Here is an 87,002-nt window from a genome sequence, read left to right on the forward strand (position 1 = left end):
TCAAATTAGAAAATTAATCCAAAAATACTTCATCCATTACTCTAAATCGTTATCATTCGCCAGAGAATGGATTAAAAGATTCATGCCAAAAGTTAAAAAAGTTTAGCGATTAACTATAAATCCTGGTTTTTAATTTTAGTTATTATTTTTAATCTGAATTATTCATACTTTAAAATTATAGGAACATATATATACCATGAAACTATTTAGGTATACCTAACAATAAATTTAGGTATGTCTAAAATTATTGTTTGAGATCTATAATTTAAAAATAACAAACAAAAAGGAGGTGAAAAAATGAGAAGACAAGTGATTTTAATAGTAATGACATTTGTTTTCGCACTGCTTCTTTGCGGAGCAGTCGCAGCAGCGACAACCGAAGGTGATTCTGGAAGCATAAATGTAACACAACAGTCAAATAACTCATCAGTCAATCAAAGTGAAAATGTAGAAGTAAAAGAAGCAAAACCAAAGATGGCGATATTTTTACATGACGCAGATTTAAGATCTGCCGAGGCATTTGATAAAATACCTGTTGCTGACAGACCAGTAAATCTAAGTATATATCGGACACTGAAAGCAGCAGAATATATCAATGAAACATTAGACCTTACAAAATACAGAGTTATCATTGTTCAAACAGGAGGGCACGGAGGAGCACCAACCCAGCAATTAAATGCAATGCTTCCATTACTTAGATCTGCACGCGACGCTGGTGCGGAAATTGCAATAATGGGTGTTGGGCACAACATAAGCACAATAAATCTTACACAACATCCTTTTATATCTGGATACTTCCAGAATCTGGTACATTTTGGAACTATCCCCAACAGCATAAACGCCCACAATTTGCTAAACTACACTTATTCAAAGTTCATGAATGGAACAGCCAATATCCATCCTCCTGCACATCTGCCAACACCAGGGATTTATCATCCTAATGCACCGGGCTTTTTTTTCAATAACACTGCAGATTATATTTCATGGGCTAAAAATCGGACGGACAACCGGTTCGACGCAACTAAACCAACTGTTGGTATTCTTGCATGTCCACAATTTACAAGTGGATATGTAATGGATGAATTTGTCCGCAAAATTGAGGAACACGGTGCAAATGTAATGATAGTTTATCCTGTTCGTGGCACGATAACTGATGTAAGCATAAGAAATCCAGAAATTCCGCTCTTTTACATGGACAGTAAGCCTCTAGTTGACGTGGTTATATCTTTCCACAACGTCGTTAAGACCATCCCAGATGAAATGAGGGTAGATCAATTTAAAGAGCTTAATGTATCCGTTCTTGGTGGAATTTCACTAGGAGGTATGTTTGGAAGGATGACTCCTGAAGAATGGAAGAACTCCACAAGAGGTGTTGATCTGGCGCATGTTGGGTTTATTTTTACACCGAAAGAACTGATTGGTGTTGCTGCCCCTACGGTGATTGCTGGTATTCACATAGACGAATCTGGAGCAAGGATTGATGTGCCTATACCAGAACAGATTACAAGACTTGTTGGTCGTGCAATAAATCATGCCCTGCTGAAGCACAAAGAAAATAAAGATAAAAATATTGCTATTATACACTTTGAATATGCTGCAGCTGGACTTAATATCCACAAAAGTTTAGAACAGTTACTCAGTGCAATGTACAGTGAAAAATACACTGTTAATCCAATGAACGAGAGTGAAATTACAAATGCAATGATAGCACACGGCCGTAATATCGGTATGTGGGCTCAATCTACTTTGGAGATGATGGTACAGAATCATAGAGATAAGCTTGTTCTGATCCCAATTTCTGAATATGAAAAATGGTTTAAAGATATTATACCTGAACATAGACAGAAAGAGGTGCTTGCATTCTGGGGAGAACCTGCAAATGGTTCTATGGTAGTAAAGCATGAGGGAAAACCATATTTTGTTATCCCTATGGTTAGAACAGGTAATATTATGATAATGCCACAACCATCCAGAAGCGGAGGAACTGTTGATGAAAGAGTTGTATACCATGATGCGAAAATGCCACCACATCACCAGTACATTGCGTTTTATCTCTGGCTGCAACGACAGAACATCGATGCAATTATCCACTTCGGTACACATGGAACACAGGAATGGTTGCCAGGTAAAGAAAGAGGGCTATCAGTAGATTGCTGGCCATCTCTTATGAGTGGTGAAATTCCTATAATTTACCCTTACATCGTCGATAATGTTGGAGAAGCAACCATAGCAAAGCGCCGTGGCGATGCTGTAATCATCAGTCACATGACACCACAACTGGTAGCAGCAGGCTTGCATGGAGATTTGAGAATTCTTCACGATATGATCCATCATTACAAAGAAATTCCAGATCCTGTTGTGCAGGATGGAGAACGGCGGCAGGTCATTAAAAAAGCGATCGATATGAACATTGATAAAGAGATGGGAATGCCGGGCTTTGAAGGGATTCCGTGGGATTTAAATCTTACTGATATGATCCACAAACACATTCATATGATCGAAAGTCAGGTGATACCTGTAGGGCTGCATATTCTCGGAGAAATTCCTAATAAGGCACTTATGAAAGAGACAGTGCTTAAGATGCTCGGTCCAGTATTTATCAAAGAGATCATAACGGTTGGTAACATAACAGGAGTTTATGAATGCAAAGTAGAAGAAGATGCAAGAGCCAGAGCAAAAGATATGTTGGATATGGCACTCCTCAATAAGACATCACTTATAGACATTCAGCGACAGATACTGAACAATAATTCATCAGATAAACTCACGAAGGATTTAGAAAAAGGAATATTATATTTTAAGAACTTCTTGCTTGTAGATAGTGAAATTAAATCTATTATAAGCGCTCTTTCAGGCGGGTTCATTCCTCCAAGTTCTGGAGGAGATCCGATTCGTAATCCTGAAAGTCTGCCTACTGGACGTAATCTTTACTCCTTCGATCCAAGAGAAATACCTACAAAAACTTCATGGGAAATTGGAAGAAATACTCTGCACGCATTTCTGGAAGAATATAATGCAACACATGGAAAGTATCCAGACAAGATAGCATTTATTCTATTTGCAGGTGAGACGATGCGCCATCGTGGTGTTGCAGAAGCACAGATTCTTTATGCACTCGGTGTTGAACCAGTATGGGACAGTAGCAATCGTGTGCGTACAGATATAAGAGTATCTAATGGTTTACGACTTATCCCTGATGATAAGCTTGGTCGTCCACGAATTGATGTTGTTGTCACTATAACCTGCCTTTATCGAGACACATTTTCATGCCGTGTTAATCTTATCGATGCGGCGGTGCGGCTTGTTGCCAATCATACAGAAAATGGACAAATAAATCATATACGGCGCAATTATCTTGAACTTAGAGATAAGTTAATGAAAGATGGTGTTTCGGATGAAAATGCAAACAGATTGGCATCAGCCCGTATATTTGGACCAGCATCTGGTGCTTATGGTCTCGGACTTGGAAATGCAGTTGCAGACAGTGGAACATGGGGTGAAAGAAGTGAATTAGCAAGTTTCTACCTCAATCGAATGGGTAATATCTATTCTGCAAATATGTGGGGAGAACATAATCGATCTGTCTTTGAACAGATCTTACGCAAGACAGATGTAGCTATTTTCAGCAGATCATCTAACAACTGGGGATTACTGACAACAGATCATCCATTTGAGTTCCTGGGCGGTCTAAGCATGGCGATTGAACATCTTGATGGAAGAAAACCACAATTGATGATCACTGATCTACGCAATCCATATGGAGATACCAAAATCATTTCATTAGATAGGATGCTTCGAACAGAGCTTCGAGCCCGACCTTATAATCCAAGGTGGATTAAGGGATTGATGGAGCATGGTTTCAGTGGAGCCAGAGAGATGTCAGATGTGATCACCAATCTATGGGGATGGCAGGTTACCACACCACATATTATCACAGATGATATGTGGAATGAGATGTTTGCTACTCTAATTCAGGACAAATACAATCTTGGCATGAATCAATTCTTTGACGCGAACAACCCGTGGGCACAACAATTAATAATGGTGCGGATGCTTGAAACAGTGGAAAGAGGCTGGTGGAATGCTGATTCTGCTATCATTCAAGAACTTACAAGGCAATATATGGAATCTGTTGCAAAGCATGGTTCAGGTTGTTCTGCTGCTCAGTGTGCTAATAAGCGATTCGATGAATTCATTGCCAGACACAGATTTAAAAATGTAACTGGTTCTCCAGCAACATTTGAACCAGGACAGCAATTACCAGCAACCTCAAATACACCCGGACAACCAGGAGTTACACCAGGAGCTTCACCAGGACAGTCAGGAGCTACAGCAACTGAGGTAGAAGCAGCAACTGCACAGGAACCATCAGCAGGAGAAACAGGTGAAAAGGGACAAAAGGCTTATGAGGTAGATAAAACTGATCCTGGCGCTTCTGGCATTCCTGACAAAACACTTACTTACGTTGCGACTGGATTAATTGGCATACTGCTGCTTCTTGGTGCAGGGTTCTTTAGAGAAAGTATCCTAAGCTTCTTAGGACTGTCCAGAAAATAAAAATTTCTTTCCCCCATTTTTATTTTTTTAAATAGAGCTTTAATTGGTATTTAAATTTATAATTTGATTCATTCAAATTAAAGTAATAAAAATAGGACTTAATACAGCTTAAAAGTAATAATTATTGGCTTAGTATTACAGATAAGCCTAAATAAAACCAGAAAGTAATAATAAACATTAAATAGAAAGTATTATATATGCTAAAAATGTAAAAATTGGACTGATTACTATGTTAGAATTATTATGGCAACTGGGAATATTATCAGCAGCCCTGGTGTTTGGTGTTAAAATAGGACTTGCAGCAGGATTCGCCGGTCTTTCAAAGAAGGCTACAGCAGCAATAGCAGCAGGATATGGTGCAGGAATATATATTTTGACATTTTTAATTTCAGGATACACCGATCTGGTATATAAAGTTATGTATGATTATAATTTTGCTATATTCACAGCTATGGCGCTTGTTATCATATATGCGGGTTTCCACACCATCAGAGAATGGAAGGTGCACCGTAAAAATCATGCTAAAGCATCGTGTGCTGCTATGATTGCACCCTGCCCCTGCTGTTTTGGAGCGGTTTTAGCAGCAATAGTGCTTGCATCCCCATTTATTGGAGTTTCAACAGCATTTGTTGGGCAATATGTGGCTGTTTTTTTAAGTATAACTGTACTGGCTTTTTATTTTGCATCTGGTGCAGTGGTTAGAATTACAAAGCAGCCTTACCCTATTTTACTTGGTAATTTCATGCTTTTTGTTGGATTTTACTTTTTAGCGTCTGCTATAGTTATTCCCAATATAAGTAAGGTTCTTCAATCCCCTATGAACCCAATGGATGTACCATCCACTGAAACACTGATCTATGCATCAGTATTTGTGCTTGTACTGATGTTTGCAGGATTTTATATAACAAAAAAGAAGAGTGATTTAATACAAAAATGAGGTGATATATGATGGTGGTAGTTCCTGGAAGTGATATGTTAGCAGCGGCTTTGCATGTGATATCGCAGAGCCTTCTTATACCGGTTATTGTGGGGCTTTTAGCCTTCATGGTTTATGCAATAATCAATTTTGGAGGTTTAATCTCAGAATATTCCGGTAGAATCAATTTTGATGCGGGAAAAGTGGAAAAACTTATAAAAGAAATTTCAAATCCGGGCACCCCAGAAAATATAATGGAAGTAGTGGAAAAGAGTGGTTTACCCCAAAACCACAAAGAAATACTCATAAAAATTGCCGGATCCAGCAATATAGGTTCTAAATCCAGAGAAGCTCTGGCAAGAAAATTAATAGAAAACGAAGAGCTTAAAATAGCTAAAAGTCTTGAAAAAACAGATATGGTCACAAGACTTGGACCCACACTGGGACTAATGGGCACACTGATACCTATGGGGCCAGGATTAGCAGCTCTTGGTGCTGGAAACATCGCCGGCCTGGCACAGGCCATAATAATTGCATTCGACACCACAGTAGTTGGACTTGCTGCAGGTGGTATTGCTTTTGTGATTTCCAAGGTCAGAAAACGCTGGTATGAGGACAACCTCACCACCCTGGAAACACTATCAGAATCAGTTCTGGAGGTTTTAGATGCTTCGAAGACAAAAACGCCGATTACTCAATAGAGAAGATGAAGACCCCATGGCAGGCTCAGCCAACCTCGTAGACGCCATGCTTGTACTGTCTGTAGGATTTTTAATATTTCTGGTTGTATCCTGGAATATGCAGAGTGTGATGTTCAGTGACGCATCACCAGAAGAGAAAAAACAGACCATGGAAGCCATGCAGAAAGCAGCTGAAATACAGCAGGGAAAAGAATTAAACAACACACCCCAAATTCAATCAGGCGAAGGAGAAGGGTTTGTTGAAATGGGAAGAGTGTACAAAGACCCTAAAACAGGTAAACTAATCATGATAGAAGGATAATTCCTTTTTTAAGCCCTTTAAATTATTATTTTTTAAAATTATAATATCAAATAGAAACATTTATATATATACTGAAATCATATTTCAGTTCAGTTGATTTGATCTTTAAGTTCTACAATATTTCAACGTGATTTTCTATGGATAAAAATATCAAATTACTGATACTTGGTGTAGCTGGGCTTTTTGCCCTGTTTATACTTTTAGTAGGTGTAGGTTTAATGATGGGTCCTATTGGTCCCATATTTGGAGGAACAGTTGCAGTCATACCTATCCAGGGTGAAATAGGTTATGCATCTTCAGATATACTTGGTGGAAGTATTACCAGTCCAGATACAATAAAAGATCAGATTAAAGATGCTGAAGAAGACCCCACCATAAATGCAATCCTTCTGGATATAAATAGTCCGGGAGGAACACCAGTTGCAAGTACAGAAATCATGGAAGCTGTTAAAAATTGTAGCAAGCCCGTTGTAGCATGGATAAGTGATACAGGAGCATCAGGTGCCTATCTTGTAGCATCAGGAGCAGATAAGGTTGTTGCAAGTAGATCATCATGGGTTGGAAGCATAGGCGTTATAATAACCCTAACAGATCTCTCTGATCTTTATAAAGCCATTGGAGTTGATATATACTCCATTAAAGCAGGTAGATTTAAGGACATGGGTGCTAATTACAGAGATTTAACCGGTGAAGAAAAGCAAATGCTCCAGGATATGATCAATGAAGAACATAATAATTTCATTTCCATTATTGCAGAAAACAGAAAATTAGACATTAACCACGTGAGAAGTTTAGCTGAAGGACAGGTATTCACAGGCGCACAGGCAAAGGAACTTAAATTAATTGACGAAACCGGTGGAAAGGATCAGGCTCTGGATATTGCAGCAGAGCTTGGAGGAATTGGAATTGGGGAGCAATACGAGGTTGTAACCATGACCCGGCCGCAGACAATTGAAGATATTTTAAGTGGTTTATCATCTAAAATTGGTTACTCTGTGGGCAGGGGAATTGGGAGTATAATTAAAAATGATAATCTTCAAAATTTATTTTATTAAAAAGTGACAATTAAATTTAAATCAAATAAAATCAAATAAGTAAGTTATACTTAAAAAAATATAGAATTTTAAAATAATTGAATTAACCCGAATACCTGGAGGTTAAGTTATGGTTGTTAAAGTTGAAGTATTTACATCTCCTTCATGCCCATACTGCCCTATGGCTATTGACGTTGTAGATGCGGTAAAAAAAGAAATGCAGGACGATATTGAAGTTGAAAAAATTGATATCATGAAAAACCGGGAAAAAGCAGTTGAATACGGCTTAATGGCAGTTCCTGCCGTTGCTATTAACGGCGTTATTAAATTTGTTGGTGCTCCTTTAAAGGAAGAACTGGAAAAAGCAATTAAAGAAGAAATTGTTCGATGAAAAAAATGGAAGTTCACAGTGAATCTTTTCTTGGAGGGTCAAAAAACTATAATCTGGGGAAATTAACTGAAAAAAAACAAAATCCTCCTTATGGGATTACTACAGGAAGCGGTGCAGCAGCTGCGGCTCTTGCTGCATTTTTATCCCTGAAAAATAAGAAGATACCTGCTGTAACTGTTGATTCTCCTTTTGGAAAACTTGATATTGATGTTTACTGTTTTAAAAAATTAAATTCTAATTCTGGAAGGGCATGCATAATCAAAATGCCCTATAACGACCCTGATGTTACCAAGAACCTTAAAATATGTGCTGATGTCAGGATCAATGATTTTAACAAAATAACAGTGAAAGGCGGTAAAGGGGTGGGTGTTGTAACAAAGCCTGGCCTTCAGGTTCCTGTTGGTAAACACTCCATAAATCCAGTTCCTATGCAGATGATAAAATCTAACCTCCAAAAAGTTCTCCCTGATGGAAAAGGGGCTGAAGTAACTATTTTTGTGCCCCGTGGAGAAGAAATTGCAAAAAAAACTATGAACTCCCGTCTTGGAATTACAGGAGGAATTTCAATACTTGGAACAACAGGTATTGCTCGCCCCATGTCTTCTAATGCTTATAAAAAGTCCTTAGCATGCCAGATTGATGTTGCAGTTGCTGAAGAATTCAAAGATCTGATTTTTGTCCCGGGAAATATTGGAGAACGAATTGCAAAGGAAATTTTAGATGTTAATGAAGACCAGATAGTCCAGATGGGAAACTTTGTGGGTTTTATGCTTGATAAAGCCCAAAAGAAGGGAGTTTGTAAAATTACATTGCTGGGACACGCTGGAAAAATCGTTAAAATTGCGGCTGGAATATTTAACACCAAAAACAGTGTTGCAGATGGAAGACGTGAAATAATAGCGGCTTACTGCGGACTTTCAGGTGCTGACAGACAATTAATAGATCAAATTTTTAGATCAAAAACCACTGAGGATATGATAGATATTTTAGATAGAGAAAACATGACTCTGGACGTTTTTAGTAGGATAGGAGAAGCTGTTAAAGAAAAATGTCAGGAAAGAGTGGAAATAGATTTTGATGTTATTATTGTTAGAATGGATGGTAGGATCCTTAACAAGCCCTGAAATCCTATTAATTAAACATAAATTCATAACTGCTTCTTTTAATTAATGATATGCATTTAAACTGATCTAATTACATTTAAAATCATCTGTATTTAATAGATTGGAGCTGAAAATCATGGAAAAATCATTCACCCACCTTTCAAAAAAAGGTGTTCACATGGTAGAAGTATCAGATAAACCAGTTGTAAAAAGAACTGCTATAGCAAAGGGTAAAATAGATCTGCAAAAAGAAACCATCAGGCTCATTGAAAATGAGGAAATAAAGAAGGGTAATGTGCTTACAACAGCCCAAATTGCAGCTATAAGTGCTGTAAAGTCAACACATCATCTTATTCCCTTGTGCCACTCCCTTAAAATTACAGGGGTTGATGTGGGGTTTAATGTAAATAGTGAAGATATTGAAGTTGAAATCAGTGTTACGTCCCTTGGAAAAACCGGCGTTGAAATGGAAGCACTTACAGGAGCAAGTGTAGCACTTTTAACCATCTGGGACATGGTAAAAAGTGTCGAAAAAGATGAAAACGGCCAATATCCTTCAACTAAAATTTCTGACATTGTTGTTGTTAAAAAAGAGAAAAAATAATTGACTTATCTTTTATTTTTAACTTTTTACTGCTCCACCAATAGCGCCACCAATTCCCATCAGGATCAAAGACTGGATGATGGATATAACAACAAGTATTATTCCGGCTGCAAGTCCTGCTAAAAACCCTGCAATACCTGCAAACAATGCTCCACCAATTACGATCAGCACAGCAAGCACTATTCCTCCAAAAGCACCGGCTACGGCTGCATTCCAGGCACCATTCAAGACTCCGCCGCCGACCATTAAACCAACAATCAAGCCTGCTACAAACAATCCAAAATAAAAGCCTATCGCACCTGCAAAGCCAAATAATGCAGGCAATATAATGGATAAAATAAACCCAATTACTACTGCTCCCCAGTTTACCATTTAAATACCTCCTTTAGATAAATTATTATTATGTTCTTACTTTTTAATATATTTTTCTTTTTAATCCTGAAAATCCCTTTAAAATAAAGGTAATTGCCTGTTAGAAACATGCTGGAATTACTGGAATGATTTCAGGTTTTATCTTTCTAATTTTAACTTATTACCTGTATAATTTGTTCTACATTTAAGAATTTTTGTTATATACAACTTTGTGATTAAAAACTCACAGAATAATATAAAAAGTATTGGAAACTACTAAAACTATGGAAACACTAAATCCAGAAATCAAAGATATAATCGCTGATTGCTATCCTCAAATCAAAGAGCTTAACCCTGCTCAAAAAGCAGTTGTAGATTCAGGATTACTTGAAAATAACTCTAATTACATAATAGCTATTCCAACTGCAAGTGGAAAAACACTTCTTGGATTAATTACAGCATTAAATACGATTTTAAAGGGAGGTAAAGTGGTATATGCTGCTCCCTTAATATCAATTCAGAATGAAAAGCTTGCAGAATTTAAAAAGTTTGAAAAATTTGATATCAAAGTAGGAAAGCATCCAGGTTCCGCGGATTTATCAGTAATGGTCTTTGAATCATTTGATGCAATAACAAGATTTTCATGGAACACTCTTCGTGAAATTGATCTTCTAATTATTGATGAATTTCACATGATTGGTGAATATTCTCGAGGTCCGACAATTGAATGTGCGATAAGTCGATCAAAAATAATAAACCCTTCTCTTAGAATTATTGCACTTTCAGCAACGCTCAAGAATATGCAGGAGCTTTCAAGCTGGTTAAATGCAGAAGTTGTGGAGCATGATTACAGACCAGTTCCCCTCTATAAAGATATACTCATAACTGAAGAATATGGATTAAAAAACAAGAATGACATCGTTTTACGTGTTTTGAATGAATCCATTGAAGATTCATCCCAGATCCTTGTTTTTGTATCTACCCGCAGGTTTACAGAGTCTCTTGCAAATTATATCTCTGGAAAAATCAAGAAAAAGATTCCAAAAGATAAAAAACTGGCTTTTAGAGCTGTAGCTGAAAAAATACTGGATGTTCCAAGAAAAAAAGGATCACAGCCAACTTCTATTTGTTTAAAACTTGCAGAATACGCCCAAAATGGTGTAGCATTCCACCATGCAGGCCTTTTTGATAAGCAACGCCAGATAATTGAAGAAGAGTTCCGTGCAGGTAACCTTTTAATGATAACTGCCACTCCAAGCCTCATGTATGGAGTAAATCTTCCATCTAAAAACGTTATAATAAGAGATTACACTCGCTGGACATCACAGGGACCTCAAAGTATTCCTGTGTTTGATTATGAGCAAATGTCAGGTCGTGCAGGTCGGCCGGGCTATGATACTGAAGGATATTCTTATTTAATTGCTAAAACGTTAGATGAAGCTTATAATTTAAAAGATCATTATATTCATGGAGAAATAGAATTAACAAACTCCAAACTGATAGAGAATAAAGATGCTGTTTACAGGCAGATAATAGCTCAAATTGCATCTTCACTTGCTAAAAACCCACATGATATCATTGAATTTTTTGGTAAAACATTTTATGGTTTCCAGATGAATACCAACGATTTTTTTGGCACTCTTTCAGTTGATACCATGGAATACGAGATAAATAACGCCCTTGAATTCCTTGTTCACAATGGAATTATTCAACTAACTCCAGAAGGGCTTAAAGCCACAGATTTGGGTAATTTAATTGCAAGAAGCAACTATTCTGTAGAAACAGCAGTTAGACTTAAAGAATATGCAAAAAGAGGAGATATTGATATATATCAACTTATTTATGATATTTCAAGGACTCCGGACATGCCTAAAATTTCATTTAAAAGCCGTAAGAGCAAAGAACCTGTAATGGATAAATTAAACGGCTCTGGAATCTTTGCATGCGATATTGGCAATGATGAAGCCACAGCAGCAGCTCTTTTAGAATGGATAGATGAGAAAAGTGAATATGAAATTGAGAATGCATTTAATGTGTATGCTGCAACCACAAGAAGGGCGGCTTATGAAGCATCGCGAATGGTAAAATTCTTTAAAGAAATCTGTCATGTTTTAAACAGTTATTCATACTCCAGCGACCTTGATAAGCTATCAGCACGTCTTTACCATGGAGTTCGTGAAGATATCATTCCACTTGTTGTAAGCGTTAAACGACTTGGACGAAAACGTGCGCGCGCACTTGTAGATGCATTTGGAAGTGATTTAAGATATGTTTCAATGGATGAACTTCTTAAAATAGATGGAATAGGGCCTAAAACTGCTGAATCAATTATGAAGAAGTTTGGTAAAGAAGAATTCGTCAAGTTTGAGCCTTAATCAATATTATATAAGAGATTTATATGTTAGGACTAGAAAGTCTTGATTTTTCAAAGAAAATTGAAAAAAATGAACTTTTAATTATCCTAAAGAAAGAAGCCTCAGATATCCCAATAATAGAAATTATGAAGGCCTGTAATTTCTTAAGAGAAGACAGAAAATATTTATGCCCTGTAAAAGAAAATCAGAAAAATAATCCCCGGGCTGTTTGCGGATTTTGCATTGCTGAACAGGATGAGGATATGCTCTAATAATTTTTTGAGGTTTATTATGGCTGAAACTATTGAAGATCTTGACTTTTCAAAGAAAATTTCAAAAAAAGAGCTTCTGGACGTTTTAAAGAAGGAAGCCTCACGAATTCACATGTATGACATAATGATGGCCTCTACATTCATTCAGGAAGATGCAAAGTACATGCAGGCAGGTTACAGAGAAGAATTTGTTGAAAGATTCACCAGAGCATTTATAAATCGTTTTAAAGACATAAAAGAAGACAAAGAGGAATACAGTGGATATGTTGATAATAATAAGCTTAAAGAGTTTATAGATGTACTTGAAAAGCAGATAAAGGAATCCAGTATCAGACAGGAGCTTTATTTTCTTCGTTTAGCAAAAATTGTTTCCATTTATACTACATTTATATTAGAAGCGTCAATCCACCCGGTTGGGACTTCATTTCCAGGAGGATTTAAAGTTAGATTTAAAAATGGAGAATATTTATGTCCTGTAAAGGAAAAACAGTTGAATACTCCTGGCGCTTTGTGCAGATTCTGCGTTTCAAAACAGGATAAAAATGTAATTAGCAAATAATCGGAGACATCAGCAGAATTATATTATTTACCCACTAATAATTTGAACGTTTCTTCAGCTTCAGCCTCAGATGCGACCCCTACAGCCACAATATCTATGAATTCAACTGTTTTTATGTAATTAAAACCATCTTCAGGAGTTAAAATTCCTGCAGCAAGTGTTCTATTTGCAATAATTGTTTTATCTATTTTTTTTATCAATTCTCCAAGTTCAGCGCGTTCTTTATCCATAAAAAAGTCAGTATCCATAAGATAACCTGTTTTATTTATGGGTATCATATAAACTTCAAATAAATCAAGTACTGGTGACTTTAACAGGTTTTTTGTGGTATTAAATGGTCTTTGTGTTGCAAGACCTGCAATTGCACCTGTTTGGCTGATATCTTCAAGTTTCCCTGCTAAATATTCATAATCTAACTCATCAGTCACTGCATCATGAATAAGCATTGAACTTGCTCCAAACTCATTTAAAAGCTCAATATCCTCACTTTCACATCCAGATCTTACGGTACCGACAATATTTAACTTGCAGCCATCTTTAATGGCCCATTTAAGGGCTTTGACCACAGGTTCGTATGGTATAAGTTGAATACCTGTAATTCCAAGTTCATATGACTTTTTAATTATTTTTGTTATGTTTTCAGGTTTATCATAGAGATCTAACTGGTATAATCTTGACCGATGTCCAAAGTGAGCAGCTCCTATAAATGGAGATGTTCCAAGAAGTGTTCTTGGTATCTCCATGTCCCTGATTTTAATAGTTCCTTCAAACATTTTATTCCCAATTTATTCCTTTTCCACTTTAACTGCAGTACCATAGGCTAAAATTTCCTGCATTATATCTGATATGTCATTTGAATCAAAACGAACACTTATAACTGCATTGGCGCCCATGGATTTAGCATGGTCAACCATCCGGTTAAGTGCTTCATCTCTGGACTGTTCCATCATTTTAACGTATTCTTTGATTTCTCCACCGAACATGGAACGTATTCCTGCACCTATTTGTCCTCCCAGACCCCTGCTTCTTACAGTTAATCCATATACAAAGCCAAGAGTTTCATATGCTTTATATCCGGGCACATAATTAGAACTAACAACAATGAATTCATCTATTTTCATATCAGTGCCTCCAGCTTATATTAAACAGATTATTTATTCAATCCCTAAAATAGTTTTTGAATATTTTTTAAAAAAGCTGTTTAATATCCTGGAACTGTTCATGCATCCAGGTATAAACATTTCTTTCATGCACAGTTTTTTTAAGTCCTTCAATAAGACGTTCTCTCTCTTCAGGACTCATCATAATTGCCCTGTAAATTGCATCTGCTGTTTGGGTGATATCATAAGCATTAACCGTGATAGAATTATCTTTAAGCTCTTCGTAGGAGCCAGCTCCGTTTGACATTATTAAAACACCGCTGTTCTCGTTTACCACTGGTCCTTCCTTTGCAACGATATTCATGCCGTCTACTATGGGATTTACAAGTAAGCAATCATAATGTTTAAATGCAGCAGTTACAAGGTTATAATCTGCCTTGAAAATCTGTTCAATTGGTTTCCAGCCATCTTTTGAGTATCTTTCATTGATTGAATCAATCATTTTGTAAGTTTCATCCTTATAATCGCAGTATTCTTTGATCTGCTGTCTTGTGGGCATTCCTGTAGATAAAAATTTGACTTTCCCGTGAAATTCTGGATGTTTTTGCAGGAACAGTTCATAAGCCATAAATCCTCTGATTATATTCTTACTTAGATCAGCTCTATCCGTCCTGTATATTAAAAAGCAATCCCCTTTAATCTGCCTGATTAATTCTTCTTTTTTGAGCACTTCTGAACTTTTAGAATTTTCTAATAATTTTTTATCATCAACAGATATAGGGTAATGTTTTACAGAAATAACACGCCCATCATACCATATTAAACCTTTTTCATAGTCCACTTTGTCCACATACGGCTCAGAGGTGTAAAGAAAATTCATTACATATTTTTTTACATGTAATCCCAGGATATCATTAGATAATAGTCCTTTAACAATTGCTTCCTGCATATATTCTGGTAATATTCCAAAATATTCTGATTGTGGCCATGGAATATGTACAAAATGGCTTAAAAAAACATCATCAATCTTTTCTCTGATATATCCAGGACATGTGTAAAGGTGATAGTCCTGTAACATAATAAGGGGTTTTCTTTCATCTGTTTCAGCTTCTTCAATTATTTTTTCTGCAAACATTTTGTTTACATACACATAACTATCATGCCATGCTTTATGCATTTTATCGTCAATTACAGGTACATATGGAGTATTCCACATGTAATGCTGAACAAACCAGAGAAGCGGGTTGCTAATGATACTGTAATAATCTTTATAAATCTCCTGATCCACCACGACAAAAGAAACACAAAAATCTGGATTTTCCTCAGGAACTGGCACCAGACATTTCTCATATTTTCCTGCCACTTCTCTATCACCGTCTGTCATGGCGCTTGCAACCCATGTTCCTTCAACTTCGCTCATAAATGGAAGTAAAGTAGATACAAGTCCTCCAGCACCTCTTTTCATTTCTATTTTCCCCTTATTTAGATAAAATTCTACAGGCCCTCTGTTTGAGGCAACAATTAAGTTTTTATCCATTAAAAACGTCTTTATCTCTTCACGGGTTTTATTCTGTGACATTTTAGTTCCTCCATTTTAACGATATAACTTTATTAATATTATATAACAACTAATTTAAATTAATTTTCATTTATAGAAAAAATAAAAAACAGAATAAGAAAAATAGTTTAAATTCTTTTATACTATTATCTATAAAGTAGTTCTATTAGTTTAACAAATTTAGAGAAATGATACTGGTGAAAAAATGGAACAAAGAGTAATTATAGCTGATCAAATAAACGAAAAAGGAATTAAAGAGCTTGAAGATGTTGCCGAAGTCGTGGTAGACACTTCAATTACACAAGAAGAGCTCATTAACAAAATTAAAGATTTTGATGCTATTGTTGTAAGAAGCAGAACTAAAGTTACTCGTGATGTAATAGAGGCAGCGGATAAACTTAAAATAATAGCAAGGGCAGGAGTAGGTGTGGACAATGTTGATGTTGAAGCAGCTACAGAAAGAGGAATAATGGTGGTAAATGCACCTGAATCAACGTCCATCACTGTTGCAGAACATGCCATGGGGCTTATAATGTCACTTGCAAGAAAAATTTCCATAGCTGACCGGTCAGTTAAAGAAGGAAAATGGGAAAAAAGCAGTTTCATGGGGATAGAGCTAAACGGCAAGACTCTGGGGATCATAGGTATGGGTAGAATTGGAACCCAGGTTGCAATACGGGCCAAGGCATTTGGAATGGAAATACTGGTCTATGACCCCTACATAACAGAAGAAGCAGGAGCAGAGCTTGGAGTGACTGTTGTTGGATTTGATTACTTACTTAAAAACTCCGATGTGATGACAATACACGTACCGCTCACTCCTGAAACAAAACACTTCATAGCAAAAGAAGAATTTAAAATAATGAAAGAAAATGCAATTATAGTAAACTGTGCAAGGGGGGGTATAATTAATGAAGATGATCTTTACCTGGCCCTTAAAGAAGGTAAAATTGCAGGTGCAGGGCTGGATGTGTTTGAAAACGAGCCTCCAGAAGGTAGCCCACTTTTAAAACTGGATAATTTAGTTGCAACTCCACATATTGGTGCTTCCACTAAAGAAGCGCAAAGGGACGCTGCATTAATCGTTGCAAATGAAGTTAAGAAGGTATTCATGGGTGAAGCACCTAAAAATGTTTTAAACATGCCTGTTTTGGATCCAGAAACCTTCCAGATCATTAAACCCTATCTTAAGCTTTCTGAGAAATTAGCAAATTTCCTTATTCAGGCTGCAAAAGGAAACATCACTGAAGTTGATGTAACATATTGTGGAGAATTAGGGGACTTTCCAAGAATAGACATATTGAGTAGAACTGTATTAAAAGAAATATTAAATTCTATCCTTACAGAGCCTGTAAACATGATAAATGCGCCTACAATTGCTAAAAAAAGGGGTGTGGTCATTACAGAAAGTAAAAGAAGTGAAGCAGAAGGATATAAAAGTCTCATAAAAGTTAAAATTAAGTCAGATGAAGGGGAGTTAAGCATTGAAGGCACTGCTACTAAAGAACCAAGGATTGTAAGAATTGATGAATACTGGGTCAACGTGAAACCTGAAGGGACAATGGTTATAGCAAGATATAAAGATATTCCGGGAAGTATCGGTACAATTGGAACCAAACTCGGAGAACATGGAATAAACATCGCTAAAATGCAGGTCGGTAGAGAAGCCCCTGGTGAAGAAGCTGTAATGGTTATAACAGTCGACCAGATGGTTCCAGCAGAAGTGGTTGACGAAATCAGGGCATTGGAGCATGTTTATGATGCAGTTTATGTCCAGCTTTAAAAAAAGTATAAATGCTTAGATTACTTTAAAATCAACCATATTTCCAAAAGTGTCATAAGCTATTATGCTTTCCCTATCATATGGTTCAGCAATAATCATGTGAAAAATACCTTTTTTAGAAAAAAAGTGTAAATCTGCATCTGAGGGACCTGCACTGTAGCCTGGATGGCTGTGAACTGATCCAATGGAATTGGTGGTAAGGGGCTGCATGAAAACCTGCATTACTGCGCCTTCGTTTGAAGTTTCAACTGGAAGAAAGATCAGCCCTGTTACTCTAAGCACGTGTCCTTCAATTTTACCCTCCAGAAGGGCCATGAACTCATCTGGATATGATTCCTTAGCAATATTCATTATCTCTTCTATAACTTCTCTGTCAACATGTACCTCTTTAATTTCCTGTCTGGAAGTCCCCAAAATTTTTCCTAAGATATCGTTGAGTTTCATTTTATCTTTTCCTGTTTAACCTTTAATTAGCGTTTCGCTGAAAAACTGGTCATCGAAGATTGGCAGATTAGAATCAACATAAATTCTTTTTCGTTTAGATCGCACTTTTTTCTTCTCTACTGGATTATAACCTTCAATTATTATTTCTTTTTTATAAATCCCCACGCCCCGACGTTGCCATGAAGGGAGTTCCGCCATGTTTATATTCCTTTCAAATAGAATATCATGAAGATCGCTGCTTTTTTTGTTTTTTAAAATGTACATGGCTTCCTTTTTGCTATATTCTGTTCTAAGAGTCCAGTAGGCATATCCGTTAATGCAGTTTCTCCAGGCTTCATTTTGACGTTCTTTAAAATATTCCACAACAAGTGCTGAAGAGAGGGGAATTATCCTTGAATCAAAAGAAATAGGCCTTTTAACCTGAATTCCATTATCAAAGACATTTTTTGTAAAGCTTCCCGCCATAAAGCTTGCAAAAACAGAATTTAATTTTTCAATTCGGCCTCCAAAAGGTATATCTGATAATATAATGTTTATTTCATCCGAGAATATGTAAATAAATCGTGGACTAAACTCTTTAAAAAAATCAATGGATGTATTAACCATGAATTTTGCAAAATTCATGTCAAAGGGTTTTTCAAACTTAAAATCATGTGACAACCTTGAAAATTTTCTGCCGTCAATTCTTGCAACAATTTCAGACCCACACGGAACCTTCAAATTTGAAAAAATTTCACATTCTTTCATGACAATCAAATATATACTTAAAAATAATAAAGTGTTCAGGAAGTTTTAAGTTCCTATTATTAAATTCTCATTTAAGCTTTTTAAAAGCTTAATTGCAGAATATGCGGCTAAAACACTTGTTTTAGGGTTCATGGAACATCTAACATTCCGTGTGATTGTAGTAAATTCTCCTGAATCTCCTATAACATGAACTTCGTGCATATTCCTATCTACAGATGGATCAGCTATTATTTTAACGTCAACATCTTGTCCACAGGCAAGGCTAAGGGCTGCAGCTACATTAATGTTTGTTGGAAATTCTTTAACTGCTTTTGATGCTTTTCCTTCATATAGAATGGTTTCGCCTTCTGCTTTTATACCCAGTGATTTAGGTGGCTTTCTTGTAATCAAAGAAGCTTTCCTTATTTTACCAATAGAAGCAGCTTTAACTCCATCCAGGCCTACAATAGCTCCTGAAGGCGCATATATTTTAGCCCCTGTTGAAGCTGCAATATTTTCAAGATTTTTTTTAAGTTTAAAATCCATTAAAGCTCCAACACTCATTATAAGAACATTTTTACCGCATTTTAAGATTTGAGGAACGATTTCAGCTACAGCCTCTGGAGATGCAGCTTCAATTACCAGATCTACTTTGTCTAACATGTCCCCGGCTTCAAGGACAACAATACCATCAAGTTGAAGCGCTAAATTTTCAGCCCTTTCAATGTCTCTATCATAAAAATACTTAATATCAACACCTAATTTACCTTCAGCTGCGAAATTTGTTATTATATTGGCTATAGCGCCACAACCTATAATCCCTACTTTCATAAACTTCACTATACTTGTGCAGATGGTACAGGCGTAGTTGATACTTCTGGACTGATTAAAATAATGTCACCTACAGCCTGAACTCGGTCATAAGATATGTCTATGGTGCCTTCTTCTTTTAAAGGTCTTATTTCATCAGCTTCAGGTACAAAACGCATGCTGGTTTTTATAACGTCTCTTATTCCCACACTTCTTTTATCAGGGGCCATGGCCCTTGCTTTAAGAACAGACACTCTTCCTTTTTTTATGTTCAATATAACATCCTGGACTCTTCCAATATATTTTCCCCTTGTAGTGTACACATCTAAGTTGTACAGGCTGGATAAATCGACCATTTTTTTACCACCATATCTTTTAACTTTTTATATAAATTTAAATAACTAAATAAGATTTAAGCTGTTTGTATACTTAAATATTTCGAAAATGGAGCTGTAAAGTTAGCTGGTGCTGGAGGCATTCATCAGTTTTTTGCCCATTAATTTCTTTCTTTTTTAAATAGATCAAAGATTTCAACTTAAAACAAAAATTTATAGCAATTATCTTCAAAATATATTTTTAAAAATAGAAATAGAAATCATGTAGATAAAGCTAATGAAATTATGTGGTGATTCAATGTGGGATACAAGTAAAGATTACAGGTTGTTAGTCGCAGAAAAATCAGTAGATCTCTTTTTAAGAACATTAGACGGCGCTAATTTAAAGGGAAGATGGAATAAAAGGAATGTTATGCAGAATGCAAGGGATATGATCCCTGAAATCCAGTCATTATATTATTCCTATGTTAATCCTTCAGATATGGCTCAAATGCCTCAAATAATTTCTATTAAGGAAAAAGCATCTGCTATACTGGAGAATTTAGGTGGCAGCGACTGGTACAGGCATTTTTTGGATTTAGCGGGTAAAGATGAAAAAAGCAAGTTAGAAGAAGCTGTTGCTAAAATGAGGTTTTTTTTAAATATTATTTTAAATATTGACAAAAGATTAGCTTTTGGACCAATAGATGATCCTGTTGTGGCCATTGATATCACTGTTGGAGAAGTTGTAAGTGCTGGAAGCCATCCAGGTGCAGATAACTTACTTGTTTGTAATGTAAATATTAAAGAGCGGGCTATACTCGTTGTTACAAATGATTTAGAAGTAAAAGAGCATAATAGAGTTGCAGTTTCCTTGCTTCCTCCTATTAGCTTCATGGGAATTACAAGCGAGGGAATGTTTTTAGGCGCTGATGGTGGAGTTTTAAAGGATGTTCAAGGAGAAATTGGTGGAATGCCTAAGGGAATTCCACTTGAAGCTTTGAATGAGACGAGGAATTTAGTGGAGAGCTTTTTAGGGTAACTAACTAATTTTTTAGAAAAATCATTTTTTTTTTCTTTTGCATTTATTATTTTCTAATTTTAAATAAACAAAAAAAGTATCAATGATCAAAATAAACTGTATGAAAAGATGCATCTACTGAAATCGCCTCGAAATAATACTTTTTATCAATAAATTATATCAAAAAGAAACTTGAAGTTGGTTAGATGATGAAAAACGGTGAATTAGAGGAGTATTTTGACCTTGTAGGGGTTATTATCGTAATTATAGATAGAAATGGAAAGGTCTCCCTGATCAACAGTAAGGGCTCTGAGATTTTAGGTTATAATAAGGAAGAAATAGTTGGAAAAAGCTGGTTTGAAAATTTCGTTTTAAAGGAAGATGAATCACTGGAAGTTTTCAATGAATTAATGGATGGAAAAAAGGAACAGTCTGAAATGGCCATTGTAACTGGTAATGGCGAAATAAAAATCATCTCATGGCATAACCAAGTGTTAGTTGATGATAAAGGAAATATAACCGGGATTCTGTTATCTGGTGATGATATTACACCACACAAAAAAGCTGAAATGCAGATCAAATTCCTAACTGATATTTTAGACAGGATAAATGATTCAGTTATTGCTGTTAATAACGACTATCGTGTAATTTACTGGAATAAATCTGCAGAAAAATTATTAAATCAAAGGTATGATGAAGTTAAGGGTAAGTTATTAAGTGAAATAGATCAATATGAATGGGTTAACTTTGAAGATGAAAAAGAACCCTATGAATCCCTTAAAACCCATGGACACTGGCACGGGAAGAACATGCACATTGAAAAAAATGGTAAAAGTATATGGGTTGATTCCGCCGTAAATATATTAAAATATGAAAAAAATGAATTTAATGGAACTTTAGCCGTAATTTGTGACATAACAAAGCAAAAACAGATAGAAAAAAGCTTAAAAAAAGTAATAGAAGATCTAAAACGTTCTAATGAAGAATTGCAGCAGTTTGCCTATGTTACATCTCATGACCTTCAGGAGCCTTTAAGGACCATCGCAAGCTTCACACAACTTTTAGAGCGTAGATACAAAGGAAAACTGGATTTGGATGCAGATGAATTTATAGGGTACATCGTGGATGCCACCAAGAGGATGCAAACATTAATCAATGATTTGCTGAATTATTCACGCGTTAGAGTAACTGGTGATAATTTTAAATTAATAGATACAGAGGAAATCATCCATCAAACTCTTTCTAATTTAAAAGCATTGATTAAAGAAAATAGCGCAGTAATCATACATGATCCACTTCCCGGAGTAATGGCTGATCCAGGGCAGCTTTTACAGTTATTCCAGAATCTCATTGGAAATGCTATTAAATTTAGAAAACCTGAAATTCCGCCTAAAATCCATATTTCAGCCCGTAAAGATGAAAAAAATAATGAATATGTTTTTTCTGTGCATGATAATGGAATTGGGATGGATCCACAGTATGCAAAACGTATTTTTACCATATTTCAAAGATTACACACACAGGATGAATATGCCGGCACTGGAATAGGTTTAGCAGTCAGTAAAAAAGTAGTTGAAATGCATGGAGGTCGTATCTGGGTTGAATCCAAACCTGGAAAAGGTTCGGTGTTTTATTTTACTATTCCAATCAAAAAACCTTAAAAACAAACTCTTAGGTTGGAACGTGAGGATTCTGTTCCATTTTTCAAATCCATGGGTTTAAAGAGGATTTACAACCACAAGTTTTGTTTCTGTCATTTCTTCTAAAGCATATTTTATGCCTTCTTTACCCATTCCGCTCATTTTACAACCTCCAAATGGCATGTTATCAGCGCGGTATGTGGATTGCCTATTTATTATCACAGAGCCTGCTTCAATTAATTTAGAGGCTTTTAAGGCTGAATTTATATTAGTGGTAAATATTCCTGCCTGTAAACCATATTTTGTATCATTTGCTACATCAATTGCCTCTTCAACTCCATCAACCTTAATTAATGGAGCAATAGGTCCAAATGTTTCTTCCTGCACAATTTCCATACGAGAATCAACATTATCAAGGACAGTTGGACTGTAAAATGCACCCTTACGACTTCCACCACATAATAATTCTGCACCTTCCTTTAAAGCGCCATTAACTCTTTTTTCAATTGTAATTGCAGCAGATTCATCAATCAATGGACCTACATCAGTTTCAAGGTTAAATGGATCCCCCACATTTAATTTAAGGGTTGCTTTAACAAAGTTATCCTTAAATTCATCAGAAATTTTTTTATCAAGAATTATACGTTTTACACCAGTACATACCTGGCCTGCATTAAGATAAGAACCTCTTACAGCTGCATCCACTGCTTTTTCAATATCCGCATCTTCAAGAACTATTAAAGGATCGTTTCCTCCAAGTTCAAGGGTTAATTTTTTCATCCCCGCATTTTTAGACACATTTAACCCTGTTTCCACGCTGCCAGTAAAGGAGATCTTATGAGTACCTTCATTTCTTACAATTTCATCCCCTACTTCGCTTCCAGACCCGGTAACTGCATTAATAACTCCCGGATCAAGGTACATATTCATGATCTCAGCAAGTTTAAGTGCTGCAAGTGGTGCTTGATTGGATGGTTTTAATACCACTGCATTTTTTGCTGCAATTGCAGGCATTACTTTATGAATAACAAGATTTAAAGGGTAATTAAAAGGGGTGATAGCTCCAACAACTCCGAGGGGTACTCTGGATGTGAATCCCAACAAATTTTCCCCATCAATACAGGCATCTAAAGGTATTGTTTCCCCATAAATTCGTTTTGATTCTTCTGCAGAAAGCAGTGTAGTTTGTAAAGAGCGTTTTACTTCATCTTGTGATTCTTTAATTGGTTTACCACAATCAAGAGTGATTAATTTAGCAAATTCATCTGAATTTTTCTTTATTTCTCCATATATTTCATATAAGCTCTCTGATACTTCACGAGATGAAACATTTTTTAGAATCTTTGAAGCTTTATTTGCAGCTTCAATGGCTTTTTTTGCATCATCACGGTTTCCATGAGGTACAGTATCTATAAGTTCATTATTAGCGGGATTAAAAATCTCTATTTGTTCTGTTTTCCCAATTAACTTTCCATTTATAAGCATGTCCACTTTTATACCTCCATTTGGAGAAAGAAAATTAAGGTAAAAAAGGTTTAAAATTAATTAAATTTTTTTTTCAAATCATTGAGACTATTTGTAACATTCTGCACGTCAGTTTTGTTGATTTCGTCTCCAAGTCCTTCGAGGTAATTTCTGTAATAAATTGCTGCAGCTATGGCAATTACAATTATACCTCCAAAAATCAATATGAGCTCTGCAGAGCCCTGTCCTTTATCTTCTTTTAATATTTGCATTTTTAACACCGCTAAAACCCCATCATGGATATGGCAAATGTTTTTATCACATAAAATATCAGATAAGCTACTGGAGCCAGCACGAGGGCAAATTTAACGCCTTTCTTTGCACTACCATATAATATAATTCCTATTAATAATCCAGCTATTGCAGAGTGGATAATTATGTAACCACTTGCAGCAGTAACAGATGCCCCCAGAAGAGGGTTTGGTTTACCTAAAGACTCAATAAATGAAGAATATGTCATTATCATTCCAAGAGCAAATGGGGCTGCAATAATTGCTGCAATGATAAGAAACATTACTGACATCATTACGTTTGCTTTTCTTTCCCTCTTGAGTGCTAAAACTGCCCTTAAATCCTCAGCTACAGTTTCAATAACGTCAGCCAGGCTCCCACCAGTTCTTCTTCCTTCAAGTATCATTCTAAATGTTCTATCCAGGTTTTTGGATTTTAAACGTTCACTCATGGACATAATGGCATCGTCAAACGTGCTTCCAATTTTTATTTCAATTACAGCTCTTTTCAGTTCATCATTCAGGGGACCACTTCCATGTTTAGAAACATCTTCAAGCGCAGTTTCTAAACCTACCCCTGCCCTGATTAAAGATGCAATCTGTCTTAAAAAATCTGGAGCGGTGCTTTCAATAGCATCCACTCTTCTTTCCATCATAAAAAAAATATAAATTCCAATAAATCCATTGGGCACAATAAAACCAGCTAACAGCCCTAAAATAGGATTAATACCAGTAAATAAGAATAAAACAGATGTAAGCATGGCTAAACCAGTGCCTGTTACAAGTCCCAGAGTAATTAGATCAGAAGCCTTTACATACATCCCGCTTCTTATGAGCGTTTCCTGTATTCTAACAGTAATATTTTCTGGCACCATATTGTCTATGATGTTTGATACTGGTAGTAAAACACCGGGTATTATTGCCATTTTTTCACCTTATTTATATTCTATTTTATCTATTTAATAATATGTTTTAAGCTTTATTATAGGGGAGCAGGAAATTAAGATTTTAAGTTTAAACTGAACTTTCTGATGCCCAATAGTATGGACAGACTTTATCCATTATCTGGAATTTTTATATGCTTATTTTAGTTTCAGTTCTATTTAAAACATTTCCCTTATTTGTTATGTGAATCATATTTTCTATTCTCACCCCGAATTCATTTTTAAGATAAATACCGGGCTCAATAGTTATAACCATCCCCTTTTGAAGTTTTATAGTTTCACGTTTAGATAAAGAAGGTGCTTCATGAACTTCAAGTCCTACTCCATGACCTGTTGAGTGTATAAACGAGTCCCCATAGCCATATTCTTCAATCACATTTCTTGCAACCTTATCAATATACGATGCTTTTACCCAGGGTTTGATAACATCAACAGCACTTTTTTGAGCTTCAAAAACTATATCAAATATTTCTTCCTGCTTTTCAGTTTCAATAATCGTGCGGGTGGTGTCTGAACAGTAATTATTGTATTTTGCACCCCAATCAATTATAACAGGCATTTCTATGGCTTTGAAGGTTGGATCTGCATGAGGAAGTGAAGATCGGATACCTGAAGCTACAATTGTATCAAATGCAGCCCTATTTGATCCGTTTAACCGCATATTATATTCTATTTCTGCTGCAACCTCATTTTCATTTTTTTTATTAAATTCAGTCTGTTTGAGTGATTTTTCAGCAATCCTGAGCGCTTTTATAATATTTTTAAGTTCACTGTTTGTTTTTATCTGTCTCATCTTTTCGACAATTCCAGTAATTTTAAAATCAAATGAAGAATCTTTTCTAAGCCTTTCAATGGTTCCAAGGTTCATGGAACTTTCAATTCCAACTTTACCTTGAAGCAATTCCTTTATTTCATCTAAAGATTTGAACTCTTCAACACCTATTTTTGAATTCAAATTTGCATCTTCCAGATCCATTTTTGAGGTAAAAAGCACAGGTTCATCTTTTATTAGTAAAACTGAAGAGCTTGATGGCTTAAAACCGGCTAAATATGTAATATTATGTGGATTTAAAATTAAAAGAGTATCCAACCCTTCTTCCTGCATCCTATCAACTATTTTCATGAACTTCCCCATCATAAATTTCTTTTTATCTCTTCTGTAATCTTTTTCATAACATTTTCCGGTATTTTACGCTCAATTGGCCTTGGAATGCACCCAAAATCAGGATCATCGAACTTTAAACCTTCAAATTCAATTTCATGATTGTAACGGGGTATGAAATGCCAGTGCACCTGAGGGTGGGGTGGGTTAACACGGTAGGCAGAATTCATAAAACAGCTCCAATTAAATAATGTGGGATTGAAGGCTTTTTTAAGGGTGGTTTCTAATTTATCCACAATTTCTGCAAATTCCGTCCATTCTATGATTTTCAATTCCTTTAAGTTTTTACAGTGCCTTTTCAACACCACAACACACGTTCCAAAGTACCGCTGGCTTGGGGCGAGGTATATCTGCCAGTATTCAGCTTCATAAATTAAATCTCCATAAGCGCCGGGTATTTTACAGTATTCACATTTTAGCTCCATTCTACTTACCTTATCCTCTTTAAATTATATTTAAAGTTAATGTGATTAAATATTATCCATTACTCTAAATTACCAGATAATGTAAATAATATTTGCATTGACAACTATTTTCATTTTTAAAATCAAATAACATTTTATGGCTTAAATTAGAAAGTATTTTATACACCAAATCACATTTTGTATATATGCTAAAATTTACATCAAGTGAAATCAGAGATATAATAATATCAATGGTGGTTATTTCATTTATTTTTGCCTATGTTTTAAGAGGAGGCAATTTAATCAACACGATTTCTTTTATGCCTGCTACCTTTTTGATGGTTGGATTAGGGTTTATGTTTCATGAATTAGCCCATAAATACGTTGCAATAAGATATGGATACTGGGCAGAATATAAAATGTGGATACAGGGATTAATTTTTGCTTTAGCCATTGTGTTTTTAACTGGATTTGCATTTATTGCACCTGGAGCAGTTTACATCCATGGAAATTACATAAAAACATCAGAAAATGGTAAAATATCCCTTGCAGGACCATCAACAAACATAATTTTGGCTTTACTGTTTTTATTATTCGCACCCCTATTTTCAGGCCTGGAAATAATGCGTTTTGCAATTCTTGGAGCAATTGTAAACAGTTTTTTAGCGGTGTTCAATTTAATTCCTTTTGGAATGTTTGATGGAGCTAAAATTTTTAGATGGAATCCATTAATATGGATTGCAACAATGGCAACAGCTTTAATTTTATGGGCTAAAAGCAGTGGAATAATATAATAAATAAATTTAAGGTTATTTCATGTTAAAAGATGTTCCAGTAAGATATTTTGGATGCACACACAGAGCAATTTCTCCAGAAGAAACCATAAAAAGGGTAAAAAATAAATTAAAAACTGCAGGAGTTACAAGAGTCGCTGAAATAACACATCTTGATAGAATAGGTATACCAGTTTATTCTGCAATAAGGCCATCTGCTGCAGAAGGTGCGGTGAGCATTTACGCCGGAAAAGGGGCTACCAAAGACCAGGCTAAAGCATCAGCCATGATGGAAGCATTTGAAAGGTACTCAGCTGAGCCCAAGGACTCACAGACAGAAAATAATTCAGTGTGCGGACTTTATGATGAAATGGAAAGATGTATTGATCCAGAATCTCTTATTCTACCTGAATTATCATTTGATCCAAAAAAAATGGAACTGAGCTGGATAAAAGCTGTAAATATCAAAGACGACGAAGAATATTTGTTACCAGCAGACGCAGTTTTCCATCCTTATAATTGCAAAAACAATGCTAATTTATTTAAATCAAACACTAACGGCCTTGCATCAGGAAATAAAATAGAAGAGGCCATATTCCACGGCATTACTGAAGTTATTGAAAGGGATGCATGGAGCTTATTTGAAATTAAAAGAAATAAAGCAGCAGAGATAAACCTTGAAACTACCAGAAATCCTTTAATAAATGGAATTGTGGATAAATTCAAAAAAGCAGGGGTTGATATTAAAGCTCTTGATCTAACTTCTGACGTTGAAATGACCACAATAGCTGCTGTTTCTGATGATACTGTTTTAAAAGACCCTGCACTTTTAACTTTAGGTGTTGGAACTCATTTAGACCCTGAAATAGCCGTATTAAGGGCTTTGACTGAAGTAGCTCAAAGCAGGGCTACCCAGATCCACGGAACAAGGGAAGATACCACCCGTGCAGTTTTCATGAGAAAGGCAGGCTACGAAAGGATGAAAAGAATAAACAGGCACTGGTTTGGAGAATCAGAAGAAATAATTGAACTGGATGAACTTAAAAACCAGTCAGGGAAATCATTTAAAGAAGATATAGAAACTTCAATGAAGTTATTAAAGAAAGCATACTTTGATAATGTTCTATTTGTGGACTTAACCCGGCCAGAAATAGAAATACCTGTAGTAAGGGTCATTATTCCAGGAATGGAAGTTTATTCAGTGGATCCAGACCGTGCAGGTAAAAGACTTCGAAGGTGCTTAAAATCACGTTAAAAGAGTACTGCACTGAATTTTAGCATTTTTTTTTAGGGTTTCGAATTTTTAATTCGTAAATATCAAAATCTGTTGAAATTACAACACCAAAGAACAATTACAAATGCTCACAGAATCATAAAGATCTATGACTTTGAACTTCTATTTTTCATTTTAGAGAATTAAGTGCAAAATCAAGTGCTTCCCTCATATTTTCAGATTTTGGGCCGGCGCCTTGAGCAAGATTTGGTCTTCCACCTCCACCACCCCCAAGAATACCTGCAGCTTCTTTAATAATTTTGTTAATTTTAATACCTGATTCTATTGCCTTACAGGATGAAGTACCCACTATTTTACCATCTAAATTGCCTAAAAAAACCACATCAAATTCTCCATCATCATCAGTAAGGTCTAAAGCCATTTTCTGCAATTCTTCCATATCTGCATCGATCATATCTTCTAAGACATTTAAATTGCCAATTTTTTTGGCTTTACCCACTAATGTTTGCATTTTTAATGTGGCCATCTCCTCTTTAAGTCGCTTTATTTCATTTTTAAATGATTTCCATTCGCTGAAGAATCTGTCACATGTCTTTGGAAGTTGTTGTGGTTCAACCTTGAAAATTGCAGCGCTTTCTTTTAACAAATTATCATTTGCCTGTGTTGCCTCAATCGCAGCAACACCAGCTGAAAATTCAATCCTTTCTACACCGTCCTGGATTCTTTCAGTTTTCGTTATTTTTATAAGTCCAATATCTCCTGTTCTGGCACAATGTGTTCCTGCACATGCCTGAACATCAATTCCATCCACCTGAACAGTCCGTATTGACATTCCTGGAACTACTCCCCCTTGATAAAGGATAAACCCGTATTTTTTCTCGGCTTCAGCCCGAGCCATCCAGTTAGTGAGCACTGGACGGTTCCCCATGACGTATCTGTTTGCAAGTAGTTCAATTTCCTGTAACTCCTCAGATTTTATCGGTTTGTAATGAGAAATATCAATTCTGGACTTTTTAACGCCTTTTTGAGCCCCTGCCTGCCAAACATGGTCTCCTAAGACACATCTTGCAGCTGCAATTATCAGGTGTGTTGCAGTGTGATTTCGTGCTAAAGATTGCCTTCTTGAAAGCTCAATTTCACCTGAAATTATCTGGCCTTTGTAGGGATGCAATTTTTCAATATCTTCTTCATTTACTCTGTGTAAAACGGTATTATTGACCTTTTCAGCATGTAGAACCTTTATTTTTTCACCACGGATTTCAAAATACCCTGTATCTGAGGGTTGGCCACCACCTTCAGGATAGAAGATGGTCTGATCCAGTATAATATTATTTTCGTAAGTTCCAAGCACATGGGCTTCAAATCGGGTCTCATATGGGTTTTCATAGAATAATAAATCTGTAGCTGGGAAATCAAGTTCAATTTCTGTTTTTTCTTCTTGAACTTCTTTTTCGTGTTCATTTGCAACTAAAGTATAGAAATTATCAGGTACTTTTACCTTAAAATCTATCTTTTCTGCAATTTCCTTTGTAGTTTCTGGTGGAACTCCATGGGATTCGTAGAGTTCTTTAAGAGTTTCAAACGGCATTTCAAATTCATTTTTTTTTCTAAGTTTTTTTACACTTCTTTTAACAAGCTTTCTACCTTTTGAAACAGTTTTAAGATATCTTTTATCTTCTAAAGTGATGATATTGAGTATATGATCTTGATGTTGCTTAATTTCAGGATATGTTTTTGATAAAAAATCAAGCTGTATTTTCATTATATCTGCAAGGGATTCTTTAAGTCCAAGGTCTTTTATGAAGCGAATTGTTCTTCGAAGCACCAGTCTTGCCAGATATCCTTCTTTAACATTTGATGGGATTACACCATCAGCTAACATGAATGCCAGGCATCTTGTGTGGTCTGCAATTATATATATTGCTTCCATTGGTTTTGTGGCTTCTTCAAGCTCTTTTAATGAAATATTGAGTCTTTGAGCGACATTTGTTCGTAGTGTTCTAAGGTCTGCAAAGGTTTCAATATCCATCATTCCTGCAAGGAGAGCATTTTCTGCCAATATCTTTTCATCTACTTCAACTGTGGCTAATTCCTTTAATTCATCTATTACAGGACCAAATGAAGCATCATAAGCTGTTGGAGTCCCCTGTGAGATCCAGGCAAATCTTTCAAGTCCATATCCAGTATCAACAATTGTTAGCGGAATTTCTTCAAGCTTTCCACCCGGTAATGTTTTGTATTTTATAAAAACAAGTGTTGCAAGTTCCACTCCCCTCACACAAACTTCATAGCATGGACCTGCATTTCCTCCACCTTCCCACCATGATTCAATATAAGTAATTTCTTCTGGATTGATTCCAATATGTTTGATAAAGTCATAGCAGTATTTTATGGTCTCATTTTCCCAGTAAATGTACTCTTTTTTAGAATTAAATGCGTGATGTCCGCCCATTGTAAAGCAGGTCATGTGTCTGCCGGTTCTTCCGACATTATCCACATCATTAAGCCTAATTGAAGGTTGTGCAACTACTAATGGGTTTGCAGGTGGATCCACTGCTCCTGATGTTATCCACGGCTGAAAATTATAAATTGATGCGCCTACTAAAAAAACATCGTCTCTCCATCGCTTTGCAAGAACAGGATATCTTTTTATGGGTGTATGGTTGTTTCTTTCAAAAAATTTCATGAAAGTGTTTTGAATATCGTAGAGGTCATATTTTTTATCTGTTGCTGGATTTCCAATGAATTCATATTTATCGCAGGGTGCGTCTCCGCATGTGTTTCTATCAAGGATAGACCAGAAATCGTTTCCACATGTAACACAGGTTTTTTTAGTAAATCCAAGTTCTTCAAGCTGGCGAGACATGGTAATCAATGATAAAATTTATTAAACTTCAAAATAGTGTAATTAAAATAAAAAAATAAAAAAGCCAGTTTTCTGGCTTTTTGCCTGAAATTATCCAAAGAGGGCGCCGAGACCTGCTGCGGCTTCTTCCTCTTTTTCTTCTTCTTTTTCTTCCTCTTCTTCTTCCTCTTCTACCTTTTCTTCTGCTGCTGGAGCTGCCGCACCTGTTGCTGGAGCTGCTGCTACTGCTGTTTTTTCCATTGCTTCTTCAATGTCCACTTCTTCAAGTGCTGCAATCAATGCTTTTACTCTTGCATCGTCTACTTCTGCTCCTGCTGCTTCTAAGACCTTTGTTACATTTCCTTCGTTAATTTCCTGACCTGTTGTGTGCAATAACATTGCTGCGTATATATATTCCATCATGATCACCTCATAAATTAAAATTTATTTAAACTAATTTTAGCCGAACAGGGCACCTAACCCTGCTGCAGCTTCTTCCTCTTTTTCTTCTTCCTCTTCTTCTTCCTCTTTTTCTACTTCTTCTTTTTCTTCTTTAACTTCAACAGCCTTGGGGCGTGATTTCAGTTTTTCCAGAAGTTCGTTGTCAAGCACTTCTTCATTTTTAGATGCTAATTCAGATGCTAATGCTAACATCTGTGAGTAAGCTCTGGATAACAATAAATCGGTTGTTTTTGATGTGAGTATCGATGCATTTAATGCAAGATTCAATGCTTTAGTTGCAGCATTCTGTATAATAAGTGGCATAGCTTCCTTAGTGTATATAGATGCATTTACTGATAGATTCAATGCTTGAGAGAACGCTTTCTGTATGTCAGATAATGTTTTCTCTTCATCTACAGTTAAAAGGTCAGATGTGTACACTGTTTTATCTTCATACGCCGCTATTAAGTCAATACCCACTTCCATTGGCTCGATTTCGAGTCTTGTAAGAATACCTGCCACATCTCGAGGAACTACTTCTCCTTCAGCAACAATTACCTTATCCTTGGTTATGACAATTTTTCCTTTATCAATTTTGGCAGGGATACCCACCTTTTGAAGTTCTCCAAGAATAGGGCCTGGTTTAAAAGCAGTATCACCTTTGGGAACTACAATGTCAGAAGGAGCTATACTTCCTGCTTTTGCTGGTGCAGCAGTTTTACTGGCTTCAAGAATCTTATAAAGCTTAAATGGATTCATATCTGTAAAGATCAATGCGGGTTGACCAGTCATATAATCTCCAAGTGCAGCTATATTATCTTTTTCAGATTCGCTTAAAGCCAGGCTCATTAATGTCTTTCTGGACATTTTAATTGTGGTGTCCTTCAGGTTTCTTCTCATTTTCTGGAGCTGGGGAGCTGGTATATCTGCCAGATTGGCCATACCCACTACACCGTGGCTTTTTATAAGTTCTTTGAGGTTTTGAACCTCTTCCTTTTTCCATTCAGCAACATGAGCCATTAAATCACCCTCGCTACTGGACCCATGGTTGTTTTAATATACATGGATTTTATCTGGTTTCTTCCTTTCTCCAGTTTTCTATCCAGTATTCCAAGCACAGCTTCAATATTATCTCCAATCTGTTCATCTTCCATATCCTGAGAACCAACAATTGCCTGGATAACTGGCTGATCCTTTATTCTTACTTTTACGGTATTTGCAAGTCTTTCCAATATTGGATCTGGTTTTACAGTGGCGGGAACTGGTTTTGGCATCTTTTTTCGAGGCCCAAGAACAGGTCCTAAAAATCTACCAACAAGTGGCATCATATCAGCTTGAGCAACGAAAAATGTGTATTCGTTGGCCAATTTTTTGGCAGCTTTACGGTCTTTTCCCAGATCTTCCAAATCAGCTTTGGTAATTATAAGATCTGCACCTGCATTTTTGGCCTGAACTGCCAGTTCACCATCTGCGATAACGGCAATTTTAATGCCTTTTCCGCGTCCATTTGGAAGGAAGACTTCTTCATCAAATCTGTTTTCTGGTTTTTTCACGTCTAAATCTTTAATGTTAATGATAACATCTATAGACTGTGTGAAGTTTCTCGGCATGGATTCACTCTTAGCCTTCTTCACCGCTTCCAATATCTCCTGATTCATCAAATTCCTCCATGAACTTTTTTTGTGAAAAGTTCAAAGTATTGTGGTTTAAACCAAACGGATTTTTTGGTTAATTAATAATATTATAAAATTTATTGTAACTGTTCGTCGTATAATCCTTCACTAATCTCTTTTTGAACGATTTTAGGGTCTTTACCATCTACAGTTAACCCCATGCTCACACAGGTTCCAATAACCTCTTTTGCAGCCATTTTGTAATCGTTTGAAAGCAGTGCATCGAACTTCATCCTGGCGATTTTAAGTGTCTGTTCTATGGATAGATCTGCAACTTTATCCATTCCAGGATCCTGAGAACCTTTTTCAATATTTAGTTCATCTAATATAAGTGCAGTTGTTGGTGGTGTACCTACTTTAACTTCAAATTCTTTTGTTCCCACATCTACTATGATTTTTACTGGAACTTTAATACCTGCAAAATCATTAGTTTTGCTGTTTATCTGCTCTACAACCTGCATCATATTAATACCAAGCGGTCCGATTGCAGGGCCCAATGGGGGTCCAGGTGTTGCTTTTCCGCCTTCAATGAGAATCTCTACTGTTTCTTTAGCCATTAATCTGCCTCCTTCTGAATTAATCTTATCTGGTCACCTTTGACTGTAACCGGGATGGGAATCGCAGCTTCGATTAGCTCTAAAACTACTTCTTCCTTTGATTCATCTGTTCTAACTACTTTAGCCTTTTCACCTTTGAAAGGACCAGATATAAGCTCTACAATGCTTCCTTTTTTAACAGAAACTATAATGGGCTCTGGTTTTAAAAAGCTTTTAATTTCTTCAAAGGAAATTTCACCTTCAATTGAACCCCTTAAATTTGGGACTTTAAATGCAGGATCCTGCATGTCAAGCTTAGATGAAGACTCAACTAAGATGTAGCCCCTTAAATTGTCTGGAACAAGTATTGAAGTGATTTCAATGTCACTGTTTCTGACATTTCTTGAAAGCAATTTTGCAACGTTTTTTTCCTGTCCTACAAGGGTTCTTAATGCATATATCAAATTATCACTTACCTAACGGGCTATTAAAGCAGTAAATCAATGAAAATTATATATAACCTAATAGTTGAGCAATTAAAGTTATTATAAATCCCATTATACCTATTATGATAACTCCTATTCCTGTAATCTTTGCTACATTTTTATATTCTTCTCTTTCTGGCTTTTTAGATACGTGCAGAACTCTCCTGCACTGTTTTATAAACTGGGAAGTAGTTTCCTTATTCAAACTCATAAAAATACCTGCTTAAAATTTATTAAAGAACAAGTTACTAAATTATTTGAGAATAATGTGTTTGCTGGTTATTCTATATAAAATAGTTTATTTGATCTATGAATTTATAAACCTTTCCATTTATAGATAAGGCGAACTAACAAGATGGAGAAAATCAATGGCGTTTTTTAAAATTAATATTTATAATTAGAAAACACCGTCTATAAACTCTTCTAAAGCTGATTCAGGAACTGCATCCTCTTTTTTTTCTTCAATATGCTCACGTTCAACCGGAACACCGAAGATATGGGGAGATTTCACACCAGCAACTACAATAGTTGTACGGATAACATTTTGAAGGTCTTCCTGGATCTGTGTACCCCAGATTATGTTAGCATCTGGATCGAGTTCATCCGCCACAATCTGAACAATTTTTTCGGCTTCGTGCAGTGTCATATCTGAGCTCCCAGAAATGTTTATCAGTGCACCCTTGGCATTAGAGATGTCCAGATCAAGTAACGGACTGTTTAAAGCCTCGTGAACAGATTCTATTGCCCTGTCACCAGATTCAGATTCACCCATACCGATCATTGCCATTCCAGAGCCTTTCATTATGCTTCTTATGTCTGCAAAGTCAAGGCTCACAAGACCGGGTTTAGTTATAAGTTCAGTTATTCCTTTTACAGCTCTTCCCAGAAGTTCGTCTGTCACCATAAAAGCCTTATTTATGGGTAAATTAGGTGCAACTTCAAGTAACTTATCGTTAGGTATCACAATAACTGTGTCTGCTGCATTCTGGAGCTTTTCAAGCCCGTTTTCAGCATTTTCCCTTCTTCTAAGTCCTTCAGCACTGAAAGGCATTGTTGATACCGCAATTGTTAGTGCACCAATCTTTTTGGCTAATTTTGCAATTACAGGGGCAGAACCTGTTCCAGTACCTCCCCCAAGACCGCAAGTTACAAAAACCATATCCGCTCCATCCAGCCTTTCTTTTATTGCTTCTTCACTTTCTTCAGCGCATTCTTCGCCTATTTCAGGTATTCCACCTGCGCCTAATCCTCCACATGTTGCTTTACCTATGAGTATCTTCTGATGGGAATTTGAGTAGAAAAGATCCTGTGCATCTGTATTTATAGCAATGGTATCTGCGCCTTCGATTCCTATTTCCATAAGCCTTGAAACTGTGTTATTTCCAGCCCCTCCAGTTCCAACAACGAATATTTTGGCTCTGCTCTTTTCTATAATGTCTTTGAGGTCACTGTTAACATCTGAAACGTCGATACTGTTTTGAATGTCAGATGGCCTTTTCTCTCTTCTAACTTCTGATTCTTTTAAGGTGTTATTTATAAGAGATTTCAATTACTACCCCCACAGCCAATGTTTTAAATAATGTTTATGCTATTGTATTAACTTATATTTAAAACCAGCGATTGTTTCAGTGATAATTCATTATCTTGCAAACAATTTTTTAGTTTTATCATTATATGTCATAAAATTTTGTCTGATCTTGATTTAGTCTATGGTACATTAATAGTCTTTGATTATATTGATTATATAGGTCATGATGAATTTATTTGACATTATTGCATAGGCATTGCAATAATTTCTTTAATTTGAAGGTCAAAGAAATTATTCATATTAGCTGCTTTTAATACCACTGCCGCGTCTGCACCCCATCCAGTTCCTCCAACAGCAATTATTTCTTCATCCACTGGAATTAGACCAGCATCTGCAGCCATAATAGATATTTCCACACATACTTTAATTCCCTGGCCGAATAATCGGAGGGTAGCAGCGATTACCTCCACATGAGTTATTCCGCCGAATTTATTGGAAATTCCCCTGCCAACCCCGCTTAGTGCATGAGATCCTGCATATAAAGTTATATCATTTTCTTTTAGTTTTTGTGAGTATTCTGGAGTTATTTCAAGCTTTCCTTTTTCTTTAAAGCCTGCATGATGAGTTATACTGATTATGTTAACATTTTCAATTGCTTCACGTAACTTTAAAGCAGTTTTTCCAGATACAGATGCAACTACAATATTTTTTATATTTAATTCTTCCTTCCTCTGCTTTACAAGTTCTATAACTTTATCCGTATTTTCTGCACCTTTATTTTCAAAATAGTTAATAGTTTTTTCCATTTAATCACCAGATGAATTTTTCAGGCCTTAATTACCTGTTTTAATATATATTTTAAGATATATAACAACTTTTATATAAATGGCGAAACAATAAATTAAAGACTTTATGTAAGTTTAAGCATGAAATCAATTTTATTTTAAAACATTAATTCACAAAAAGGTGACCAGATGAAAGCATTTAACTTTATCACGCCAAATAGAAATTCTAAACCACGTGAAAATGGAATAACGATGATGTTAGATAAGGGAATGGGCTTAAACGCTGTTTACGACCTGTTAGAAGTGTCTGGGGAATTTGTTGATCTTGCAAAGTTTGGATGGGGCACTTCAGCACTCCACGATAGGGATCTTATCAGGAACAAGGCTGAAATGTATTTATCATATGATGTGATACCTTATCCTGGTGGAACTCTTTTTGAACTTGCATATTTAAAAAACAGGTTTGATGAATTTTTAAATGAAGCAGACAGGTTAGGGTTTAAAGCCATTGAAATATCCGACGGTTCCATAAATATACCTCTTGATGATAGAAGAGAGGCAATTTCTAAAGCCAAAGATCAGGGTTTTCTGGTTATTTCAGAGGTTGGAAAAAAGGATCCAGATGAAGACCGTAAACTGGATTTCGATAATCGGGTTGACCTTATTCATTTTGATATAGATGCTGGAGCAGATATGGTGCTTATTGAAGCACGTGAAGGTGGAAAAGATATTGGTATTTACGATGAATACGGGAATGTTAAAGAAGATGAACTTGAAGCACTGGCCAGAACAGATAGGAACAAATTGATCTGGGAATCTCCTCTTAAGAATCAGCAGACTTACTTAATCTTAAAATTTGGAGCAAATGTAAATCTGGGTAATATAGCACCAGATGAAGTAACTGCTCTTGAAACGATGAGAAGAGGGCTTAGAGGAGATACTTTAGGAAAGGTGGAACTTAAATGATAAAATAGCTAACCATTCTCAAGGTTATGACAAGTAAGAGGATAAAAAACCTGTTAAAAAAGTATAGTCAAATTTAACAATTTCTTAGATGTTAATTATTTTTATACTTTAATAAATTCTGAACAAGTGGATTTTATAGTTGAACTTCGTTATAGTCCCATATGACGAAGTTGACAAAATTCATAGAATTGAGAGGTTTTGAAAGTTAAAGTTTACAATTAAAATAATTTAGCAAATGAAGATCTATATATGACTAAACCGGGATTTATTCATATTTGAGCTGGCATTTCAGCTTACCTCCACATTCACACTCATCCGAGAAATCATCAGGGGATTCACTGCACTGCAACCTGCCAGGAATAATAAGAATGCATTTTCTGTAGCTGGAAAATTAAGGTAAGGGTTTTTACAAGGGCTGAAAACAAGATTTATAGGGTTAATGGGATAAACCGAACGAGAACCTCCTTTGGTAGCATAAGCCAGAAAACCTCTTTTGTTTAATGGTGGAAATGTGGGAATCATCCTAAAAGGAGTGTAAAGACCACTTCCAGTTGGAGAATCTCTGGAAGAGAATACTTCGTCATCACTGAAACTCCCTGAATTATAGAATAAATCTGTTCGGGCATTATTTAGTTTAGAAAAGAATGTTTCTGTTTCCTGGCTTTCCCATTCCAAATTTTTTAATTCAATAAAAAATTCTTCGAGATCCTCTTTGAAAATATTCACTATTCCAAATTTATCTGGATTAAAAATTATAATCTCGTCAATCCCTGAAAAATAAAGTTTATACAAGTCTACTTGATTTAATTTTCGCAATAAACTTATAAAATATCTTAACTCCAGAAACTTGTATAGAAAAAAGAAATCAGGGAAATTAATCAAGTTTTTTTTGTTAAAAGGATATATTATAGGGTTATCCAGAATTTTATGGGCCCTTGAAATTAAATTAACCTTAAATATTAGTTCTTTCGAAAATTTCCCCCCTAATTTAAGAAATTGATAATTGTTATCTATAGTCTGTTTATTAAATATAGAATCATAAATGCCGGACTCTTTAAACTGAATTAATTCCATAATTAAGACATTTAATTCATCTTTATATTCTGATTCCATTAGAGATGACTTAATTTTTGTAATATAATATTCATACGGTATCAAGGACTCTAAATCATTAGGCAACATAATTAATACTATTTTAGCATTTTACATTATAATCCGAGGCTGTCTATTATAATATTGTTTATGATTTCATAAAATTTTTTTGATTTTTCTTTTCTTTAGGTTAGCTTATGGGAGTTTTAATTGTTTTAACAGGTGATTTACCACCTCCAATTATAGGTTTGATTACAGGAGGATTCACAGGTTCTGATGGATTAACTGGAATAACATTTATGGGATTTACAGGAGGATTCACAGGTTCTGGAAGGTTAACTGGTGTTGGAGGAGTGTACGGAGGATTAACAGGTGTTGATGAAGATGGTTCAGGGACCATCCCCCTTCCACTAAATTGCTGGCAAATGAATCAAAAAACTATGTAATTCCAGTTTATAAATCCCGGAAATTTAATTTCCCTTATTTCTCATTTCTTCAAGCTTTTCAGAAATTTCTTTACTTGTAATTCCCTGTTTTTCCTTAACTTCAACTTCTGGCTCTTCGCCTTTTATCAGGTTATAAACTGTTAAAGCTATTACTCCACTGACAAACAGGATAAACAATCTTTCAATTGGATGCTCGCTTGGGGAAAACCCGGGCCAGTAATTTTGAACAACAATTCCAATCAAAACAATTATTCCAATAAAAGTTAAAAATCCAATAATTCCTGCAATAACTTTCCTCAAATTCATAACAATCACATCAACTTACTAATATCAGTATTTAAAAGTTTCAAATAAGTTTTATTCGCCCTAATAACATCAAAAGCATTAATCTTGTTTCTTCCTTCTAATACTGCACTGCAACCAGATAAAAGCAAAATAAAAGCTTTTTCTGTGACTCTGAAAGTTGATGATGGTCCTCCTGGCCCTTTCCATTTATTATGCATTAACATAAATCTAATCCCATAGATATGATCAAAAAGTTTTTTAGCTTTTTTATCCTGCCATTTAACCTTCCCAAGTTTTTTAAAGAATTCAGCTGTGGGTTGGGGTGTTTTTTGGTTTGAATCGAAATTTTCTAGCATTAAAAGAATTCGTGTGGCCATGGGACCATGAAAAATGTTTTTTCTATCATCTAGATTCAATTTTCTTCCTAAAGTAACATGATAGATGCCTGCAATAAAACTATAAATCACTAGAAAATGTTTAATACTGATTAAAGGTGCTAAGGGAATGTTTAATGGAAATTTACTAAGACTTCCTAATGCAAGTTCCTCTAACAAAGAATATTTATCTTTATCCCTATCTATTTCCACATCTGGACTCAAAAGATCATCAAAAGACAAAAAAACAAGCTTTTCGTAAATTTCATTCTCTTGCAACGCTAATATCTCATCCACAACTTCTTTTAACTCTTCAACATCATTAAACTCATCTAATACTTTTTCTGCAACCTTTTCTGTTGGTTCTGCCCTTAAAAACATTTTATTACACCCACATGTTCTATTTTTTTACCATGGCCATCGAATCTTACTTTTAACCCAGTTTACAGCTGAAGATGCTGCTTTTTTAACAGTGTTAACAGCTTTGTTGGTAGCTGTTTTAGCTTTTGTAGCTACTTTCTTGGCAGTGTTAACTGCTTTTTTGGCAGTTCTTTTCACGGTGTTCACGGCTTTGGTAACAACTTTATTTACAGCCTTCTTAGCTGTATTTACAGCTTTTTTAACTACTTTTTTGGCAGTGTTAACAGTTTTGTTTACCACTTTCTTGGCAGTAGTAACAATTTGTTTGGTTGTGTTAACTGCTTTTTTGGCAGCTGTTTTAACATTTGTGACCACTTTATTTACAGCTTTCTTCACCGTGGTCACAGCTTTAGGGATCAGTTGCTTAACTGTGGTATTAATCTTATTAACTATATTTCCCACACTCTTCACAGTATTTACAGCTCCATTAACAAATTTTTTGGAGGAATCTATTAAATAATTCAGATTTCTGTTTAAAAAACCTCCAACTTCGCCATAAATATTCCCTATCTTCCTAACTGGATCAGGACTAACCAAAAGATCACCAAAGTCGCCTAAGCCCCTCCTAAACTGAAAATTGCTGAAAGCAGTCGCAGCAGCAATTAACTTCTCATTACCAGTTAACTTAGCTAAACCTTTAAAAATATCTGCAAGCCAACCAACAGGATTCGGTAGAAGAACATTACCAATCCACGAGATAGCATTCTTCAAATATTCCGGGTTATTTAATTTTAGTTTCCGGGCTAAATCACTCAGAAAATTCCCAATTTTGTTTATTATAATATTATCAGCTAAATTTAACCCTATTTTTAACCCTGCTTTGCTCAGTATTCTGGATAATGCTTTGCCTGCTACTGATACTATTCTGCCAATTGGTATAATTGATAATAGAAGAAGCAGGAAGCCTCCAATCGATAAATCACCATTTTCATCAATTCCAAATCCCCAGTAAAGTAAGGTTTTAATGTTCTGTCCACCCCATATTTTATCCAGGTTACTGTAACCATGGATATGGTAGAAGTTAGCGTCAAAGAAATCCCAGATATTACCAGTTCGCCAGGCTTTTTGACCGGCTTGCCCAAGCTTATCCCAGGTATAAAAAATGTGGGAGAAAGGATTCATAGGATGGTTCAAAATCCCTGCAAACCAGCCATATAAAGAACCCTTATTATTAATTTTCCAGGCTTCATCATTATATTTAAACAATCCAAACGAAGGATTACCCTTACCTTTTAGATAGGGTGCAAGAGGGCCGTAAATCGAAAAATTATTGAAACTATAAGTCCCCGGCTTAACACCAGAACCAGAAGCTTTAACACCCAGATCTAAAAATCCAGGAACTTTACCACCCTTTTTAACAGAATTGTTAGTATTTATACTTTTAAAATATGATTTAAAGGTGTTTATAGGAGTTTTAATTGTTTTAAAAGGTGATTTACCACCTACAATTATAGGTTTGATTACAGGAGGATTCACAGGTTCTGGAAGGTTAACTGGTGTTGGAGGAGTGTACGGAGGATTAACAGGTGTTGGTGGATTTACTGGTGTTGGAGGAGTGTAGGGCGGATTTGCTGGTGTTGATGAAGATGGTTCAGATCCACGGACAAAAACATCACCCTCACCATTAGTATCATTTGCAACCAGGTTGTCTGCCCATGAACTGAATGCCACAGCAGTGCCATCAGCATTTATTGATGGCCCACCACTATTACCATTTCCTAAATCCCCTGTCCTGGAGATGCTCACCACTCGGGTTGTTTTTGAGATTCGGTCATAAACTAAAACCTGTGAAACAAAATAGGAATAATCTGGAGGTAGATCAACTCCCATGGGTGCGCCAGCAGGCCTAATATCCTGTAAGCTGAACGCTATATAGCGGCCATCACCACTAATAGAAGGCTCCCCACAATCAACATTAAACTCTTCTCCACTGCTTAAAACACTCACACGTTCCGTAATGCCTGATAATTGATCATGGACAAAAACATCATCCCTATAGTTATTATCACCCCAAACCAGGTTATTAGCATATGAAGAAAAAGCTATGTAACGTCCGTTTGCGCTTATTGAAGGTTTAGAACTGTAACCATTCCCTTCGTCTCCATTAGTTGAGATACTCACTCTTTTAATGGTGTTTAAAGTCTGATCATAAACAAAAATATCATCAACACCATTATTATCGCCTGTAACAAGATTATTTGCACCCGAAGAAAAAGCCACATAACGTCCATCAGTGCTTATTGATGGTTGAAAGCTGTCACCATTTGCTTCTCTGCCTGTACTGGAGATGCTAACTCTCTTAATGGTTTTTAAGACTCTATCATAAACAAAAATATCATGAAAGCCATTATTATCGTCTGACACAAGATTACCTGCATGCTGGGAATTTGAACTTCTCTCTGTATTGAAGAACTCAAATCGGGCCTCACCTGAACTGAAAGCCACATAACGACCATCACCACTAATAGAAGGACTAGAACTATCACCATTACCCTGTTCACCCGCACTGGAAACACTAACACGTTCTGTAATGTTTAAAAGCAGGTCACGCACAAAAACATCAGAAACACCATTAGTATCTCCTGTAACTAAATTAGTGGCATAGGATGTAAAAGCCACATAACGACCATCACTACTAATAGAAGGCTGACTACTATCACTATTACCCTGTTCACCCGTACTGGAAACACTAACCAGAGTTGTAGTGTTTAAAAGCCTGTCACGAACAAACACATCTTTATGACCATTAATATCACCCGCCACAAGATTACTTGCATAAGAGCTAAAAGCTATATAACGACCATCACTGCTAATAGAAGGTTCATAGCTATAACCATTAGACCCACTTCCATTAATAGCAACACTAACACAGATCGTGGTGTTATTGGCCGCTGCAACACTCCCACAAAAAGCCAATAAAAAAATAAATGCAAATGATAGTAATATAACCTTTTCCAAGATTTACACACCCTTGTATAAAAATTACGGGTATAATTTCAAATCTACCTTCATATAACTATAAAATATGACGATTTCAACAAATCCAAATTCTAATTTATATTCTAAACATATACACTATATTATTATATTATTATAATGTGAAATTCTGGATATTAATACATATAAAGATTACTATTTTAATTTGATAGTTTAGAATCATATATGAAGATAAAAATAAGGTAGTTAACCTGATCAGAACGTCTTTATCAAGTTTGAAGATTATATGCTAATATTCTGGTTAATATAACGTAGTATTCATTATTTCAGGATTGATTTTGTTTAAAATGGATGTATTAGACTATTAATGCTATTCATTCAGATTTAGATCAGTTTTAGCTTTAATCAGGTGAATTTGGAAATTTTACAATATTTTTTATTTCCTGATACTCCCAAAAATATTAATTCCACAAAATATATACAAATAATAGAGGTTATATTATGTATTTAAATGGTGAAGCACGTTTTGGAAAAGGAAAAGAAGTTGCACATTTAGATCTTTTAATAGGAGACAAAGAAGGCCCTGTTGGCCATGCTTTTGCTAATGCTCTTGCACAGCAGATGGATAAACACACCCCTCTTTTTGCAATTATAGCTCCCAATCTTGTGGCCAAGCCAATAACTTTAATTGTCCCCAAGGCTTCGCTTAGAGGAAGAAAGGATATTATGAAGGTTTATGGTCCTGCACAAAAAGCACTTGCCACTGCAGTTGTAGATTGTGTTTATGATGAAACCATTCCCGAAAATAAAGCTGAAGAAATCTGTATAGTATGCGGCGTTTTTATCCATCCTGATTCAAAAGAAAGCGATAAAATTTATATAAATAACTATGAAGCTGCAAAATTAGCTATAAAAAGAGCATTTACTGAAGAACCTTCAATTGACGAAATTTTAACTGAAAGAAACTCTGTTGTTCATCCTTTTTACAAAGAACCTTAATAGCTTAAAAAAAAGAATTTAATAAGTAATTTAAGCATTGATTGATTTAATTGAGAGATATCCAAGTAAAAACTAATCGCATTTTTTACTTGGATATCCACATATTGCCCCTACAGCCCTTACCCCCACAGCGTCTTTGAGTATTTTACCGCCTGCAGTTGGTGGATTAACTGTTACTTCACTCCCATACTCTTTTTTAAGGAGGTCTACTCTTTCTTTTTTAAGAATATCCGCACTTGCTTTTTCCATCCTTTCTTCCTTATCTGTTACCCATATCTGTGAACTTTTTTCTTCTTCACTATACTCTTTCATTTCACGACGTTTTTCTTCCATGGTTATCACCCCATTAATTACCGGTTAAAATTAATTATACCTGGTATTATGGATTTATTTGGCAATTTGAAGGATAGCAATGACGTAATTTAAATATTTTTATTGTTTATCCCATAAATTAAAGGATATATTAACTTCTTATTTTGAAGTTCAAATTATAAATAATTTACTACTATTTATATAATAAATATTATTTTCATGTTGATTATAAAAATTTACTATTCATTCATTTAAAAATGAAAATACTTGAATAATAATCTACATAAAAAATAGTAAAGAAAAAGGTGGATAAAATGATAGAAAAACTGGAAGTTAGCTTAATCAACGAAAATGTTCATAATTTCAAAAGAGGAGAATTTGGAGTTGAAAAAATCCAAGTTGATGAAGATAAGGGCTTAATTGAAATAACATATGAACCTAAAGAAGATGGTGTTAAACATGTGATTATTCCGCTTCAAAACATTGAAAAATTGGATTATACAGAGAAAGTAGCTGAAAAAGTAGAAATTAAAGGAGAAAAGAAGTAAGATTTAGTAAAATTTGTAATATATTAACTATTAATTTCCCCTCTTTTTTTGGGCATCGCAGTTTATGTGTCTTTTTGCAGTTTTAAGAATGATTTTGCATTAATAATCTCATTTTTAAGAGATCCAGTCTTCATAGTATCCTAAAATATTAATTGTCAAATTTATTCAGGTATTTCTCCTCACTCCCTAAATTTTAATTATAATAGTGTCTAAGGAATTACTGGCCATCCAGTATCTCTTTGGGTGCTCCACAAATTCTGACAAGATATTCTGCTTCCATAAAATGTAGTTTACAGGGTATAATTAAACAATGGAGTGGCCCACCGAAATCTTCACCTATGAGTGTTTTTATTTTATCAGCACGGACTACTGGCTTATCTGAACCAGCACGAGCAACTATAACAGCCAGAGAATCTTCAGATAAAACATTTTCCCTCCTATCTTCTTCAACCTTTAAAAGATATTCTAATCCTTCGTTAGCAGTCATGTAACGATTTTCATCAGCTTTTATATCCAGAAGGACCAGCGTGTGAGCATCTAATTTTATATTTGATTTTATTGCAAGATATGGGGAATGAGGAAAGTAATTTTCTTCAGGGAAAGGAATAGTAGTAACCTTACCAAACTTATAAGCTTGAAGGCCAGCAAGGCCAGGTGCTGCTGATAGGATGGACGATGAATGGATTACTGTGGTTTCAATGTTAATTTTTTTTGCCTCAATCATCATATCTGCATGTGTGGTGGCAATTAAGGGATCTCCTGCAACTAAAAAAGCAACATCTTTTTCCATGGCAGCCTTTAACGGTATATTGTATTCTTCAACCTCTTCTCTTGTTAAAACTCTAATTTCTTTACTTATTATTTCTTCAACAGCAGATAATGTTGTCCCGAAAAGATTTGCAGTGTAAAACTCGGCATAAACATCGTCAACTTTTTTAAGGGCTTCAATTCCCTTTAAAGATATATCTTTTTCATCATAAAGACCTAAACCAATAAAATAGAACATTGTATCACCAGATAATTAAGAATATTATCACAATAATTATATTTTAATCCTGATAATATTTAGTTATATTTAGTTTTGGAAGGTTTATGAGGAGAATTATGTTTGGTCTAAAAGTCAATAAAAATATTGCAAATGACGTGCGTAAAATATTATTAAAACACTCTATTATTAATCTTGAAGCTAAAATAAAGCGTGAAAATGATTTTGTTATAATTCCACTTACAAAAAAACCAGAAAAAAATTTATTAACACATTTTGGGGAAAATATTGAACTTATTGAAACAACATTTGAAATTCAAAAAAAAGTTCCTCGAAGCCTTAAAGACTACTTGAAAGGCAGAATTGATACTCAAAAAATCGATGAAATTAGAGGTTCATTTGATATTATTGGGAATATTGTAATTTTGGAGATTCCAGAAGATTTAGAAGGCTTTAAAGATTTAATTGGTGAAGCTGCACTTAAATTCACCAAAAGAAAAACAGTTTTTAGAAAGAAAAGCGAAATTAAGGGAATTATAAGAACAAGGGAACTGGAACATCTTGCTGGAGAAGATATATCTGAGACAATTCATCAAGAATTTGGATGCAGATTAATGCTCGACATTAAGAAAGTATATTTCAGCCCAAGATTGGCCACTGAGCGAAAAAGAGTCGCTGATAGTGTAAAAAACGGTGAAATAATAGTTGATATGTTTGCTGGAGTTGGCCCTTTTCCAATACTCATTGCAAAAAACCATGATGTGAAGATTTATGCAATTGACATAAATCCTGAAGCTTACAGGTACATGCAGAAAAATATTGAGCTTAATAAAGTTCAAGATAAGGTAATTCCAATCTTAGGGGATGTAAGAGAAGTTTTAAGTGATAAAAACATTAAAGCCGATCGTATAATAATGAATTTGCCAGGTACTGCCTTTGAATTTCTGGATTCTGCAATAAATTCCATTAAAGATGGTGGAGTTATTCACTATTACGAATTTTCTGAAGATTTCAAAAAGCCAGTTGAAAGGATTAAAAAGGCTGCTTATCCCAGAAAAGTTGAAATCTTGAATAAAAGAAAAGTACGGTCAAAAAGTCCGGGTAAATGGCATGTTGGAATTGATGCAATGATTTTTTAACTATATGCTGTGCTTAAACATCACCGTACTAAACCTGAGAAACATTTATTATTTTTAAAATATATATTATTATCCTGTGATTGAACTAATATTTGCATTTACAGGCCACAAGAGACGTCATTTATTTTTCATAGAGAGGAACTTTGTTAAAAAGAGGATATGTAATGAGTTGAAATAAAAATGGCAAAAAATAAAACCAAAATTATTGCAAAACCAGGGAAACAGGAAATTTTCATTGAAAGAGAGTTTGATGCGCCGCGTGAGCTTGTATTTAAAGCATTTGTAGATCCAGAGCTTTATGTACAATGGATTGGGCCGCGAGGACTTACCACGACGCTTGAGAAATTTGAACCAGTGAGCGGAGGCTCCTGGCGGTTTATCCAAAAGGACCCTGAAGGCAATGAATTTGCATTCCATGGAGTGAACCATGAAGTTCTGGAGCCAGAAAGAATTATTTTTACCTTCGAATTTGAAGGCCTACCTGAGAGTGGACATGTCCTTCTTGAAACAGCAAGATTTGAAGAACTACCTGGTAACAGGACGAAGCTAACAGATCAATCTGTCTTCCAGTCGGTGGAGGATCGGGACGGCATGATGCAATCAGGGATGGAAGAAGGGGTAAATGATTCATATGAACGTCTTGATGAACTTTTGGAAAAGATGAAGTAAAATTTGAATAAAATGGGAGGTATTTATGAAATATAGTAATGATCAAGCCATGCAGCAACCTAAAATGCCCGGATCCGAGCTCAAACTATTGGATGTGTTTATTGGTAAGTGGATTACCCAGGGACATACCATAGCCAGCGTTAACACACCATCTGTAAAAATGAATGCTATTGATATTTACGAATGGGCGCCAGGAGGATTTTTTATCCTTCACACAGCATACAGTCAAATAGGGAACCTTGCTGCAGGTGGTATTGAGGTTATTGGCTACGATTCAGCAAATAAAAAGTATTTTACACACTATTTTGACGGTCAGGGCAATCTTGTTATCTCAGATTTGACCCTACAAAATGATATCTGGACATGGGAAGGAGATTGGGCAGGAGAAGGACACCGTGACACAGTGGAATTCAGTGAGGGAGGTAATATCATGGTGTCTCACCATTATCGGTCAGACGACGGTGCGAACTGGATGCCATCCATGGATGTGACTTTGACCAAAGTTGGTGAAGTATTTTAGGAAAATTAAATTCAGGAGTTAAAAAATTGCAGAAAGTAACTTCAAAAGACGGTACTACCATCGCATTCGATAGATTGGGTGCAGGATCTGCTGTCATCCTCATAGCTGGAGGAGAAATAATATGACTAAATATGCAGCGTTACTGCGTGGGATTGGTCCTTCCAATCCCAATATGCGTAATGAGAAATTTTCAGCGTAGTTAATTTAACGAGGACAAAAACGCCTGATCTAATGCGCTGGCTGGAAAAAGAATTCGGCAAGGAAATAACAACCAGGACCTGGAAAACGGTTGGTAGAATCCTTAAAAGGATGGATGAATAGTTTTGAATTTTTATTTCCTCTCTAAGATGATGTACTTTAGAAGTAATTTGAAAGGAGTGATTTAAAATGCAAAAGATCATACCATTTTTATGGTTTGAAGATAGTAAAGCTCTGGAGGCAGCTAATCTCTATACCTCCATCTTTAAAAATTCGAAAATACTGAATACCGTGCGATACGGAGAAGCCGGACCCGGTCCGGCAGGATCGGTTATGTGGGTGACCTTCCAGCTCGAAGGACAGGAATTTCACGCATTAAATGGTAATCCACAGTTCAAGTTTACAGAAGCCATATCGTTGTTTGTAAACTGCGATACCCAGGAAGAGGTGGATGAGTTGTGGGAGAAGCTTTCTGAGGGAGGAATGGAACTGGGACCAGGCTGGGTTAAGGATAAATTTGGCCTGGCCTGGCAGATCGTGCCCACCATTTTAGGAGAGTATCTAAACGATCCGGATGAGGAAAAATCCCAGAGAGTAATGCAGGCCATGATGCAGATGAATAAACTGGATATAGAGAAGTTAAAGCAGGCTTATGAGGGAATATAGTCAATTTAAAGATATTTCAATGAAATGGTGTGATTTTATGGAAAAACTACATTTCTCAATAGTTATAGATGCGTCTAAACAAAAAGTATGGGAAGTAATGCTTGGGGAGGACACGTACCCCTTGTGGACTGATGTGTTTATGCCCGGTTCATATTTCGAGGGTGATTGGAGTGAGGGAAGTAAGATGCTTTTCATTGCGCCTGATGAATCGGGTAAAATTTCCGGGTCGGTGTTTCGGATAAAAGAAAATCGGCCGTACGAATTCGTCTCAATGGAAAACATTGGTATGGTGCAAGATGGGAAAGAAGATACTACAAGCAAAGAGGCGACGGTATACGCTGGTGCGCTTGAAAACTACACCTTTAAAGAGATGGATGGTAAGACTGAAGTGCTGATAGATTTAACTCCAGTAATAGATATACCAGATGATTATAAGGAAATATACCAAGATATGTGGCGTAAGGCCCTGCAAAAGCTCAAAAAATTGGTGGAAAAATAAAAGGAGGAAAATTTTATGGAAAAAATGCAATTTTCAATCGTTATAAATGCACCTAAAGAAAAGGTCTGGAAGACCATGCTGAATAAGGATACCTATGAAAAATGGACAGACGTTTTCATGCCTGGTTCAACCTACGACGGTGACTGGAGCGAGGGAAGTAAGATACTTTTCCTCGCACCAGATAAGTCGGGTAAAATGTCTGGAATGGTAAGCCGAATAAAGGAGAATCGTAAATACGAATATGTCTCCATTGAACATGTTGGTATTGTGTATAATGGCGAAGAGGATACATCAAGCCAGGAAGCCAAAGAATGGGCCGGATCACTTGAAAATTACACATTCAGGGATGTGGATGGTAAAACTGAACTGCAAGTAGATCTGTCTTCAGATGTTGTAAACCAGGAAATGATAGAGATGTCCGAGAAAATCTGGCCTAAAGCTCTACAAAAGCTCAAAGAATTGGTGGAAAAGTCATAAAACAACCAGATATATGCCTTCAAACGTAGATGAAAGTTAGGTACAGTGGTGAAATCTAAATGAAAAAAGGAGAGGTATTACATATCACTCCTGAAAATTTACACACGAATCCTGCTTTTACCAATGTCGTTACAGTAACCGGGCATGTGAAGACTATATATATTGGAGGACAGGGTGCTGTGGATACTTCCGGTAAAATTGTAGGGAAAGGAGATATCAAACAACAGGTCTATCAGGTATTTGAAAATATACAAGAAGCTCTGAAGATCGATGAGGCTGGATTGGAGCATATAATCAAGTGGAACGTGTACGTTGTTGAAGGCCAATCGTTGGAGGTAGGCTTTGAAGCATTCCGGGAGGTTTGGGGTAACCCACCAAATCCACCGGCCATCACCACGGTGTTCGTCTCTGGACTGGCTAACCCTGATTTCCTGGTGGAAATGGATGCAATAGCTGTTTTACCCCTGAATCCAATTGATTAACAAATTTTCCCCTGATATCTTATTCAGATTATCTAAATGCATTAGATATGAATATAAGAGGTGATGAAATGACTATGAGTCCTGAATCACGTAGATTAGCCGGTATTCTGTTGATACTTATACCTGCTGTTGCCTGGGGAGGTGCCAGCATACTGACATTTTTAATCAGTGACCCTCAGTATATGCAAAATGCACTCCGCCGGGATCTCTGGCGAGCAGGCCATGCCCATGCCGGAGTTCTTCTTATTCTATCTCTGGTTGCCCTGCTTTATGTGGATAAAGCTAATCTGTCGAAAAGAGCTAAGAAAGTGGCTAGAAGTGCTGTACCTATTGCAGCTATTTTAATGCCTTCAGGATTTTTTCTTTCAGTTTTAACTCCAGATGCAACCTCTCCCAACGCATTAATTTATCTGACCTATCTTGGCGGTGTTTCGTTGGTGATAGGTGTTTTACTGCTGGGTGTGGGATTGATCAGAAAACCATCTGAAGCTGGATGAAAAAATAGGAGGATGATATATGACTAAAAAGATTGAAAGTGTAACGATCGGCATTGCAGTCAAGGACGTTAAAGAGGCTACCAAGTGGTACAAGGCTTTGCTTGGCGATGTTGAAATAATGGAGCCCGATCCAGGCACCATCGAGCTAAAGTTGACAGATAATGTATGGCTACAGCTTGATGATACTGGCTACCTTGAGGTTGACGGCGGGTCAACAATTATTCGCTTCCAAACAGACGACATAGAGTCTGCCCATAAGCTGGCAAAAAGAATTACTCCTGACGTAGAGGATATTATAGTGGTTGAAGGTGTCATAAAATACTTTGATTTCAAAGACCCTGCGGGTAATCGACTGTCATATGTTCAGCTACTGTAGAACTGTGTAAAAGTGGATTATACTAAGGAAGTAAGATAAATGGCAGCGAATAAAACGCAAACCATTATCTGGCAAGCATTGTCCTGGCCAGGTATGGGGGTTTACAGACACACGGTCGATGGCGATATTTATGGCCATGGATTGGCGGTGGGTAAAACAGACCAGAATATTCCATTTGCTGTAGAGTATCATGTGGCATTGACAACTGATTGGAGAATCAAGGAGTATCTATCAAATCATTGTTGGATGAAAGAGAGATTAAGCTCGTGCATAAGGATCAAGAGCGGTATGATGACAAGGGCCAGCTCAACTGAAAGACTTTTCATGGTGGTCAGGACTCACCATTAGAGATGCAAGAGACGCCCTCAACTTAATTAAATCAAAATTAAATCAATCAACTCATGATGGCAAGACATATTGGTTTTTTGACTATATAAAGGTAAAAACACCAAAGTCGCCATCTGCATTATTATTATCAATTTATGATGAATACACAATTGCTTATAAAGACAGGGGAGATATCAGTGAAGCGCGAGATATTGAAAGAATGATTTCAATGGGTAATGCTTTAAATGCAGTTATTATTTTAGATGGTAAAGTGGCAGGCACCTGGAATAAATCTTTGAAGAGAAATAGAGTTGAAATCAGGCTAAATCCTTTTCGTAAATTCAGCAAAGATGAGCAAGAAGCAGTAGAATCAGAGGTTAATCGATATAGTGAGTTTGTGGGAATTTCTGCAGTCTTGATTTAATAAATTATCAAGATAGGTGGATATAAGCAATAAAATTAGTATTGTGGCTTTTAGACTTTGATATGGAATAAAATTAAATTGAAAGAGAAAATAAGGGGGAATTTTAATAAAAAGTGAAGGTAATTACGCATCCGTGAACGGAATGAAAATGTATTATGAAGTCTCCGGCAAGGGCGATCCACTGATCGTATTGCACGGTGCTTATATGAACATAATATCAATGGGAGAAATAATCCCCCAGCTCGCCAGGACCCACAATGTCTATGCGCTCGAATTCCAGGGCCATGGTCGGACCACTGACATTGACCGCCCCATCACCTATCCGAACCTGGCAGACGATGTAGCTGCTTTTATGGACGCTGTAGGTCTTAAGAACGCTGATGTATTCGGTTATTCTGTGGGTGCTGAGGTCGGATTGCAACTCGCCATCCACTACCCAGAGAAGGTGAGCAGACTTATCGCAGCCTCAGTCGCCTACGATCTTGAAGGTTGGCAGCCGGCGTACAAGGCAGCTATCCCTCAAATGACCGTTGAGATGATTGTCAATATGCCATTCGCTGAAGACTATCGTAAGCTTGCCCCCAATCCCAATGGTTTTCGTGCACTTGTGGAGAAGATGATAGCTCTCGAAAAGGAACCGATGGCGTGGGAAGAAGATGTTAAAAAATTGAAAACCCCGGTGCTGATCATCGCTGGTGATGCTGATGTAGCAACACTCGAACATACGATAGCTATGTTTCGGTTGCTTGGTGGTGGTGTTATGGGTGATATGGACAAGCCATTGTCGGATTCACGTCTTGCTATTATGCCGGCAACATCGCATACGGCTGTCATTACTCAGACCGATCTTTTAACTGCTTTCATTCAACCTTTTCTGAAAGGAAAAACGCCAAAAGGATTTTTTGAATAGACTATAAAAGGCAGATATTATACAAACATAACAATAAATTACTAATCTCTTTTTTAGGAGATGAAATACTATTATTTTAGCTGTTGCAATCTTTTTAACTCTTATTGGTAATTATTTTAGCATATATCTACAAAACAAGCTCGATTGTTGCACCACTTGAATTTCCATCATTCGGCATTAAAAATATAAATGAAGATCGTAAAACAATCTCGCAATCACTTTTTAAAGATATAGACGTTTTATTATTGCCCGCCACTACTGATGTAACACCAAGCATTGAAAAAGGCACATCAGGAAGGCCACAGGCACTTTCAGCCGACAATACATTCTTTTGTAATTACTATGGACTGCCAGCAATAAACATACCCTGTGGGTTTAGTAAAAAGGGCTTACCCGTAGATTTACAAATCGTTAAGCCGAGACGGGTGAAAACAAAGTTTTATAGTACTGCATCAAAAAGTAGTTATGCTTCTATAAACGAATTAAATATGTATTACGATTCATGGTACTGGTGAGCTGCGAGTACTGATTCATGACGCATTTGGTCTATCTAACTTTGGGGGTATTTGTAACTGATGCAGGGCTTAAAATGGTAAAGAGAGGTGAGTGGAGAAAATGGGAAAAGAAATAGCCCGAATATGTGGTGAAGGAAAAGTTGTGATAAAAGACTCTAATTCATATTTTCTCCCCACATCTGTGGTGCGGGGATTTGAAAAAATGTTAGAGGGTAAACATCCCTTATTTGTAACTGAAGCGGTTATGAGGATATGTGGAATATGCCATGCTGCTCATGCAATTGCTTCTTGTAAGGCCTTTGAAAATGCGCTGGACATTTATCCTCCAAGGAACGGGTTAATGGGTAGAGAAGCTATAGGACTGCTAAACAGAATCCAGAGCCACTTGATACACAATCTCTTAATTCTTGAGGATTTAGTAAAGAAGAGAATAAATGAGGATGTGACAATTCTAATATTAGATGTCCTGAAAATTGTAAATAAAATGCTGCATGAGCTTGCTGGTGCATCAACACACCCAAATAAGTTAGTTATAGGAGGTATAGGAAAAAACTGGAGCGAAAAAATTATTGAAATAAATAGAGAAAGACTGAAAGGGGCAGAAAAGTTGTATCATGAACTAAAGAGGATTGAGTCAGACGAGGTTCTGTGGACAGAAAAGGCGTTAAAATCAAAAGATGTTGAAGTGGATTTTAACTACCTTGCCTCCCACCCATTTTACGGAGATATATCTACAATTGACATCCAAAAAATAAGTGTAGAGCCTTACAGTAAAATCTTCGAAGATGAATCTGCAAGGACTTCATCATCCATGGCCGCATTGTATGGGGGAGAACCTGTTGAGGTTGGGCCCAGAGCAAGGCTACGAACCTATAGGGATTTTTCAAATAGAAGCATGATTGGGCTGCAGATTGCTAGATTTGAGGAAATAAGCTCTGCATTTAATAGAATAGATAAGGTTTTTCAGGAGATAGACCCCACCACCCCCTTTAAGATAGAGAGATTTATATTTAAAAAAGGATATGGTGCTGGAGTATATGAGGCGCCCAGAGGGATTCTAATTCATAAGGTCTGGTTGGATAAGGAGGGAAGAGTTGAAAAATATAATATCGTTGTTCCAACCATGTTCAATCTTCCTTTAATAAATAAAATGGGGAGTGAATTTGGAATAAGACTGTTCGATCCGTATATAACATGTGCTTCACATTAGGTGATGATATATGGGTAAATTAGATATATCCCATATTGATATTGGAGGATGCGAAGGGTGTTCAATTTCTGTGTACATGGCTTTGATTAAAACCAAAAATATCAATTTTTACAGTAAATTCCGGGGAAATTTTGTCCTGAAAGATGAGGGAATTGCCATAGTAAGTGGGTCAATATGTATGGACACTCAAGAAAAGGTGGAGTTACTTAAAGAAATACGAATGAAAAGCAGTGTATTGGTTGCATTTGGTTCATGTTCTGCTCTTGGAGGTATAACAAGATATTGTAAGGGAGGTCAGCAACCAAAACCAGATCATATGACTTTTAGACGGATTAATAAGATTGTGGACGTTGATTATGCAGTACCGGGATGTCCGCCTCCACCACAGTTTTTAATACAGTTCATTAACCTGTTTGTTTCGGGAAAACAATCAAAATTTATTCAGATTTTCAGATCAATAGCAGAAATTAAGAAATTAAGCGGTTTAGATTTAATAGATAACATAGTTTTACAAAATATATGTATAGGTTGTGGTGCATGTGTTCTTTCATGTCCCACTGATGCCCTGCGCATTATAGAGGGGATGCCAGACCTGATTCTTGAAAAATGTATAAGATGTGGAATATGTTATGTTAGATGCCCGATAGGTAACAAATTGCTGTTAAGAGGGTGTTTGAAGTGATACTTGAACAGTACATGAACAAACCTTTAGACGAGTATATAAATGTGTACGTGGTTGAACCTGGGGAAAAATATGGTGGCGTAATTACAGCGTGTCTATGCTACCTCCTGAACAAGGGTTTTATAGATGGAGTTGTCTCTACAGAAAGAGAAGGGATAAAAGGGAAGATAGTAACTGCAAAAACTGAACAGGAAATAATATCTTCTTCTGGCAGTGTATGGCACGTGGTGCCCTATACTTTAAAGATGAGAGAAACTATTGAAAATGAAGGCCTATACAAACTGGCAATTGTCGGTCTTCCATGTCAGATAGATTTTCTAAGGCAGATGAAAATATTCCCCCTGACCGAAGCCTGCTTTGGCCAGAGACTAAATTTCTTAATTTCCCTATTCTGCTACGGAACTTTTGCCAGGGAAAGCGTGCTTAATTACATAAATGAAAAATATGATATCGAACCCTTGTCGATCAGGGAGATAAAAATCACAGATAAATATTTACACGTAATCGGAAAAAAGCAGGTGGAGATTCCGATAGAAAATCTTTCTAAATATTTACATGGTGGCTGTTTATTCTGTCCAGATTATACAGGTTCAGCTTCTGATTTATCAGTTGGAATTGTTGAAAAGAAAACCATTGTAATTGTAAGAACCAAAGAAATGGATGACCTGATTAAAGATGCTGCTGTCCTTGGCTACATAAGTATTCATGAAGCCGATGAAAAAATTATTGATAAGATACGAAGAAAAGCAGTGCAAAAAATAAATAGGGCAAGATCATCAGCAATTTAAGAATAACTGAAAGTAATCTGCAGCCAGAAATCATTTGCAAAAAGTAATTCATTAACCTTTAGCAACACCCTCCAGGTAGAGCTCATACCTGGGCCTGAAAAGCTCAAACTCTTTAGCTGTTTTTATAGCAATATCATATAGGAGATCCTCATCTTTAAAGTGCAGTACCTTACCCTCCCTTAAAACCCTCTTTCTTATATACAGGGGCAGATCCTGGAACACCTGGACATCCAGACCTTCCCTTTGAGAGTATTTGATTCTCTTATCAAAACCCTCTGATACTTTATCAGGAAACATAACCATACACAAATCAACATCTCCAGCAACCTCACCTCTTGCGTAACTGCCAAAGAGTATAAGTGCCAAAATATCCCGGTCCTTTTTGATTTTTTCTTTAAAGCTTTCAAGGATCATGTCCATGTTTTTCATTCCAGTTCCCCTTTTTTAAAAGTATTATTTGATAATTCAACTTCAATTTCATCTAATTTTCCCTAAAAACTCCAGAACCTCCATTTTGAAATCCTGAAAATCCTCAAGTTTTTTGCTTAGAATTTCAAAAACTTTATCATCTTCTATCTTTGAGTAACCATGAACAAGGATGTTCCTAAAACCTTTCATTTCCTTTAGTTTTTCCACCAGTGAAGGGTCCAGCACATTTTCCTTTAACTTTTCAAGGAAATCTTCCTCAACAGACGGTAATCCTAATCGTAATTCCTTTACTAACATGGCACAGATATCCATTACCGCCTCGATTGTTATCTGAAGAAGCCTTTCAATCGCCCTCTTTTTTTCAATACTGGCTTTGTAGCTTTCAAAAGAATCTGGGATAATCTCCTGGAGTTCTTTAAGATATTGCTCCATTTCATCCATCTTTGCATAAATCCTTTCTTTATCCATGAGATTCTCCCTGTTTAAAGCTGTAAAAACCCTAATTTTTTGAACTTACACACTTTTTTATCTGGATTTATCTGTATAATATATTATTTTTTTCCAATAAAATTTATTGACATGCACCCTTTTATACATCTCTAAGGATCTCTAAGATTTTTACAATGGTTTGTATTTGTTTCTAAAATTATGGCAATTTGTTTAATCTTAGATATGACATTATTATAGCTTTGGGGCTCTCTTTTTTTCAGTTTATTTATAATATCTTGAAAAGATGGATCAAAGGCAATTTTATACATTTAAATCAGAAAAGAAAATAGGAGTTTTATTCTTTTAGGAATAGATCGTCAATATTTTTAATGATGATTGGTTTTTTTATTTGCTTTTTCAATCCGTTTAATCTTTTTTATATATTCTGGATTGAGTTCGGGCTCAATTTCAGCCTTCTTTTTTATGATAGAAACTTTTTTTCTTTCTTCTTTCTTTATATTTATATGGCTGTGCATAAATTCATCAAGCCTCCAAATTAAGTTGTTTTATTTTATATGGATTCTACTATAAAAAGAGTTTAGGTTGGTTTGATCGAACTAACCACCGATGGCGTTAAAAAATGAAAAGTTACTTTTAAGAATATGAAAATTTCATGCTAAAATTAAAATCTAATGTAGATGCATGACATTGTTTGCAAGTTTTGATATTGTATCTATGAGTGAAGTCCTAAACTACCTGGAAAGGAGCAGGCAGAGTAGCTGAAGTAGTTATTCCAAATGTAGCCATACTTTTTAAGGTCAAAACTAATTTTTTTGGATTTATGGGTGTTTTTTTCAAAAAATCTATGAGCATTTCCCAGGTAATTACAGTTTCAGAAAGTGCTTTCCTGAAATATCCAAGAAACTCTTGATTATCCTCAGGGCATGCTAAACATGGAACTTGTTGAGCTAATGCAAATTGGAGTGCATTATATATCTTATTTGTTCCACACTCAGGACAAATCTCAAACATATTCTTCAAAGACGTGTTAGCATTTGAGTCCCTTACCAAAAGACTAAGTTTATCTTCAGACATAAATCTCCACTCCTTTATTTTATTCTATAATTTTTCTGTTTTATAGAATAATGAAAGGAGTAATTCTCCTTCTTTAGTTAATTTTCCATCCTTAAATAATCCGAGTTTTTCTATATATGGGTCAGTTGACTCTTTTTGAAGAATTTGACGTCCTAAAGTTGAATTTTTAAAGATCATTATATCTTCGATAGAAGCGCTTTTTACAAACTCTTCTCGCGAAATCTTACCATCCTTCAAAAATATGATTCTTTTTGTTCTTTTTGCTACTTCAGGATCATGTGTAACCACAATAAAAGTGGTTTTCTGTTCTTGATTGATTTTTTTCATTAGTTCCATAATCTCTACAGTTGTATTAGAGTCTAATTGTCCAGTAGGTTCATCTGCCAATACTAAAACAGGATCATTCACTAAAGCCCTGGCTATTGCCACTCTCTGCCGTTCCCCTCCTGAAAGCTGTGAGGAATATGATGCATTCTATTTCCAAGCCCCCCAAGATTCAATAGCTCTGCAGCTTTGGCCCGTCGTTTGGATATTGGCAACAATCCATGTAAAGGAAGTTCTACATTTTCCAGTGCAGTAAGATAACTTATGAGATTATGAAATTGAAAAATAAACCCTACTTTTTTTGATCTGAAGTTATCCATGTCTTTAATGGACGATAAGCTTTCACCATCGATGATAATATCCCCTGATGTGAAAAAATCCAGTGCTCCAATTAATGTTAGAAGTGTGGTTTTCCCTGAACCAGAAGGACCCATAATAGAGACAAATTCACCTTGATCAATCTTAAGATTAACTCCATTTACTGCAATTACTTCACCAAACTGTTTAGTTAAATTAGTAGTTTTAAGGAACATATTATCCTCTCCTATTCCCTGGATAATGCTTCCATAGGACTCATTTTTGAAGCGCGCCATGCAGGATAAAATCCACCTAAAACACCGACAATTATAGCAATTAAGAAGATTAATATCACTAAATCTGCAGTGATAGGTAGAGCTATAGGAAGTTCAGCTGCATGAACCAGCACATTTACCACACCGATTGCAAGCACGATGCCTAAAACACCTCCGATGATGCTGATAATGAGAGCTTCTTTAAGAACCATGGATATTATCTTTTTCTTTTTCCATCCAATCGCTCTTAATACTCCAATTTCTCGTGTTCTCTCCATTACAGACATTACCATGGTGTTCATAACTACCATACTGCTTACAACAATAGCAATCAAAGCTATCAAAGATGAGCCACCTTGAATTATTTGAACATCTTGCTGTTGGGCTGCCACTTCTGGACCTTTAAGAGTTATAAGTTGTGGAAACCTGTTCTCTATCCGGGATCTGATATCACCAAGCTGGTTAAGATCTTCAACCTTCACACTTAACATGGAAGCTTCGTTTTCCATACCAAAAATGTATTGAGCTTCATTTAATGGAATAACTCCCCCACCATCATGGATAGGATTTCCTGTTTCGTATATTCCAACAATTTCAAAGGAGGAATCATGTATATGCACAGTATCCCCTACATTCAATCCTTCTCCAGCAGACATAGTTCTCCCTATTATGATTTTGCCCTTATCATTGGGTTGCAGTGTTCTTCCGTTAGTTATGTTGAATTGTTTAATAGCGTGCTCGTTAGGATTTGCTCCGATGATAATGACAAATGGTCTGTCTTTCAGACGGGTTAATGAAAATGTCATTGCAGAAACACTGTAAACACCGTTAATATTTTCTATATCATTTTTTGTAGCTATATCCACTCTACTTATTATGAGGTCAGGTGCATCTCGATCCAATATAACAAAATCATCTCCTCCAGTTATCTGCTGAAATTGAGTTACCATACCATTCGCCAGCATTAAAAGAGATGTTACCAGCATGATACCAATAATAATGCTTAGAATTGTTAATCCACTTCTTAATTTTCTTCTAAAGACACTTTTAAGAGTCATTCCAAAAATGTGCTCTTTAATATCCATATAGGATCAGCCCCCTATTTTTTATTATCATTCTAATTTAAAGTGTTATTATTTCCTTAATATCCTGACAGGGCTTTGGTCCAGGTTTCATGAATCTTTGATTTATCATATCCCATAACTAGCTGCATTGCTATGTCAGTATAAAGTGCTGTTATGAGCCTAGCAAGAATATTTGTGTCAATGTCATCCCTAATTATCCCTTTTCTTTGTATTCAGAAACCACTCTTGACATTCGATCACCACATACATACTATTTAATTTTAATAATTTAAAACTAACTTTTAGTAAGTCTATTAATTTTAAGTTTAACTAAATATCAGAAATAGTTGAAAAAAAATGCTTGAAATTTTGTTAAAAACTTAAAATGGCTTAAAAATAAAGAATTATTTTAGCTAAATGCTAAATAAGATATTAAATAGAATAGTATCGTTAACAGCCAGTTTACCATCCTTTTTCAAAACATGGTTCATCTTCGTAAATTACAGATAATCTGTCAGCAGCTTTTATTATTTTCTTTCGTTCTGATTCAATGCCTTCCTGCAAAAAATCAGGTATATTATCTATTATAGGGAATTTAAATCACAATTTAAGCATTTCAGGTAACTATTAACTTCTTTTAAATCTCCTTTACAATAGAGGCATGTAAAAATGCCATTGAATCACAGTTAGATTCTTTATTAGGATAATTTCTATTAATGATTTTAGCTGTTGAATTTCTAAATTTATGGGGTAAGCCTTCTCCTATCCCTCGGAAATAAAACAGTTTCCCTGATATTTTTAGCTCCTGTAATACACATTGTGAACCTTTCAGCCCCTAATCCCCATCCAGCATGTGGTGGCATTCCATATTCAAATGCTGCAAGGTATCTTTCAAATGATGCCGGGTTTAAGCCCTGTTTTTTAATTCTCTCCACTAAAAGATCATGTTTATGCACCCTTTGAGCGCCTGAAGATATTTCAATGTCTTTGTACATCAGGTCAAATGCACAGCTCTTTACAGGGTCTTCATCGTCTGGCATTACATAGAATGGCTTTATATCTGTCGGCCATCCAGTTATAAAATAATAATTATCCATATGTTCGCCTATTACCTTTTCAGCCGCCCTTGATAAGTCTTCACCGTGCCTCATGTTAACTTCCTTTGAATTTACAATATCTACAACGTCGTCGTAATCAATTCTATCAAAAGGAATGTCTGGAATTTCTAAATCCACTCCAAGAAGCTTTAATTCATCTTCACAGTAATTAGCAACATCTCCAAGGACTGTGTGTACCATCCCTTCAAGTATTTTCATTACATCTTCCTGATCACAGAATGATGCTTCAATATCAATGGAAATAACCTCATTTAAGTGTCTGAGGGTATCATGCTCTTCTGCTCTAAATATTGGAGCAATTTCGTATACTTTATCAAGTCCTGTGGCCATCATCATCTGTTTATAGAGCTGAGGGCTCTGCCCAAGGAAAGCTTCCCTTTCAAAGTAGGTTATTGGGAAAAGTTCTGTCCCACCTTCAGTAGCTGATCCAACAAGCTTTGGAGTGTTTATCTCTATAAATTCTCCTTCTTCAAGGAATAATCTCACTGAGTGGAGCATTCTGCTTTTTATCTTGAATATTGCATTTACAGACGCCCTTCTAAGATCAATATATCTTGAATCAAGACGCGTGTCAATTTCTGCTCTTACTTTTTCTGTTGTATCCAGTGGAAGGGGTAATTTTGATTCGTTCAGTAATTTCAGTTCGTTTGGAATGATTTCGTATCCGCCAGGAGCTTTTGCTGACTCCTGAACCATTCCTTTAACTGCGATTACTGATTCTTTCCTTAAGCTCCTTATTTCTTCAAGTAATTCCTTTGATATTTTCTTACTTGGTGCTGTAATCTGGATTGTTCCATCTCTGTCTCTTAAAAGGAGAAAAATAATTCCTCCAAGGTCTCTTATTTCATGAATCCATCCCATAACTTTGATCTCTTCTCCACTAATTTCTGGATTTATTCTCTTTGAGTAATGAGTTCTTCTCCAATTTTCCAATGAATCTGTCAATTAATTCACCTCTAAAATAAGTTAAGCAGATTTTTTAAATGTTACTTCTTTGATATTCTTTTTTTAAATGATTCTGCATGAGCAAAAAGCCCCTCATATTCTGCAAGAGTCACTACAACATCTTTTAAATTCAAAATTCCTTCTTCTGAAAGTTTTTGAACAGTTGGTTTTCTAATAAAAGATTCTGTTGAAAGTCCAGAGTGCATTCTAGCATTTTTAGATGTTGGAAGAACATGGTTAGTACCTGTACCATAATCTCCAGCAGCAACAGGTGTTAATTCCCCTAAAAATATAGAACCTGCATTTTTAATATTTTTAAGGACATTTTCAGGGTCTTCTGTCATAATTATTAGATGTTCTGGGGCATAATCATTTGTAAATTCTATCATCTCATCAATAGAATCAGTAACTATAATTTTACCGTATTTTTCAAGGGATTCCTCTATTATTTTACTTCTTTTCATATATTTAATGTTCCCTGAAATGATTTCATTTACACTGTAAGCCAGGTCACCTGAATTGGTAATAAGCACTGATGCTGCATCAGGATCATGTTCTGCCTGAGCCAGCATGTCAAAAGCAATGTACTCTGCATTACCAGTTTCGTCTGCTATTATAAGCACTTCAGAGGGTCCTGCAGGGAAATCTATATCTACCTCACCGTAAACTAATTTTTTAGCAGCTGTAACAAATATATTTCCAGGCCCCACTATTTTATCAACTTTAGGAATGGATTCAGTCCCAAATGCCATTGCTGCAATTGCCTGTGAACCTCCAGCTTTGTATATTTCATCTGCTCCTGCAATATCTGCTGCTACAAGTACCATGTCGTTTACACTGCCTTCAGGTGTTGGTGGTGTACAGCAGACAATTTTACTAACCCCGGCGATTTTTGCAGGTATTACTGTCATTAAGACTGATGAAGGATATACTGCACGTCCCCCTGGTATATAACAGCCAATAATTTCAATGGGACGGATGATCTGGCCAGCACTGATCCCTTTATCAAGTTCTTTAAACCATTCCTTTGGAATTTGAGCTTTATGAAATTTTTCAATGTTCCTTGCAGCTTTTTTTAATGCTTCAAGTACCTTTTTATCCACATTATTATAGCTTCTTTCTATCTCATCCTGACTAACTTTAAATTTTTCAATTTTGACATTGTCAAATTTCTGAGTGTAACTTTTAAGTGAAATGTCCCCATGCAGCCTTACATTGCTAACCACTTCACTTACAACGTTTATTACACCATCAGCATCGATTTTTGAGCGTTCCAGGAGTTTATTTCTCACTGAACTTCCAAGTTTCACTATTTCCATTGTACCACAATCTTAATTGTTGAATTAGATTTAAATATTTACTTAAAAAACAAAAGCATTTTGTATTAATTTTATTTTAAGTAGTATTACTAATTAACGTTTTACTATCCAAAACTATATCATCTATGAAAATTAAATGATATTCAGCTTGAAGTTAAACCGTCAAAATATTCACATTTGTTTTTTCCTGTGCTTTGTGTAGTGTATCACAACAATAACAACCTATATATAACATATATATAACATGCAACTTAATTTTTAAGTATAAATGGAGGGGCTCGGTAAATATGTATAAAGACGAACTTATACAATTACATCAATTTTTGGTATATGTTTTAAAATATTTAGAAGATGAATATGAAGTTAAAGATGAATGTGAGGAATATTTCCGTCTTAATATAAGCCCGCATCACATCCACAGAACAAAAGCCGAACATAAATATGCTATTTTTGTTTTATCTGAATTGATTTCTGAACTTGTCGCAAAGAAAAATAATAGAAAACCACTCCCCAACGTTTCAAATGGATTATCAGAACTTGTAAAGCGGTCAAAAAAGGAATTGATACGTATGCATGAAGATAATGTCTTGAAATATGAAAAAAATCAAAATCTGGAAATAATCTGATTTTGTATCACTCCATAAATAACTATATTAACTTCTTAATTCCAACATACTTTATATTTTATTAAAGAAGGTATGATTATGAATAAACTAAGGAAAATGATTTGTTTAGTAGATGGAGAACACTATTTACCAGTTACAAAATCTGCTTTAGATGTGCTGGACAGTTTAGAGCATAATGAAGTGGTGGGCGTTGTTTTTATAGGCGGAACTGAAAAATTAAGAGAAGCTTCAGAAGAGGGGATCTCAGAAAAGATGGAAAGGCCAGTGCACTTTGGTGACGATTATCACAAAATACCATACGATCTTATAGAAGAAATGATCGAAAAATACGATGCAGATGTGGTAATGGATTTAAGCGACGAGCCAATAGTTGATTATTCAAAACGTTTTAACATTGCAAGTATCGTTCTTCAAAAAGGAATTGTATATGAGGGGCCTGACTTTAAATTTTATCCACTTACAGAACACGATGTATTAAAAAAACCATCTCTTAAAATTCTGGGTACAGGAAAAAGAATAGGTAAAACAGCAGTTTCAGCTTATGCAGCCCGTTTAATTCATAAAAGAGAATATAATCCCTGCATAGTTGCAATGGGTAGGGGAGGGCCTGAAAAACCTGAAATTGTCCGCGGTGACCTGATTAAAATTACTCCACAATATTTGATGGAGCAGTCAGATAAGGGAATTCATGCCGCTTCAGATCACTGGGAAGATGCACTCATGAGCAGGATTTTAACTATTGGATGTAGAAGATGCGGCGGCGGAATGGCTGGAGATGTCTTCATCACCAACACAAAAAAGGGAGCTGAGCTTGCTAACGAGGTAGAAGCAGATTTTGTGATTATGGAAGGAAGCGGAGCAGCAGTTCCTCCAATCAAAACAAACAAACACATAGTACTTGTAGGGGCAAATCAGCCTCTGATAAACATAGAAAAGTTCTTTGGACCATTCAGGATACAATTAGGAGATCTGATAATTCTTACCATGTGCGAAGAGCCAATGGCCAGTAAAGAAAAGGTTAATTCCATAATAGAATTTATAAATGACATCAATCCACAAGCAGAGGTTATTCCAACTGTCTTTAGACCAAAACCCCTTGAAGATATAAGTAATAAAAATATACTTTTTGCAACAACAGCACCTGATTCAATTAAAGATGTCCTTATCAATCATCTTGAAGAAAATTACGGCTGTAAAGTGGTTGGTACAACACCCCACCTTTCTAACAGGCCTTTGCTTCAAAAAGACATTGAAAAATATATCGACGATGTTGACACAATGCTTACAGAACTTAAAGCTGCCGCAGTAGATGTTGCAACTAAAGACGCTCTTGAAGCAGGTTTGGGTGTGGTCTACTGTGATAATATCCCTCATGTAATTGAAGGAGATTATGGAAGCCTGCCTGAAGCCATTATAAAAGTTGTTGATGATGCCATAGAAGATTTTAATTTTAAATAATTTACTTTTTTAAAATTTTTACACCTTCAGGTGTCCCTACAATAACTTCATCTACAATCCCTGCAAATATTCCATTTTCAACAACTCCAGGGATTGCATTAAGTTCTTTTTCTAAAACTGCAGGATTATCAATAATGTTGAATTTAACGTCAATAACAAAATTGCAGTTGTCTGTTATAACTGGCCCGTCTTTATTTTGGGCCATTCTTAAAGATGGAATTCCATTAAAGGCTTTTATATGATCACTCACTGTTCTGCGGGCCTGTGGGATCACTTCAAGAGGAACAGGAAATTTTCCGAGAGATTCTACTAACTTTGAATCATCCACAACCACCACAAACTTTTTAGCTGACTCATCAACTATTTTTTCCAGTGTGTGTGCAGCTCCCCCTCCTTTAATCAAATTAAAGTCCTTATCAACTTCATCTGCACCATCAACTGCAATATCGATAGAATGTTCGTCAAGAGTGGTAATTTTAATTCCGGCATCTTTTGCAAGCAAAAATGAATGATATGATGTAGGTACTCCTAATATGTCCAGCTTATCCTCCTTTATTCGTTGTCCTAACCTTTCTATCAGATAATGAGTTGTAGACCCGGTTCCAAGTCCAACAACAATTCCATCTTCGATTAATTCTGCAGCAGCATATCCTGCTATTTTTTTAAGTTCCATAATAAACCTCTTTACTCATTTTAAAAGAACTAAAGAAAGATTTAAACCTTTAACACATTTATCAGGAGATTTTCCCATAGTTTTTATTATTTTGCATTTATCTCCACCATATAAACCTTCAGGGAAACATAGATCTTTCATTGTACATTCGCTGTCACACTCTGGAAATTCAAAAATCAGCACAGACCCTTCAAATGCTTTTTTTGAATCAACAAGTGCTGTAATATCTGCTCTTTCAGCTTCAACTACTTTAACCTTTCCTAATTCATGTACAGGACACGGATGCTCGGTTTCCTTTACATCAGTGATTATATACATTCTCCCCTCTTCTAAGGAATCTATACACGTACTTTTAAATCTGCATTCTTCACATTCTGCAGAAGGCCCATAATACATAAATTTAAGTCCTTTTTCTGCAAGTTTTATTCCAATAAGAGTAATCATTATTTCCCTCCGATAAACATCCTGTAAAATTTTACTGTCTGATGCCGCAAAACTATATCCCTCATATGGCTTCATTCAGTACAATTAAACCTATATAACTCCTGTAGCTCTTGCAATTTCCTCTGCTGCATCTTCTGTAAGTCCTCTATCTCCAAGTATGGTATATCTTTCTTTCCTAATCGTGTGTGCCATAGTAAGAGCTTCAATAATATATTTTGGGTCAATTCCTATCTCATAAGATGTGGTCGGAGCTTTTATAGTTTTTAAAGTATCTCTTATGTATCTCCAGTCCCCACCATGAAGATACATCATCATTATAGTGCCTAAACCGCATTGTTCCCCATGTAACGCTGGCTTAGGTGAAATAATATCTAAAGCATGACTGAATTTATGTTCAGAACCACTTGCTGGTCTGCTTGTACCGGCGATGCTTATAGCCATTCCGCTGCTTATTAAAGCTTTAACCACAAGGGCTGCACTTTCAATAAGGCCTTCTTTTATGGCATCAGCAGATTCTAAAGTCATTTTAGCAGTCATGAGAGATAAAGCTGATGCAGAATCGCTGTAATACTCATTTAAAAGCCTATATGCTAACTTCCAGTCCAAAACAGCAGTGTAATTGGACACTATATCCCCACAACCTGCTGCAAGCAGTCTAAAAGGAGCTTTACTGATTATTTCTGTATCTGCAATAACCCCAATAGGTGCTTGAGCCTCAAGAGATACTGATCCTTCTCCACTTCTTATAGATGCCCTTGGTGATGCAATTCCATCATGTGAAGCTGCAGTTGGAACACTGATAAATTGAATTCTGTTTCTTGTGGATGCAAGTTTTGCTGAGTCAATGATTTTTCCACCACCCACTCCTAAAACTACAGACACATCCTGAGCAACGTCCTGAACCTGTAAAACAACATCTTCTGAAGCTTTATCAATGACAAGTGTTTCCACAGAAAACCCTTCATTTTGAAGACTTTCTATAACTTTTTCTCCACCAATCTTAAGAGTGTTTGGTCCAGTTACCACTAAAACCCTGCCTTCAAACATTAAATCTTTACAGATGGAACCTGTATTTTCAATTACGCCCGCACCTGTGTGGATTTCTCTTGGTAATTGAATTTTTCTGAAATTCATTTTAATTTAACTCCAAAACTATTATCAGTAGTCATTGAAATAAAAGTATGTTTAGAATGGATTAAAACATATTCATTAAATACATTACTTTATATCTTTATCATTAGTTTTAGGTTATAAGTTTGAGCTCCTCATCTGTTATATAACGAAGTATATGGACGCATTATAATAGCTTTTCAATCAATAATGATCCTATTTTGTATTTTCTAACCAATTCTATCCCCAATTAATATAACTCAGCATTAGAATTATAGTTATTCTTTCATTTTTTTTAATTACCACTTAATAATATAAGACCCTGTGGCTAAAAATAGTCGAGTTTAACGAATAAAAACCAAATAAACTTAAATTTGACAAAGAACAATTGAAGTTAAAATTAAATAAATTAAAAGCTAATACATTTTGCTTGTAAAAAGAAAGATTTTAAGATTAATTTTGACCTGTGTGCGTTAGGTTTTAAAAAAAAGATAAATTTAAATGAAAATTAAATTTTAAAAGCTCGTGACCCGGGTTTGATAATTAAGACATTATCTTAATTATAATAAAAACCTTTAATGTAATTATATTATAATTTAAAGCATTAATACAGATTAGGAGCATTAAAAATTAACTTAAAACTTAAATTAAGCTATTCTACTACGTCTGCAAAAGCAAAATTTCTTCTTGTGGAAGTAATTCTAATTTTAACTTCATCGCCTACTTTGGCTCCATTTACAAAAACTATGAAACCTTCTACTTTAGCAATTCCGTCTCCATCTCTTCCCATATCTTCTATTTTAACATCGTATTCTTCTCCTTCGTTTACAGGAGCTGAATTTGAGTAATTATCTCTTCCGTAATTATTTTTAAACAATTTTTCACATCCTTAATATGACCTAAAAAAGGCATGAATAACTTTCTATTTTTGATACTATATAAAATGATGTATTTGAAAAAAATAAAGAAAAAGATTAATTTATTGCTTTAAAAGTTTAATTTTAGCTTTTTTTCACATTAATTACTTAATGCATAGTTACGGAGTTCTTAAATATAATAAATAGCATCTACCTATATTGCATTTGGTAATACAATTGTCATGCCAATAATATCAAATTAATTTTTGAATTTTTTATTATTCAATTAAATATAATGACCTTGTGGCTAAAAATTGTCGAGTTAAACAAAGTAAATTAAGGAGGATAGAATCCATCCTGATCTTTTTTATATTTAAGCCATGCTGACAACATATGATCATCAATCATATATTTTTTTTCTGAATGGGACAGTATGCCCTTATTTTTTATTATATTTACATATTTTGCCAGTGTTTTATTGGAAAAGTCTACTTTAGATAGTAAATCACTCCAACTCAATGGTCCATTTTCAATAACTGTTGTAATAATATCTTTTTCTTTATATGAAAGTGTAGCCCATATTGATGTCCACATAACAGCAATTTGCTCAATTTTTTCATAAAATGTCTGAATAACCATTTCATCGTCATATTCTACATCTCCAGACATAGTATTACAAAAACTGTTTATATAAGCAGGATATCCTCTTGTACATTTATAAAATCTATTTAAACCCTTTTCAGTAAACTTTAACTCTGATACCTTCTCTTTTAAATAACCTTCAGTTTCTTCCATTGTAAATGGATCAACGGTATATTGGGTCATTCTACCGCCAAAAGCCCCGCTTATACCATTTATTTTATTTACAATATCACTGGATGATGAAGTTGAACCTGTAAAAATATAACTTACATTATCTTGTCCTTGCGTATAACTTCTAAACATCCAGAAAAATGCTTCAGGGGATTCTAATTCACCTATAAATTGGAATTCATCTATCACTATTACAAAGCCATTTACTTCTCCATTTGAAAGCTCAACTACCCTTTGAGGGAATTCCATTACAAATTTACTGAGTTTTTCATAATTATCCTTGATATCAGGAATTGCTATTCCCATAGCTGCCCCTGCTTCTTTAAAATCAAATTTTTTCTGCCTAATTTTTCTTATAAGATCTTTAACGATTGTATATGCTTTCTGCAAGTCATCCATATTTTCTCTTAATGACTCATTCATCGCCTCTAAAAGGCTATTCATTATTAATTCTTCTGTTATCTTACCCTTTTGAATCCCAAATATTTTCGATATGTCTATATACGCTGTGAGAATGTTATCTGGTAATTCGGTTAATAATTTCTTCAATAAAAATGATTTACCAACACCTCTATGTCCTGTAACTAATATTTGGTTAGCTACATCATAATTGAGTGTATTTAAAAAGGATTTGAGCGTTATTAACTCTTTTTCACGATTATAAAAATATTTATCTAAATTAGTAGGAATTCCTAATGGTAAAATTGGCATATGATCCGCCTTTTAGTTCAATAGTGTATTTTATTTCACTTAGTTTAATAGTTTACTTAATTACACTAATGAATTTAAATGCACTATAATTTAAAGTTTAGTTAGTTACATTAGTGTATTTTATTTCACTTAGTTTAATAGTTTACTTAATTACACTAATGAATTTAAATACACTAAAATAAAAAGTTAAATTATTTACACAAGTTTACTCTTTAAAGGTATTTAGCTAAGTAATAGATTAAATTGAATGAATTACGCTTTTTTAGATAAATTAGTTGAGTACATATCAAGATTTAGGCGTGTATTAAAGATGAGGATACCTGACTCTTTACACGAGCTGTTTTAATCTAAACTCCAAAACTATTATTTAGTATACATGCTTAATCTTAAATAATTAAACTAACAACTATTTACATATTATTAATTGCTTATAAATTTAATTTCTAAACATACTTTTTTATCATCAGATTAAGGTGAATAAATGACAGATTTCAGCGAATGGTTCCACAATATCTTAGAAGAAGCAGAAATAATCGATGTTAGATATCCGGTTAAGGGAATGCATGTCTGGCAGCCTCAGGGATTTAAAATAAGAAAACACACTTTAGATATTTTAAGGGATATACTTGATGAAACCCACGAGGAGGTTCTTTTTCCACTACTCATTCCTGAAGACGAGCTTGCAAAAGAAGCGATTCATGTTAAAGGTTTTGAAGAAGAAGTATACTGGATTACCCATGGCGGACGCACCAAACTGAATAAAAAACTTGCACTTAGACCTACAAGTGAAACTGTAATGTATCCCATGTTTGCACTCTGGGTTAGATCCCACAGCGATCTTCCTTTCAGATTTTATCAGGTTGTAAATACTTTCAGATACGAAACCAAACACACAAGACCTCTTATAAGGGTCAGAGAAATCACCACATTTAAAGAAGCACATACTGTGCATGCAACGAAGGAAGAATGTGAAGAACAGGTGCAAAATGCACTTGAAATTTACAGAAAATTCTTTGACACCCTTGCAATCCCCTACTCAATCAGTAAAAGGCCTCAATGGGACAAGTTCCCTGGTGCTGAATACACCATGGCATTTGACACCATACTTCCAGACGGTAAGACTCTTCAAACTGGAACCGTACACAATTTAGGTCAGACATTTGCAAGAACATTTGATATTACCTATGAAACTGCTGAAGGAGAACATGAACATGTTTATCAGACATGTTATGGAGTATCTGACAGAGTTATAGCATCAGTTATAGGTATTCACGGCGATGAAAAAGGACTATGCCTGCCTCCAGCTGTAGCACCTTACCAGATAGTTATTATCCCTATAATATTCAAGAAAGGCGCTGAAGAGGTTTTAGAGTACTGCAGAGAAATAAGAGATAATCTGCAGAAAGCAGGTTTAAGGGTTCATCTTGACGAGCGAGATATAAGGGCCGGAAAAAAATATTATGAGTATGAGATGAAAGGGGTACCGGTTAGAATAGAAATAGGGCCTCGTGATATTGAAAATAAAAATGCAGTGGTATTTAGAAGAGATAAAATGGAAAAAGAAACCATATCCCTTGATTTGGATAATTTTATTCATGAAATTAAGGCATTATTAACTGACATTAGCCAGAACATGAAAGATAGATCATGGGAATCTTTTAATAAGCACATAAGGTCTGCTGAATCTGTTGAAGAAGTAGTAGCAAAAATAGAAGAACATAAGGGTATAGTTACTTTCAGGTGGTGTGGAGATGAAGAATGCGGAAAAGAATTAGAAGAGAAGGTTAGAGTAGACATATTAGGAATTCAGGATGAAAATGAATCTCCGGGCCAGTGCATTAACTGCAGAAAACCTGCCTCCTGCAATACTTTAATTGCAAAAACTTATTAGTAAAAAAAGGTGATGTGATAATTACATGAACATAAGAGTTATAGGCGTGGTTTTATTAGTTATACTGTTTGCATTAGCTTCTACAATGCTTAATATTTCAGTTAGAGATGAATTAAATTTAAGTGAAGCCTACAGCAGTGGGAACATTAAAGTCATACAGAAAACTGTTGCAGGAACAGTTCCCCATGAAGTTGAAATAACAAACAATGGAAATAAAACCATTGACGTGAAGAAAGGAAATGCACTTTTAAGCACCATAACACAGGATCTTGTAATTGCAGAAGAAAAACAGATAACTCCAGGTTCAACAGAAACTCTAAAAGCATATGGTATTGAACCTTCTAAAAGAGCAGTTGTAAACACCAAACTTTTACCAGTAAATAATACGTATTACGGCGTTAATCATGTCATAAGTGATTCTAATCCTTATGATTTACAGAGTGCCTATGCGGCACAGCTTAAAATATGGATCATCATGTCTGGAGGCAATTTAAACCCTTACACTGGAGAACCGGTAGCTGTTGTTGAAACAAAAAAGATCACATGGACACAGTTCCGCCAGGACCTCGCAGATTCAAAAATCAGTATTTTAAAGACGTTCAATATAACAGAGAGCGAAATTCAAAATTTAAATGAAAGACAGAGCATCAATCCCCAAAACTGGATTGATAATGTTATTAGCTGGATAAAAACTTCTTCAGGTATTCAATAAATTCAGGAGTTTGAAGATGAAAAAAACTTTCGCAGTGATTCCTGTATCAAGATTTTCATGCGCAAAAACAAGGCTATCACCTAAATTAACCATTGTTGAACGTGAAAATCTGCTAAAAGCAATGTTAAAAGATGTAATCACTGCTTTAAATGGAACAGTGGAGAATATACTGATTGTAAGCTCTGATGATGACGTTCTCTATTATGTAGAAGAATTCAATGTGGAAACCCTAAAAGAAATGGGGAATACTGGTTTAAATAGCGGTTTAGCTCAGGCAATGGAATATTCCTCCAGATTCTGCGATAATGTTCTTATATTACCCTCAGATGTGCCATTAATAAAAAAAAGTCTTGTAAAAACACTTTTAAAGAAAGGAGAAGAATTTGGCATGGTTATTGCCCCTTCTAAGGGTGGAGGTACCAATGCACTCCTGTGCCCTGCCAGAGGTTTCGAAACAAAGTTTGGAGATTACAGCTTTTTTGAACATATAAAAGAAGCAAAAAGAAATAATTTAACTTACACCATATTTGATTCGTTTTATTTGTCATTGGATGTTAACACGGCCGAAGATCTGGGTGAAATAATGCTTCACGGCAGTGAAACTGAAACCAGCAGGTATTTAAAAAAGGTAAGGTTGAAGGTAAAGTCAAATCATGGATCTGAACGTTTGAACGTAACTCGAGAGGCTTCCATATGATCGCCATGACCATCGCTGGTTTCGACCCCTCTGGGGGTGCCGGGATATTAAATGATATAAAAACTTTTTCTGCGCTTGGAATTTACGGCACTGCAGTTATCACTGCACTTACTGCCCAAAATGTTGATGAAGTTACTGGAATTCAGCCTGTAGAGCAGCGTTTTATTGAAAGACAAATCGATACCCTGCTTAGGCAGGAAAAAATCCAGTATGCAAAAACAGGAATGCTTTATTCAGATGATATCATAAAATGCGTGTCAGGAAAAGTTAATGAATATGATTTAAAAGTTGTGGTTGACCCTGTAATGGTTGCGGGTTCTGGAGGATTGCTATCAAAAAAAGATATTGCTCAATCACTGAAAAAAAATCTCCTCCCTGTTGCAGAACTTGTAACTCCAAATGTATATGAAGCCCAGCAAATTTCTGGAATTAAAATCGAAACAATAGAAGATGCCATAGAAGCTGCTGTAAAAATAGGAAAAGTGTGTAATGTTGTGGTTACTGGAGGGCATCTTGAAGGAAATGATGTGCTATTTGATGGATCAGTTAAAGTCATCGAAGGAGAATTACTGGAAAGCAAAAATACTCACGGTAGCGGCTGCACCTATTCATCTGCAGTTGTTGCTAACCTTTTAAAGGGAGAGAGTCTTGAAAATGCAGTTAAATATGCTGGAGAATTTACAAGAAAGAGTATTGAATATGGAGGTAGAGGTACTTTAAATCAGTTCTGGAATTTTTTTTAATCCCACTCAGCAGGGAAGTCAATTTTAATCTCTTTTAATCAAAAGATTGAAAAGTGATCTGTAATATGAATAGTCTATTTAAAGATATTAAAAATTGGAAAACATTTATATGTGTTTATCTTTAGAATTAATAACATGGAAGATGTTCCAAGGTGCTGGCCGGTTCTTTATTCTTTATACAAGTTAAATCGAATAGAAGGTCATTTCTTTTTACAAAAATATATTTACCTGGCTAAGGTTGAAGAGAATGTTTCTATAGATTATGAATTCGTTAAAGGAGATTATGGTCCATATTCTACAGGAATAAAGTCAGATGCGTTAGTATTAGATCAGGAAGGATTTATTGAAATGATTGATGTTGGTAGAAAATGGGTATTTGAAATAACTGATAAAGGAAAAAGTTTAACCGAAAAACTTCTCAAAAAAATTCCTAAAAATGATATAAAGGGTATAGAAAGTGTTTTAGAAAAATTTAGTTCTTATTCTCTTTTAAATTTAAAGGAATATGTGTATAAAAATCATGTACGAAATGAAAAAGAAAATAATCAGCTTAAAAAGCAAATGTTAATTGATATAGCTGATCTGCTGTCTATTTTTAGAAAATATGAATCGTCGGATAATTCACTTTTTTTAAGAGGTTCTCTTGATTACTGTTCTGTTCTCCTTAAAAAAGAAAATATTAAAGATAAAGTCAAAAAAGACATTTTTATTAGCAGTGTTTCTTCATATATAAAAGAAATAATAGAGTTAAATGATCTTATATTAAACAAACCTGAATTTTTAAGTTACCTCAATTTAAAGGACCATAAAGAAAAATTTGATTTTATCCAGGATTTATGCAGCGAAAAATTTCAAATTTTACCTCGCCTTGACGACGACAATATAGATCTAGAATTATTCTTTGATGATAAAGATGACAGTGCAACTTCCGACCTGCTTACAAGCATTATATGATGCTAATCCCATTATATACTACTGTTTTTTTGTTAATCTTAAAATAAATAAGAATAACGTGTGTTTCAAGGTTTCAGAGTTCACAACAAAGTCACAAAAGATAACAGAATCTTTTATTAACCAGGGAACAGATATAATAACCCTTGAAATGATTATAAGTGAAATAGAAAGAAAAGGTATTGCAAAAATTGTAGATGAGTTTTGTGATAGTTTTGAAGCAAGGAGTTTAGTAGATTTGAAAAATAACAATTTTTGTTTTGAAATAATTGATTTAAAAGAATTTATCCCATTATAACATTTGGTTTTACGCTAAAATTTTGATTTCATAATTATTTATACACCAGATATTGATCTTTTGCGCCATGAAATTATATGTTTTTAAAAAATAAAGGATATATTTCAGTTATTTACATTTTAACCATGCTTCCAGCCTGTTATTTACTTCATCCCAGTTTACTATGTTCCAGAAGGCTTCCACAAAGTCTGGTCGAACATTTTTATAATCTAAGTAGTAAGCATGTTCCCAAACGTCCAGTACCATTAATGGAGGCCATTTAGGTACTAAATTCACATTGTGTTTTTCAAATTGAAGAATAAATAGCCTATCAGTGCTCTTACAAAGAGCAATCACTGCCCATCCAGAGCCCTCAGTGCTTATTGCTGCCTGTGAAAATTCTTTTTTAAACCTTTCAAAATTTTTAAAATCTTTTTTTATGTATTCAGCAATTTTTCCTGTTGGTTCGCCACCGTTTTCATCTGCAGGACCCATGTTATTCCAAAAAAGGGTGTGCAGCTGATGCCCGGCTACATTAAATGACAGTTCCTTTGCCTTAGCTTTAATATCAAAGTCTGCTCCTTTTTCCCTTGATTCATCGAACAGTTTTAAAATTCCGTTTGCTGCATCCACATAGGCTTGATGGTGTTTATCATGATGTATTGTTAACTGCTCTTTTGAAATATGCGGTTTTAAAGCATCATAGCCATAAGGAAGTGGCGGTAGTTCATAATATTTTTTTTCCATATTAAACTCCTCCATTATTTACTTTTTTTAAATTTCTCTCCATTTTGATGTTTTGAATTTTTTAAACCATGGTTTATGGCAGAGCCACCAATCAACACACTGATATTCACCAGTTTCTGCATCTTTAAGCCTTTTTTTAATTGTTTCTTCGTCCTGTGCTGGTGGAATAATAACATTGCTTCCAAAGAATCTGTTTCTCGGCCATTCTGCAGGCATGGCCACCCCTTCATCATCTGCAACCCTTAAACCTTCAACAGCCCTTAAAACTTCTTCCACACTTCTTCCAAGCTCCTGAGGGTAATATATTATTGTTCTAATGATCCCCTCTGGATCAACAATGAAAACTGCTCTTACTGTACTGGATCCCTTTGCTGGATGAACCAGACCAAGTTTAGCTGCTATTTCGCCTGTATCTGCTATTACCGGGAAGTCTATCCTTACATTGAATTTTTCCTTTATCCATTCTATCCATTTATGATGGGAAAACACCTGATCAATGCTTAGACCGATTAATTCACATTTTAATATCTTGAAATTGATGTAATTTCTTTGAAATTCCATGAACTCAGTGGTACATACTGGAGTGAAATCTGCAGGATGGCTGAATAAAACAAACCATTTACCTTTAAATTCCTTAGGAAGTTTCATAATACCTCTTGTTGTTTTTACATTTTTAATTTTTGGAAAGGGGTCACCTATTAAGGGTATTCCACCAGTTACTCCTTCATCAACCTTTTTAGTCTTCCTTACTTCATATATTTTCACTTTGCTGGACATAAAAAAACCTCCTTTCTAAGAGACGTTTCATTATTATTTTATTATTCATATTAAATAATAATTTTGCTTATATTGTATTATATCATATTAAAAGTAAAAATAAATGGTTATTCTTCCTTTGACGCTGGTGGAGTGAATACTCTCTGCCCTAATTCACTGTCAAGCATGAACAAACCGCTTTTTGAGTCTCCTGTAAGTTTAACTCTCTGTAAAACTCTGTTTGCTGACTCTTCCTCCTCAACCTGCTCTGCTACAAACCACTGGAGGAAGTTACCTGTTGCATGATCGCTTTTTGAAATCGATAGATCAACAAGATCGTTGATTAAGCCTGTGACTTTCTGTTCATGTGCATAAACATGTTCAAATACAGCTAAGGGAGATTCCCATTCTATCTGGGGCTTTTCTATAGCAGATAATGTTACTCTCCCCCCTCTTTGAACTATGTAGTCATAGAATTTCATTGCATGGAATAATTCTTCCTGTACCTGTGCCCGCATCCATTTTGAAAATCCATTGAGGTCAACAGATTCAAAATAGGCCTCCATCGACAGGTATAAATATGCAGAATATAGTTCTGCATTCAATTGCAGATTCAAAGCTTTTAAAACCGATTTTTTTAACATTTTATCACTCTACTAAATCAACTCATGCTCTCTATGCTTTTTTATTATCTCTTTAGCCAGTTCATCTACCCTTCTAAAGTCATCATCCTTTGGAAATCCTTTAATGATAACAGGATCAAGTAGTTCAGCCTTCACATTAGTCAAAATTCCTTTAAGCAGTTCTACTGTCCTTCCACCCCATCCAAAAGAACCTATTATTGAAACAAACTTCAATTTAGGTTTTAAAGCGTTTACAAGATATGCAGCGTAAACTGCACTGGGGTGAGGCCCGGTTAGAACTGTTGGAGTGGCAAGTACCAGTGTTGATGCATCTACCAAACTCAAAGCTAACTCTCCTGTATCTGATACAGTTAAATTGAAGGGTTTTACTGTTATTCCATTTTGAATCAGTAAATCTACAAGGTAATCAACTATTTCTTTTGTACTTCCATGCATTGATACATAGGGTATTATAACTTCATTTTTGGTCCTATCTGATATCCAGTTCCTGTAAGCTTCAAAAATAGTTTCTGGATTGTTATATACAGGCCCGTGGCTTGGTGCTACCATATCAATGTCCAGTGCACTGATTTTTTCCATGTTTTTTTTGATAAACATTCTAAATGGCATCATTATTTCTGCGTAATACCTTTTTGCAGCTCTATACGCCATATGTTCATCTCTTACAAATATATCACTTGTTGCAAGATGTGAACCAAAGAAATCGCAGCTAAAAAGAATTCTGTCTTCTACAAGGTATGTTACAATGGTTTCTGGCCAGTGCACCCATGGAGTATATATGAATTTGAGTGTCTTATTTCCAAGAGATACGGTTTCTCCATCTTCAACTGTAACGAATTTTTCATCTTCTATAAGAAGAAGGTCTTTAAGGAACTCTTTACATTTTGGAGATGTTAAAACCTTTGAATCAGGGTAGATTTCAAGTACTTGAGGTATTAGTCCAGAATGATCCTGTTCTGCATGATGAGAAACTATGTAATCTATTTTAAGGTTAGTTTTTGAAATGTTATTTAAAAAATCGCTTTTTTTACTTGGATCAGCTGTATCAATGAGGGCAGTTTTTTCACTCCCCTGTACAATATAGGAATTATAGCTTGTTCCATCAGGAAGAGGGATTATTTCATCAAATAATCTTCTATCCCAATCCGGTACTCCAGTAAAATAAATTCCGGGCTTAATTATCCTTGAAACCATTTTAATCCACCGGTTCAAATTGATCTTTTCCTACCCCGCACATTGGGCATACCCATTCATCAGGTAGGTCTTCAAATGGAGTGCCTGGTTCAATTCCAGATAATGGATCTCCTTCTTCTGGATCGTATATGTAACCACAAACTGTACAAATGTACTTGTCCATGTTTAAACCTCCAGTTTAATTGAATCTCAATTTATATTATAGATTTTCCATGAATCTAATTTTACAATCGCCTTCATGATGCATAAATAGGGATGAGTGAAGGTGTATCCTTTACTCTAAACCTGATTTTACCAGCGCCGCAGCTTGGACAACGCCATAAGTCAGGTAGATCTTCAAATGGAGTACCTGGTGCTACTTTTTTTCGAGGTTCACCTTTTTCAGGGTCGTATATGTATCCACAAACACTGCAATAATACCTTTTTAGCATGGGTTTCACCTATCTTATATTTTAAGATTTTTCAAGTTTTATTAACTTTATTTTGTATTTCTATATTAATAAATCTTGCAGAACTTGCAGGTTAAGGTGCCAGATACATCCCACTTTTTTCTGATTTTGAATTACTGAACACCCACTAAATAAATAGAAAAAAAGAAATTGTTATTTAACCAGTAATACTGGAGATTCAACTGTTTTTAAAACTTTTTCAGCGACACTTCCAAGCAATAATTTTTCCAGTCCCTTTTTACTATGGGTTCCAATAACTACAAGGTCTGGATCCATTCTCCGGATAATTGTAATCAGATCTTTAGCAGGAGTTCCAAAAACAAGTATTTCATCAACGATAACTCCCTCTTTTTTTGCTTTCAAACTAAGGTTTTTCAAAATGCTTTTTCCTTCTTCTTCAAGAACTTCATAGGGATAAATCAGCTTTTCATCAATTACATAGGCCCCAATTATCCGGGCATCATATTTAGCTGCAATAGAAATTGCAGCATCTTCTGCTTTTTGAGCGAATTTTGAGCCATCTGTTGGGACCAGTATAGTCTTAAACATTTATTCCATTCCTTTAAAATATTAAGGCTATTATTCAACTTTTTTTAAATGATCTCCAACAACAAAATTTATGCCTCCTAAATGTAGAACTGGTTTTATGTTTTCTACATCAAGAAGACCTTCTTTAATAGCATTTTTCAAAACTTCAGTATGCAATACTTCCCCTACTATTATGTCGTGATCCCCTGCCTTTTTAATCCAGTGAACTTTGCATTCAATGGATGCAATGCACTCACCTATTTTTGGTGGTGAGACTTTCCGGGAAGATATCTGAGTTAAACCTGCTTTTTCAATTTCGTTTACATCCCTTGGAAACCCCTCTCCCGTTATCCACAATTCTTTCAGTATATTTTCATTAGGAATATTAGCCACAAATTCGCCGGTTTCTTCAATATTTTTGTAGGTGTGGTGTGTATTAACTGATGCAAAAGCTATTAAAGGCGGATTAATCGAAACAGGCATTGTAAAAGAAAAAGGAGCGGCATTAACTTTTCCATTACTATCTACGGTGGTTACAATAATTGTGGGGCGGGGAGCCAGTATCCGGTATGCATTTTCATTTTTTATTTCTTCAAAAACCATTTGATCACCTCGCTAAACTAATCTTACTATTTATTATGTAAATTCAATGATTTAATTATTTTGAATCAGATATTCTGCTTTATACTCTTCCAGAAATATAGCGCTGACTTTTTGAGGATCGCCATCTTCTACAAGCTTTCCATCGTCCATCATTAAAACTCTATTAGCCACTTCCCTTACAAAATCCATATGGTGACTTACCATTAAAATAGTAGTGTTAAATTCTTTATTAATACGTTTAAGGGAGTTTGAAACTATTCTAAGAGTTATGGGGTCAAGATCTCCAAACGGCTCATCCAGAATCAGTACCTCTGGATTGGATGTTAAAACAAGTGCTAATGTAGCCCTGACTTTTTGTCCACCAGATAATTCATAAGATTTTCTGTCCAATATTTCTATCGGTAAATCAAGTGCCTTGAACACAGGTTCTGCATATTTTTTTACCTCTTTGTCCGGGAATTTAGGAAATAGAGTTTCTAAAATTCCTGATGAAAGACCAATTTTTTCTAACTGGATCTTAGCCTCATTTTCTGGAAGGTCTGTAAGTTGATAAAGAATATCCAGTATTTTATCACTGACTCCTAATTCTTCAGCCTTTTTACGTGTTTTTGAAAGTACATTTTCGTTTTTTACACCTAATCTGGAGGCTATCTGATCTTTTACAGTTGCATGATGTGTCAGTGAAAATTCCTGGTGCATGAACCCCATCTTTCGTCTTATCTCCATTCTTTCAAGTCCAGGATTCTGCATGTTAACCCATTTATCATTTAATTTAAAGCAGACATTTCCAGAGTCTGGAAAGTCAAGTCCTGCTATCATACGCAATAAAACCGTTTTTCCAGCTCCACTTGGCCCTATTAAAGATACAATTTCTCCTTTCTTTATATCAAGATTAATGTCCTTAATCTGGAGTGTGTTTCCGCCTTTTAGAAGGAAAAATCTCTTAGAAAGATCTTCAACCTTTATTATTGAGTCTCCTATATTTTCCAGACCTGTTAAATCTTCTGCAGGTTCCATTTCTTCCCTAAATTTAGAAATTATTTTCTCTGGAGGGCCTTCATCTATTATTCTCCCATTTTTCATTAAAACTACTCTATCTGCCAGGTACTCGTGTACTTCTGGGAGGTGGGAGACCAGGACAACTGTAACACCAAGCTCCCTCTTAATATTTTTTATAGCATCTAAAATTTCCTGTTTGGTTTTAGGACATGACATAGTGGCAGGTTCATCAAGCAGTAACACTTTAGGTTGTTTTGCAAGTTGTCTTGCCATTATGAGTCTTTGTTTTTCCCCTCCGCTAAGCACTGGTGCATAATGGTCTGCCTTGTGATCCAGACACACAACTTTAAGTATTTCAAGCGCCTGTTCTTCAAATTCTGCACGAGCATCTTCAAAATCCTGCAGTGATTCATCACCATATTTAACGCCAGATAATTTTCTTATCACGTTCTGGAGGCTTGTTTCTCCCCATAAACCAAACGACCTTTGAAGATGGATTGCTGTTTCTTTTTTAAGTTTTGAAAAACAGTGAGGAGTTGAATCAGGTTTCACTTCAATACTGTCAAGAATTATATGGCCTTCGTCAAAGGGTTCAACACCCCTAATTATCCTTAATAGTGTACTTTTCCCTGATCCGCTTATTCCTATTATTCCAAGGATTTCACCATCCTTAACCTGGAGGTTAACATTATTTAAAGCCTCTATTTTTTCTCCGCTATCTATTTGAAAAGTTTTAGATAAATTTTTGATTTCTATCATCCATAATCACCATTATTAAAAAAACATGACCTTAATACGTGTAATAGTAGTATGTACCTGAATTATAATAGTTTTTCTATACTAACTGGATTTTAATGTGATGATTAAAAAGAGGATATCCAGCTATAGATTAATCAATGTATTAGTAATAAAAAAATGCTAATTTTGACATAATTTGCAAGTGTATAGCGAAGTTTTTTAAAATTCAATCAGGCATAGGAGAAGACCATACGAATTTTTCAAAAAAGTTAAATACTTAGTAAAAAATTTTTTTACATGTTTTCTGCTTTTATTTCTTTTATTAATTTCAGTATAACTTCTTCTGTTTCTTCACTTAAAACTTCTTCTGCTTTAGGAAAAAGCCTGGTTTCTTCACGTTTAACATGCTTTAAAAATAAATCGTTAAGTTCTTTTAGATTCATCATCCAGTCTTTATCGCCCTGGGCATTGTCCAGATACATAAGCTTGTTCCACATAAATTCGTGTTCATATTTATTTTTTTTAGTCATTTCTTCGTCTACAAATTCCATTGCAGAGTAGAGAAAATTTTCTTCACTGGTCATATGTTTCTGTAATTGTATTTTTATCTCTGGAAATTTAGAAGTGTTTCCAGTCTCAATTATTTCTTTTAATAACTCTTTGACATTTTCATGATCTTCTCTCAAAGCTTTATACACATCTCCTTTAGCCAAAAAAATACCTCCATTTAATTATAATTATTTATTTGTTAATGAAAGTTAATATATGTTCATAAAATTTAGGCTCTGTATAAATCATTTTTAAACTTTGAAGTTCTATCAAAGTTTGCTTGATATTCAAATAGGTGATCCCATCATACTTACAGGATTTCTACAAAGCCAAAAATTAATATTAAATATCCATCAAAACACATATACTATACAATTAACAGGATAAAATATGATTAATTATCAATGAAGATACGTTCTTAAGTGAATGTTTAAATCCGTTTAAATTAAGTATGTATTCTATGTGCATATTTACATGTTTTAAGGCCTTAAAAGGGTGCATTTAGAATTGTAATTATAAATGTTAGATGTTATAAATATCTTGATATTGAACCATTTTTATATATTTAATTAACTAACCAATGTAATCTTTAAATAAATTGTTTTAATCAATTTTTAAAAAATATGGAGATAGAAATGATAGAAATTAAAGTACTAAGATATGATCCACATTATGATGAAAAGGCATATTTTGAAACATATAATGTTGAAAAAACTGAAAAAATGAAGGTTTTAGATGCTTTAAACTACATAAATGAGAAATATAATGCAAATATAGCTTATAGATGCTCATGTAGAGCTGGACAATGTGGATCATGCGCTTTAAAGGTAAATGGAGAAGTGACACTTGCTTGTAAAGCCGAAATTGAAGATAAAATGGTTGTAGAACCACTTGACTTTGATGTTATCAAAGACCTTGTAGTAGATAGAAGCGAGATTGAAAATAAGATTAAGGAAATGCGTCTCTACTTAAAAGGAGAAGAAATATCTCAAGATAGTGAAGCATGTCTTATGGTTTTAAAACCCGAAGAATATATGGACTCCAAGAAATTAAGAAGCTGTATTGAATGTTTCTCCTGTTTATCAGCATGCCCAGTTATAAAAGAGACCGAAGAGTATGCAGGCCCATATTTTATGCGTTATATCTCCAAATTTGCACTTGATCCGCGAGATAAAGGAAATAGATCAAAAACAGGATTTGATGAAGGGCTTTACTGCTGTACAACCTGTGGAAAATGTAAAAAGATATGTCCTAAGGAAATAAGCCCAGTAGGTGGTGCAATTGAAAAATTAAGAGAAATTTCATGCCGCGAAGGCATTGGCCCACTTCCACCTCACAAAGATGTGAAAGAACTTATAGCAAACACTGGCAGATCTGTTGAACCCCTGGGTGAAGGGTTTATTAAAGCAGTTACCAGAGAATCTAAAAAAGAAAAGCCGAATGTAGCTTTTTTTACAGGCTGCCTTGTAGATTACAGGCATCCTGAGATCGGATTTGCTCTGCTTAAAGTTTTAGAAGAGCAGGGAGTTGATGTTATGGTGCCTGAAGATCAAATTTGCTGCGGCTCCCCATTAATTAGAACTGGACAGACAGACATTGTAGAAACTCTTATTGCTAAAAACAGGGAAGTTTTTGAAGGGTATGACACTATAATAACTGTATGTGCTGGATGTGGGGCTACATTGAAAAATGATTACCCCAGATACGGTGTTAAATTGAATGTGGTTGATATCAGCGAATTTCTGGCAGATAATTTAAACACTGAAGATATGAATCCATTAAACATGAGAGTAACCTATCACGACCCATGTCACCTTGCAAGAAGCCAGGGAATAACCAAAGAGCCACGAAAAATTTTAAATAAAATTAAAGGTCTGGAATTTGTTGAAATGAAAGATCCTGATAAGTGTTGTGGGGCTGGTGGTGGTGTACGTTCGGGAAAACCAGAAATAGCAGCAGCATTAGGAAAGAAAAAAGCAAAGATGATAAAGGAACTCAATGTTGATGCAGTAGTTACCATTTGTCCATTCTGCCAGAACAACATAATTGCTTCCCTAAAAGAAGAAGGTGTTGAAATTCCAGTGTTGAACATATTACAACTTCTGGAAATGGCTTACAAAAGGGTATAAAAATGATGTACATAGTTTTTGTGGAGCCAGAATCATCTGGTAACATAGGTTTTCTTGCAAGAACCATGAAAAACTTTGGATTATCCAATTTAGTGTTAATAAATCCCTGTAAGTTGGAAAAAGAAGCTTATTACCAGGCTATGCATGCCAAAGAATTAATATGGAATCATAAATCCTATAGTTCACTTGAAGAGTTTATTGAAACTGAAAATATTGATTTTGCAGTTGGAACAACTGGAATGGCTGGTGGAAGCTATAATGTTTCAAGAATAGCGGTTACACCAGAAGATTTTGCAAAATCACTGAATGTTAATTCAAAAACAGCCATAATATTTGGAAGAGAAGGTAACGGCCTATCCAATGAGGAAATTTCACTATGCGACATTATTGTGACCATTCCAGCAGATGAAAGCTACCCTGTTTTAAATATATCCCACGCAGCTGCCATTATACTGTATGAAATATTTAAAAGAAAAAAGAAATATCCCAGAGAAGAACTTGAAGCTGCAACTAAATCTGAAAAAGAACTTTTAATTGAAGAAATGGATAATTTAATTAAATATACTGGTTACCCTGTCCATAAAATGAAAACATCGTCCACAGTTTTTAAAAGGATTGTTGGAAGGGCTTTCATTGCTGGAAGAGAAGCACATACTTTAATTGGAACTTTAAGAAGAATACGGCTAAAATTAAAAGAATGATCATTTACGGGAGTTACAGAATGTTATTTGGTTTAGGTCCTCTGGAAATAATTGGAATACTGGTATTCGTCCTGCTTATTTTCCTTCTTCCCTATCTTTTAAGAATCAGAATCATATCCTCAGTTACAAAATCAGTGCTTGAACTTGAAAACATGGTTGAAGAATCAAAAGGAATTCTTATAAAGCTATCTAAAAAAGGTAAGCCTGTTCTTAACGGGTCGCAGACAATTGAAGATTTTATGGAGTTTTTTGTAGTTCCTCCAGTGAATCTTGACCCTTATGGCATTGTAAAAAAGCTTGAGAGGATTCTTGATCTAAGCGAAGAGAGGTTTAAACAGATGGTGAAAGTAATAGCACCCATGGCAGATGAAGATACCCGGGCCAATATTGTAATGACACTTAAAGCGGCTCTGGGGATTAACAGTGTTGCTAAAGGGGTGCGGCATAATTTAGAACTTGCAAAAAAAACAGGTAACCTCCAGATACTGTTGTCGCTTCAAATGAGCTTACCACTTATTATGAAGATTGTAAAAGCACAGCTTGAAGGTGTAAAAGCATTCTCTGAAGGTAAACCTATTGGAGATGGTTTAGGTCCATTGGTTGCAGGAATGCTCATGATTGATTATAAAACAGTGGAAACCAGAGTAACTGATGACATTTATGTTGCAAAAAAAATAAGGGATAAGCGTAAATTAATTATTGCACGTGCCAGAGGTCCGGGAGCCCGCACTGGAAAAGTGGGGAAAGTGGTCAGATCAATTATCAAAGATGAAAATATAGATAAAATTATAACTGTTGATGCTGCAGTTAAACTTGAAGGAGAAGAAACTGGAAAGGTAGCACAGGGAATTGGTGTTGTTA

The 87,002-nt window shown here is 35.3% G+C and carries 99 protein-coding genes; 47 read left to right on the plus strand and 52 right to left on the minus strand.

Annotated elements, in window-relative coordinates; all coding sequences use genetic code 11:
• Positions 1-297: 297 nt before the first annotated feature.
• The 8 genes from PQ963_07975 (at position 298) to moaC (ending at position 9,607) form a co-directional block, all read left to right on the plus strand.
• Positions 298-4,557, plus strand: a complete 4,260-nt coding sequence (locus tag PQ963_07975) for a cobaltochelatase subunit CobN (protein ID MEN4029598.1) — start codon at positions 298-300, stop codon at positions 4,555-4,557.
• 229 nt (positions 4,558-4,786) lie between these two features.
• Positions 4,787-5,494, plus strand: a complete 708-nt coding sequence (locus PQ963_07980; GenBank protein ID MEN4029599.1) for a DUF2162 domain-containing protein — start codon at positions 4,787-4,789, stop codon at positions 5,492-5,494.
• 11 nt (positions 5,495-5,505) lie between these two features.
• Positions 5,506-6,174 carry a MotA/TolQ/ExbB proton channel family protein gene (locus PQ963_07985; GenBank protein ID MEN4029600.1) on the plus strand — a complete coding sequence of 223 codons (669 nt, stop codon included), beginning with the start codon at positions 5,506-5,508 and terminating at the stop codon, positions 6,172-6,174.
• Positions 6,140-6,475, plus strand: coding sequence for a DUF2149 domain-containing protein (locus PQ963_07990; protein ID MEN4029601.1), 336 nt, complete (start codon positions 6,140-6,142; stop codon positions 6,473-6,475). Before PQ963_07985 ends, PQ963_07990 begins: the two co-directional genes overlap by 35 nt.
• Positions 6,476-6,612: 137 nt before the next feature.
• Positions 6,613-7,530: a signal peptide peptidase SppA gene (sppA, locus tag PQ963_07995; protein ID MEN4029602.1), complete on the plus strand. Its 918-nt coding sequence runs from the start codon at positions 6,613-6,615 to the stop codon at positions 7,528-7,530.
• A gap of 109 nt (positions 7,531-7,639) precedes the next feature.
• Positions 7,640-7,900 carry an MJ0307 family thioredoxin gene (locus PQ963_08000; GenBank protein MEN4029603.1) on the plus strand — a complete coding sequence of 87 codons (261 nt, stop codon included), beginning with the start codon at positions 7,640-7,642 and terminating at the stop codon, positions 7,898-7,900.
• A complete protein-coding gene (gene cbiD / locus PQ963_08005) occupies positions 7,897-9,024 on the plus strand; it encodes a cobalt-precorrin-5B (C(1))-methyltransferase CbiD (protein MEN4029604.1) in 1,128 nt (375 codons plus the stop codon). The genes PQ963_08000 and cbiD overlap by 4 nt, the downstream gene beginning before the upstream one ends.
• 115 nt (positions 9,025-9,139) lie before the next feature.
• Positions 9,140-9,607 (plus strand): cyclic pyranopterin monophosphate synthase MoaC, encoded by a 468-nt coding sequence (gene moaC, locus PQ963_08010; protein ID MEN4029605.1) that lies wholly within the window; start codon positions 9,140-9,142, stop codon positions 9,605-9,607.
• Positions 9,608-9,625: 18 nt separating this feature from the next.
• Here moaC and PQ963_08015 read toward each other — a convergent pair whose 3' ends face one another.
• Entirely contained in the window at positions 9,626-9,979 is a 354-nt protein-coding gene (locus PQ963_08015) for a DUF5518 domain-containing protein (GenBank protein MEN4029606.1), read from the minus strand.
• A 263-nt stretch (positions 9,980-10,242) separates the two neighbouring features.
• Here PQ963_08015 and PQ963_08020 point away from each other — a divergent pair, with 263 nt between their 5' ends.
• From PQ963_08020 to PQ963_08030, 3 genes are read left to right on the plus strand one after another with little or no spacing between them, the layout of a single operon-like run.
• Positions 10,243-12,333, plus strand: coding sequence for a DEAD/DEAH box helicase (locus tag PQ963_08020; protein ID MEN4029607.1), 2,091 nt, complete (start codon positions 10,243-10,245; stop codon positions 12,331-12,333).
• 23 nt (positions 12,334-12,356) lie between these two features.
• Positions 12,357-12,584, plus strand: a complete 228-nt coding sequence (locus PQ963_08025; protein MEN4029608.1) for a DUF2115 family protein — start codon at positions 12,357-12,359, stop codon at positions 12,582-12,584.
• A 19-nt stretch (positions 12,585-12,603) separates the two neighbouring features.
• Complete coding sequence (locus tag PQ963_08030; protein ID MEN4029609.1) at positions 12,604-13,143, plus strand: DUF2115 domain-containing protein; 540 nt, start codon at positions 12,604-12,606, stop codon at positions 13,141-13,143.
• A 23-nt stretch (positions 13,144-13,166) separates the two neighbouring features.
• On the opposite strand, the gene PQ963_08035 is transcribed toward PQ963_08030, so the two are convergent.
• From PQ963_08035 to PQ963_08045, 3 genes are all read right to left on the minus strand, one after another.
• Positions 13,167-13,916, minus strand: a complete 750-nt coding sequence (locus PQ963_08035; protein MEN4029610.1) for a hypothetical protein — start codon at positions 13,914-13,916, stop codon at positions 13,167-13,169.
• Between the two features lie 12 nt (positions 13,917-13,928).
• Positions 13,929-14,264, minus strand: coding sequence for a heavy metal-binding domain-containing protein (locus tag PQ963_08040; protein MEN4029611.1), 336 nt, complete (start codon positions 14,262-14,264; stop codon positions 13,929-13,931).
• A 67-nt stretch (positions 14,265-14,331) separates the two neighbouring features.
• The gene (locus PQ963_08045) at positions 14,332-15,822 is read right to left on the minus strand and encodes a trehalose-6-phosphate synthase (GenBank protein ID MEN4029612.1); all 1,491 of its coding nucleotides are present in this window, start codon (positions 15,820-15,822) and stop codon (positions 14,332-14,334) included.
• A 184-nt stretch (positions 15,823-16,006) separates the two neighbouring features.
• On the opposite strand from PQ963_08045, the gene serA reads away from it, so the two are divergent.
• Positions 16,007-17,584: a phosphoglycerate dehydrogenase gene (gene serA, locus PQ963_08050; GenBank protein MEN4029613.1), complete on the plus strand. Its 1,578-nt coding sequence runs from the start codon at positions 16,007-16,009 to the stop codon at positions 17,582-17,584.
• A gap of 15 nt (positions 17,585-17,599) precedes the next feature.
• Here the strand turns inward: serA and PQ963_08055 are convergent, their stop codons facing one another.
• The 4 genes from PQ963_08055 to PQ963_08070 are packed head-to-tail and all read right to left on the minus strand — an operon-like array spanning position 17,600 to position 19,920.
• Entirely contained in the window at positions 17,600-18,028 is a 429-nt protein-coding gene (locus tag PQ963_08055) for a Mov34/MPN/PAD-1 family protein (protein MEN4029614.1), read from the minus strand.
• Between the two features lie 15 nt (positions 18,029-18,043).
• On the minus strand, positions 18,044-18,775 hold the full coding sequence (locus tag PQ963_08060; GenBank protein ID MEN4029615.1) for a tRNA(His) guanylyltransferase Thg1 family protein: 732 nt from the start codon (positions 18,773-18,775) through the stop codon (positions 18,044-18,046).
• A 45-nt stretch (positions 18,776-18,820) separates the two neighbouring features.
• Entirely contained in the window at positions 18,821-19,585 is a 765-nt protein-coding gene (locus PQ963_08065) for an aspartate dehydrogenase (protein MEN4029616.1), read from the minus strand.
• An 8-nt stretch (positions 19,586-19,593) separates the two neighbouring features.
• On the minus strand, positions 19,594-19,920 hold the full coding sequence (locus PQ963_08070) for a PRC-barrel domain-containing protein (protein MEN4029617.1): 327 nt from the start codon (positions 19,918-19,920) through the stop codon (positions 19,594-19,596).
• 277 nt (positions 19,921-20,197) lie between these two features.
• Here PQ963_08070 and PQ963_08075 point away from each other — a divergent pair, with 277 nt between their 5' ends.
• Both PQ963_08075 and PQ963_08080 read left to right on the plus strand, forming a co-directional pair.
• Complete coding sequence (locus PQ963_08075) at positions 20,198-20,920, plus strand: tRNA-binding protein (protein MEN4029618.1); 723 nt, start codon at positions 20,198-20,200, stop codon at positions 20,918-20,920.
• 185 nt (positions 20,921-21,105) lie between these two features.
• Positions 21,106-22,560: a PAS domain S-box protein gene (locus PQ963_08080; protein MEN4029619.1), complete on the plus strand. Its 1,455-nt coding sequence runs from the start codon at positions 21,106-21,108 to the stop codon at positions 22,558-22,560.
• A gap of 57 nt (positions 22,561-22,617) precedes the next feature.
• Here the strand turns inward: PQ963_08080 and PQ963_08085 are convergent, their stop codons facing one another.
• The 5 genes from PQ963_08085 to PQ963_08105 all read right to left on the minus strand — a co-directional run bounded on the left by PQ963_08085 (position 22,618) and on the right by PQ963_08105 (position 26,824).
• Positions 22,618-24,030: a lactaldehyde dehydrogenase gene (locus PQ963_08085; protein ID MEN4029620.1), complete on the minus strand. Its 1,413-nt coding sequence runs from the start codon at positions 24,028-24,030 to the stop codon at positions 22,618-22,620.
• Between the two features lie 50 nt (positions 24,031-24,080).
• A complete protein-coding gene (locus PQ963_08090; protein MEN4029621.1) occupies positions 24,081-24,275 on the minus strand; it encodes a class III signal peptide-containing protein in 195 nt (64 codons plus the stop codon).
• Between the two features lie 11 nt (positions 24,276-24,286).
• Positions 24,287-25,219 carry a type II secretion system F family protein gene (locus tag PQ963_08095; GenBank protein MEN4029622.1) on the minus strand — a complete coding sequence of 311 codons (933 nt, stop codon included), beginning with the start codon at positions 25,217-25,219 and terminating at the stop codon, positions 24,287-24,289.
• 148 nt (positions 25,220-25,367) lie between these two features.
• A complete protein-coding gene (locus PQ963_08100; GenBank protein ID MEN4029623.1) occupies positions 25,368-26,360 on the minus strand; it encodes an aminopeptidase P family protein in 993 nt (330 codons plus the stop codon).
• Positions 26,361-26,371: 11 nt separating this feature from the next.
• Positions 26,372-26,824, minus strand: a complete 453-nt coding sequence (locus PQ963_08105; GenBank protein MEN4029624.1) for an HIT family protein — start codon at positions 26,822-26,824, stop codon at positions 26,372-26,374.
• 185 nt (positions 26,825-27,009) lie between these two features.
• Here PQ963_08105 and PQ963_08110 point away from each other — a divergent pair, with 185 nt between their 5' ends.
• A complete protein-coding gene (locus tag PQ963_08110) occupies positions 27,010-27,597 on the plus strand; it encodes a site-2 protease family protein (GenBank protein ID MEN4029625.1) in 588 nt (195 codons plus the stop codon).
• Positions 27,598-27,619: 22 nt separating this feature from the next.
• A complete protein-coding gene (locus PQ963_08115; GenBank protein MEN4029626.1) occupies positions 27,620-28,831 on the plus strand; it encodes a YcaO-related McrA-glycine thioamidation protein in 1,212 nt (403 codons plus the stop codon).
• A 148-nt stretch (positions 28,832-28,979) separates the two neighbouring features.
• Here the strand turns inward: PQ963_08115 and alaS are convergent, their stop codons facing one another.
• The 9 genes from alaS to PQ963_08160 form a co-directional block, all read right to left on the minus strand.
• Complete coding sequence (alaS, locus tag PQ963_08120; GenBank protein ID MEN4029627.1) at positions 28,980-31,676, minus strand: alanine--tRNA ligase; 2,697 nt, start codon at positions 31,674-31,676, stop codon at positions 28,980-28,982.
• A gap of 90 nt (positions 31,677-31,766) precedes the next feature.
• Positions 31,767-32,075 (minus strand): 50S ribosomal protein P1, encoded by a 309-nt coding sequence (gene rpl12p, locus PQ963_08125; protein MEN4029628.1) that lies wholly within the window; start codon positions 32,073-32,075, stop codon positions 31,767-31,769.
• 39 nt (positions 32,076-32,114) lie between these two features.
• A complete protein-coding gene (locus PQ963_08130; GenBank protein ID MEN4029629.1) occupies positions 32,115-33,116 on the minus strand; it encodes a 50S ribosomal protein L10 in 1,002 nt (333 codons plus the stop codon).
• Positions 33,116-33,754: a 50S ribosomal protein L1 gene (locus PQ963_08135; GenBank protein ID MEN4029630.1), complete on the minus strand. Its 639-nt coding sequence runs from the start codon at positions 33,752-33,754 to the stop codon at positions 33,116-33,118. The genes PQ963_08130 and PQ963_08135 overlap by 1 nt, the downstream gene beginning before the upstream one ends.
• A gap of 92 nt (positions 33,755-33,846) precedes the next feature.
• On the minus strand, positions 33,847-34,326 hold the full coding sequence (locus tag PQ963_08140) for a 50S ribosomal protein L11 (GenBank protein MEN4029631.1): 480 nt from the start codon (positions 34,324-34,326) through the stop codon (positions 33,847-33,849).
• The gene (locus PQ963_08145) at positions 34,326-34,769 is read right to left on the minus strand and encodes a transcription elongation factor Spt5 (GenBank protein ID MEN4029632.1); all 444 of its coding nucleotides are present in this window, start codon (positions 34,767-34,769) and stop codon (positions 34,326-34,328) included. The genes PQ963_08140 and PQ963_08145 overlap by 1 nt, the downstream gene beginning before the upstream one ends.
• A 46-nt stretch (positions 34,770-34,815) precedes the next feature.
• A complete protein-coding gene (locus PQ963_08150) occupies positions 34,816-35,001 on the minus strand; it encodes a protein translocase SEC61 complex subunit gamma (protein ID MEN4029633.1) in 186 nt (61 codons plus the stop codon).
• A 186-nt stretch (positions 35,002-35,187) separates the two neighbouring features.
• On the minus strand, positions 35,188-36,339 hold the full coding sequence (gene ftsZ / locus PQ963_08155; GenBank protein ID MEN4029634.1) for a cell division protein FtsZ: 1,152 nt from the start codon (positions 36,337-36,339) through the stop codon (positions 35,188-35,190).
• 221 nt (positions 36,340-36,560) lie between these two features.
• Positions 36,561-37,124, minus strand: coding sequence for a pyruvate kinase alpha/beta domain-containing protein (locus tag PQ963_08160; GenBank protein MEN4029635.1), 564 nt, complete (start codon positions 37,122-37,124; stop codon positions 36,561-36,563).
• A 168-nt stretch (positions 37,125-37,292) separates the two neighbouring features.
• Here PQ963_08160 and comA point away from each other — a divergent pair, with 168 nt between their 5' ends.
• Positions 37,293-38,069, plus strand: coding sequence for a phosphosulfolactate synthase (gene comA / locus PQ963_08165; protein ID MEN4029636.1), 777 nt, complete (start codon positions 37,293-37,295; stop codon positions 38,067-38,069).
• Positions 38,070-38,357: 288 nt separating this feature from the next.
• Here the strand turns inward: comA and PQ963_08170 are convergent, their stop codons facing one another.
• A complete protein-coding gene (locus PQ963_08170; GenBank protein MEN4029637.1) occupies positions 38,358-38,861 on the minus strand; it encodes a hypothetical protein in 504 nt (167 codons plus the stop codon).
• Between the two features lie 497 nt (positions 38,862-39,358).
• On the opposite strand from PQ963_08170, the gene PQ963_08175 reads away from it, so the two are divergent.
• A complete protein-coding gene (locus tag PQ963_08175) occupies positions 39,359-39,607 on the plus strand; it encodes a hypothetical protein (protein MEN4029638.1) in 249 nt (82 codons plus the stop codon).
• 24 nt (positions 39,608-39,631) lie between these two features.
• On the opposite strand, the gene PQ963_08180 is transcribed toward PQ963_08175, so the two are convergent.
• The 3 genes from PQ963_08180 to PQ963_08190 are packed head-to-tail and all read right to left on the minus strand — an operon-like array spanning position 39,632 to position 43,644.
• The gene (locus PQ963_08180; GenBank protein ID MEN4029639.1) at positions 39,632-39,913 is read right to left on the minus strand and encodes a hypothetical protein; all 282 of its coding nucleotides are present in this window, start codon (positions 39,911-39,913) and stop codon (positions 39,632-39,634) included.
• Between the two features lie 5 nt (positions 39,914-39,918).
• Positions 39,919-40,647, minus strand: coding sequence for a hypothetical protein (locus tag PQ963_08185; protein MEN4029640.1), 729 nt, complete (start codon positions 40,645-40,647; stop codon positions 39,919-39,921).
• A 27-nt stretch (positions 40,648-40,674) separates the two neighbouring features.
• The gene (locus PQ963_08190) at positions 40,675-43,644 is read right to left on the minus strand and encodes a hypothetical protein (GenBank protein ID MEN4029641.1); all 2,970 of its coding nucleotides are present in this window, start codon (positions 43,642-43,644) and stop codon (positions 40,675-40,677) included.
• A gap of 480 nt (positions 43,645-44,124) precedes the next feature.
• Here PQ963_08190 and fae point away from each other — a divergent pair, with 480 nt between their 5' ends.
• Positions 44,125-44,622 carry a formaldehyde-activating enzyme gene (fae, locus tag PQ963_08195; protein MEN4029642.1) on the plus strand — a complete coding sequence of 166 codons (498 nt, stop codon included), beginning with the start codon at positions 44,125-44,127 and terminating at the stop codon, positions 44,620-44,622.
• A 72-nt stretch (positions 44,623-44,694) separates the two neighbouring features.
• On the opposite strand, the gene PQ963_08200 is transcribed toward fae, so the two are convergent.
• On the minus strand, positions 44,695-44,955 hold the full coding sequence (locus tag PQ963_08200) for a hypothetical protein (protein MEN4029643.1): 261 nt from the start codon (positions 44,953-44,955) through the stop codon (positions 44,695-44,697).
• Positions 44,956-45,248: 293 nt separating this feature from the next.
• Here PQ963_08200 and PQ963_08205 point away from each other — a divergent pair, with 293 nt between their 5' ends.
• Positions 45,249-45,482: a hypothetical protein gene (locus PQ963_08205; GenBank protein ID MEN4029644.1), complete on the plus strand. Its 234-nt coding sequence runs from the start codon at positions 45,249-45,251 to the stop codon at positions 45,480-45,482.
• A gap of 217 nt (positions 45,483-45,699) precedes the next feature.
• On the opposite strand, the gene dph5 is transcribed toward PQ963_08205, so the two are convergent.
• Entirely contained in the window at positions 45,700-46,488 is a 789-nt protein-coding gene (dph5, locus tag PQ963_08210; GenBank protein ID MEN4029645.1) for a diphthine synthase, read from the minus strand.
• A 98-nt stretch (positions 46,489-46,586) separates the two neighbouring features.
• Here dph5 and PQ963_08215 point away from each other — a divergent pair, with 98 nt between their 5' ends.
• The 16 genes from PQ963_08215 (at position 46,587) to PQ963_08290 (ending at position 56,846) form a co-directional block, all read left to right on the plus strand.
• Positions 46,587-47,606, plus strand: a complete 1,020-nt coding sequence (locus PQ963_08215) for a class I SAM-dependent methyltransferase family protein (GenBank protein ID MEN4029646.1) — start codon at positions 46,587-46,589, stop codon at positions 47,604-47,606.
• Between the two features lie 180 nt (positions 47,607-47,786).
• Complete coding sequence (locus tag PQ963_08220) at positions 47,787-48,275, plus strand: SRPBCC family protein (protein ID MEN4029647.1); 489 nt, start codon at positions 47,787-47,789, stop codon at positions 48,273-48,275.
• A 49-nt stretch (positions 48,276-48,324) separates the two neighbouring features.
• Entirely contained in the window at positions 48,325-48,795 is a 471-nt protein-coding gene (locus PQ963_08225; GenBank protein MEN4029648.1) for a DUF1579 family protein, read from the plus strand.
• 387 nt (positions 48,796-49,182) lie between these two features.
• Positions 49,183-49,659 (plus strand): VOC family protein, encoded by a 477-nt coding sequence (locus PQ963_08230; GenBank protein ID MEN4029649.1) that lies wholly within the window; start codon positions 49,183-49,185, stop codon positions 49,657-49,659.
• A gap of 37 nt (positions 49,660-49,696) precedes the next feature.
• Positions 49,697-50,158: an SRPBCC domain-containing protein gene (locus PQ963_08235; GenBank protein ID MEN4029650.1), complete on the plus strand. Its 462-nt coding sequence runs from the start codon at positions 49,697-49,699 to the stop codon at positions 50,156-50,158.
• Between the two features lie 15 nt (positions 50,159-50,173).
• Positions 50,174-50,635, plus strand: a complete 462-nt coding sequence (locus PQ963_08240; protein MEN4029651.1) for an SRPBCC domain-containing protein — start codon at positions 50,174-50,176, stop codon at positions 50,633-50,635.
• Between the two features lie 59 nt (positions 50,636-50,694).
• Positions 50,695-51,117, plus strand: a complete 423-nt coding sequence (locus PQ963_08245; protein ID MEN4029652.1) for a RidA family protein — start codon at positions 50,695-50,697, stop codon at positions 51,115-51,117.
• A 68-nt stretch (positions 51,118-51,185) separates the two neighbouring features.
• A complete protein-coding gene (locus PQ963_08250) occupies positions 51,186-51,614 on the plus strand; it encodes a hypothetical protein (protein ID MEN4029653.1) in 429 nt (142 codons plus the stop codon).
• A 19-nt stretch (positions 51,615-51,633) separates the two neighbouring features.
• On the plus strand, positions 51,634-51,990 hold the full coding sequence (locus tag PQ963_08255; GenBank protein ID MEN4029654.1) for a VOC family protein: 357 nt from the start codon (positions 51,634-51,636) through the stop codon (positions 51,988-51,990).
• Between the two features lie 39 nt (positions 51,991-52,029).
• Positions 52,030-52,338, plus strand: a complete 309-nt coding sequence (locus tag PQ963_08260) for a hypothetical protein (GenBank protein MEN4029655.1) — start codon at positions 52,030-52,032, stop codon at positions 52,336-52,338.
• A complete protein-coding gene (locus PQ963_08265) occupies positions 52,334-52,741 on the plus strand; it encodes a crosslink repair DNA glycosylase YcaQ family protein (GenBank protein MEN4029656.1) in 408 nt (135 codons plus the stop codon). Before PQ963_08260 ends, PQ963_08265 begins: the two co-directional genes overlap by 5 nt.
• A 142-nt stretch (positions 52,742-52,883) precedes the next feature.
• Entirely contained in the window at positions 52,884-53,651 is a 768-nt protein-coding gene (locus tag PQ963_08270) for an alpha/beta hydrolase (protein ID MEN4029657.1), read from the plus strand.
• A 104-nt stretch (positions 53,652-53,755) separates the two neighbouring features.
• Positions 53,756-54,166 carry an amidase family protein gene (locus PQ963_08275; protein ID MEN4029658.1) on the plus strand — a complete coding sequence of 137 codons (411 nt, stop codon included), beginning with the start codon at positions 53,756-53,758 and terminating at the stop codon, positions 54,164-54,166.
• A gap of 100 nt (positions 54,167-54,266) precedes the next feature.
• Positions 54,267-55,376 carry a nickel-dependent hydrogenase large subunit gene (locus tag PQ963_08280; protein ID MEN4029659.1) on the plus strand — a complete coding sequence of 370 codons (1,110 nt, stop codon included), beginning with the start codon at positions 54,267-54,269 and terminating at the stop codon, positions 55,374-55,376.
• Between the two features lie 10 nt (positions 55,377-55,386).
• Complete coding sequence (locus PQ963_08285) at positions 55,387-56,058, plus strand: 4Fe-4S binding protein (protein ID MEN4029660.1); 672 nt, start codon at positions 55,387-55,389, stop codon at positions 56,056-56,058.
• A complete protein-coding gene (locus tag PQ963_08290; protein MEN4029661.1) occupies positions 56,055-56,846 on the plus strand; it encodes a Coenzyme F420 hydrogenase/dehydrogenase, beta subunit C-terminal domain in 792 nt (263 codons plus the stop codon). The genes PQ963_08285 and PQ963_08290 overlap by 4 nt, the downstream gene beginning before the upstream one ends.
• A 51-nt stretch (positions 56,847-56,897) precedes the next feature.
• Here PQ963_08290 and PQ963_08295 read toward each other — a convergent pair whose 3' ends face one another.
• The 9 genes from PQ963_08295 to hisD form a co-directional block, all read right to left on the minus strand.
• Positions 56,898-57,275, minus strand: a complete 378-nt coding sequence (locus PQ963_08295) for a nucleotidyltransferase domain-containing protein (GenBank protein MEN4029662.1) — start codon at positions 57,273-57,275, stop codon at positions 56,898-56,900.
• A gap of 48 nt (positions 57,276-57,323) precedes the next feature.
• Positions 57,324-57,743: a DUF86 domain-containing protein gene (locus PQ963_08300; GenBank protein MEN4029663.1), complete on the minus strand. Its 420-nt coding sequence runs from the start codon at positions 57,741-57,743 to the stop codon at positions 57,324-57,326.
• 347 nt (positions 57,744-58,090) lie between these two features.
• Entirely contained in the window at positions 58,091-58,240 is a 150-nt protein-coding gene (locus tag PQ963_08305) for a hypothetical protein (protein ID MEN4029664.1), read from the minus strand.
• A 211-nt stretch (positions 58,241-58,451) separates the two neighbouring features.
• Positions 58,452-58,799: a hypothetical protein gene (locus tag PQ963_08310; GenBank protein MEN4029665.1), complete on the minus strand. Its 348-nt coding sequence runs from the start codon at positions 58,797-58,799 to the stop codon at positions 58,452-58,454.
• Between the two features lie 24 nt (positions 58,800-58,823).
• Positions 58,824-59,228, minus strand: a complete 405-nt coding sequence (locus tag PQ963_08315) for a hypothetical protein (protein ID MEN4029666.1) — start codon at positions 59,226-59,228, stop codon at positions 58,824-58,826.
• A complete protein-coding gene (locus tag PQ963_08320; GenBank protein ID MEN4029667.1) occupies positions 59,219-59,716 on the minus strand; it encodes an ATP-binding cassette domain-containing protein in 498 nt (165 codons plus the stop codon). Before PQ963_08320 ends, PQ963_08315 begins: the two co-directional genes overlap by 10 nt.
• Complete coding sequence (locus PQ963_08325; protein ID MEN4029668.1) at positions 59,668-60,780, minus strand: FtsX-like permease family protein; 1,113 nt, start codon at positions 60,778-60,780, stop codon at positions 59,668-59,670. Before PQ963_08325 ends, PQ963_08320 begins: the two co-directional genes overlap by 49 nt.
• Positions 60,781-61,502: 722 nt before the next feature.
• Positions 61,503-62,822, minus strand: a complete 1,320-nt coding sequence (gene aspS / locus PQ963_08330; GenBank protein ID MEN4029669.1) for an aspartate--tRNA(Asn) ligase — start codon at positions 62,820-62,822, stop codon at positions 61,503-61,505.
• Between the two features lie 41 nt (positions 62,823-62,863).
• The gene (gene hisD, locus PQ963_08335) at positions 62,864-64,141 is read right to left on the minus strand and encodes a histidinol dehydrogenase (protein MEN4029670.1); all 1,278 of its coding nucleotides are present in this window, start codon (positions 64,139-64,141) and stop codon (positions 62,864-62,866) included.
• Positions 64,142-64,428: 287 nt separating this feature from the next.
• Between hisD and PQ963_08340 the strand changes: the two genes are divergently transcribed.
• Both PQ963_08340 and PQ963_08345 read left to right on the plus strand, forming a co-directional pair.
• Entirely contained in the window at positions 64,429-64,767 is a 339-nt protein-coding gene (locus PQ963_08340) for a UPF0058 family protein (protein MEN4029671.1), read from the plus strand.
• Positions 64,768-64,845: 78 nt separating this feature from the next.
• Positions 64,846-66,225 carry a cyclic 2,3-diphosphoglycerate synthase gene (locus PQ963_08345; GenBank protein ID MEN4029672.1) on the plus strand — a complete coding sequence of 460 codons (1,380 nt, stop codon included), beginning with the start codon at positions 64,846-64,848 and terminating at the stop codon, positions 66,223-66,225.
• Between the two features lies 1 nt (position 66,226).
• Here PQ963_08345 and rpiA read toward each other — a convergent pair whose 3' ends face one another.
• From rpiA to PQ963_08370, 5 genes are all read right to left on the minus strand, one after another.
• Complete coding sequence (rpiA, locus tag PQ963_08350; GenBank protein ID MEN4029673.1) at positions 66,227-66,898, minus strand: ribose-5-phosphate isomerase RpiA; 672 nt, start codon at positions 66,896-66,898, stop codon at positions 66,227-66,229.
• 15 nt (positions 66,899-66,913) lie between these two features.
• Positions 66,914-67,342 (minus strand): UPF0179 family protein, encoded by a 429-nt coding sequence (locus tag PQ963_08355; protein MEN4029674.1) that lies wholly within the window; start codon positions 67,340-67,342, stop codon positions 66,914-66,916.
• A gap of 90 nt (positions 67,343-67,432) precedes the next feature.
• A complete protein-coding gene (locus PQ963_08360; protein ID MEN4029675.1) occupies positions 67,433-68,476 on the minus strand; it encodes an NAD(P)-dependent glycerol-1-phosphate dehydrogenase in 1,044 nt (347 codons plus the stop codon).
• A gap of 628 nt (positions 68,477-69,104) precedes the next feature.
• Positions 69,105-69,329, minus strand: coding sequence for a TRAM domain-containing protein (locus tag PQ963_08365; protein ID MEN4029676.1), 225 nt, complete (start codon positions 69,327-69,329; stop codon positions 69,105-69,107).
• Positions 69,330-69,645: 316 nt separating this feature from the next.
• Positions 69,646-70,833 (minus strand): ATP-binding protein, encoded by a 1,188-nt coding sequence (locus PQ963_08370; GenBank protein MEN4029677.1) that lies wholly within the window; start codon positions 70,831-70,833, stop codon positions 69,646-69,648.
• 481 nt (positions 70,834-71,314) lie between these two features.
• Between PQ963_08370 and proS the strand changes: the two genes are divergently transcribed.
• The 6 genes from proS (at position 71,315) to PQ963_08400 (ending at position 76,125) form a co-directional block, all read left to right on the plus strand.
• Positions 71,315-72,724, plus strand: a complete 1,410-nt coding sequence (proS, locus tag PQ963_08375; protein ID MEN4029678.1) for a proline--tRNA ligase — start codon at positions 71,315-71,317, stop codon at positions 72,722-72,724.
• 25 nt (positions 72,725-72,749) lie between these two features.
• Complete coding sequence (locus PQ963_08380; GenBank protein MEN4029679.1) at positions 72,750-73,436, plus strand: hypothetical protein; 687 nt, start codon at positions 72,750-72,752, stop codon at positions 73,434-73,436.
• A 16-nt stretch (positions 73,437-73,452) separates the two neighbouring features.
• A complete protein-coding gene (cofC, locus tag PQ963_08385; protein ID MEN4029680.1) occupies positions 73,453-74,133 on the plus strand; it encodes a 2-phospho-L-lactate guanylyltransferase in 681 nt (226 codons plus the stop codon).
• Positions 74,130-74,876 carry a bifunctional hydroxymethylpyrimidine kinase/phosphomethylpyrimidine kinase gene (gene thiD / locus PQ963_08390; GenBank protein MEN4029681.1) on the plus strand — a complete coding sequence of 249 codons (747 nt, stop codon included), beginning with the start codon at positions 74,130-74,132 and terminating at the stop codon, positions 74,874-74,876. Before cofC ends, thiD begins: the two co-directional genes overlap by 4 nt.
• Before the next feature lie 135 nt (positions 74,877-75,011).
• Complete coding sequence (locus PQ963_08395; protein ID MEN4029682.1) at positions 75,012-75,830, plus strand: hypothetical protein; 819 nt, start codon at positions 75,012-75,014, stop codon at positions 75,828-75,830.
• Positions 75,790-76,125: a hypothetical protein gene (locus PQ963_08400; protein ID MEN4029683.1), complete on the plus strand. Its 336-nt coding sequence runs from the start codon at positions 75,790-75,792 to the stop codon at positions 76,123-76,125. The genes PQ963_08395 and PQ963_08400 overlap by 41 nt, the downstream gene beginning before the upstream one ends.
• A 108-nt stretch (positions 76,126-76,233) precedes the next feature.
• Here the strand turns inward: PQ963_08400 and PQ963_08405 are convergent, their stop codons facing one another.
• From PQ963_08405 to PQ963_08450, 10 genes are all read right to left on the minus strand, one after another.
• Positions 76,234-76,851, minus strand: a complete 618-nt coding sequence (locus PQ963_08405) for a superoxide dismutase (GenBank protein ID MEN4029684.1) — start codon at positions 76,849-76,851, stop codon at positions 76,234-76,236.
• A gap of 27 nt (positions 76,852-76,878) precedes the next feature.
• Positions 76,879-77,628: a peroxiredoxin gene (locus PQ963_08410; protein MEN4029685.1), complete on the minus strand. Its 750-nt coding sequence runs from the start codon at positions 77,626-77,628 to the stop codon at positions 76,879-76,881.
• A gap of 107 nt (positions 77,629-77,735) precedes the next feature.
• Positions 77,736-78,251 (minus strand): ferritin, encoded by a 516-nt coding sequence (locus PQ963_08415; protein ID MEN4029686.1) that lies wholly within the window; start codon positions 78,249-78,251, stop codon positions 77,736-77,738.
• Between the two features lie 12 nt (positions 78,252-78,263).
• The gene (locus PQ963_08420) at positions 78,264-79,445 is read right to left on the minus strand and encodes an FprA family A-type flavoprotein (protein ID MEN4029687.1); all 1,182 of its coding nucleotides are present in this window, start codon (positions 79,443-79,445) and stop codon (positions 78,264-78,266) included.
• A gap of 1 nt (position 79,446) precedes the next feature.
• Positions 79,447-79,608, minus strand: coding sequence for a rubredoxin (locus PQ963_08425; GenBank protein ID MEN4029688.1), 162 nt, complete (start codon positions 79,606-79,608; stop codon positions 79,447-79,449).
• A 73-nt stretch (positions 79,609-79,681) separates the two neighbouring features.
• Positions 79,682-79,876 (minus strand): rubredoxin, encoded by a 195-nt coding sequence (locus PQ963_08430; GenBank protein ID MEN4029689.1) that lies wholly within the window; start codon positions 79,874-79,876, stop codon positions 79,682-79,684.
• 171 nt (positions 79,877-80,047) lie between these two features.
• Complete coding sequence (locus PQ963_08435; protein MEN4029690.1) at positions 80,048-80,443, minus strand: universal stress protein; 396 nt, start codon at positions 80,441-80,443, stop codon at positions 80,048-80,050.
• A gap of 30 nt (positions 80,444-80,473) precedes the next feature.
• Positions 80,474-81,025, minus strand: a complete 552-nt coding sequence (locus PQ963_08440) for a flavin reductase family protein (protein MEN4029691.1) — start codon at positions 81,023-81,025, stop codon at positions 80,474-80,476.
• 51 nt (positions 81,026-81,076) lie between these two features.
• Positions 81,077-82,783 carry an ABC transporter ATP-binding protein gene (locus PQ963_08445; GenBank protein MEN4029692.1) on the minus strand — a complete coding sequence of 569 codons (1,707 nt, stop codon included), beginning with the start codon at positions 82,781-82,783 and terminating at the stop codon, positions 81,077-81,079.
• A 272-nt stretch (positions 82,784-83,055) separates the two neighbouring features.
• Positions 83,056-83,475 carry a hemerythrin domain-containing protein gene (locus PQ963_08450; GenBank protein ID MEN4029693.1) on the minus strand — a complete coding sequence of 140 codons (420 nt, stop codon included), beginning with the start codon at positions 83,473-83,475 and terminating at the stop codon, positions 83,056-83,058.
• 471 nt (positions 83,476-83,946) lie between these two features.
• Here PQ963_08450 and tfrB point away from each other — a divergent pair, with 471 nt between their 5' ends.
• The 3 genes from tfrB to PQ963_08465 form a co-directional block, all read left to right on the plus strand.
• Positions 83,947-85,440 (plus strand): fumarate reductase (CoM/CoB) subunit TfrB, encoded by a 1,494-nt coding sequence (gene tfrB / locus PQ963_08455; GenBank protein ID MEN4029694.1) that lies wholly within the window; start codon positions 83,947-83,949, stop codon positions 85,438-85,440.
• A gap of 2 nt (positions 85,441-85,442) precedes the next feature.
• Positions 85,443-86,141, plus strand: a complete 699-nt coding sequence (locus PQ963_08460; protein MEN4029695.1) for an RNA methyltransferase — start codon at positions 85,443-85,445, stop codon at positions 86,139-86,141.
• 20 nt (positions 86,142-86,161) lie between these two features.
• A partial coding sequence (locus PQ963_08465) for a DUF1512 family protein (protein ID MEN4029696.1) occupies positions 86,162-87,002 on the plus strand: 841 nt, incomplete at its 3' end.

Origin of the sequence: Methanobacterium sp., from assembly GCA_039666455.1 — an archaeon.
Classification (GTDB): domain Archaea; phylum Methanobacteriota; class Methanobacteria; order Methanobacteriales; family Methanobacteriaceae; genus Methanobacterium_D.

What these genes read in the sequence shown, in the direction of transcription:
- PQ963_07975 (MEN4029598.1), top strand. Translation starts at nt 298, where the DNA reads ATGAGAAGACAAGTGATTTTAATAGTAATGACATTTGTTTTCGCACTG.
- PQ963_07980 (MEN4029599.1), top strand. Translation starts at nt 4,787, where the DNA reads ATGTTAGAATTATTATGGCAACTGGGAATATTATCAGCAGCCCTGGTG.
- PQ963_07985 (MEN4029600.1), top strand. Translation starts at nt 5,506, where the DNA reads ATGGTGGTAGTTCCTGGAAGTGATATGTTAGCAGCGGCTTTGCATGTG.
- PQ963_07990 (MEN4029601.1), top strand. Translation starts at nt 6,140, where the DNA reads ATGCTTCGAAGACAAAAACGCCGATTACTCAATAGAGAAGATGAAGAC.
- sppA (MEN4029602.1), top strand. Translation starts at nt 6,613, where the DNA reads ATGGATAAAAATATCAAATTACTGATACTTGGTGTAGCTGGGCTTTTT.
- PQ963_08000 (MEN4029603.1), top strand. Translation starts at nt 7,640, where the DNA reads ATGGTTGTTAAAGTTGAAGTATTTACATCTCCTTCATGCCCATACTGC.
- cbiD (MEN4029604.1), top strand. Translation starts at nt 7,897, where the DNA reads ATGAAAAAAATGGAAGTTCACAGTGAATCTTTTCTTGGAGGGTCAAAA.
- moaC (MEN4029605.1), top strand. Translation starts at nt 9,140, where the DNA reads ATGGAAAAATCATTCACCCACCTTTCAAAAAAAGGTGTTCACATGGTA.
- PQ963_08015 (MEN4029606.1), bottom strand. Translation starts at nt 9,979, where the DNA reads ATGGTAAACTGGGGAGCAGTAGTAATTGGGTTTATTTTATCCATTATA.
- PQ963_08020 (MEN4029607.1), top strand. Translation starts at nt 10,243, where the DNA reads ATGGAAACACTAAATCCAGAAATCAAAGATATAATCGCTGATTGCTAT.
- PQ963_08025 (MEN4029608.1), top strand. Translation starts at nt 12,357, where the DNA reads ATGTTAGGACTAGAAAGTCTTGATTTTTCAAAGAAAATTGAAAAAAAT.
- PQ963_08030 (MEN4029609.1), top strand. Translation starts at nt 12,604, where the DNA reads ATGGCTGAAACTATTGAAGATCTTGACTTTTCAAAGAAAATTTCAAAA.
- PQ963_08035 (MEN4029610.1), bottom strand. Translation starts at nt 13,916, where the DNA reads ATGTTTGAAGGAACTATTAAAATCAGGGACATGGAGATACCAAGAACA.
- PQ963_08040 (MEN4029611.1), bottom strand. Translation starts at nt 14,264, where the DNA reads ATGAAAATAGATGAATTCATTGTTGTTAGTTCTAATTATGTGCCCGGA.
- PQ963_08045 (MEN4029612.1), bottom strand. Translation starts at nt 15,822, where the DNA reads ATGTCACAGAATAAAACCCGTGAAGAGATAAAGACGTTTTTAATGGAT.
- serA (MEN4029613.1), top strand. Translation starts at nt 16,007, where the DNA reads ATGGAACAAAGAGTAATTATAGCTGATCAAATAAACGAAAAAGGAATT.
- PQ963_08055 (MEN4029614.1), bottom strand. Translation starts at nt 18,028, where the DNA reads ATGAAACTCAACGATATCTTAGGAAAAATTTTGGGGACTTCCAGACAG.
- PQ963_08060 (MEN4029615.1), bottom strand. Translation starts at nt 18,775, where the DNA reads ATGAAAGAATGTGAAATTTTTTCAAATTTGAAGGTTCCGTGTGGGTCT.
- PQ963_08065 (MEN4029616.1), bottom strand. Translation starts at nt 19,585, where the DNA reads ATGAAAGTAGGGATTATAGGTTGTGGCGCTATAGCCAATATAATAACA.
- PQ963_08070 (MEN4029617.1), bottom strand. Translation starts at nt 19,920, where the DNA reads ATGGTCGATTTATCCAGCCTGTACAACTTAGATGTGTACACTACAAGG.
- PQ963_08075 (MEN4029618.1), top strand. Translation starts at nt 20,198, where the DNA reads ATGTGGGATACAAGTAAAGATTACAGGTTGTTAGTCGCAGAAAAATCA.
- PQ963_08080 (MEN4029619.1), top strand. Translation starts at nt 21,106, where the DNA reads ATGATGAAAAACGGTGAATTAGAGGAGTATTTTGACCTTGTAGGGGTT.
- PQ963_08090 (MEN4029621.1), bottom strand. Translation starts at nt 24,275, where the DNA reads ATGCAAATATTAAAAGAAGATAAAGGACAGGGCTCTGCAGAGCTCATA.
- PQ963_08095 (MEN4029622.1), bottom strand. Translation starts at nt 25,219, where the DNA reads ATGGCAATAATACCCGGTGTTTTACTACCAGTATCAAACATCATAGAC.
- PQ963_08100 (MEN4029623.1), bottom strand. Translation starts at nt 26,360, where the DNA reads ATGAAAATAGTTGATAGGATGCAGGAAGAAGGGTTGGATACTCTTTTA.
- PQ963_08105 (MEN4029624.1), bottom strand. Translation starts at nt 26,824, where the DNA reads ATGGAGCTAAAATGTGAATACTGTAAAATACCCGGCGCTTATGGAGAT.
- PQ963_08110 (MEN4029625.1), top strand. Translation starts at nt 27,010, where the DNA reads ATGCTAAAATTTACATCAAGTGAAATCAGAGATATAATAATATCAATG.
- PQ963_08115 (MEN4029626.1), top strand. Translation starts at nt 27,620, where the DNA reads ATGTTAAAAGATGTTCCAGTAAGATATTTTGGATGCACACACAGAGCA.
- alaS (MEN4029627.1), bottom strand. Translation starts at nt 31,676, where the DNA reads ATGTCTCGCCAGCTTGAAGAACTTGGATTTACTAAAAAAACCTGTGTT.
- rpl12p (MEN4029628.1), bottom strand. Translation starts at nt 32,075, where the DNA reads ATGGAATATATATACGCAGCAATGTTATTGCACACAACAGGTCAGGAA.
- PQ963_08130 (MEN4029629.1), bottom strand. Translation starts at nt 33,116, where the DNA reads ATGGCTCATGTTGCTGAATGGAAAAAGGAAGAGGTTCAAAACCTCAAA.
- PQ963_08135 (MEN4029630.1), bottom strand. Translation starts at nt 33,754, where the DNA reads ATGAATCAGGAGATATTGGAAGCGGTGAAGAAGGCTAAGAGTGAATCC.
- PQ963_08140 (MEN4029631.1), bottom strand. Translation starts at nt 34,326, where the DNA reads ATGGCTAAAGAAACAGTAGAGATTCTCATTGAAGGCGGAAAAGCAACA.
- PQ963_08150 (MEN4029633.1), bottom strand. Translation starts at nt 35,001, where the DNA reads ATGAGTTTGAATAAGGAAACTACTTCCCAGTTTATAAAACAGTGCAGG.
- PQ963_08160 (MEN4029635.1), bottom strand. Translation starts at nt 37,124, where the DNA reads ATGGAAAAAACTATTAACTATTTTGAAAATAAAGGTGCAGAAAATACG.
- comA (MEN4029636.1), top strand. Translation starts at nt 37,293, where the DNA reads ATGAAAGCATTTAACTTTATCACGCCAAATAGAAATTCTAAACCACGT.
- PQ963_08175 (MEN4029638.1), top strand. Translation starts at nt 39,359, where the DNA reads ATGGGAGTTTTAATTGTTTTAACAGGTGATTTACCACCTCCAATTATA.
- PQ963_08180 (MEN4029639.1), bottom strand. Translation starts at nt 39,913, where the DNA reads ATGAATTTGAGGAAAGTTATTGCAGGAATTATTGGATTTTTAACTTTT.
- PQ963_08185 (MEN4029640.1), bottom strand. Translation starts at nt 40,647, where the DNA reads ATGTTTTTAAGGGCAGAACCAACAGAAAAGGTTGCAGAAAAAGTATTA.
- fae (MEN4029642.1), top strand. Translation starts at nt 44,125, where the DNA reads ATGTATTTAAATGGTGAAGCACGTTTTGGAAAAGGAAAAGAAGTTGCA.
- PQ963_08200 (MEN4029643.1), bottom strand. Translation starts at nt 44,955, where the DNA reads ATGGAAGAAAAACGTCGTGAAATGAAAGAGTATAGTGAAGAAGAAAAA.
- PQ963_08205 (MEN4029644.1), top strand. Translation starts at nt 45,249, where the DNA reads ATGATAGAAAAACTGGAAGTTAGCTTAATCAACGAAAATGTTCATAAT.
- dph5 (MEN4029645.1), bottom strand. Translation starts at nt 46,488, where the DNA reads ATGTTCTATTTTATTGGTTTAGGTCTTTATGATGAAAAAGATATATCT.
- PQ963_08215 (MEN4029646.1), top strand. Translation starts at nt 46,587, where the DNA reads ATGTTTGGTCTAAAAGTCAATAAAAATATTGCAAATGACGTGCGTAAA.
- PQ963_08220 (MEN4029647.1), top strand. Translation starts at nt 47,787, where the DNA reads ATGGCAAAAAATAAAACCAAAATTATTGCAAAACCAGGGAAACAGGAA.
- PQ963_08225 (MEN4029648.1), top strand. Translation starts at nt 48,325, where the DNA reads ATGCAGCAACCTAAAATGCCCGGATCCGAGCTCAAACTATTGGATGTG.
- PQ963_08230 (MEN4029649.1), top strand. Translation starts at nt 49,183, where the DNA reads ATGCAAAAGATCATACCATTTTTATGGTTTGAAGATAGTAAAGCTCTG.
- PQ963_08235 (MEN4029650.1), top strand. Translation starts at nt 49,697, where the DNA reads ATGGAAAAACTACATTTCTCAATAGTTATAGATGCGTCTAAACAAAAA.
- PQ963_08240 (MEN4029651.1), top strand. Translation starts at nt 50,174, where the DNA reads ATGGAAAAAATGCAATTTTCAATCGTTATAAATGCACCTAAAGAAAAG.
- PQ963_08245 (MEN4029652.1), top strand. Translation starts at nt 50,695, where the DNA reads ATGAAAAAAGGAGAGGTATTACATATCACTCCTGAAAATTTACACACG.
- PQ963_08250 (MEN4029653.1), top strand. Translation starts at nt 51,186, where the DNA reads ATGACTATGAGTCCTGAATCACGTAGATTAGCCGGTATTCTGTTGATA.
- PQ963_08255 (MEN4029654.1), top strand. Translation starts at nt 51,634, where the DNA reads ATGACTAAAAAGATTGAAAGTGTAACGATCGGCATTGCAGTCAAGGAC.
- PQ963_08260 (MEN4029655.1), top strand. Translation starts at nt 52,030, where the DNA reads ATGGCAGCGAATAAAACGCAAACCATTATCTGGCAAGCATTGTCCTGG.
- PQ963_08270 (MEN4029657.1), top strand. Translation starts at nt 52,884, where the DNA reads ATGAAAATGTATTATGAAGTCTCCGGCAAGGGCGATCCACTGATCGTA.
- PQ963_08280 (MEN4029659.1), top strand. Translation starts at nt 54,267, where the DNA reads ATGGGAAAAGAAATAGCCCGAATATGTGGTGAAGGAAAAGTTGTGATA.
- PQ963_08285 (MEN4029660.1), top strand. Translation starts at nt 55,387, where the DNA reads ATGGGTAAATTAGATATATCCCATATTGATATTGGAGGATGCGAAGGG.
- PQ963_08295 (MEN4029662.1), bottom strand. Translation starts at nt 57,275, where the DNA reads ATGAAAAACATGGACATGATCCTTGAAAGCTTTAAAGAAAAAATCAAA.
- PQ963_08300 (MEN4029663.1), bottom strand. Translation starts at nt 57,743, where the DNA reads ATGGATAAAGAAAGGATTTATGCAAAGATGGATGAAATGGAGCAATAT.
- PQ963_08305 (MEN4029664.1), bottom strand. Translation starts at nt 58,240, where the DNA reads ATGCACAGCCATATAAATATAAAGAAAGAAGAAAGAAAAAAAGTTTCT.
- PQ963_08310 (MEN4029665.1), bottom strand. Translation starts at nt 58,799, where the DNA reads ATGTCTGAAGATAAACTTAGTCTTTTGGTAAGGGACTCAAATGCTAAC.
- PQ963_08320 (MEN4029667.1), bottom strand. Translation starts at nt 59,716, where the DNA reads ATGGCGCGCTTCAAAAATGAGTCCTATGGAAGCATTATCCAGGGAATA.
- PQ963_08325 (MEN4029668.1), bottom strand. Translation starts at nt 60,780, where the DNA reads ATGGATATTAAAGAGCACATTTTTGGAATGACTCTTAAAAGTGTCTTT.
- hisD (MEN4029670.1), bottom strand. Translation starts at nt 64,141, where the DNA reads ATGGAAATAGTGAAACTTGGAAGTTCAGTGAGAAATAAACTCCTGGAA.
- PQ963_08340 (MEN4029671.1), top strand. Translation starts at nt 64,429, where the DNA reads ATGTATAAAGACGAACTTATACAATTACATCAATTTTTGGTATATGTT.
- PQ963_08345 (MEN4029672.1), top strand. Translation starts at nt 64,846, where the DNA reads ATGAATAAACTAAGGAAAATGATTTGTTTAGTAGATGGAGAACACTAT.
- rpiA (MEN4029673.1), bottom strand. Translation starts at nt 66,898, where the DNA reads ATGGAACTTAAAAAAATAGCAGGATATGCTGCTGCAGAATTAATCGAA.
- PQ963_08355 (MEN4029674.1), bottom strand. Translation starts at nt 67,342, where the DNA reads ATGATTACTCTTATTGGAATAAAACTTGCAGAAAAAGGACTTAAATTT.
- PQ963_08360 (MEN4029675.1), bottom strand. Translation starts at nt 68,476, where the DNA reads ATGAATTTCAGAAAAATTCAATTACCAAGAGAAATCCACACAGGTGCG.
- PQ963_08370 (MEN4029677.1), bottom strand. Translation starts at nt 70,833, where the DNA reads ATGCCAATTTTACCATTAGGAATTCCTACTAATTTAGATAAATATTTT.
- proS (MEN4029678.1), top strand. Translation starts at nt 71,315, where the DNA reads ATGACAGATTTCAGCGAATGGTTCCACAATATCTTAGAAGAAGCAGAA.
- PQ963_08380 (MEN4029679.1), top strand. Translation starts at nt 72,750, where the DNA reads ATGAACATAAGAGTTATAGGCGTGGTTTTATTAGTTATACTGTTTGCA.
- cofC (MEN4029680.1), top strand. Translation starts at nt 73,453, where the DNA reads ATGAAAAAAACTTTCGCAGTGATTCCTGTATCAAGATTTTCATGCGCA.
- thiD (MEN4029681.1), top strand. Translation starts at nt 74,130, where the DNA reads ATGATCGCCATGACCATCGCTGGTTTCGACCCCTCTGGGGGTGCCGGG.
- PQ963_08395 (MEN4029682.1), top strand. Translation starts at nt 75,012, where the DNA reads ATGGAAGATGTTCCAAGGTGCTGGCCGGTTCTTTATTCTTTATACAAG.
- PQ963_08400 (MEN4029683.1), top strand. Translation starts at nt 75,790, where the DNA reads ATGACAGTGCAACTTCCGACCTGCTTACAAGCATTATATGATGCTAAT.
- PQ963_08405 (MEN4029684.1), bottom strand. Translation starts at nt 76,851, where the DNA reads ATGGAAAAAAAATATTATGAACTACCGCCACTTCCTTATGGCTATGAT.
- PQ963_08410 (MEN4029685.1), bottom strand. Translation starts at nt 77,628, where the DNA reads ATGTCCAGCAAAGTGAAAATATATGAAGTAAGGAAGACTAAAAAGGTT.
- PQ963_08415 (MEN4029686.1), bottom strand. Translation starts at nt 78,251, where the DNA reads ATGTTAAAAAAATCGGTTTTAAAAGCTTTGAATCTGCAATTGAATGCA.
- PQ963_08420 (MEN4029687.1), bottom strand. Translation starts at nt 79,445, where the DNA reads ATGGTTTCAAGGATAATTAAGCCCGGAATTTATTTTACTGGAGTACCG.
- PQ963_08425 (MEN4029688.1), bottom strand. Translation starts at nt 79,608, where the DNA reads ATGGACAAGTACATTTGTACAGTTTGTGGTTACATATACGATCCAGAA.
- PQ963_08430 (MEN4029689.1), bottom strand. Translation starts at nt 79,876, where the DNA reads ATGCTAAAAAGGTATTATTGCAGTGTTTGTGGATACATATACGACCCT.
- PQ963_08435 (MEN4029690.1), bottom strand. Translation starts at nt 80,443, where the DNA reads ATGTTTAAGACTATACTGGTCCCAACAGATGGCTCAAAATTCGCTCAA.
- PQ963_08440 (MEN4029691.1), bottom strand. Translation starts at nt 81,025, where the DNA reads ATGGTTTTTGAAGAAATAAAAAATGAAAATGCATACCGGATACTGGCT.
- PQ963_08445 (MEN4029692.1), bottom strand. Translation starts at nt 82,783, where the DNA reads ATGATAGAAATCAAAAATTTATCTAAAACTTTTCAAATAGATAGCGGA.
- tfrB (MEN4029694.1), top strand. Translation starts at nt 83,947, where the DNA reads ATGATAGAAATTAAAGTACTAAGATATGATCCACATTATGATGAAAAG.
- PQ963_08460 (MEN4029695.1), top strand. Translation starts at nt 85,443, where the DNA reads ATGATGTACATAGTTTTTGTGGAGCCAGAATCATCTGGTAACATAGGT.